We start from the raw sequence: 100,030 nt of genomic DNA, 5'->3' as shown, positions 1-100,030 counted from the left end.
CGATTCCGGCGTGGTGCCCGTCATCAACACCGGCATCGCGCATCGCGAGCCCGGCATCGGCCAGGTCGGTGCCGGCGTCGTCAAGGCGCCGCTAGCGTGCTTCCAGCAGGCGATCGTCGCGATCGCCAAGGATTTGGGTGTGTCATGAACGTCGTCGTCCTGAACGAGGTCCGCAAGGGATTCTATCTCGACTCGGTCGCGTTGATGCGGCTGTCGCGCGAGGTGGCCGGCTCGCCCGGCGTGATCGAGGCGGCGTTGATGATGGGAACGCCGTCGAACGCGGCGATCATGCGCAATGCGGGGTTGCTGGAGGAGGCCACTGCGGTAAAGGGCAACGACCTCGTGATCGCGGTCAAGGCCGAGTCCGAGTCCGCCGCGCGCGAAGCCCTCGACAATGCGATCAAGTCGCTCGACAAGCCGAAGACCCAGGGCGAGACGCAGGCCGCCTGGCGGCCGCACTCGATTGCCGCCGCGGTCAAGGCCAGGCCGGAGATCAATCTTGCGCTGATCTCCGTGCCCGGCGAGTTCGCCGCCGCGGAGGCTCGCAAGGCGCTCAATCGTGGCCTGCACGTGCTGATGTTCAGCGACAACGTGTCCCTCGAGGACGAGCTGTCGCTCAAGCAGCAGGCGCGGGCGGCCGGCCTGCTGATGATGGGACCGGATTGCGGAACGGCCGTGATCGGCGGCGCGCCGCTGGCGTTCGCCAACAAGCTCACGCGCGGCAGGATCGGCATCATCGGCGCGTCGGGGACCGGAACGCAGGAGATCTCGTGCCTGATCTCGGAAGCCGGCGCGGGGATCTCCCACGCCATCGGGGTCGGCGGGCGCGATCTGAAGAAGGATATCGGCGGCATCACCACGCTGATGGCGATCGATGCATTCGATGCCGATCCGGAAACCGACCACGTGGTGCTGATCTCGAAGCCGCCGCATCCCGATGTCGCCAAGGCCGTCCTCGAGCGGATCGGCAGAAGCACGAAGTCGTACACCGTGTGCTTCATCGGTGCGTCGGAGGTCCAGCTCCCGCCGAACGCCCGCTTCTCGCCGACGCTGAAAGGCGCCGCGGAGCTGGCGCTGGGACACAAGCAGATCGGCGCAGGCTTCGACGCGAACGCTGTCGCGTCAGGGCTTCCCCGCAACGGTCGGGGCGGCATCGAGGGCTTGTTCGCCGGCGGTACGTTGTGCGCCGAAGCCCAGGTGATCCTCGCTGCTGCGGGCCGGAAGGTGGCGTCGAACGCCGCGATCCCCGGCGCGCTCAAGCTCGGCGTCGAGCCGAGTGGCGGACGGGATCGCCTGATCGACCTCGGCGACGATGAATACACCCGCGGCCGGCCGCATCCGATGATCGATCCGTCGGTGCGTGACGATGCGCTGCGCGCCGCGCTCAAGAACCGCGATCTCTCGGTGATCCTGCTCGATCTCGTGCTCGGCTATGGCGCACACGCCGATCCCGCCGAGCATCTGACCAGGATCGTCGCCGATCGCGGGCGGGATGCGCCGGCCTTGGTCGCATCCGTCGTCGGCACGGAGCAGGATCCGCAAGGGCGCTCCGCGCAGGTCAGGAAACTCGAGCAGGCCGGAATCCTCGTTGCTCCGTCGAATGCGCAGGCCTGCGAGCTTGCGGTCGCCATCGTCCAGAATGCCGGGAGGTAAGGAAATGCGTACACTCAATGACGTGCCGCGTCGCCTGGTGGTCGCGATCGGCGGCAATGCGGTTCACCCCGAGGATATCAGGGGCACCTCCCAGGAGCAGAAGTCGGTCGCGCAGATCACCGCGGAGGCGCTGTTGCCGCTGGCGCAGCTCGACAACGAGCTGGTCATCACCCATGGCAACGGCCCGGTGGTCGGCAAGATCATGATGCGCCAGATGCTGACGATGAGCCGGATTCCGCCGATGGACATGGATATCTGCGTCGCGCACAGCCAGGGCGGCATCGGCTATCTCCTGATGCAGGCGATCGAGAATGCGCTGCGCGAACGGGGTAACCAGCGGCATGTGGCAAGCCTGCTGACCCAGGTCGAGGTGGACAGGGACGATCCCGCGTTCAAGAATCCGACCAAGTTCGTCGGACCGTTCTTCTCCGAGGACGAGGCCAAGAAGATCAGCGCCGAGCTCAATTGGGCGATGCGTGAGGATTCCGGGCGCGGCTGGCGTCATGTCGTGCCGTCGCCGAAGCCCAAGCACGTCTGCGACATCTCGCTGGTCGACGCATTGGTCAAGCGAGGGACGATCGTCATCGCGGGAGGCGGCGGCGGCGTTCCCGTGGTCCGTGATGCGAAGGGCGTGCGCACCGGCGTGCCGGCGGTGATCGACAAGGATCTGACATCCGCTCACATCGCGAATGTGCTGGGCATCGAAGAGTTGCTGATCCTGACCGCGGTCCCGCGCGTCGCGGTGAATTTCGGCAAGCCGAACAAGCGGGACCTGGATCAGGTCAGCCTCGAGGAGATCAAGGCTTACCACCGCGAAGGACATTTTCCTCCCGGAAGCATGGGACCCAAGGTCGATGCGGCGATCCGGTTTCTCGAGGGCGGTGGCAAGCGGGCGATCATCAGTCACCTCGATTGCGCCATGGCGGCGCTGCGGGGCGAGACCGGGACGCACGTCGTTCAATAACCACGGGGATTGGCGCATCGGCGGGATATCCAGCCGCGCCAATCCGTACCGAGTGTCGAGCAAGACAGCGGTTCGACCTTCATGACCGCAATGACGCCCGCGCTCACCGAGCAGAAGCAGTTGAGACGCCGGATCGGCGCCTCGACCGATCAGGCAATCGAGCTGGCCGCCGGCTGAAGCTCAAGCACAAGACCAACAAGCAGCCTGCGGGATTCAAGGGAACGACAGGGCCATGGCCATCCAATCCAGCATTAAGGCGAACCTGTACAAGGATTCCGTGTCGTTGATGCGGATCTCGCAGGTCACGGTTGCGCGGACCGGCGTGCAGCGGGTCACGCTGCTGATGGGAACGCGCAGCAACAAGGAATTCCTGCAGCAGGCCGGGCTGATGAGTCCGGCGCTCGAGGGCGCCAGGCCTGGCGATATCATGATCGTTGTGGCGGACGATGCGCCGGAAAAGCGCGCAGCCGCGGAGCAGGAGATCCACTCCCTGATCGTCGGCGAAGAGCCGAAGGGCGGATCGGCCGAAGCGGCCGCGGAAGCGGCGCCGCGCTCGATCTCCCGCGGCGTCGCGATTGCCGATCATGCCGACCTCGCATTGATCTCGGTGCCGGGCCCCTACGCCGCGGCCGAAGCGTTGAAGGCGCTGCGGCGGGGTCTGAACGTGTTGCTGTTCAGCGACAACGTGCCGATCGAACAGGAGCAGGCCATCAAGCGCGTCGCGGCGCAAAAGGGTCTGCTGGTGATGGGCCCGGATTGCGGCACCGCGATCATCAACGGCGTGCCGCTCGGATTTGCCAACGTCGTTCGGCGGGGCCCGATCGGGCTCGTCGGCGCATCGGGCACCGGTCTGCAGGAAGTGATGTGCCAGATCCATCGTCATGGCCTGGGCATCTCGCAGGCCATCGGCACCGGCAGCCACGACGTATCGAGCGAGGTCGGCGGCATCACGATGTTGCAGGGCCTGGATCTGTTGGCCGCGGATGCGCAGACAAAGGTTGTCGCCATCGTCTCCAAGCCCCCTGCACGCGATGTGCAAAAGCGGGTGATCGAGCGCGCCGGCGCGATCGGAAAGCCGGTCGTGATCTGCTTCCTCGGTGGCGAGCCGGCCGCATCGGCCGGCAACGTTCACCGCACGTCGTCGCTCGAGGAGACGGCGCGGCAGGCCGTCGCGCTTGCGGGAGCGCGCCAACCCGGGAGTGACGAGCAGTCGATCGAGGCGTTGGCGACGCGGATTTGTGCGTCGCTGGCGCCGACGCAGCGCTATCTGCGCGGGCTCTACTCCGGCGGCACGTTCTGCTCGGAAGCCCAGACCATTTGGCGCGCGGCGGGCATTCGTGCCCGGTCGAACGCGCCGCTAGCCGAGGCGGACCGTCTGGCCGATGTGGAAGCGAGCCAAGGACACACCGCGATCGATCTCGGCAGTGATGAATTCACGGTGGGCCGTCCGCATCCGATGATCGATTATGGCGTGCGGGTCGAACGGCTACTGAAGGAAGCGGACGATCCGACAGTTGCCTGCATCGTCCTGGACGTCGTACTCGGCTACGGCAGCCATCCCAATCCGGCAGAGATCCTGGCTCCGGCGATCCGCCGGGCGAAGGCCGCCGCGCCCGGGCAGGGGCGGGAGCTTCCGGTGATCTGCTTCGTCTGCGGCACGGATGCGGATCCGCAGGCCTACGAGACCCAGAAAGCCATGCTGGCGGACGCCGGCGCGGAGCTTGTCGGCAGCAGTACGGGCGCAGCCCGTGCCGCGCAAGCCATCGCGAGCCGCATGGAAGCGGACGACAACGCCACGGGGCGTCGCGTGATGCAAGGTGGAGAACGATGATGAACGCAGCCCCTTCCGCGCTCCAGAACAAGACATCCGTCATCAGCCTCGGCGCCTCCGACCTCGATCGCGGCGTCGAAAGCAGCGGTGCGCCGCTGGTGCGTCTGCAGTGGCAGCCGGTCGGCGACGGAAGTCCCGAGGTCGCCTGGAGCCTCGCGCAGCTGGTTAGCGATACCACAGATGCCGATTGCCTGGGATCGCGGATCGATCGCGCCAATGCCGAAGTGCTTGAGCGTATCCTGACCGCGCAGCCGGTATGGGTCGACATCGCGGCACATGCATCCGAGGTCTGGCCGGACATGGGCCGGACGCTGCTCCATGCCGGTCCGCCGATCGCCTTGAACGACATGTGCGGCCCGATGAAGGGCGCGGTGGTCGGCGCAATCCTCTACGAGAACTGGGCGACGACCCCGCGAGAGGCCGAGCAACTCGCCGCGTCCGGCGGCATCCGCTTCGCGCCGTGCCATGAATTCGGCGCGGTCGGGCCGATGACCGGGATCATCTCGCCCTCGATGCCGCTCTTTGTGGTGCAGAACAAGACCTCCGGCAACCGCGCCTATGCGCCGATGATGGAATCCGGCGGCGCCAAGACGTTGCGTTTCGGCGCATTCGCGCCCGAGGTGATCGAAGGGCTCAAGCTCATCGAGACTGTGCTGGCGCCATGTCTGAAGGCCGCGGTCGCCGGCATCGACGGCGGGTTGCCGTTGAAGCCGCTGATGTCGCAGTCGCTGCACATGGGCGACGACGTCCACAACCGCAACACGGCTGCAACCCTGCTGCTGTATCGCGCCGTCACGGAATCGCTGCTCAAGTCCTCGATCTCGCGCGATCTGGTTCACGAGACGCTGCGGACGATCGGGGCCGACGACATGTTCTTCCTGAGCCTTTCGATGGCGGCGTGCAAGGCGACCATGGATGCGGCGCATGGCGTGCCGTTCAGCAGCATCGTCACGGCGATGGCGCGCAACGGGGTAAATGTCGGCATCAGGGTCAGCGGACTGGACGGGCAATGGTTCGTCGGTCCGGCCGACATCCCGGTCGGCCTGTTCCTGCCCGGTTTCAGCGAGGCCGATGCCAATCCCGATATCGGCGACAGCGCGATCACCGAGACCGCGGGGCTCGGCGCGTTTGCGATGGCCGCGGCTCCCGCGATGGTGCAGTTCGTCGGCGGCACGCCGCAGGACGCCCTGCGTTATTCGCGCGAGATGGCGCACGTCACCATCGGCCGCAATCCAGGCTTCACTTTGCCGATGCTCGACTTTATCGGAGCTCCGGTCGGCATCGACGTCCGCAAGGTCGTGGACGAGAGCATGCGGCCGGTCATCAACACCGCAACGGCGCACAAGGAGCCGGGCATGGGGATCATCGGCGCCGGCGTCGTACAGGCCCCGATGAAGTGCTTCGTCGATGCCGTCGGCGCGCTGGCGGCGGCGGCCGCGAGGTGACGCTGCTTCGATTCTAAGGACGACGGCGCGGCCGCGCCGCCGATACAGAAAATGCCGCAACAAAGAGTGCGGCGACACCGGGAACGAACAGGAGGAAACACATGAACGCTACCCGTCGTGCATTTCTGCAAACTGGCCTGCTCTCGGCAGCCTTTATCGGTTCATCTGGCCGGCTCGCCTTCGCCGAAGATGCGGCGAAGCCGCTTCGCATCGGCATTCTCATTCCGGGGTCGCGGGCCGACCATGGCTGGATGGAGTCGGCCTACAACGGCATGAAGGCGGCCGAGCAGCGTCACGGCAACAAGGTCGTGATCACCTCGATCGAGAACGTCAAGTTCGCCGACATGGAGCAGGCGCTCGTCACGCTCGCGACCAAGAACGACATGGTGATCGGCGCCGCGGGGCAGACCCAGGCATCGGTGCTCAAGGTCGCCAAGCGCTTCCCGAAGGTGAAGTTCTCCATCGTCGGCCCGACCGGACAGCCGACCGAAAACGTCGCGCAATACGACGTGCTGCAGGCACAGATCGGCTTCATTGCCGGCGCGGTCGCCGCGATGATGTCGAAGAACGGCGCGGTGAGCTATGTCGGCGGCCTTGAAATTCCGGCCATCGTCAACACCGGAACGGAATTTACGAACGGCGCCAAGTACGTCAAGCCGGATACCAAATGCTTCGTGACCTACACCGGCGACTTTGACGATGTCGCCAAGGCGAAGGAAGCAACCCTTGCCGCGATCGCGCAGGGCGCCGACGTCCACTACAACATCCTCAATCTCGGCGTGCGCGGCATGGAGCAGGCGGCGCGCGAGAAAGGCACCAAGATGATCGGGAGCTATACCAATTACTGCTCCGACAACAACCCGCTCTACATCGCCTACACGGTGAGCGGCATCGGGTTCATGGTCGAATATGCCATCGACCAGGCCGTCGCCGGAACGTGGCACCCGGAATACAAGCAGTTCGGCCTCGCCATGGGGCCCCGTTCGGCGGACATCGAGATCTGCTCCGGGGCAACGCCCGAGATCCAGGCCAAGATCAAGGAGCTGAAGGACGACCTGCTGTCGAACAAGATCAAAGTCAAGGTAGGCTGACCGTGGCTGTTCTCGAACTGTCTGGCTTGACCAAGCGCTTCGGGGCTTTCACCGCGCTCGACGACATTTCGCTGCAGATCGAGCGCGGCGAGGTGCACTGCCTGCTTGGCGAGAACGGCGCCGGCAAATCGACATTGTGCAACCTGGTGTTCGGGGTGCACCGGCCGGATGCCGGCACGATGACGCTGGGCGGAGAGCCGTTCCACCCCCGCGGCCCGGCGGAAGCGCTGCAGCGCGGTGTCGTGATGGTGCACCAGCATTTCAGCCTGGTGCCCAACATGAGCGTGGCCGAGAACCTGATGCTCGGCCGCGCCAGCGCGGTGCTGAAGCCGCAGGACATCATCGTGCGGATGGAGCAGCTCGCGGCGGAGTACGGGCTCGAGATCGATCCCGAGGCGCGGATCGAGGACCTCTCGGTCGGCGAGCGGCAGCGGGTCGAGATCATCAAGTGCCTGCTCGGTGATCCGCAACTGCTCGTGCTCGACGAGCCGACGGCCGTGCTGCAGCCGGACGAAATCGACGCGCTGCTGGCGATCTGCCGCCAGGTCGCGCTGCGCGGAAAATCCGTGATCCTGGTGACGCACAAGCTCGGCGAAATCAGCCGCGTCGCCGATCGCACAACGGTGCTGCGGCAGGGCCGCATCATCGAGACCGTCGCGATGGAGGGCGCCGACATCCGGTCGCTGGTGCGGTCCATGGTCGGCCGGGATGTGCAGTCGGCAGGCTCGGTGCTGGCCGCGGCGGTCGATATTGAAGGCAAGACGCCGGCGAAACCCTCAAGCGCTGCTGATCCGGCGTCGCCGGGTGAGGCGGTGCTCGAGATATCGGACCTCGTGTACCGCGACCCGCATGGCGTGCCGAGGCTCGACGGTTTGAGCCTCACGGTCGGCACCGGCGAGATCGTCGGGATCGCGGGCGTCGAGGGCAACGGCCAGACCGAGCTCGGGCTGATCCTGGCAGGTCTCGCCGCGCCGAGCGCGGGTGCGATCGTCGTCGGCGGGACACAGGTTGGTGGCTGCACGCCGCAGGGGATCACGGATGCGGGCGTCGGCATCGTTCCCGAGGATCGCCATGCGGTTGCCTGCATCAAGGAATTGTCGGTGGCCGAGAACCTTTTTCTCGGCGCGATCGGAAAGTTCAGCCGCTTCGGCCTGCTCGACAAGTCGGCGCGGCGCAAGGCGGCGGAGGCGATGATGCGTGACTTCGACGTGCGAGCGAGCAGCCCGGATGTTTCGATGGCGAGCCTTTCCGGCGGCAATCAGCAGAAGGCGGTGCTTGCACGCGAGCTCTCGCTTGATCCGCTGGTGTTCCTGCTCGCAGCGCAGCCGACGCGCGGGCTCGACGTCGGTGCGATCGAGGCCGTCTACAACCGCATCCGGGCCGCGCGCGATGACGGCCTCGGGGTGCTTCTGATCTCCAGCGAGCTCGAGGAGCTGATGGCGGTGTCGGATCGGATCGCGGTGATCTACCGCGGCAAGCTGGTTGGCGAGCTCGCGGCCGGATCGTTCAGCCGTGAGGCGATCGGAGCGATGATGTCGGGGCACGCACATGTCTAGGTTGGCCATGGTCATGAAGAATCCGAAGCTCGCGCGGGTCGCGCAGGGCGCGAGACTCGAGCTCGTGCCGTTGCAGGTCCTGGTGCCGGTGGTATCGACCATTATCGCGCTTGGGATCGGCCTCCTCATCATCGCAGCGACAGGTGCTTCGGTCGTCGAGGCGATCGAAGCGTTCTGGGACGGCATGGCGGGGAGCGATTTCAACATCGGCGCGTCGATCAATCGCGCCATCAGCCTCGCGCTGGTCGGTCTCGGCTTCATCTTCGCCAGCCGCGCCAACCTGACCAATGTGGGAGGCGAGGGGCAGATCGCGATGGGCGGCATGTTCGCAACCGCTGCGGCTCTGCATGGCGCCGGCGGCCTGCCGCTGGGACTGGCGTTCATCGTGCCGCTCGCCGTCGGAACCCTCGCTGGTGCCCTCTGGGGCGGCCTTGCGGGCGTTCTCAAGGCGGCACGCGGCACCAACGAGGTGATAAGCACATTATTGTTGAGCTTCATCGCACTGCCGCTGGTGTACTGGTCCGTCGAGTCCTTCCACCTGCTACGCAAGCCGATCAGCGATGTGTCGTCGCTGCCGGAATCGGCGGAGATTCCGGATTCGACCAAGCTGCCGCTGCTGTTCCCGGACAATGGATCTCCGCTCCATATCGGATTGCTGATTGCGGCGATTGCGGTCGTCGTGGTGTGGCTGGTGCTCAAGCACAGCTCGCTCGGCCTGCGGCTGCGCGCCGTCGGCCTGAATACGATGGCCTCCCGCCGCGCGGGGATGCGGACGAGCTTCTATGTGATCCTGGCCATGACGGTATCCGGTGGTCTGGGCGGTCTCGGCGGCGCGATCATGATCCTCGGCCAGCAATTCTATCTGACGAGCGATTTCTCGTCGGGTTACGGATTTGACGGCCTGGTCGTCGGCCTGCTGTCGCGCGGTTCGGCCGTCGGTGTCGTGATCGGCGCATTGCTGTTCGGATTCCTGCGATCGGGATCGATCAACATGGAGATCTCGGCGCACGTCCCGTCGGCCGTCGTGCTGATCTGCCAGGGCCTGATCGTCATTGTCATTGCAGGTTCAGCGATCCTCACCAACCGAAAGGTGACCCGATGATTGACGAACAAATGGCCGTGTTCATCGGCTCCGGACTTCGCCTCGCGGTCCCGATCATTTTCGCCGCAACAGGCGAGATGCTGAGCGAGCGCGCCGGCGTGCTCAATCTCAGCCTCGACGGCATGATGCTGATGTCGGCGTTCACGGCGGCGCTGGCATCGTGGGCGACCGGCTCGCCCCTTATTGGCGTCGCGGCCGGCGTGCTGGTCGCGACCGCGGTTGCCGCGGTCCAGGCCGTGCTGAGCGTGACGTTGCGCGCCAATCAACTGGTGGTCGGAATCGGGTTCAACATCCTGGCGTTGGGAACAACGACATTTCTCTACCGCGAGATATTCGGGCCGCTGTCGCGCGATCCGATTCCCGGCTTCGCGCAGCTCAATCTGCCGTGGCTCGCGCATATCCCGGTGATCGGTCCGGCCTTGGCGAACCAGACCGGCCTTGCCTATGTCAGCATCCTGATGGTGGTCGTGACCTGGTTGATCCTGAAGTACACCTCCTTCGGGCTGGCGGTGCGGGCGGTCGGCGAGGATCCGCGCGCCGCTGACAAGGCCGGCATCAGCGTGGCGAGGACCCGCTATCTCGGTGTGCTCTATGCCGGCATCCTGGCGGGCCTCGGCGGCGCTTTCATGTCGGTTGCGGACAGCAATACGTTCACCGAGAACATGACCAAGGGCGCAGGGTATCTCGCGATCACGGCCGTGATCTTCGGCGGCTGGAATCCCTGGTACACGCTGGCAGCCTGCCTGCTGTTCGGCTTTGCGACCGCGCTGCAATTCCTGGTGCCGGCGCTGCAACTCGATGTGCCGGTCGCGCTGCTGTTGTTGCTGCCGTATCTGCTGGCGCTGGTCGCCATCGCGGGCTTCGTCGGAAAGAGCAGACAGCCCTCGGCGCTGACCATTCCGTTCGAACGAGGCGGCTGATCGCAACAGACTTCAAGAAAGCATAAGCAAGGGAGGAAAGTCCGATGACGAGTTCCACGTTCGCGAAAGCCGCGGAGTCCGCTGCGTCCAGCGCCGCCAATCCTCTTGGGTCCGCTCCCGGTTACAAATGGCTGGTCGACGACAACAACGTCAACATGGCGATGGCGCCGCCGCCACCCAGGGTGGTGACGATCGACGCGCAGCCTCAGACGGTGACGATCGACCTGCACCGCACCGCCCTCATCGTCGTCGACATGCAGAACGACTTCTGCGCCAAGGGCGGATGGGTCGACCATCTCGGCCTCGACCACACGCCGGACCGGGCGCCGATCGAGCCGCTGCAAAGGCTGCTACCGGTGTTGAGGAATGCCGGCGTGCACGTCATCTGGCTGAACTGGGGCAATCGGCCTGATCTCAAGAACATGGCGCCCAACCAGCTCCATCTGTACAAGCCGAAGGGCACAGGCATCGGTCTTGGCGAGCCGTTACCGGGCAGCGGCGCGCGCGTGCTGCAGAAGGACAGCTGGGCCGCGGCCGTTGTCGATGAACTGAAACAGGAGCCCGAGGACATTCACGTCGACAAATACCGGATCAGCGGCTTCTGGGACACGCCGCTGGACAGCATTCTGCGCAACCTCGGCACCAAGACCATCCTGTTTGCCGGCGTCAACACTGATCAATGCGTGCTGCATTCGCTCACCGACGCGAATTTCCTGGGCTATGGCTGCCTGCTGGTCGAGGACTGCTGCGCGACGACGTCGCCGGGCTTCTGCGTTGAAGCGACCCTGTTCAACGTCAAGAAATGCTTTGGCTTCGTGACGCATTCGTCTGACGTCATCGGTGCCGTTCAGGAGCACATCCAGCAGCAACGGTGACATCCCGTGGAAGCCGCGGCTTGGTGATCCCGGCAGGCGTGCACACGCTAGGTTTGCGAAGCCGCGTTCGATTCCTGTCCGCCCGATCCCAGGTGTGGCTCCGTCCCAGCCAGCAGCCGATGAATGTTGGCGCGATGGCGCACGATCACGTAAAGGCCACCTGCGATGACCAGCAGCCGATATGGCAACGGCTGTTCCATGGCGCAGACCAGTGCGATCGCAGCGAGCGCCGCCGACATCGAACTCAGGGACACAATCCGGGAAATTGCCAGCACAACGCCAAAGACGAGGGCGGCACCTAGACCGACCGGCCAGGACATCGCCAGCAACACACCGAGCCCCGCCGCCGCGGATTTGCCGCCGGTAAAATTCAGCCAGATCGAGCGGCTGTGTCCCAACAGCACGGCAAGTCCGGCCAGGCAGACCGCCCAAGGCAGCAAGGTTTGCTGGTCAACGGCTGTCGGTGGCGTGACCGACGGCAATGTATAGAGCCAGGGATAAAACCAGCGGGCAAACGCGATCGCAGCCGCGCCTTTCAGCACATCCACCAGCAGGACCGCCAAGGCAGGCCACTTGCCGAGGGTTCGCAAGACGTTGGTTGCACCGGTGGATCTGGAGCCGTGCTGGCGGATGTCGATGCTCTTGAGCAGTTTCCCTGCCAGATAGCCCGCGGGCGTAGCACCGAAGAGATAAGCGGCCGCCAATCCGGCCAAGCTTGCTATCCAGAAAATCATCGGCGTCCCCTCCATGCCGCAGTGTCAGCCAAGCGTCATCCGGAGTCTACCTCCATCCGGCGGCCGAAACCGTCGATACGAGAGATGGATTCCCTTACCCGCTTCAATCCCCTTTGGAATAGGCTGGCCGCGCGATAGATACCGCGATTGACAGGCCGATCGATCGGCCATGCTGTCGCGACGGAGACAGGACACGGAATGACGACAAGCTCCATCGAGATACGACGCCTCTTGCCCGCGGACGCCACGCTTTATCGCGACATCCGTCTCGAGGCGCTGCGCTTGAGCCCCGAAGCGTTCGGCAGCGCATATGAGACGGAGAGCGTCCATCCCGTCGGATGGTTCGCGGAGAGACTGGTGCATGGGGCGGTGATCCTCGGGGCGTTTCGGGACGGCGAACTCGCCGGCATCCTCGGCTTCGTCGTCGAGCAGGGGCCGAAGCGCCAGCACAAGGGCGCACTGGTCGGGATGTATGTGCGGCAGCAGGGGCGGCGCGGAGGGATCGGCCGGCGGCTGGTCGAAGCCGCGCTCGAGCTCGCTGCACAATCGGTCGAGTTGGTGCAGCTCGTCGTGGTGAAGGGCAACGAGCCGGCCGTTCGGCTCTATCAGAGCATGGGGTTTGTCGAGTACGGGCTGGAGCGGCACGCGCTGAAGATCGACGGCCGCTACCATGACGACATCCTGATGGCGAAGGATCTGGTCGGGCGGAGCTGACGGCCGCAAATCAAGCGACACATTTCCGGCGGGCGATCGCGCTAGGTAGGGGCGCAGCCGAGAAACGCCCACCCGCTCACCGCATCGCCAGGACGTCGCCATGCCGAAGATCGATCTGACAAAAGTGCCGGAACGCAAGGGGACCGGCTATCCGGCCGAATTCGCCGCGTCATGTGCCGAGCGGGTGCGGCAGCGCCTCGGTGAGGCCGGCGGGCTCGGCGATTTCGGCGTCAACCTGATGCGATTGCCGCCGGGCAATTGGTCGAGCCAGCGCCACTGGCATTCCGACGAAGACGAATTCGTCTATGTGCTGGCGGGCGAAGTGGTGCTGATCGAGGACGGCGGCGAGACGGTGCTGCGCGCCGGCGATTGCGCGGCGTTTCCGAAAAATTCCGGCAACGGGCATCACATGATCAACAGGTCGCAGATGACGGCGACCTATCTCGAGGTCGGCTCGCGCTCGCGAGCCGACGTCATCACCTGCTCCGACATCGACATGATGAGCCCGAGCTCCGACGGCCGCTTCCTGCATAAGGACGGCCGGCCCTACGAGTAGACCTGAACCGCAAACCGGCGCGAAATCCGGCGTTGCGGATTGGCCCGCGAAGGACCAATCTTCAGCTGAGGGAGCATCGGTCGCGTGCCATGGCGGAATGGTATTTCATCTGGATCGACGGTCCGCGCGGGCCTGAGCCGCAGAAATGGTCGTCGGACGCGCTGTGGGGGCAGCTTGCGCGCCAGGACATCATCGTTCGTTTTCCCCTGAGCGACCGCGAAGCGGGGTTGTCGCTCGATCAGCTGGCGAGGCTGCATCCGGTGCCGCAGTGAGTTGCGCTGCCGGAGAGCGCGGCAGCCTCACACCACGAGCCGTCCTTCGCGATCCGCGACCGCGATCTGCGCTTCCGTTCCGGAATTGAAGTCGAGCCGGTCGGCCTCGATGCCGTCACTGAAGATGACGCCGTTCTCCGGCATCAGCGAGCGCACGCTGAGGTGCTCGGCACGATCGAGGCTGCCACAGACGAGACTGACCTGCGAGGTCCGGCTCGGAAATGGCTCGCGCACCGCAAAGCGCAGCGCGCCGGCGTCCCATGCCTGCGGCAGATAGGGCGGGCTGATGGCGCCGCCGCCAAAGGCGCCGGCGATTGCGAGCGAGCCGGTGACGATGCTCTTGAACCAGGCGGTCGAGCCGAGCCCGGTCGCGACGATCAGGCCGCTCGACGACTGCCGTTCCTTCTGCTCGGCGAGCGCGATCTCGTAGACGGCCGATGTGTGGGTGCGCGCACCGATGAAGAGGTCGTTGACCGCGTACAGCACCTGGCCGTTGGTCAGCGCGGCCTTGGCCATCGTCACCGCCTTGTGGCCGCGCCTGTCGGAAGCGACCTCGCGCAGCAGGGCAGGGAGGTCGCGCGGCACGAAGGGCAAGAGGATGCCGTCATAACGCTTGGCATCCGGGTTGAGCCCGATCAGCGGATGGCCGTCGAGATACTTCATCGTGTTGGCGACGACGCCGTCCTGGCCGAGCGCCACCACGATGTCGGACGGGCCGAAGATGAAGTTCGGCAGGAAACTCCGGTCGATGATCTGGTAGCGTCCCCATTGCTCCAGCGCCTGCACGGTGACGCGGCGCTCGGCCTGATAGACATCGTGCTCGCGCTGGTAGTCGGAGAAGTCGGCGCCGAGATGCTCGACATAGAAGCGGGCCTGCGCCGCCGTCAGGTATTTTGCGATCAGCTCCTCGAGCCGCGTCTTGCGGGTGACGAGGACGATCTTGCGGTCATTGTCGGCGGGCACGGGGAGCCTCCACGACAGGCTTGTCCAGCAGCGTGTTGAGCAGATCGGGCGAGACGTTGAGCTGGCCGATCTTCTCGGCCTTTTCGGCGATCCCGCTGAAGGCCTGCGCGATCAGCTGTCCCGGCTGCATGCCGGCTGCGGCCAGCGCCTGGATCACGCGGGTGTCGACGCCCTCGAAGATCTTCATCAGCGCGCCGACCCGATAGGCCTCGGCGTCCGCCAGCGTGCGGGTATTCTCGGCGTTGAGGCCGACGAAATCCTTGCGCTTGCTCTCCAGCGTGATGTCGGCGACCATGCCGGCCTCGCGCAGCTCGGCCTGCTTGGCCGCGACGCTCGCTTCGGCGTCCATCTGGGTCTCGCGGATCGAGCGCTTCTTCTGCTCGACCGCGATCTCGGTGTCGAGCTCGCTCTCGCGGATGGCGCGTTCCTGCTCCACGGCAAAGTTGCGCCGCGCGAAGATCGCTTCGTCCGCGTTCTTGAGGATCGCCTCGCGCGCCTCGGCCTCCAGCGCCTTGGCGGTGTCCGGCGTCGGCTTCACGCCGCGGATCGAGACGCCGAGGATTTCGAGGCCGAGGGCGGCGATGTCGGCGCGGCCGCGCAGTCCGCCTTCGATCAGCCCGGCGATGCGATCGGCGGCTTGCAGGGCTTCCTTCAAGGTCAACTCCTTGACCGCCTGCTGCGCCAGCACCTCGACGGTCGCCAGAATCCGCTGCGGCAGCTTTTCCGGGTCGTCGGACTCATAGGTCTTGCCGTCGGCCTTGAGGGTGAAGTTGAGCATCGCGGCGGCCTTTTGCGGCTCGCTGATCCGGTAGGTGACATGGCCCTGGATGGTCAGCGCCTGAAAGTCGCGCGCGATCTGCTGGAAGATGAAGGCGGCGTCGCGGCTGCCGATCGGCACCGCGACCCACGATGTAACCGGCCCATAATAAAAGCCGGACAGGCCGGCGCCCTGCTGGGTCACGGCGCCGCCGCGGTATTTCATGAGGTAGGTGGTCGGCTGGGCCTTGATGAAGCGGAGACCGAACATGGCGTGCACTCCTGAGTAAGTGTGTCTGAGCAACTAAGATAGTTGGACTGTACAACTAAGTATGCTATTGTCAAGCCGGGACGTGAAAAGGTTCACGGCACCGGAAGCGTTTTCGAGCGAAGTGGACACCGGTTCGCGTGAAGAAAATGCGTCACGACCAGAAGCTCTGAAGAGCGGGGAGAGCATGCCCGAGAAGCCGGAACTCGACTTTCAGCGGCCGCTGACGACGGTCGACGTCGTCATCTTCGCCATCAGGTCAGACGCGCTTCAGGTCCTGCTGGTTCAACGCCCAAGAGCGGAAACCGAGCCGTTTCCAGGGACTTGGGCGTTGCCCGGCGGCTTCGTCGATATCGCCGGCGACCGCGACCTCGAAGCCTGCGCCGCGCGCAAGCTGAAGGACAAGACCGGCGTCGTCAGTCCGTATCTGGAGCAGCTCGGTAGCTGGGGTAGTGCCACGCGGGATCCGCGCGGCTGGTCTGCGACGCATGCCTACTTCGCATTGCTGCCGGAGCATGCCGCGGGCGGCGCGCTCGCCGCGGATGCGCAGTGGTTCGCGGTCGAGGGCGAGAAAGTGCGGCCGAAACTTGCGTTCGACCATGCCGAGATCCTGCACGCGGCGGTGCAGCGCTTGCGCCGCAAGGTCGAATACACCTCGCTGCCCGCTTATCTGATGCCGCTGGAATTCACGCTGCGGGAATTGCAGCGCACCTTTGAGATCGTGCTCGATCGTCCGCTGGAGAAGAGCGCCTTCCGCACCCGCATGCTCGCCGCCGACTTGATCGAGCCGGTTGCCAGGATGCGCAAGGGGCCGAACCGGCCGGCGCAGCTCTATCGGCTGAAGAAGGCGAGGGCGCCGGTGTTCTTTGCACGCACGTTCAATCCGCCGGGATGAGGTTCGCGAGGCGCGGCTCCGCGCTGCGTCCGGCAATCCAAACAATTTGAAACAATCGGGGACAGCAAACTTAATTCGTCTACGCCACACCGTTCAACCTGGAATAGTGGAGTGCGCGATGCGGTTGCAATTGGTTCGTCTTCTGGGCGCTTCGGCGCTGTGTCTTGGCGTGTTGGCCGCGCCGGCCAGTGCCAACACTGAATGGATCGTTAACCGGATGAGCGGCGTCATGCGCGCGGACGTGACCTGGGAGCAGGTCAGGTCGCAGATGCTGATGGCGTTCTATCAGAGCAATCCGGACGAGCGCGGCGTCACCGCGCAAGGGGTCGACGATCTGCGCAAGATCATGGCGGCGCAGCGGCGGTCGCAGGTCATCTCGCAGATTCTGCTCTACGACCTCGATGGTGACGGAACTGTCACCAAGGCCGAGATCACCGCGGTGATGCAGCCGCGGGCGCGACAGATGATCCATTCGAACGGCGTGCAGCTCGAGCCAACGCCGGAACAGACGAGGCTCCAGCTCGACCGGCTGGTCAGCGACGCGCTCAAGCCGGATGCCGACCGCGATGGCGTGATCAGTGCCGCCGAAATTCAGCAGGAAGCGCAACGGCTGGCGGACCAGGCCAGCACCGGCTGGCGGCAAAACGGGGTCCAGTATGTCCCGATGACACTCGATGCGAACGGTGATGGCGCCGTCTCGCTGGCGGAATATGAGGCTGCGATACGCCAGCAATTCGATGCGGTCGATGGGGATCGCGATGGTCGCATTTCGGCCGCTGAATTCGCGGATTTCGGCAAGCGCGCCAATGAGGCCCGCCTGGCAACGCAACGCGCGCGCGAGGTCGAACTGCGCAAGCAGCGGCAACAGGCCGCCGTGGCGGGGTGCGATGTGCCGGCCCCGCCGCGCGACGCTCGTATCGTGCTGCTCGGCGCGCTAGAGGCCAGGGCACTGTCGAACGCCTGGATCGGCACCCAGGATCAGGTGACCTATGTGACGACCGTTGAGATCGCGCCGGGACCCGAGCCGATCTATCTCGCGCTGGCGAGTGGCGGCGCGATGATCTGGGACATCGTCGGGGCGACCGAACGGATCGCCGGCGTTGCAGCCGATGCGGACGTGTCGATCGACAAGTCGGGTGACGCGCGGTTGCAGCGGTTCGCGGCCGTCAACGGCACGGCACCGCAACGCGGTGGCAAGCCGCTGGTCGGCGTCATCGGCGTGCCGCGCGAAAAGGTGCATTTCACCGCGCACACCGGATGTCTGGTGCCGGCGACGGAGGCGACGATGAAGGACGGCAGTGCCGAGGAGATCGCAGCCCTGCTGCTCGGGCGCGCGGTGGATGAGACCGGCGGCGAGCAGCGTGCGGGGACCTTCCGTGTTCCCGCCGCGCGGCATTTTGCCGACCGCCCGGTTCGCAACGCAATCCAGTTGCCGAAGGAAGGCCTTGGCGAGTTATTGTGGCGCGACGTGCGCGAGGCATACCCGGCAGGGATCGCGCAGATCGAGCTGGAGGCGGTGGTCTCGGCGCATCCGGTCAGCCACTATTCCGTGCTGCCGGGCCGTGCGGGGCTTGCGGAACTGGTTGACGCCGGCGCGCTCATGGTCACCGGGATGAGCCGCGGCATTCGGATCAACGATGGCGACTTCAAGCCATTCACGATGCCGAACAAGTTCAGGATTTCAAAGAAGCTCAGGCTTCCTGCCGGCGTGCAGGGCACCTTTACTCTGCCGTCTCAGGTGCCGCCGCCGGACGGCGATTTGAGCGCGATCTGTGTGCTTTCGGAACCGGAGATGAAACCGATCAGCGGCTCGCGCGCGAATTGCAGCTAGTTGCACCGAGATCGAAGCCCGGTGTCGCGACATCAGTGTGAAACGAGGCGACGAACATCTTGCAGAGCACGTGCTTGGCCGCCGCGGCTTGCCCCTGCGACGTGCGATGTCTCATTGCCATAATGAAGCCGCGGCGCGATGCTGGCTCTCGCGGCAATCCCGAGCGAAACATCTTGATACGGATTGCGCAGCGGGCTCGGCGCGCCTTCGATTCGGAGGAGCTAATTCTCGCCGCCTGCATCGATCCGGAACAATTGTGCCGACGTTGCGTCACCCGAGACGATGTGATGGCGTCGATCGCTGCGGTGCCGATCACGTGACGCAGTGCGGCATGTGTTGCGTCGCGCTCTAACGGCGCCAGTTTACCGACAGCGCTCATGCACAAGAAGGCAGCATGGCCGCCATGCGTGCCGAAAATTGCGTTGAAGCAGCGTTCTCGATGTATTGCTGGCAGCGCACGATGAAGCGTGAAACAATGCTGCAAAAATCATGTCGGGAGAAAACTTGATGCCGTTCGAGCGGGGGTTGCATCGTGCCGTTGCGTGCAGAAACATTAAGTGCAACTCATGGATCACGTTGCCATTATTCTGCCTGATCAGCACGGTCGGAGTGATGCACAACGCCCTCGCGAACGAATCCTTGCAGATCGTGGATGCGCGCGTGCCGGCGGTCGACAAAGAGGGCGGAGACCTTCCCTTGACGATGACGATCAGGAACGAGGCCGACAGCGCCGACGCATTGCTGCGCGTCCGTTGTCCGGTCGCGAATTTCTCCGAGCGTCACATTGTCGACCGCGGTGAGGGCGCACCGGCGATGCGTTCGATATCCAATATACCAGTCCCGGCAAAGGGGACGCTTGAGCTGAAGCGTGACGGCTATCACGTCATGCTGCTGCAGTTGCGTCAGGCGCTCACGCCGGGCGAGACGTTCAAATGCGCGGTCGTTTTTCAGAAGGCTGGAACCATCGAGACGGAGGTAACGGTCCAGAAGTGACCACACGGAATGCGGCGGGTGCGAACGATCACGCGCCGGGACTCAAGGCTTCTCGCGAGATCGTCCGTGTGTGACGGGCGGTTCGATCAATGAAGAATGCTAGATCCGGAGGAAATGCATCTATGACAAGGTTGAATTGGGTGAAATCCCATATGCTCGCCGCGGCAGTAGCATCCGCAGCGACCTTCGCAGGCTCGTTCGCGCGTGCGGACGATGTCAGTCAGGACCGTCTGCTCAATGCTGACAAGGAAGCGGGCAACTGGCTGCACCATCACAAGAACTATTCGGCGACCCGCTTCTCGTCGCTGGCGGATATCAACAAGGACAACATCAAGAATCTGAAGGTCGCCTGGACCATGCATCTCGGCGGCGTCGAGGGCGGCGGGATCTGGGCGCATGGCGGGCTGGAGGGAACTCCGATCGTCGAGAACGGATTCATGTACGTCACCGACGGCTGGGGCTCGGTCTACAAGATCGATGCGCATGGCGGCAAAGGCGTGCTGGTCTGGAAGATGGATCCCAAGACCGACCACGACTGGGCCGGCGCGGTCGCCTGCTGCGGTGTCGACAATCGCGGCGTCGCGTTGTGGAACAACCTCGTCATCTCGCACACGCTCGACGGCCGCCTGATCGCGACCAACAAGGAGACCGGGCAGGTCGCTTGGCAGCGTCAGGTCGCCGATCCCGACAAGGGCGAGGTCATCACCGGCGCACCGCTGATCGTCAAGGACAAGGCGATATCGGGCGTAGCCGGCGCGGAATACGGCATTCGCGGCTGGATCGCCGCGACCGACCTGAACAGCCAGAAGGAAGTCTGGCGCACCCACACCATTCCCAGCAAGGACGAGCCGGGTGCGGAGACCTGGAAGGACGACAAGAACGCCAAGGCGAGCGGCGGTGGTTCGACCTGGGTCACCGGCAGCTACGACCCCTCGACCAACACGATTGTCTGGGGCGTCGGCAATCCCGGACCGGACTGGGACAATGAATACCGGCCCGGCGACAACCTCTACACCGACTCGTCGCTTGGTCTCGATGCCGATACCGGCAAGATCAAGTGGCACTACCAGCACACACCGAACGATCCCTACGACTACGACAGCGTGGCGGAAAACGTGCTGGTCGACGTCCCCGGTCCGAACAACTCGACGCTGAAGCTCGCGCTCGAGGCCGACCGCAACGGCTTTGCCTATGCGGTCGATCGCAACAGCGGCAAGTTCGTCTGGGGTCTGCCCTTCGTCAAGAAGGTGACCTGGACCAAGGGTCTCGATCCCGAGTCCGGCAAGCCGGTGGAGTATGACCCGAAGCAAGGCGTGCAGAAGTACAATGCCTCGGTCACGCCGAGCCGCACCAACAAGGAAACGGATATCTGCCCCGGCAACATGGGCGGCAAGAACTGGCCGCCGACCGCGTACAATCCGAACCTGAAGCTCTGGTACATTCCGGTGATCGAGAGCTGCAACCACATCAAGGTGGAGGAGTCGCAGAAGGAGAAGCTGAAAGCACGTGAGTTCTGGACGGGCGGCGGACCGAGCCAGAACGTCAAGATCACCGGCAGCGTGACCGCGATCGATGTCACCACCGGCAAGGTGGCAGGGAAGGCGGAGACGCAATTCCCGAACCTCGGCGGCATCCTGGCGACGCCCGACCTCGTGTTCTCCGGACAGCCGTCCGGCGAGTTGATCGCCTATGACGCGAAATCGTTGCAGAAGCTGTGGGAGTTCAACACAGGTGGCGGCCTCAACGCGCCCCCGATGACGTTCTCGGTCGACGGCAAGCAGTATGTCGCGGTCCTGGTCGGCCTCGGCGGTGCCTGGGACAAGTGGTTCATCGATGCCACGCCCGAGCTGAAGCGGATGCAGCCGGGCTCGATGCTGTACGTGTTCGCCCTTTGACGTCGCACGCGCGGGAGGCCTCAGTGAGAGGCCTCCCGCGCAATTTTGGTTCAGAGAAACAAAAGCAAATGAAGCACAACTGGCTGGTTGGCGCGTGGCTCGGCTGCGCGCTGGTGATGGGATTTGCAGGCACGGCGCTTGCGCAGTCGGCGAGCGATCCGACCGATGCAGGCAAGGCGGTGTTCAAGCGCGGCAATTGCATGGGCTGCCACAAATGGCACGGCAATGGCGGCGGCGGCTATGGCGGCGACGCGCTGTCGCTGCGCAAGACCGAGCTGACGAAGGAACAGATCATCGAGACCGTGACGTGCGGGCGGCCGGGCACCGGCATGCCGTTCTTCGTGCGCGGCTCCTATGACACCACGAAGTGCTACGAGATGAGCCGGCAGGATGTCGCCGACCGGATGCCGCCCGAGGCCAACGTGTTCCTGCGGCCGAACGAGATCGAGGCCGTCGCGGATTATGTCCTTGCCCACGTCAAGGGCAAGGGTGAGCCGACCTATGACGAGTGCATCGCCTTCTTCGGCGACGGCTCGCGCGTCTGCAACATCTACAAGGAGGCCGGCCACGCCGCCGCGCCGTCCGACCAGAGTGAGAAGGCAAAGCCATGAGCAAGCAGAGGTCGGCAATCCGCGGATTGGTCTTCGCCGCGTCAGTTGCTGCCACCGTGCCGGCGATGGCGACGGCGGGAGACCTGCGCGACATCAATGTCGGAATGGAGATCAGCAAAGTTCCCGACGCGGGCTACATCAACCTGACCTGCGCCGGAGAGAAGACCACCCACAGATTGGCGGAATGGGCGCAGTGGTCGAATTGCCCGGAAGGACCGGACCAGTTGCGCGGCATTCGCTTTGAATATGATCGCGAGACCGCGCGGGAGGGCACCATGGTCGCCGGCCACCCGGCGATCCTGACTGTCATGGTCGACGAGGACGCCAGGATCGCGGCGCTGACCATCGAGACCGACCCGAAGGCGCGGCTCTATCTGCGCAAGAAGGCGTTCCTGCTCGGCCTGCAGGCGAAGTCGCGCTACGGCGAGGACGGCTGGACCTGCGCGGAGGCGAAGCCGGGCGCCGACAGGCTGGAGGTCGGCGGGGTATTCGTCGATGAGCGTTGCACCAAGACCACCGATGGCCGGACAGTCGAGATCGAGCGGCATCTCTATCGCGAGCCCAACAAGGAGCTCAAGGACATGACCGACGAGACCCGGATCACGATCCGCCGCGCCGGGTCGTAACGAGCCGGGGTGGTGCCGGGCTCGAGCGCGATGAGATTGGGCTGAATCGCAGTCGCAAAGGCGGTGCGCTCCCTCTCCCGCTTGCGGGGGAGGGCTGGGGTGGGGGCTCTCTCCGCGAGTCGCATTGAGGCGAGAACCCCCACCCGCCGCGCTGCGCGCGTCGGCCTCCCCGCAAGCGGGAGAGGCGAAGCGAATCCGTGGACAGGCTGCCTTAACCAAATCTCATCGTGCTAATGCCGCGCCAGCAGCACCACGATCACCAGAGCGAGGATCGCGCACAGCACTTTCCAGAACGTCACGGGATCGCGGTCGTGCAGCGATTTGCGGGTGGTGACGGCGGGGCCAGCCCAGGTCGCGCCATTCTCCAGTTCGTGGGCGAACTCGATGGCGTCGCCGAAGCGCTGCGCGGGCTCGACGCTGAGCGCCTTGCCGATCACGGCATCGAGCCAGGCCGGCAGGTCCGGGCGATAGCGTGACAGCGGCGCGGGCTTGCCGAAGCGCGGGCGCGAGAACGGCTCGATCTCGCCGAACGGATAGTTCGCGGTGAACATGCGGTAGACCGTGACGCCGAGCGCGAACAGGTCGGAGGCCTCATCGCCGGCCTTGCCGCCGAACAATTCGGGCGCCATGTAGCTCGCGGTGCCCGGAATGTCCTCGGCGGGAAAATCCTCCAGCAGCGGCACGCGCGCGACGCCGAGGTCGACGAGGCGCAACCCGCCATCCTTCAACAGGATCACATTGTCGGGCTTGATGTCGCGATGGATGATGCCGGCGCGATGCAACGCCGTGACCGCGCGCACCAGCTTGGTCGCGATCGCGATGCCCTCGGTGAGCGACAGGCGCGGTGCGCGCTTGAGCCGCTGCTCCAGCGTTTCGCCCTCGTAGAGCGGCATCGCCGAATAGAGCCGGGTCTGCCGCTCCGCCGGCACCTCGATGATCTCGCCGATCCACAGGCTGCGCACCCGCGCGGCGACCCAGGCCTCGCGCACGAAGGCGAGGCGGTAGGAGCCTTCGCTTGCGACCCGCGGATGCGGAAATTTCAGCACGACGTCGCGGCCGGCGCGTTTGTCGGTCGCCTTGAACAAACGGCTGTAGCGTCCGTCCGACAGCACATCGCCAAGGGTGAAATCGTCGATCGTGTCGCCGCTGTCAGGCAGATCGAGGATCGGTAGCGTCGCGATTGCGTGGGTGAGATCGTCGCGATCCGCCGGCGGCAGGTCGACGACGTCGAGCACCAGTGCGGTCGTGTTGTCGCTGCTGCCGGCCGCGAGCGCGGCATCGACGATGCTGCGCGCCGATTCGTCGGGCGGCGTGCGTTCCTCCAGCAATTGCTGGAGGCGGGAATCGCCGAGCGCGCCGTGAACCCCGTCGCTGCAGATCAGGAGACGATCATGTTGCCGGAGCCCGACGGAGGTATAGTCGAAGCGGGCGAACTCCTCGAAGCCGATTGCGCGGTTCAGCATATGCGCGAGGTCGCCGCGGCCGGCGATATGGTCCTGCGTCAGCCGCTCCAGCCGTCCCTCGCTCAGGCGGTAGGCGCGGGTGTCGCCGATATGGATCACATGGCATTGCCGCCGCGACAGGATGATCGAGGAGAACGCGCAGGCCATGCCACTGCGCGCGGCGTCGACGCGGCCTTGGCCGTAGATCCAGCTGTTGGCGGCTTCCAGCGCCCGCGCGGCGCGGCGGCGGACGCCGAGCGTCTCCGGCAGTGAATAATAGGCGTCGATGAAGCTGCGGACCGCGACCTCCGCGGCCTCGCGTCCGCCCTTGTGGCCGCCGACGCCGTCGGCGACCGCGGCCACGACATCGCGGTGAAGCGTGCCCGGCTGGCCTAGGCAGGCCGCGACATAGTCCTCATTGGCGGCGCGCTTGCCGGTCTCGCTGGCGAAGCCGACGCGAACGCCCAGATCCCTTTGCAGGTCTCGCTGCAAATGCCGTTGCGCGCCGTTCGCCACGTCCGAGCTATCCTCTCCCGAGGGAGCGGGCCGTCAGACGCGCGCTCCCGACACCGCGCCCCAGGTGGTGCGCCAGCGGACCTTGACCATCGCAAGTCCGATGAAGCCAAGCAACGCCAGCGCGCCGAAGAACAGGAAGCCGGCGCCGAAGCCGCCGGTCATCCCCTTGGCATAGCCGAGGGTCTGGGCGAGGAAGAAGCCGCCGATGCCGCCGGCGCAACCGACCAAGCCGGTCATCAGGCCGATCTCGTGACGGAAGCGCAGCGGAATCAGCTGGAACACCGCGCCATTGCCCATGCCGAGCGCCAGCACGCCGATCGAGAACAGCAGCACCGAGATCCAGGCGATGCGCGGCAGCTCAGTCAGCGCCCAGCCGCCCGGCGTCGCCGCCACTGGGCCTTCGGGCATGAAGGCGATCACGACATAGGCCGCGACAACGACGCCGAACAGGATCGAGAGCGAGCGGATGCCGCCGATGCGGTCGGCGATCATGCCGCCGACGGGGCGGAATCCCGAGCCGAAGGCGACGATCAGCGCGACCAGCATGCCGGCCGCGACGCCGGAGACGTGATACTGCACGGTGAAATAGAGCGGCAGCGCGTTGGCGAGCCCGACGAACCCGCCGAACGTGATGAAGTAGAAGAACATGAACCAGCGGCTGTCGGAATCCTTCAGTAGGGCGCCATAGGCCTTCAGCGAGATCTTCTTGCGCTCGCCCGGCGCGTCCTTGGCTGCGAATGCGTAATATGCGAGCACCATCAGCATTGGAATCAGCAGGCAGCCGAACACAGCCTGCCAGCCCCAATGCTCCGCAATGGTCGGCGCAAGCAGCGTGTCGAGCACGACGCCCATATTGCCGGCGCCGGCGATCCCCATCACCACGCCCTGATATTGCGGCGGATACCAGCGGCTCGCCTGGGGCAGGGCGACCGCGAACGAGGCGCCGCCGACGCCGAGCGCAAGCCCGAACAGCTCGATCGCAAGCTTGCTGGTCAGCCCGAAATGCCACACCGACGCGGTCGCGGCGATCACGACAAGCTGCGCGATGATGCCGGTGCGCTTGGCGCCGATGATGTCGGCGAGAATGCCCATCGGCACGCGCAGCAGCGCGCCGGCAAGCACGGGAATGGCGACCAGGGTGAACTTCTCGTTCACGGCCAGATTCATGTCGCGCGCGATGTAGACGATCAGCGGTCCGAGCGCGACCCACGCCATGAAGCTGATGTCGAAGTAGAGGAACGCGGCAAGCAGTGTCGGCCAGTGACCTGCCTTCTTGAACTCGGCTAGCTTCATCGCAAGCGTCTCGCGTTGATGCGGCGGAGGCAGCCGCTGAAGCGCGACTATCCCGGGCGCAGACCAATCTAATGTGGGTGAATGTGTGAGCGCGCTCGTCGTTGAGACGCACTCCGTCAAGAGATGAGGTCAGCAATTTGCGTGCCATCGAATCGATTGCGTCGCTTTGCCTTGCAGTCGCAAGACGTTGCAGCGAGATCGCGAACCGGATTCCACGATCGGAATTGGCGTGGCTTGCAGCAAGCGGCGGCGCGCAAACGCGCACGCTGATGCTTTCTTGTGCGACGCGTCATGCGCGCGCGGTCGCGCATCAATAGCGAGTTCGCCATCACCATCGCTGCTGCCGATGTTGTGCTGCACAAGAGATCATCGCCGTGGCTAAAATTTCGGCCGGCAATCCGCACGCCGCGGCGTTCGGCAGAATCGAGCGCACCGAAAACCCATTGATTTTGTTGCTGGATTTGCCCGCCGAGAATTGGCACGCGTTTTGAATATCAGCCAATAACGGAACATCGATCGTCATTGAGGACGGTCTGCGCCCGCGGATGGGCTTCCTAACAACTCCAAACCTCTATCGGTGTCGATCAACGACGCACGCCGCGTCGCTGGGCAGCGCCGTCGGAATTGAAAGGCAGACCATGCTCGACAAGGTGATCAAGCAGAAGCTCGTGGTGATCGGCAACGGGATGGCCGGCATCAGGACCGTGGAGGCGCTGCTCGAACGCGCGCCCGATCTCTACGACATCACGGTGTTCGGCTCCGAACCCTACGGCAATTACAACCGCATCCTGCTGTCGCCGGTGCTCGCCGGCGAGAAGACCGTCGACGACATCATGCTCAACACCGTCGACTGGTACGAAGACAACAACATCACGCTGCGCAAGGGCGAGACGATCAGCATGATCGATCGCCGGACCTGCGAGGTCGTCACTGAGGCAGGCGAGCGCGTGCCGTATGACCGCCTGCTGATCGCGACGGGCTCGAACCCGATCATGCTGCCGCTGCCGGGCAAGGAGCTGCCGGGCGTGATCGGCTTCCGCGACATCTATGATGTCGATCGCATGATCAAGGCCTCGACCGACTATCGCAACGCGGTCGTGATCGGCGGCGGCCTGCTCGGCCTCGAAGCCGCCAACGGGCTGATGAAGCGCGGCATGAACGTCACGGTCGTGCATCTGCTCGACACCTTGATGGAACGCCAGCTCGATCCGGTGGCCGGCGGCCTCCTGCGCAAGTCGCTGGAAGAGCGCGGCATGGTGTTCAAGATGCCGGCGCAGACCAAGGCGATCCTCGGCGAGGACCGCGTCACCGGCGTGCGCTTCGGCGACGGCACCGAACTGCCGGCCGACCTCGTCGTGATGGCGGTCGGCATCCGCCCGAACTTCGAGCTCGCCAAGAAGGCCGGGCTTTATTGCGAGCGTGGCATCGTCGTGTCCGACACCATGCAGACCTATGACGGCCGCATCTATGCGGTCGGCGAATGCGTGCAGCACCGCCGCCAGACCTACGGTCTCGTCGCGCCGCTGTTCGACCAGGCCAAGGTCTGCGCCAACCATCTCGCGATGAAGGGCTTTGCCACCTATGACGGCTCGGTCACCTCGACCAAGCTGAAGGTCACCGGCATCGACCTGTTCTCCGCCGGCGACTTCGCGCCGGGGCCGGACAAGGAGGAGATCGTGCTGCAGGACGCCAATCGCGGCGTCTACAAGCGCATCATCCTGAAGGACAAGAAGATCGTCGGCGCCGTGCTCTATGGCGACACCATCGACGGTCCCTGGTACTTCCAGCATCTGCGCGACGGCACCGACGTCTCGCACATGCGCGAGCGCCTGGTGTTCGGCGCCGCCAATCTCGGCGAGGGCGGCGTCAGCGGCCAGAACTCGGTTGCCGCGATGAGCGACGAGACCGAGATCTGCGGTTGCAACGGCGTCTGCAAGGGCGCGATCGTCAAGGCGATCTCGGAGAAGAAGCTGTTCACGCTCGACGACGTCCGCGCCCATACCAAGGCGTCGTCGTCCTGCGGCTCCTGCACCGGCCTCGTCGAACAGGTGCTGGCGTTCACGCTCGGCGGCGACTATTCGGCGGCGCCGAAGGTCAAGCCGCTGTGCAAATGCACCGATCACAGCCATGACGACGTTCGCCGCGTCATCGTCGAGCAGCAGCTCAAGACCATCCCGGCCGTCATGCGCTTCATGGAGTGGAAGACGCTGAACGGCTGTCATTCCTGCCGTCCGGCGCTGAACTATTATCTGCTCGCGACCTGGCCGGGCGAATACCGCGACGACCAGCAGTCGCGCTTCATCAACGAGCGCGTCCACGCCAACATCCAGAAGGACGGCACCTATTCGGTGGTGCCGCGGATGTGGGGCGGCGTCACCACGCCGAGCGAGCTGCGCGCCATCGCCGACGTCGCCGAGAAGTTCAACATCCCGACGGTGAAGGTCACCGGCGGCCAGCGCATCGACCTGCTCGGCGTCAAGAAGGAGGACCTGCCGGCGGTGTGGGCCGATCTCAACGACGCCGGCATGGTGTCGGGCCACGCCTACGCCAAGGGCCTGCGCACGGTGAAGACCTGCGTCGGTTCGGAATGGTGCCGCTTCGGCACCCAGGATTCCACCGGCCTCGGCGTCAAGCTCGAGAAGTTCATGTGGGGCTCTTGGACGCCGGCCAAGGTCAAGCTCGGCGTCTCCGGCTGCCCGCGCAACTGTGCGGAGGCGACCTGCAAGGACGTCGGCGTGGTCTGCGTCGATTCCGGTTACGAGATCCATTTCGCCGGTGCCGCAGGCCTGCACATCAAGGGCACCGAATTCCTGACCAAGGTCGAGACCGAGGACGAGTGCCTTGAGGTGATCGTGGCGCTGACCCAGCTCTATCGCGAGGAGGGCTGGTATCTCGAGCGCATGTACAAATGGTGCGACCGCGTCGGCCTCGAGCAGATCAGGAAGCGGGTGGTCGACGACATCGCGAACCGCAAGGCCCTGTTCGGCCGCTTCGCCTATTCGCAGCAGTTCGCGCAGACCGATCCGTGGGCCGAGCGCGCCAGCCGCGGCGTCGACCGCAACGAGTTCGCGCCTCTCGCCGAATTGGAGCTCGCATGACCAGCTGGATCGAAATCGGCGCACTCGACGACATTCCGCGGCTCGGCTCGCGCGTGGTACGCACGCCCGGCGGCAACATCGCAGTGTTCCGCACCGAGAGCGACGAGGTGTTCGCGCTCGACGACCGCTGCCCGCACAAGGGCGGGCCGCTGTCGCAGGGCATCGTGCACAACAAGCGCGTGACCTGTCCGCTGCATAATTTCGTCATCGAGCTGGCCAGTGGTCAGGCGGTCGCGCCCGACGAGGGCTGCACCCATACCCATCCGGCCAAGGTCGAGAACGGCATTGTCTGGCTGTCGGTGCGGCAGGCGGCTGCGGTGAGCTGAGCGGTCAGGCGATGTCCGTCAAGACCACGTGTCCTTATTGCGGTGTCGGTTGTGGCGTCATCGCGTCGAAGGACGCGGCGGGCGCGGTCCGGGTCGAGGGCGACAAGCAGCACCCGGCCAATTTCGGCCGGCTGTGCAGCAAGGGCTCGGCGCTCGCCGAGACCATCGATCTCGAAGGACGTCTGCTCGAGCCGATGGTGGACGGCGCGCCGGCTGCGTGGGACGACGCGCTCGATCGCGTCGCCGACGGCTTCAGCCGCGTTATTCGCGAGCACGGGCCCGACGCGGTCGCGTTCTATGTCTCCGGCCAGTTGCTGACCGAGGACTATTACGTCATCAACAAGCTCGCCAAGGGTTTTGTCGGCACCGCCAATATCGACACCAATTCGCGGCTCTGCATGGCCTCCAGCGTCGCGGGGCACAAGCGCGCGTTCGGCAGCGATACCGTGCCCGGCTGCTACGACGATCTCGAGCAGGCCGACCTCCTGGTGCTGGTCGGCTCCAACGCCGCCTGGTGCCATCCGATCCTGCACCAGCGCATGCTGGCGGCAAAGGAGAAGAACCCGGCCTGCAAGATCGTGGTGATCGATCCGCGCCGCACCGCGACCTGCGAGGGCGCCGATCTGCATCTGCCGCTGCGCTCGGGTAGCGACAGCGTGCTGTTCAACGGGTTGTTCGCGTTCCTGGCCGGCAGCAATGCGGTCGATCGCGGCTTTGTCGGCAATTGCACGACGGGGGTCGTCGACGCGCTCAAGCAGGTGGGCGGCCAGACCGTGGCGCAGACCGCTGCGACCTGCGGCCTGACCGAAGGCGCGGTCGGGCTGTTCTTCGACTGGTTCACCCGGACCGAGCGTGTCGTCACGCTGTATTCGCAAGGCATCAACCAGTCGTCGAGCGGCGTCGACAAGGTCAACGCCATCATCAACTGCCATCTGTTGACCGGACGCATCGGGCGTCCCGGCATGGGCCCGTTCTCGCTCACCGGGCAGCCCAACGCGATGGGCGGCCGCGAGGTCGGCGGGCTCGCCAATCAGCTTGCCGCGCATATGGAGCTCGAAAACCCCGCGCATCGCGAGCTGGTGCAGCGGTTCTGGCGCGCGCCTGTGATTGCGGAGAAGGGCGGGTTGAAGGCGGTCGACATGTTCGACGCGATCGCCGACGGCCGCATCAAGGCGGTGTGGATCATCTCGACCAATCCGGTGGTGAGCCTGCCCGATGCCGATCGCGCACGGGCCGCGCTCGAGGCCTGCGAGCTCGTCGTGGTGACGGACTGCATGCGCGACACCGACACCACGCGCCATGCCGACGTGCTGCTGCCGGCGCTGGCGTGGGGCGAGAAGGATGGCACCGTCACTAATTCCGAGCGCCGGATCTCGCGGCAGCGGCCGTTCCTTGCCGCGCCGGGTGAGGCGCGCGCCGACTGGCGCATCATCTGCGACGTCGCCACGCGGATGGGTTACGCCGGCTTCGACTACGCGTCAGCCGCGGAGGTGTTCCGCGAGCACGCCGAACTGTCGGGCTTCGAGAATGGCGGCCGGCGCGATTTCGACATCTCGGCGCTGGCTGCGCTCGACGACGGCGCCTATGACGCGCTGGCGCCGGTGCAGTGGCCGGTGACGCCGGAGCATCCGGCCGGTACGCCGCGGATGTTCGAGAGCCAGACATTCTTCACACCCGACCGCAAGGCGCGCTTCGTGCCGGTCGCGCCGCGCGCCGCGCGCCACGCCACCAGCCGCGACTTTCCGCTGGTGCTCAACACCGGCCGCGTCCGCGATCAGTGGCACACCATGACCCGGACCGGCAAAACCGGACGGCTGCTGTCGCATGTCTTCGAGCCCTATGCCGAGTTTCATCCCGAGGATGCGCGGCAGGCCGGGCTGCAAAACGAAGGACTGGCGCGGCTGACCTCTGGCTGGGGCGAGATGATCGCGCGCGTCGTGGTCAGCGCCGATCAACGGCGCGGCTGCGTGTTCGTGCCGATGCATTGGAACGAGGAGTTCGCCGGCGAGGGACGCGTCAACGCGCTGGTCAATCCGGCGGTCGATCCACTGTCCGGCCAGCCGGAGTCGAAACACACGCCGGTGAAGGCCGATCCTTACGCGCCGAAATGGCACGCCTTCATCCTGAGCCGCGATGCGATCAAGCGTCCGGCGTCAGGCTATTGGGTTTACGGCAAGGCCGGCGACTGCACGCGGCTGGAGCTCGCGCTCGACGTTCGCCCGGAGAGCTGGCGCGACTGGGCGAGGGCGCAGCTCGGCCTCGACGGCGTTGAGATCGAGTGGATCGCCTACCGCGATCCGGCGGCGGGCCGCTTTCGCTATGCGGCGGTGCGCGACGGCCGGCTCGAAGGCTGCGTGTTCATCGCGCCCGATCACACGCTGCCGTCGCGGGCCTGGCTGACCGGGCTGTTCGCCGAACAGCAACTATCCGCCAATGCGCGGATGGCGCTGCTCGCGGGACGGCCGTTCGGCGCGGGCGAGGATGTCGGCCCGATCGTCTGCTCCTGCTTCAGCATCGGACGGCACCAGATCACCGCCGAGATCAAGAAGGGTGCCGACAGCGTCGATGCGATCGGCCGTTGCCTCAAAGCCGGCACCAATTGCGGCGGCTGCAAGCCCGAGATCGGCAAGCTGATCGGCGCCACTGCGCAGCCGCGGCAGGCGGCGATCGCGTCCTGAAGTCCCGCTATTGGCGCGATGCCTCCTTCAGCATGATCTCCGCGCAAACGCTTGTCGCGAGGGAAAACCGCTTCCCACTTTTCCGGATCATGCTCTAGCAACCCCGGCAGATGCTCTTCAGCCTGGTGTTGAGCAGACGGTCCTCCTCGTCGGAGGATGCCTTGGTGTAGGCGTCGTCACCGTGCCGCTTGCCGGAAGCCAATCCGCCGCCGCGATGTGCGCCGCCGGCATGCACGCCGTGCAAGCCGCCATGGCCGTGGCAGCTACGCGCATCCACCGGCGGCATGGCGGCCGCAAGCAACGTCAGCAGCAGCCCGACCGTCGTGATCGTCCGCATGGTGTCCTCCTCGTCGCGGTAAAATACCGCTGATGCTGAGGCAAATCGCTGTCAGGCCTGTTCACAATTTCGCGTGGCGGCAATCGGCCCGCTTCCCGCGGCGGGTTCCCCGGGGACGTGGCCGGTGCGCCGCACATAGGCCGCCCGGGGATGGCTTCATGCCGACAATGCAGTGCTCGCGGCAGCAAAATGGTGTATCGGCAAGCTCTGGCGCCGAGAGACATCGCTAGGACGCGGTCCGGCGCCGGATAATCAAGATTTAGCAAGATATCGGAGGAATGCTTCATGTCGGCTCTGCCACTTTCGGGCATCAAGATTCTCGACCTGACGCGGGTGCTCGCGGGCCCGCTGTCGGCCCAGATGCTGGCGGATCTCGGCGCCGAGGTGATCAAGATCGAGCGGCCCGGCGGCGGCGATGATGCCCGCGCCTTTGGCCCGCCCTATCTCAGTGATCCCGAAGGCAAGGCGAACAACAACAATTCGTTCTACCTCTGCGCCAACCGCAACAAGAAGTCCGTCACGGTCAACATCGCCAAGCCGGAAGGGCAGGCGATCATCCGCGAACTCGCCAAGTCGGTCGACGTGATGATGGAGAACTACAAGGTCGGCGACCTCAAGCGCTACGGCCTCGACTACGAGACCATCAAGAAGATCAATCCCGGCATCATCTATTGCTCGGTCACCGGCTTCGGCCAGACCGGCCCGTACGCCACGCGCGCCGGCTATGACGCCATCCTGCAGGCGATGGGCGGCCTGATGAGCGTGACCGGCCATATCGACGGTGAGCCCGGTGCGGGCCCGATGAAGGTCGGCCCCTCGATCGTCGACTACATGACCGGCATGAACACCTCGATCGGCATCCTGTCGGCGCTGTACCATCGCGACGCCAACAACGGGGAAGGGCAGCATGTCGACGTCTGCCTGTTCGACACCGTGATCGCCTCGCTGTCGCACTGGCTGCAGATCTACCTCGTCAACGGCAACATGCCGCCGCGCCGCGGCACCTGGGGCAATGGCGGCATGCCGGCCGGCGTGTTTCGCTGCACCGACGGCGAATTGATGCTGGTGGTCGGCAATGACGGCCAGTTCCAGCGCACTTGCGCCGTGCTCGGCGAACCCGAACTCGCGAACGACAAGCGCTTCGTCAAGAACAACGACCGTGTCGTGCACGGCAAGGAGATCATGGCGATCTTCGCCGGCCTGTTCCTGAAGCAGCCGGTCGCCTACTGGCTCGAAAAGCTCGAGGAGGCAGGCGTGCCGTCCGGACCGATCAACAATTTCGAGCAGGTGTTCAGCGACCCGCACGTGCAATCGCGCGGCATGCGGGTCAAGGTCGATCATCCTTTCGAGCCGAACCTGTCGCTGATCCGCAACGCGCTGACCTTCTCGGGCACCCCGATCACCGACTACCGCGCCCCGCCGCTGCTTGGCGCCGACACCAAGGACGTGCTGGCGACCATCGGCTACGACGACGCCAAGGTCGAAGGCCTGAAGGCGCAGGGGATTTTGTAGGCGCTGACAAGCCTTGGGGCCGCTACGCTGCTGGTCCGTCATCCTGAGGAGCGCGTAGCGCGTCTCGAAGGATGAACGGCCCGGCTGGTGGCCGTTCATCCTTCGAGGCTCGCTCCGCTCGCACCTCAGGATGACGGGGCGGGGGCGGGCAGCGTCTGCTAAGACACTTCGATCCGTATCGAAGCATCATTGACACCCGCCTGCTAGATTGGCGCCATCGATCCCTCATCGAAGGTACCAATCATGAAACGGGAAGTGATCCGCGTCGAACCGATCTCAAGCTGGCTGGAGCGCTGGAAGGCGCCGGCGTCGGCGGTCACGCGCGCGGGCAACATGGTGTTCGTCTCCGGCCTGCCGCCGTTCGATCCGGCAACCGGCGAGATCGCCACTAGTGCCTCGATCTAGCGGCAGAGCGAGCTCGTGATGGAGCAGCTCAGGCAGTGTCTTGAAGCGGCCGGCGCGTCGTTCGACAACGTGATGAAGTGCAACATCTTCTGCACCTCGGCCAAACACTTCGCCACCTTCAATACAATCTATCGAAAATACTTCGCGGATGACCTGCCGGCGCGGATCTTCGTCTGCATCCCGGAATGGACCGGGCCGTTCGACATCGAGATCGATTGCATCGCGATGGTGTGAGGGCGGTCACGCTCCGCTCCTGTCTTAAATCCGTGCAATTTGTAATTGTAGTCTCCCGGTTTTCACCGGGAGATGATCCGATGCCGGAAGTTGCCCTGCGCTATCTCCACATTCTCATCGCGATGATTGCCTTGGCCGCCGGCGGCCCGGCGCGCGCCCAGACCGGCACGCCGGTTGATCCAAAGCCCGTAGATCCAAGACTCGGTTGCGACAAGGCCGGCGCCGCGCCGCCGGTCGACCTCGGCGAGCCCGACAATATCGATCTGTTCAAGCGGCGGCTGCTGGCCTATCGCTGCACCGCCTATGAGAACGATATCGCCGAAGTGCTCGGCAAGGCGCGGCAATGGGTGGCGGCGCGCGCTGGCGAAGTCCAGCGTCCGGCCATCGTGCTCGATATCGACGAGACGTCGCTGTTCAACTGGCCCCGCATCTACCAGGACGACTACGCCTACATCCCTAATGTCCCGGGCGGCCACTGCGATTTCGCCGAGATCGGCGATCCCTGCGGCGACCTCGACTGGCAGCAGAGCGCGCGCGCCGTGGCGATCGGCCCGACGCTGCAGCTCTACAAGCTCGCCCGCTGCATCGACCAGGCCGCTTCCTGCACCAAGGTCGAGGTGTTCTTCGTTACCGGGCGGCGCGAGAAGGCGCACAACAACGAGATGGCGAGCGCCTGGACGCTGCGCAATCTTCAGCTCGCGGGCTTCGACGGCATCGCGCGCGATCACCTCTATATGCGCGACCCGGCCTCGACCGGCTCGGTCAGCATCCACAAGACCGCGGCGCGCACGGCGATCGAAGCCAAGGGCTTCGTCATCATCGCCAATGTCGGCGACCAGAAGAGCGATCTCGTCGGCGACGACAAGGGCGCGCACGCCGAGATGATTTTCAAGGTGCCGAACCCGTTCTACTTCATCGACTAGAGCGTTTTCGAGCGAAGTGGATACCGGTTCGCGTGAAGAAAACGCGTCAAGACAAGAAGCCGGAGCCCCGTTTCGATTCTATCGGAACGGGGCCGCGCCGTTGCGCCGTGGCTCACAGATCCTGCCGCGTCAGGCGGCCGTGCACCAGGACCGGCCGCGCGGCCGGCTTGTTCGGCACGTCGCCCATCGTCAGCGCCATCACCGAGACGGTGACCACGCGATCGATGATGGCGCGGACGTCGTCGAGATCGCATTTGCCCTCGGACAGCCGCAGCAGCCGTTCCTTCTCGCGGATGGTATGATGCGCCATCGCCAGCGCGAAGTGCAGGCCCCAGTACAGTTCGGTGTCGTCGCGGCCCGGCATCGCGCGGCGCATCGCGGCGGCGAATTTGCGCAAATGATCGACTTCGCGATTCTTGATGCGGCGGATCGGCGGCACGGATTCGATCGAGGCGCGGATCATGAAGCGCGCCGCGGTCGAGCCTTCGCGATCCGGCCCGAGGCAGCCGCGCAAAGTGGGGCCGACGAGGGCGCGCATGATGTCCTCGATCGCGGCGCGTCCGCCGCCGGCTTCCTCCGCGGCCTTCAATTCGTTGAGACGCTCGCGGTTGGTCTGGATGCTGCGGGTGACGAACAGCTCCGCGATCAATTCGTCCTTGGAGCCGAAATGATAGTTCACCGCCGCGAGGTTGACGTTCGCCTCCGCGACGATGTCGCGCAGCGTGACGTCGCCGAAGCCGCGGTCGGCATAGAGCCGCTCGGCGGCGGCGAGAATGGCGGATCGGGTCTGGTCGCTGGCCATGGCTGAGAGCCTTTCCGTTATTCCGCGGTACGCCGGGGAACGACGAAGACGACAGGGAGTTGCATTTCAAACATTTGTATGAAACTATCGTTTGAAGAGCCGGAAATGTCAATCCGCTGATCGCGGGGCGGCGCTCTGGCACACCACCGCCGCCGTTCCGCGAACGCCCTTGCGAGCCGCGGAGGCGGGGTCAACAATGTTGCCCAAAAGGCCAAGGCTCAAAGCCCAAAGGCTCAAAGTCCAAGGCTCAAACGGCAAGGCCCAAGCCCAAGTCTAGGAAACGAGGAGCGTCCCATGGATTTCACGATGTCGCCCAAGCAGAAGGAGTGGCTGGAGCGCGTTCAGGCTTTCATGACAACGCATATCCGCCCGGCGGTGCCGATCTACGAGAAGCAGGACGCCGAAGGCCCGCGCTGGAAGGTGATCCCGATCCTCGAGGATCTGAAGAAGAAGGCGAAGGCCGAAGGCCTCTGGAACATGTTCATGCCGCCGTCCTCGCATGAGGATGACGAATTCCACGGCGCGGGACTGACCAATCTCGAATACGCGCTGCTGTCGGAAGAGATGGGCCACATCTCCTGGGCGTCGGAAGTGTTCAACTGCTCCGCCCCCGATACCGGCAACATGGAAGTGTTCATCCGCTACGGCACCAAGGAGCAGAAGCGCAAATGGCTGCGCCCGCTGATGGACGGCGAGATCCGCTCCGCCTTCCTGATGACCGAGCCGGCGGTCGCTTCGTCTGACGCCACCAACATCGAGACCCGCATCGAGAAGGACGGCGATCACTACGTCATCAACGGCCGCAAATGGTGGTCGTCCGGCGTCGGCGATCCGCGCTGCAAGATCGCGATCCTGATGGGCAAGACCGACTTCAACGCCGCCAAGCATCAGCAGCAGTCGCAGATCCTGGTGCCGCTCGACACCCCCGGCATCAAGGTCGAGAAGATGCTGCCGGTGTTCGGCTTCGACGATGCGCCGCACGGCCACGCCCAGGTGCTGCTCGAGAACGTCCGCGTGCCGAAGGAAAACATCCTGCTCGGCGAGGGCCGCGGCTTCGAGATCGCGCAGGGCCGTCTCGGTCCGGGCCGCATCCATCACTGCATGCGCACCATCGGCCAGGCCGAGGAAGCGCTGGAGAAGATGGTGAAGCGGCTCGCCTCGCGCACCGCGTTCGGCAAGAAGATCATCGAGCATTCGGTCTGGGAGCAGCGCATCGGCGAGGCCCGCACCGACATCGAGATGAACCGTTTGCTGTGCCTCAAGGCCGCCGACATGATGGACAAGGTCGGCAACAAGACCGCGCAGGCCGAGATCGCGATGATCAAGGTTGCTGCTCCGAACATGGCGCTGAAGATCATCGACCAGGCGATCCAGGCGTTTGGCGGCGGCGGCGTCTCCGACGACGCTGGGCTCGCCAAGGCCTATGCCCACATCCGCACGCTCCGTCTCGCCGACGGTCCGGACGAGGTGCACAATCGCGCCATTGCCAGGCTCGAAGTTCGGAAGTATGCAAACACGTCGCACTGAGCATGACGCGGAACGCATGGCGTTCGCGCTGACATCGTGCTCAGAATGAAAAAGAGAAATCAGGCTGGCGTGCCAGCCTGATCGCGGGAGCGCCCCAACGCGCTCCTTGAAAAATCGAGTTGAGGGAGCGTCATCGTGGCGGACGGCGTCAGGAAAGACGAAGAATTTTCCGGAACACGGGAAGTCGAGGAGCGCCATCGTGTCAACGAGGCGAACCTCGACGCCTGGATGAAGGAACACGTCGAGGGCTATCAGGGTCCGCTCAAGGTCCTGCAGTTCAAGGGTGGCCAGTCCAACCCGACCTACAAGCTCGAAACCCCCGGCCGCAACTACGTGATGCGCCGCCGGCCGTTCGGTAAACTGTTGCCGTCGGCCCATGCGGTGGATCGCGAGTTCCGCGTCATCGCTGCGCTCGGCAAACAGAATTTCCCGGTCGCGAAAGCCTACGCGCTGTGCACCGACGATGCGGTGATCGGCTCGGCCTTCTACATCATGTCGATGGAGGAGGGGCGGGTGTTCTGGGATCCGACACTGCCGAGCCAGGACGCCGACGCACGCCGCGAGATCTTCACCAGCAAGATCGAGACGCTGGCGAAGCTGCACGTCCTCGATCCCGAAAAGATCGGCCTCGGCGATTTCGGCAAGCCTGGCAATTATTTTGCGCGGCAGGTCGACCGCTGGACCAAGCAGTATCGCGCGTCCGAAACGCAGCACATTCCGGAATTCGAGAAGCTCGCGGAGTGGCTGCCGAAGACGGTGCCGGAACAGAAGCGCGTCTCGGTCGTGCATGGCGACTATCGCCTCGACAACATGATCTTCCACGCCACCGAGCCGCGGGTGCAGGCCGTGCTCGACTGGGAGTTGTCGACGCTCGGCGATCCCATGGCCGACTTCACCTATCTGTTGATGCAGTGGACCATGCCGGGCCTCGCCAATGCCGACCTCAAGGCGTTGAACATTCCGAGTCAGGACGAGGCGGCGCAGATCTACTGCAACGTCACCGGCATGGCCGTGCCGGATCTCAACTGGTACTTCTCCTACAATCTGTTCCGCCTCGCCGGCATCACGCAGGGCATTGCGGGCCGCGTCCGCGACGGCACCGCCGCGAATGCCAAGGCGCTGGAGTCGGCCGCGCGAACCGTGCCGCTGTCGAAGGCGTCATGGGAATACGCGCAGAAGGCCGGCGCGATCTGACACGAAACGCAGCGCGATCCCCCAGGGTCGCGCTGCTTTCTTTCTTAACCTCGCCCCGCTTGCGGGGAGAGGTCGTATCGCATCGAAGATGCGATACGGGTGAGGGGGAGTTTCCACAGATCGTCTGTCACCGTTTGCGCGGATGCAGCCCCTCACCCCAACCCTCTCCCCGCAAGAGCGGGGCGAGGGAGCAGAGGGCCAGCGCTTCTGCGTCATGCGGCATGTTTCCACATTGTAGTCATCTGTGACTTGAGTTCGCAGCGCCGCTTTGGCAAGTCAGTCCGGTCAACGCCCGCCCTGGTCCTGATCGGACATTTTCATTTGCCCCTTTCCTCGAATCTTCGCGGCAGCCTGTTCATGGCTGCGGCCATGGCCAGCTTCACGGTCAACGACACCATTACCAAGGCGGTGTCGGCGGAGCTCAATATCGGGGAGATCCTGCTGGTCCGCGGCCTGGTCGCGATGGTGCTGGTCGCGGCACTCGCCTGGTACCGCGACGCGCTGCGCAGTTTTGCCGCGCTGTTGATCTGGCCGGTCGGATTGCGCGTGATCGGCGAGATCGGCGGCACGCTGACCTATCTGTCGGCGATCGCACAGATCCCGCTCGCCAACGCCTCGGCGATCTTCCAGGCGCTGCCGCTGGTCATCACGCTCGGCGCGGCGCTGGTGTTCGGCGAGCCGGTCGGCTGGCGGCGCTGGCTTGCGATCGCGGCCGGCTTCATCGGCGTGCTGGTGATCGTCCGGCCCGGCGCAGAGGGCTTCAGCCAGGCCGCGCTGCTGGCGCTGGCGTCGGTCGGTTTCTGCGCGGTGCGCGATCTCGCAACCCGCCGCATCCCAAAGAACCTGCCGACCGTGTTCATCACCCTGCTCACCACCGTGACGGTGACGACGGCGGGCGCCGCCGTGCTGGTGCCGCTCGGTGGTTGGAAGCCGCCGTCCGGCCATGCCCTCGGACTGCTCGCCTTCGCCGCGGTGCTGATCCTGATCGGCTATCAATGCATCATCGTGTCGCTGCGCACCGGCGACATCTCGGCGGTGGCGCCGTTCCGTTACACCGCGCTGCTGTGGGCGATGCTGACCGGCTATCTCGCCTTCGGCCACAAGCCCGACGGCGCGATGCTCGCGGGTGCTACGATCATCGTGGCCTCCGGCCTCTACGCGTTCTACCGCGAGCGCAAGCGCGACAAGCTCCGCCCCGCCGCAACCGGGCCGGGCCTGCCGCCGGATGGGCTGTGAGGTTCGCTCGCGCTCAATCCATCCCATGCGAGTTGCATGCTCATTCTACCGGGGGTAGAGTTGTGGGATGTCAGACCTTGATTTATCGAGTGACCCTCGGTGGCGCCGACTCTGGGAGCGGCCTTGGCGCTGCGATTCATGCGGGGACGAGCACTACGGAATTTTTCATCTCGCATGCGGCAAGCCGGCGCAATTTCCCGGACCCGAGGAGTTGGCGCCCAACCACGCCCTCCATCTCAGTGGTGATTTTCTCTCGGAAGATTTCTGCGTACGCGACGGCGAGCACTTCTTCGTGCGCTCCGTGCTGGAACTGCCGATCATCGGCAGTGACGACAAGCGGTTCGGCTTCGGCGTGTGGACGACGCTGTCGCGCGAAAATTTCGAGCGGTATATCGCGACTTTCGACAGTGGCGAGCAGGACGGCCTGGGGCCGTGGTTCGGGTGGTTCTCGAACTGTCTGAACGGCTATCCCGAGACGCTCAATCTCAAATGCCAGGTCCATCCCAAGAGCGGCCGCCAACGGCCACAGATCGAGTTGGAGCCGACTGAACACCCATTGGCGGTCGAGCAGAGGCTCGGAGTCACCTTTGATCGGGTACTCGAGATTTACACGATCAACGGACATGACATCCGCCGGTCGTTGACCGATTGACGGTCTGGTTTGTTGCGACCCAGTACGACGGGTTACGCCTTCGGCTAACTCGCCCCACGGAGTCTCGGCATCACGTCGCGCAATGCGCGATCAGCCGCGCGACAAAATCCCCGCAGGCCTCGAGCTGCGACATCTCGACGAATTCATCCGGCGTGTGGGCCTGCGCGATCGCGCCGGGACCGACCACGACCGACGGCACGTCCGCCATGCTGACGAACAGGCCGGCCTCGGTGCCGAAGGCGACCTTGGCGTGGTCGTTGCGGCCGGCGAGCTGTTTTGCCAACGTGACCACCGGATCATCTGCCGCCGTATCAAGCGCGGGGTAGTCGAGGATTTCCTCGAAGTCGATGCCGCATTCGGGATGCTGCCGGCGCATCCGGGGCTCGATCTCGGCCTTCGCCCAGGCGATGATCGCATCCGTCACTTGCCTCGACTCGGTGATGCCGATGCCGCGGCATTCGAACTCCACGGCGCAATGGTCGGGCACGATGTTCAGCGCGGCGCCGCCGCGAACGATGCTGGTGAGCAGGGTCGAGTGCGGGACGTCGTAGAGGCTGCTCTGTTCGGCACCCGCAGCCAGCAACGCAGCGCGGCGGCGGATCTCCATGATCAGCTCGGCCGCATATTCGATGGCGTTGACGCCGTCGGGCGCGATCGAGGAATGGCGGGCGAGCCCGCGGAACGTGGCGCGCACGCCGTACTTGCCCTTGTGGCCGATGATCACCTGCATCCGGGTCGGCTCGCCGACGAAGCAGCCGAGCGGCCTGACCGGCTTGCGTGCGACCTCGCGCAGCATCGGGCGCACGCCGACGCAACCGATCTCCTCGTCATAGGAGATCGCAAGATTGATCGGCGTCTTCAGGTCGGCCGCGAGCATTTCCGGAACCATCGCGAGACAGACCGCGACAAAGCCTTTCATGTCGGTGGTGCCGCGGCCGTAGAGCTTCCCGTCGCGCTCGACGAGCTCGAACGGATTGTGGCTCCAGTCCTGTCCCGCGACCGGCACGACATCGGTATGCCCCGACAGCACCAGCCCGGCCTTGTCCTCGGGGCCGACCGTGACCCAGAGCGAGGACTTCTGCCCGGTCTCATCGACAATGCGCTGGCTGCTGACGCCAAGCGAAGCAAGATAGCGCTCGATGTAATCGATCAGCGGCAAATTGCTGCGGTCGCTGACCGTGTCGAAGGCGACGAGGTCGGCGAGAAGTTTGCGGATGCGGTCGGGACGTGGGCTTTGCATGGATAGGGCCGTGAGCGGGAATGGATCACGCGCGACCATAGCAACGAAACTGTGAAAGGGAAAAGAATGCGGAGCCCCGGGTGAGTGAAGGCGAGACCCGTCAATTGATGGAACAACGAGTCCCTTCAACAACATCCGCCGCGGAGTATGGGTCCCGGCTTTCACCGGGACGACTCGCGGAAAAGCCGTGTTCTCACTCGTCATCGCCCGGCTCGCCGCCTCCGCTAAAGCTTCGGCGCGCCGGGGATTCGTGGGCCTCGTCGAAGCCTTGGCGAAGGCGGGACCGGGCGATCCAGTACGCCGCGGCCATCGGTTCAATAACGACTGCCTCTGTAATACTGGATCACCCGCGGGTGATGACACCGCGTGTTTGAATCGAGAACCATCCTCATCGTCGTCCCGGCGAAGGCCGGGACCCATAACCACCGATGGTCATTGTTGAACGATGCTGGAACGACGAGTCCCTTTCACGATACCTGCCGCGGCGTATGGGTCCCGGCCTGCGCCGGGACGACGGTGGTGAACGTGGCGCCGTTATCACGTCATCCGGACCTAGCCGGCACGGCGAACGGAGACCGCCCTTGTTAAATCGGCTTGCCCGTATACGGCATCGACGCGGTGAGGCCGCCGTCGACCGGGATCGCCTGGCCGTTGACGTAAGACGCCTCGTCGCTTGCCAGGAACAATCCCATCGCCGCGAGCTCGTGGGGCTGGCCGGGGCGCTTCAGCGGATTGAGCTGGCCGATCTTGTCCTGGGTGCCGCGCTCCTTGGCGCGATCGAACACCGGCTTGGTCATGCCGGTCTCGATCAGGCCCGGGCAGATCGCATTGATGCGCACGCCGGTGCCGGAGAGCGAGTAGGCGGTGGTCTGCACCAGGCTGATGACGCCGGCCTTGCTCGCGCCGTAGGGATGCCCGCTGGCGCCGGACTTCAACCCCGCGACGGAGGCGGTGCAGACGATCGAACCGTGGCCCTGCTTGGTCATGTACGGAATCGAATGCTTGATCGCGAGGAACGGGCCGATCAGATTGACGCGCAGCACCTCCTGCCAATGTTCCGGAGTCTGGTCGGCGAGCGGAACGAGGCCGCCGCTGACGCCGGCATTGGCCCAGATCGCGTCGAGCTTGCCGTATTTTGCGACGGCCTTGTCGATGAAGGCCTTCACGTCGCTCTCCGAGCCGGCGTCCGCAGTGACGGCCTCGACCGTGCCGCCGGCATCGCGCACGAGCTTGGCGGTCTCGTTGACGCCATCGGTGCGATCGACCGCGATCAGCTTGGCGCCTTCCCTGGTGAACAGCAGCGAGGCCGCGCGGCCGATGCCGCTGCCTGCGCCGGTGATGATGACGGATTTGCCTTCGAGGCGGCCCATGAGATTCTCCCTGTTCACATGATCCGTGGCACGCCTGCCGCGCGACGGAATTCAAACAAAATTTCAAACGTCAGAAGCACTTGAGACGATGTGCGGCGTGACGTACAGCGTGACGGGACACTATTGGAGGGCTCATCCGATGTCCAATCCAGAGAAGCCTAACGTGACGGTGACGCGGTGGTGGTGGGTTCGTCATGCGCCGGTGCGCAGCGACGGCGGCAACATCTACGGGCAGGAGGATATCGACTGCGACACCAGCGATGTCGAAGTGTTCGAGGCTGTCGCAAAGATGTTGCCGCGCAACGCCGTGTGGCATTCGAGCAATCTGAAGCGCACGCACAAGACGGCGGAAGCGATCTGGGCCGCCGGTTTCCCGAAGCCCGACAGCATGACGCAGGAGCGCGACTTTGCCGAGCTGCATCTCGGCCGGTGGCAGGGCATGAACCGCGCCGCGTTTCTCGCCAGCCGTCCGCCGGGCAATCTCTGGTTCGCCGACGTCAACGAGCCGGCACCCGGCGGCGAGAGTTTCATGGATCTCTACACCCGCGTCTGTCGCACCATCGTGCGGATCACGGCTGCGGAAGCCGGCAAGGACATCATCGCAGTCGGCCATGGCGGCGTGATCCGGGCCGCGGTCGGTCTTGCGCTTGGCGGCCAGCCGGACCGCGGTCTGTCTTTCGACATCGACAATGTCTCGGTGACGCGGCTCGATCACATTGCGGCGCCCAACGTATCGATGTGGCGGCTGCCGATGGTGAATCAGCAGCCCTGGATCGCCGATCCTCGCCACGCCGCAATGCATCAGCCGTCCGGGCCAGAGGTGCGGCCGGCGAGCAAGCTTGCGTGATCGCGCTATCGCAATACGACAACGCTGCTTAAGCTCAACACAGAATTCAAACACCTTACATCAGGGAGAGAAACATGACCTTGTTCGACATGAAGGGAAAAGTCGCCGTCATCACCGGCTCGACGCGCGGCATCGGGCGCGCGATCGCCGAGCGGATGGCCGAGCACGGCGCCAAGGTCGTGATCTCCTCGCGCAAGGCCGATGTCTGCGAAGAGGTGGCTGACGAGATCAACGCCAGCTATGGCAAGGGTACCGCGGTCGCGATCGCGGCCAACATCTCCTCGAAGGAAAACCTGCAGAATCTGGTCGATGAGAGCAACCGCGCCTTCGGCAAGATCGACGTGCTGGTCTGCAACGCTGCATCCAATCCATATTACGGCCCGCTCGCCGGCATCTCCGACGATCAGTTCAGAAAGATCCTCGACAACAACATCGTCGCCAACAACTGGCTGATCTCGATGGTGGTGCCGCAGATGATCGAGCGCAAGGACGGTTCGATCATCATCGTCTCGTCGATCGGCGGCCTGAAGGGCTCGACCATCCTCGGCGCCTACGCGATCTCGAAGGCCGCCGACATGCAGCTCGCGCGCAACCTTGCCTGCGAATACGGCAAGCACAATATCCGCGTGAACTGCATCGCGCCGGGCCTGATCAAGACCGACTTCGCCAAGGCGCTGTGGGACAATCCGGACAATCTGAAGGCCTCGACCGCGCGCTCGCCGCTGCTGCGCATCGGCGTGCCCGACGAAATCGCGGGCGCAGCCGTGATGATGGGCTCGCGCGCCGGTGACTTCATGACCGGCCAGACCATCGTGATCGACGGCGGCGCGACGATTAGCTGAGATCGTCGTTGGTGCGCAGAGCACACCACACATTCAACTCGTCATCACCCGCGAAAGCGGGTGATCCAGTATTCCAGAGGCTGTCGTTATTGAGCCGTTGGGCCGCGGCGTACTGGATCGCCCGGTCCCGTCTCCGCCCAAGGCTTCGACGAGGCCATGCATCCCCGGCGCGCCGAAGCTTCAGCGGAGGCGGCGAGCCGGGCGATGACAGCCTTGGATGCGGAGCGGGGAGTGTCCCAGTCACTCCACCGCCGCATACACCCCATTGCGCACCAGCGAGCGGGTGTATTCGCGCTGGCCCGGGCCCTGCATCATGAAGACCGCGATCAGGTCTTCGCTCGGATCGATCCAGAAGAACGTGCCGGCCATGCCGCTCCAGAAATACTGGCCGAGCGAGCCGGAGAACGGCGCGATGCCCTGCTGCATGCGCACCGCGAAGCCGAGGCCGAAGCTGTGGCCGGGCGACACCAGCGTGCCCTGAACCTTGACGCCGGCGCCGAGGTGATCGGAGGCCATGAATTCGAGCGTCTTGCGGCCGATGATCCTGGTGCCGTCGAGCGAACCGCCATTGAGCAGCATCTGCGCGAAGCGGGCATAGTCCATCGTGGTCGAAACCAGTCCGCCGCCGCCGGATTCCATCGCCGGCTTCTCCAGCATGTTGAACAGCTGCACCTTCTCATTGGTCCAGGGATCGTTGGCAAACGCCTCGGCCAGCCGGCCGGCATTGGCTTCCCCGGTGTGGAAGGCGGTCTCGTTCATTTGCAGCGGCGCGAGAATCCGTTCGGTGAGGAATTCGCCGAGCGTTTTGCCGCTGACGACCTCGATGATGCGGCCGAGGATGTCGGTGGAGCGGCTGTAGTTCCACTCGGCGCCGGGCTGGCAGACCAGCGGCATGGCGGCGAGCATGGTGGCGTGCTCGGCATTGGTGATCTTGCGGCTGCGCAGCCGCGACTGCTTGTAGAGCTCCTGCACCGGGCCGTTGCCGGTGTGGTCATACGTCAAACCCGACGTGTGGCGCAGCAGGTCCTGGATCGTCATCTGCCGCGTGACCGGGACCAGCTCGAGCTTGCCGTCGCGTTCGACGCCGACCTTGGTCTCGGCGAATTCGGGGATGAACTTCGCGACGGGATCGTTGAGCAGGAAGTGGCCGTCCTCCAGCAGCTGCATGATGCCGACCGAGACGATCGGCTTGGTCATCGAGAAGATGCGGAAGATCGTGTCATGCGTCATCGGCGCACTGGCGGCCGGGCCTTGCCGGCCGATCGCGTCGAACCAGCCGATCTGGCCGCGCCGTGCCACCAGCACCGTGAAGCCAGGCGCGGTTCCCTTGTCGACCTCGCGCTTGAAGGTGTCGGACAGCGCCTGCAGCCGCGCGCTCGACAGCCCGATCGATTCGGGCTTGGCGAGAGGGAGGGACGGGGTGGTCGGGCTGGCGGCATGCTTGGTGGCGGTTTGGGCGTTCATGGTCTCTCCCTGGTTCTTGATTCTTGCGGCGAGGTGCCGGCATGACGTGATGGCCGAAGTCTGGCGCAGAAGTTTTGCAATGAACAGAAGCTTCGCTGCTTCGCCCTTGCAAACCGGCCATGCCCTGTGCTTGAAACGGCGCGAACCGGCGGCGACGCTGGTTCCCTGCAGGAGTGTAGCTCAATTGGTAGAGCACCGGTCTCCAAAACCGGGGGTCGCAGGTTCGAGCCCTGCCACTCCTGCCAGCTTTTAGCCAACAATTTGAATGCCTTGCCCGAGGTCCTGGACCCCGGCCATGATCATTTTGACTTACTTGATCAGCGGGCAGCCGCCGTCCTTGAGCGGCCGGAACGCCTGCTCGCCGGGCACCTCGGCGAGCACCTTGTAGTAATCCCACGGCGCCTTTGATTCCTCGGGCTTCTTGACCTCGAACAGGAACATCGAGTGCACCATGCGGCCGTCTTCGCGCACCACGCCGTTATCGGTGAAGGCGTCGCGGACCGGGGTCGCGCGCATCTTCGCCAAAACCTGTTTGGTCTCCTTGGTGCCGGCGGCCTTCACCGCGTTGAGGTAGTGCAGGGTGGCGCTGTAGGTCGCGGCCTGGTTCATGGTCGGCATCCGCTTGGTGCGCTCGAAGAAGCGCTTGCCGAAGGCGCGGGTGCGGTCGTTGAGATCCCAATAGTAGGCCTCGGTGATGATCAGGCCTTGCGCGAGCTTCAGCCCGAGGCTGTGGATGTCGGAGATGAACATCACGATCCCGGCGAGGTTCTGCCCGCCCGCAACGACGCCGAATTCGGCGGCCTGCTTGATCGCGTTGATGGTATCGCCGCCGCCATTGGCGAGGCCGACGATCTTCGCCTTCGACGACTGCGCCTGCAGCAGGAAGGAGGAGAAGTCCGGCGTGTTGAGCGGGTGACGGGCGCTGCCGAGCACCTTGCCGCCGGCGGCGCGGACCACGTCGCCAGTGTCGCGCTCGATCGAGTGGCCGAACACGTAGTCGGCGGTGATGAAGAACCAGGTGTCGCCGCCGTTCTTCACGATCGCGCTGCCGACGGTGTGGGCGTTGGCGTAGGTGTCGTAGGTCCAGTGCAGCGTGTAGGGCGAGCAGGATTTTCCGGTGATGTCGGAGCTCGCCGCGTCCGTCACGATCATGATCTTCTCGAACTGCTTCGACATCTCCATGCCGGCGAGCGCGGTCGCCGAGGTCGGCATGTCGATGATCATGTCGACGTTCTCGGCCTCGTACCATTTGCGGGTGATGGTGGCGGCGACATCGGCCTTGTTGAGGGCATCGGCGGTGATGAGCTCGATCGGCTTGCCGAACATCGAGCCGCCGAACTCCTCGATCGCCATCTTGGTGGCCTCGACATTCCCGGCGCCGCCGATGTCGGAATAGACCGACTGGAAATCGGTCAGCACGCCGATCTTGAGCGGCGTCTGTTGCGCGAGCGCGGGTCCGGCCCACGCCGCGGCGAGCAGGCCGGCGGCGGACAGACTCGTGGCGATAGATTTCATGGCGATGCGTCCTCCCAGGGTGTTCTTATCGGTTTGTCCGACAAAGCTAGATTTGCCCAGTTCCAGTGTCAATTCCGGTCGGCTGGGTGCGACAATCCGGCTTGAAATGGCCTATTTGACGCTCCGAACGTCTTCTTCTATCCTTTGTCCGACAAACGACAATCGGGAGCCCAAGGTGGCCGCTACGCCGTTGTTCCGGCGCATCGACGTTGCGCCGGCGTACCGGAAGGTCGCCGACGCGATCGAACGCGAGATCATCAACGGCCGCATCAAGCCGGGCGAGCCGATCGGCACCGAGCAGCAGCTGGTCGCGCAGTTCGGCGTCAACCGCTCGACGGTGCGCGAAGGCATTCGCGTGCTTGAGGAGGGCGGGCTGATCCGCCGCGATTCCAGCCGCCGCCTGCAGGCCTGCCTGCCACGCTACAACAAGCTCGCCACGCGATTGTCGCGCGCGTTGATCCTGCACGAGGTCACGTTCCGCGAATTGTTCGAGACCTCGATGACGCTGGAGGTCGCGAGCGTCGAGGGCGCGGTGGAGCGCGCGACCGAAGAGAATATCGCCGAGCTCACCGGCAATCTCGAACGCAGCGCTGATGTCGTCGGCAATCCCGCCGGGCTCGCCGAGCTCGATGCGGAATTCCACGTGCTGATGGCCAAGGCCTCGCAGAACCGCGTGCTGCAGCTCGCGCGTGAGCCCGCCGCGCAACTGTTCTTTCCGACCACCGAGATGATCGTCGGCGGCGTGCCCGAAGGCGGCGCGCGCCTCGTCGAGGCGCATCGCCATATCCTCGATGCGATCACGCGGCGCGACAAGGAGGCCGGCGTGCTGTGGACGCGGCGGCATCTGCAGGACTGGCGGCGCGGCTTCGAGAAGATCGCCTCGCTCGATCGCTCGGTCGAGCACACCTACATGGAACACGCCTACGCCGCACGGCAATAGCCACGGCTAGGCAAACACCAGACAACGACAAAAAGCACATTCGGGAGGGACATATGAGCGACAACATCGCAGCAACCATTCAGCGCGCCCGCGAGCACAGCATTGGCGACCTCTTGCGCCGGTCTGCAAAGCGCTATCCCAACAAGACCGCGCTGATCTGCGGCGAGGTCAGCTGGACCTTCGCGGAGATGGACGCGATCTGCAATCGGCTCGGGCGCGGCTTGCTTGGCCTCGGCGTTGCGAAGGGCGACCGCGTCGCGGTGCTGTCGCGCAACTCGCACGGCTTCGCGGCGTTGCGCTTCGCGGTGGCGCGGATCGGCGCGATCCTGGTGCCGATCAACTTCATGCTCAATCCCGACGAGATCAATTTCATCCTCGCCAATTCCGGCGCCAAGCTGCTCGCGGTCGGGCCCGATTTCGTGGAGACCGCGCATGCCGCCGCGGCCAAGGGCTCAGCGGTCGAAACCCTGATCTGGCTGCCGGGCGAGGACCCGGCCACCGCGCCCGACGGCATCACGACATTCGACAGCCTGCTGCACAGCGACGCCTCAGCGCCGGATGTCTCGATCGACAGCCGCGATCCCGCGCAGATCATCTACACCAGCGGCACAGAATCGCTGCCGAAGGGCGCAATCCTCACCCATGAAGCCGTGATGTGGCAGTATGTCAGCTGCATCATCGATGGCGGCATGGCGAGCGACGACACCGTGTTGCACGCGCTGCCGCTCTATCATTGCGCGCAGCTCGACGTGTTCCTGGGACCCGCGATCTATCTCGGCGCCACCAGCCTCATCACCGGCAAGCCGGTGCCAGACAACGTCCTCGCGCTGATCGCGGCGCACAAGATCAATTCGTTCTTCGCGCCGCCGACGATCTGGATCGCGATGCTGCGCTCGCCGGCTTTTGACCGCACTGACCTGTCGACCCTGCGCAAGGGCTATTACGGCGCCTCGATCATGCCGGTCGAGGTGCTGCTCGAATTGCAGCGCCGGCTGCCCGACGTGAAGTTCTGGAATTTCTACGGCCAGACCGAGATCGCGCCGCTCGCGACCGTGCTGACGCCGGAGGACCAGCTGCCGAAGGCCGGCTCCGCCGGCAAGCCCGCGATCAATGTCGAGACCCGGGTGGTCAAGCCCGACATGACCGACGTCGCGGTAGGCGAAGTCGGCGAGATCGTGCACCGCTCGCCGCATCTGTTGTCCGGCTACTACAACGATCCGGTCAAGACCGCGGCCGCGTTCGCCGGTGGCTGGTTTCATTCCGGCGATCTCGCGACCGTCGACGCCGATGGCTACATCACCGTCGTCGACCGGGTGAAGGACATGATCAAGAGCGGCGGCGAGAACGTTGCGAGCCGCGAGGTCGAGGAGATGATCTACCGGCTGCCTGAAGTGTCGGAGGTTGCGGTGGTCGGACTGCCCGATCCGCGCTGGATCGAGGCGGTGACCGCGATCGTCGTGGTCAAAGCCGGCGAGAGCCTCGATGCCGACGCCGTCATCAAGCACTGCGCGGCGTCGATGGCCCATTTCAAGGTGCCGAAGCGTGTCATCTTCGTCGACAGCCTGCCGAAGAACCCGAGCGGCAAGCTGCTCAAGCGCGAACTGCGGCAGCGCTATGTCGGCGGCGCGACGCTGGATCAGGCGGTCCAGAAGAGCTTTGCCGGGTAATCGGCCCGGCGGCCGCGGCGGATGGCCGGGGGCAATGGACCTCGGGCCGTGCGCCTAAGTGCTTGATTTGAGGGGCTCTGTCCCGGTCCGCCGCAGGCGCGGCCGGGGCCGGGCGCGACGGTGCCGATCTTGACGTTTGGCTCCTCTCGCAGTAGATACGCGGCACTCGCAGCCGGCCCGCTTTGATGGCGGATATCCGGCGCGGCCTAATTCCCCGAACATTCGAGCTCGTTTATCGGCTCAACCTTCCAAACGAGGGCTGGGTCCGCAAGGTCGGCTGTTCGGATTCCTTGAAACGTTGCAATCGTCCGGAGACGGACGCGGATCTCACGATGGCTTTCAGCCCGTTCAAATTCCTTCAGGAAGTGCGCTCGGAGACCGCCAAGGTCACCTGGCCGACGCGCCGCGAGACGACGATCACCACCATCATGGTGTTCGTGATGGTGGCGCTGGCCTCGATCTTCTTCTTCGCCGCAGATCAGATCATCCGTTATCTGATCACCCTGATACTGGGCATCCACTGATGAGCATGGGAACTCAATTGATGGACAAGCGCTGGTACATCGTTCACGCCTATTCGAACTTCGAGAAGAAGGTTCAGGAATCAATCCGCGAGCAGGCCAAGCAGCGCGGGCTGGAAGAGCTGTTCGAGCAGATTCTCGTGCCGACCGAAAAGGTCACCGAGGTGCGGCGCGGCCGCAAGATCGACGCCGAGCGCAAGTTCTTCCCGGGCTATGTGCTGGTGAAGATGAAGCTGACCGACGAGGCGTTCCATCTGATCAAGAACACCCCGAAGGTGACCGGCTTCCTCGGCGCGGAAAACAAGCCGATGCCGATTTCGGAAGCCGAGGCGATGCGGATCCTGCACCAGGTGCAGGAGGGCGTGGAGCGTCCGAAGGCGTCGGTGTCGTTCGAAATCGGCGAGAACGTGCGCGTGGCCGACGGCCCGTTCGCCTCGTTCTCCGGCGTGGTGGAAGAAATCGACGAGGCGCGCTCGCGCGTGAAGGTCGCGGTGTCGATCTTCGGCCGCGCGACCCCCGTGGAACTGGAATTCGGTCAGGTCGAAAAGGTGGTCTGACCGGACGGCGTGGGGTATATGCCTCGCGTCAAGTAAGAGGCCGTGGGAGGGAGGAGGCGGTCGCCAGCCCCCTTCAACCGAACCACGGAACCTGAAACCGCCGGCACCGTCCGGCACAACAGGAGTGATAGATGGCAAAGAAAGTGACCGGATACCTGAAGCTTCAGGTCCCGGCCGGTGCGGCGAATCCTTCGCCCCCGATCGGTCCCGCGCTTGGTCAGCGCGGTCTGAACATCATGGAGTTCTGCAAGGCGTTCAACGCCCAGACCCAGAAGGAAGAGAAGAACACCCCGATCCCGGTGATCATCACGATCTATGCGGACCGGTCCTTCACCTTCGAAATGAAGACCCCTCCGATGTCCTACTTCCTCAAGCAGGCCGCCAAGATCCAGTCCGGGTCGAAGGCGCCGGGCCGTGACAAGGCCGGTGCGGTGACCAAGGCGCAGGTGCGCGAGATCGCCGAGAAGAAGATGAAGGACTTGAATTGCGACACCATCGAATCGGCCATGAAGATGGTCGAGGGCTCTGCCCGCTCGATGGGTCTGGAAGTTGCGGGGTAACGGGCCATGACAATCGGAAAGCGTCTGAAGAAGGCCCGCGAGGGTGTCGATCGCGAGAAGCTCTACCCGCTCGCGGACGCCATCAAGATGGTCAAGGAGCGCGCCAAGTCGAAGTTCGACGAGACGATCGAGATCGCGATCAATCTCGGCGTCGACCCGCGCCACGCCGACCAGATGGTCCGCGGCGTCGTCAACCTGCCGAACGGCACGGGCCGCACGCTGCGCGTCGGCGTGTTTGCGCGCGGCGCCAAGGCTGAGGAAGCCAAGGCCGCGGGTGCCGACGTCGTCGGTGCCGAAGACCTGGTCGAGAAGGTGCAGGGCGGTGCGATCGATTTCGATCGTTGTATCGCGACCCCCGACATGATGCCGCTGGTCGGCCGCCTCGGTAAGGTGCTCGGTCCGCGCGGCATGATGCCGAACCCGAAGATCGGCACCGTGACCATGGACGTCACCAACGCCGTGAAGGGCGCCAAGGGCGGCTCGGTCGAGTTCCGCGTCGAGAAGGCCGGCATCGTGCAGGCCGGCATCGGCAAGGCCTCGTTCTCCGAGGACAAGCTGGTCGAGAACGTCAAGGCGCTCGCCGACGCGGTCTCCAAGGCGAAGCCGGCGGGTTCCAAGGGCACCTACATTCAGCGCGTGGCGGTTTCCTCCACCATGGGCCCAGGCGTGAAGGTCGAGCCGGGCACGATCCTCGGCTGAAGCCTTTGACCGTGACGAGATAAAGAGGGGCGGGATCGGGCAACCGGTTCCGCCCTTTGTTCTTGCCAGAGCGTTTTCGAGCGAAGTGGGTACCGGTTCGCGTGAAGAAAACGCGTCAAACAAGACCCTGAAGTGTCTCGCAGGAAACAACAACAATGCCCGATAAGGTCCTGGTCTATTCGCGCTTTCCCAAGGCCCAGCTGATCCGCTTCGGCGAGCGCTATGAACTGCTCAATGCGGCAGGCAAGCGGCTGGACGAGGCTTTCCCGGCGGCCGACCTTGCCGAGATCCGCGCCATGATCACCGCGGGCGGCACGGCGCTCGGTGCTGATGCCATGGATCGGCTGCCGAAGCTCGGCGCGATCGTCTGCTACGGCACCGGCTATGACGGCGTCGATCTCGCCGCCGCCGCCCGGCGCGGCATCGCGGTGGGCCATAGTCCGGGTGCCAATGCGGCATCGGTTGCCGACACGGCAGTGACCCTGATGCTGGCGTCGGTGCGGCGTCTGCTGGTGGCCGATCATTACGTGCGGAGCGGTGACTGGGCCGGTGCGAAGCCGTCACCGATGATGCGGCCGCAGGCGGGCATGCGCGGCCGCAAGGTCGGCGTCTACGGGATGGGCGAGATCGGCCGCAAGATCGCGAGCCGCGTCGCCGCCTTCGAGACCGAGGTCGGCTATTTCAGCCGCTCGAAGCACGACGTGCCCTACCAGTATTTTCCGACGCTGGAGGCGCTCGCCGACTGGTGCAGCGTGCTGATGATCGCCGTACGCGCCGGTGCCGAGACCGAGCACGCAGTCAACGCCGATATCCTGCGCCGGCTCGGCAGCGACGGCTTTGTGGTCAACATCTCGCGCGGCTCCGTCATCGACCAGCCGGCGCTGGTCGCGGCGCTGACCGACGGGGTGATCGCCGGCGCCGGTCTCGACGTCTTCGCCCGGGAGCCGCATGCACCTGACGCGCTGACCGGGCTGCCGAACGTGGTGTTGTCGCCGCATCTCGGCGGCCATACCCTGGAATCGCATGTGGCGATGCAGGACTGCGTGCTCGCCAATCTCGATGCGTTCTTTGCCGGCAAGCCGCTGCCGTATAAGGTGAGGGGCGCTTGAGTGCCTGCTGGTTCCCGTCTCGGAACCGGTATCCGGTCGTCATATTAAACTGGTCCAATATTTGCTCTTGGCAAGTACGGCAGGACCGGCTACATAGCGCCTTCCGGGCGTGCTGGCACTTGCTGGCATGTCCGTGCTCGCATTCCGAAAACCTGAGATGATAGGAGATCATTCCTTTCCGCATGCCCGCAAGGATGCTCGAAAGGAAGGAGACCCGTCGCCTCGGAACGGAGTAAGAGCAGGGGCCTTCAGCGTGCTGAAGTGCCTCGATCCTGTCCAAGACTGCAGGCGCCCGCGAGAACTTCGTGTTTTCAACGGCTTAATCGCATGGCCTGCATAGACGGGTGAAGACCGGATTTTGCACTCCACGCCGCGATCTGTCGCGGCTTGATAGGCTGGTTTGGTTCGAACCTCGACAGCCCATGGCCGCAAGGCTCTGGGAGGGCAGGCTTCTAGATGTCGTCTTGCCCGGCATGTCCGAAGGGTCTTAGCGACCCTCCGGATCAGGTTTAGGGCGGGACGATGGGTGCAACCCGGCGGTCCTGCCTTCGCGGAAAGGCCGCCAACCGGAAAGAGCTTGCTGTGGAACGAGCGGCAAAAAAAGAGTCGGTCGAACAACTTAACGAGGTCTTCAAGACCACGTCGGTTGCGATCGTTGCTCACTATTCCGGCCTCACCGTGGCCCAGATGCAGAAGCTGCGCATGCAGATGAAGCAGGCGGGTGCATCGGTGAAGGTCTCGAAGAACCGTCTCGCCAAAATTGCTCTTGAAGGCACTGACGTCGTTGCCATCGGCTCCCTGCTGAAGGGGCCGACCGTGATCGCTACTTCGAACGATCCGGTTGCGGCGCCAAAGGTTGCCGTCGAATTCGCCAAGGCGAACGAGAAGTTCGTCATCCTCGGCGGCTCGATGGGTAAAACCGTCCTGAATGTCGACAGCGTGAAGGCGCTTGCCTCACTGCCGTCGCTCGACGAACTGCGCGGTAGGATCGTTGGCCTCCTCGTGGCGCCGGCGACCAAGCTTGCTCAGCTGTCCAACGCGCCCGCGGCCAAGCTCGCACGCGTCATTCAGGCTCATGCCTCAAAGAGCGAAGCGGCCTGACCCCTTCGCTAATCTCAAACCTGGTTCGAACCAAACGCTTAAGGAACTGAACAATGGCTGATCTGCAGAAAATCGTCGACGACCTCTCGAGCCTCACCGTGCTCGAAGCGGCCGAACTCGCCAAGCTCCTCGAAGAAAAGTGGGGCGTGTCCGCCGCTGCCGCCGTCGCGGTTGCTGGCCCGGCTGCCGGCGGCGCTGCCGCTGCTCCGGCTGAAGAGAAGACCGACTTCACCGTCGTGCTGGCTGCTGCCGGCGACAAGAAGATCGAAGTCATCAAGGAAGTCCGCGCCATCACGGGCCTCGGCCTGAAGGAAGCCAAGGACCTCGTCGAAGGCGCTCCGAAGCCCGTCAAGGAAGGCGTCAACAAGGAAGAAGCCGACAAGATCAAGGCCCAGCTCGAGAAGGCTGGCGCCAAGGTCGAGCTCAAGTAATGTGCGATCCGGGAGCGCCGCAGGGCGCTCCCGGGCCATGCAAACGGCGTGCGACAGGTTGTCGCGTAGCATGCCGGACACAAAAAAGTGTGGGGATCCGTGGACTTAACCCTCGAATCTCCTTTATTGCCATCCCATATCGGTTTGGCAGCGGAAAAACACGGTAGGCGGCGGGGGCGGCAGGGTCCCTGGCGGAAGCCGTTGGGAGACAGTCAGATTTCGGGCTTTTTCAGTCCGTAAAGCGGAGCGTTTGGACGAGCGGGTGCAGTGATGCGCCCCGCGCGTTGTTTTGCGTTTTGGAGGTGGTTGGGGCCGGGACGGGGATTTAATTCCTGACTTTGCGCTTCGTTCCTTCGAGACGATTCGAAATTCAACCCGGGGGCCGACGGCAGTCGTGTCCCGGAAGGTTCGCCCCACAAAGGCGACGAAAATGAGAGGCCACGATGGCGCAGCAGACATTCACCGGTCGCAAACGCGTACGCAAGTTTTTCGGTCACATCAAGGAAGTCGCCGAGATGCCGAACCTCATCGAGGTTCAGAAGGCGTCCTATGACCAGTTCCTGATGGTTGACGAGCCGGCCGGCGGCCGCCTCGACGAGGGCCTGCAGGCGGTGTTCCGTTCGGTGTTCCCGATCTCGGATTTCTCCGGCACCTCGATGCTCGAATTCGTTCGCTACGAATTCGAACAGCCGAAGTACGACGTCGACGAGTGCCGCCAGCGCGGCATGACCTTCGCTGCGCCGCTCAAGGTGACGCTGCGCCTCATCGTGTTCGATATCGACGAGGAAACCGGCGCCAAGTCGGTGAAGGATATCAAGGAGCAGGACGTCTACATGGGCGACATCCCGCTCATGACGATGAACGGCACCTTCGTCGTCAACGGCACCGAGCGCGTCATCGTCTCGCAGATGCATCGTTCGCCGGGCGTGTTCTTCGACCACGACAAGGGCAAGACCCATTCGTCCGGCAAGCTGCTGTTTGCCGCGCGCGTGATTCCGTATCGCGGTTCCTGGCTCGACATCGAGTTCGACGCCAAGGACATCGTGTTCGCGCGCATCGACCGCCGCCGCAAGCTGCCGGTGACCTCGCTGATGTACGCGCTCGGTCTCGACGGCGAGCAGATCCTGTCGACCTTCTACAAGAAGATCACCTACAAGCGGACCAAGGACGGATGGCGCGTGCCGTTCGATGCCAACCGCTTCCGCGGCTATTCGACCGTCAACGACCTGATCGACGCCGACACCGGCAAGGTGGTGCTCGAGGCCGGCAAGAAGCTGACCGTGCGCCAGGCGCGCCAGCTGCAGGAGAAGGGCCTCAAGGCGCTGCGCATGTCGGACGAGGAGCTCGTCGGCAACTACCTCGCCGAGGATCTCGTCAACCCGAAGACCGGTGAAATCTACGCCGAAGCCGGCGAGGAGATCACCGAGAAGTCGCTCAAGGTGCTCAACGAGCAGGGCTACAAGGACCTGCCGCTGCTCGACATCGACCACGTCAATGTCGGCGCCTACATCCGCAACACGCTGTCGGCCGACAAGAACATGACGCGTGAGGACGCGCTGTTCGACATCTACCGCGTGATGCGTCCGGGCGAGCCGCCGACGCTGGATTCGGCGCAGGCGATGTTCCAGTCGCTGTTCTTCGATGCCGAGCGCTACGACCTTTCCGCGGTCGGCCGCGTCAAGATGAACATGCGCCTCGAGCTCGATGCGCCCGACACCCATCGCACGCTGCGCAAGGAAGACATCCTGGCGGTCATCAAGACGCTGGTCGACCTGCGCGACGGCAAGGGCGAGATCGACGACATCGACCACCTCGGCAACCGCCGGGTGCGCTCGGTCGGCGAGCTGATGGAGAACCAGTACCGGATCGGCCTGCTCCGCATGGAGCGCGCCATCAAGGAGCGCATGTCGAGCGTCGATATCGACACCGTGATGCCGCAGGACCTGATCAACGCCAAGCCCGCGGCCGCCGCGGTGCGCGAGTTCTTCGGTTCCTCGCAGCTGTCGCAGTTCATGGACCAGACCAACCCGCTGTCGGAGATCACCCACAAGCGGCGCCTGTCGGCGCTTGGACCGGGCGGTCTGACCCGCGAGCGTGCCGGCTTCGAAGTCCGCGACGTGCATCCGACGCATTACGGCCGTATCTGCCCGATCGAAACGCCGGAAGGTCCGAACATCGGCCTGATCAACTCGCTGGCGACGTTCGCGCGCGTCAACAAGTACGGCTTCGTCGAGACGCCCTATCGCAAGATCAAGGACGGCCGCGTCACCGACGAGGTGGTCTATCTGTCGGCGATGGAAGAGGGGCGCTACCGCGTCGCGCAGGCCAACGTGCCGCTCGATGCCAAGGGCCGCTTCACCGATGATCTGGTGGTCTGCCGTCATGCCGGCGAAGTGCTGCCGGTGACGCCGGACAAGGTCGACTACATGGACGTGTCGCCGAAGCAGCTGGTTTCGGTCGCCGCGGCGCTGATCCCGTTCCTCGAGAACGACGACGCCAACCGCGCGCTGATGGGCTCGAACATGCAGCGCCAGGCGGTGCCGCTGGTTCGCGCCGAGGCGCCGTTCGTCGGCACCGGCATGGAAGGCGTGGTCGCCCGTGACTCCGGTGCTGCGATCGCAGCCCGCCGTTCGGGCGTGATCGACCAGATCGACGCCACCCGCGTCGTGATCCGCGCCACCGAGGATCTCGATCCGACCAAGTCGGGCGTCGATATCTACCGGTTGATGAAGTACCAGCGCTCCAACCAGTCGACCTGCATCAACCAGCGTCCGCTGGTGAAGGTCGGCGACATCGTCAAGAAGGGCGACATCATCGCTGACGGTCCGTCGACCGATCTCGGCGAGCTCGCGCTCGGCCGCAACGTGCTGGTCGCGTTCATGCCCTGGAACGGCTACAACTTCGAAGACTCGATCCTGCTCTCCGAGCGGATCGTGAAGGACGACGTGTTTACGTCGATCCATATCGAAGAATTCGAGGTGATGGCCCGCGACACCAAGCTCGGGCCTGAGGAAATCACCCGCGATATTCCGAACGTCTCGGAAGAAGCGCTGAAGAACCTCGACGAAGCCGGTATCGTCTACATCGGTGCGGAAGTTCGCGCCGGCGACATCCTGGTCGGCAAGATCACGCCGAAGGGCGAGAGCCCGATGACGCCGGAAGAGAAGCTGCTCCGCGCCATCTTCGGCGAGAAGGCCTCCGACGTCCGCGACACCTCGCTACGCGTGCCTCCGGGCGTGCAGGGCACCATCGTGGAAGTCCGCGTGTTCAACCGCCACGGCGTCGACAAGGACGAACGTGCGCTGGCGATCGAGCGGGAAGAGATCGAGCGTCTGGCCAAGGACCGCGACGACGAGCAGGCGATTCTGGACCGCAACGTCTACAACCGCCTCGCCGAGTTGCTGGAGAACCGTCAGGGCATCGCCGGCCCGAAGGGCTTCAAGAAGGATACCAAGATCACCCGCGCGGTGCTCGACGAGTATCCGAAGTCGCAGTGGTGGCTGTTCGCCTCGCCGAACGACAAGCTGATGGCCGAGATCGAGGCCATGCGGAAGCAGTACGACGAGTCGAAGAAGGGCCTCGAGCAGCGCTTCCTCGACAAGGTCGAGAAGCTGCAGCGTGGCGACGAGTTGCCGCCCGGCGTGATGAAGATGGTCAAGGTCTTCGTCGCGGTGAAGCGCAAGATCCAGCCCGGCGACAAGATGGCCGGCCGTCACGGCAACAAGGGCGTGGTGTCGAAGATCGTGCCGATCGAGGACATGCCGTTCCTCGAGGACGGTACGCATGCGGACATCGTGCTCAATCCGCTCGGCGTGCCGTCGCGCATGAACGTCGGGCAGATCCTCGAGACGCATCTCGGTTGGGCCTGCGCCGGCCTCGGCAAGCGCATCGGCCAGACCATCGACGCCTATTATCAGAGGCAGGATCTCAAGCCGCTGCGCGAGACCCTGAAGAAGATCTACGGCGAGGATGAAACCATCAAGTCGCTGAACGACAACGAACTGCTGGAGCTCGGCCGCAACCTGAGCCACGGCGTGCCGATCGCCACCCCGGTGTTCGACGGCGCCAAGGAAGCCGACATCGAGGAGATGCTGAAGCTCGCGGGCTTCGACGCCTCCGGCCAGTCGACCGTCTATGACGGCCGTACCGGCGATGCGTTCGATCGCAAGGTGACGATGGGCTACATCTACATGCTCAAGCTGCACCATCTCGTGGACGACAAGATCCACGCGCGTTCGATCGGTCCGTACTCGCTCGTCACCCAGCAGCCGCTGGGCGGCAAGGCGCAGTTCGGCGGCCAGCGCTTCGGCGAAATGGAGGTCTGGGCGCTGGAAGCCTACGGCGCCGCCTACACGCTGCAGGAGATGCTGACCGTGAAGTCGGACGACGTCGCCGGCCGTACCAAGGTGTACGAGGCGATCGTGCGCGGCGACGACACCTTCGAGGCCGGTATTCCGGAATCGTTCAACGTGCTGGTCAAGGAAATGCGCTCGCTCGGCCTCAACGTCGACCTGCACAATTCCAAGGTGGGACCGGCGCCGACGTCGGAAGCGGCCGAGTAACGCTGTGATTGATGCCCGGCGCGACATGCGCCGGGCCTTCGCGCTCCGCTCGGACGTTGAGCGGGGCGCGCGCTGACTAAAACTCTCGAATTTGCTGCCGGTGACGATCGGCACGCGAGGAGAAGACCATGAATCAAGAGATTATGAATCTTTTCAATCCGACGACGCCGGCTCAGGTCTTCGACCAGATCCGGATTTCGATCGCGTCTCCGGAGAAGATTCTGTCCTGGTCGTACGGCGAGATCAAGAAGCCGGAGACCATCAACTACCGCACCTTCAAGCCGGAGCGCGACGGCCTGTTCTGCGCGCGCATCTTCGGGCCGATCAAGGACTACGAGTGCTTGTGCGGCAAGTACAAGCGGATGAAGTACAAGGGTATCATCTGCGAGAAGTGCTCGGTCGAGGTGACGCTGTCGCGCGTCCGGCGCGAGCGCATGGGCCATATCGAGCTGGCGGCTCCGGTCGCCCACATCTGGTTCTTGAAGTCGCTGCCGTCGCGCATCGGCCTGCTGCTCGACATGACGCTGAAGGATCTCGAGCGGATCCTGTACTTCGAATACTACGTCGTGCTGGAGCCGGGTCTCACCGCGCTGAAGGACCGTCAGCTGCTGTCGGAAGACGAGTATCTGAAGGCGCAGGACGAGTACGGCCAGGACAGCTTCACCGCCATGATCGGCGCCGAGGCGATCCGCGAGCTGCTCAAGGGTCTCGAGCTCGAGAAGCTCGAGGCGACGCTGCGTGCCGACATGGCGGAGACCGACTCCGACATCAAGCACAAGAAGCTCGCCAAGCGTCTGAAGATCGTCGAGGCCTTCCGCGTCTCCGGCAACAAGCCGGAATGGATGATCATGACGGTCGTGCCGGTGATCCCGCCGGACCTGCGTCCGCTGGTGCCGCTCGACGGCGGCCGGTTCGCGACCTCGGACCTCAACGACCTGTATCGCCGCGTCATCAACCGCAACAACCGCCTGAAGCGGCTGATGGAGCTGCGGGCGCCCGACATCATCATCCGCAACGAAAAGCGCATGCTGCAGGAGGCCGTCGACGCGCTGTTCGACAACGGCCGCCGCGGCCGCGTCATCACGGGCGCCAACAAGCGCCCGCTGAAGTCGCTCGCCGACATGCTGAAGGGCAAGCAGGGCCGGTTCCGTCAGAACCTGCTCGGCAAGCGCGTCGACTATTCGGGCCGTTCGGTGATCGTGGTCGGTCCCGAGCTGCGCCTGCATCAGTGCGGCTTGCCGAAGAAGATGGCGCTCGAACTGTTCAAGCCGTTCATCTACTCGCGCCTCGACGCCAAGGGCCTGTCCACCACGGTGAAGCAGGCCAAGAAGCTGGTCGAGAAGGAGCGTCCGGAGGTCTGGGACATCCTCGATGAGGTGATCCGCGAGCATCCGGTGCTGCTCAACCGCGCGCCGACGCTGCATCGCCTCGGCATCCAGGCGTTCGAGCCGGTGCTGATCGAGGGCAAGGCGATCCAGCTGCATCCGCTGGTCTGCGCCGCCTTCAACGCAGACTTCGACGGCGACCAGATGGCCGTGCACGTTCCGCTGTCGCTCGAAGCGCAGCTGGAAGCGCGCGTCCTGATGATGTCGACCAACAACATCCTGCATCCGGCGAACGGCCAGCCGATCATCGTGCCGTCGCAGGACATCGTGCTCGGCCTCTACTACGTCTCGATCATGCGCGAAGGCCTGCCCGGCGAGGGCAAGATCTTCGGCGACATGGCCGAGCTCGAGCACGCCCTGCATTCGAAGGTCATCCACCTCCACACCAAGATCAAGTACCGGTGGGAAGGCCTCGACGAGGAAGGCAAGCTGTCGAAGCGGTGGATCGAAACCACCGCGGGCCGCGTCATGCTCGGCAACCTGCTGCCGAAGAGCACCAAGATCTCGTACGACATCATCAACAAGCTGATGACCAAGCGCGAGATCTCCGGCGTGATCGACCAGGTCTACCGGCACTGCGGTCAGAAGGAGACGGTGATCTTCTGCGACCGCATCATGGCACTCGGCTTCTACAACGCCTTCAAGGCGGGCATCTCGTTCGGCAAGGACGACATGGTCGTGCCGGCGTCGAAGTGGAAGATCGTGGACCAGACCCGTACGCTGGCGAAGGATTTCGAGCAGCAGTACAATGACGGCCTGATCACCCATGGCGAGAAGTACAACAAGGTCGTCGACGCCTGGTCGAAGGCCGGTGAAGAAGTCGCCAAGGCGATGATGAAGGAGATCTCGTCGACCAAGAAGACGGCGGCGGGAGCCGATGCCGACATCAACTCGATCTACATGATGGCGCACTCCGGCGCGCGTGGTTCGCCGGCGCAGATGCGCCAGCTCGCCGGCATGCGCGGCCTGATGGCCAAGCCGTCGGGCGAGATCATCGAGACGCCGATCATTTCCAACTTCAAGGAAGGTCTGTCGGTGCTCGAGTACTTCAACTCGACCCACGGCGCCCGCAAGGGCCTCGCGGACACCGCGTTGAAGACCGCGAACTCCGGCTACCTCACCCGTCGTCTGGTCGACGTCGCGCAGGACTGCATCATCACGCAGACCGATTGCGGCACCAAGCTCGGCATCAAGATGCGCGCCATCGTCGATGCCGGCACCGTGGTCGCCTCGCTCGGCTCGCGCATCCTGGGCCGCACGGCCTGCGATGACGTGCGCGATCCCGCCACCAACGAGGTCGTCGTCAAGCGCGACACCTTGATGGAGGAGAGCCATGTCGACGCGATCCAGCAGGCCGGCATCCAGGAGGTGAAGATCCGCTCGGCACTGACCTGCGAGCTGATCAACGGCATCTGCGCCAAGTGCTACGGCCGCGATCTGGCCCGCGGCACCCCGGTCAACCACGGTGAGGCCGTCGGCGTCATCGCGGCGCAGTCGATCGGTGAGCCCGGTACGCAGCTGACGATGCGCACGTTCCACATCGGCGGCGCGGCCCAGCTCAACGAGCAGTCGTTCGTCGAATCGAACTTCGACGGCAAGATCGTGATCAAGAACAAGGCCATCGCCCGCAACAGCGAAGGCAGCCTGATCGCGATGGTGCGCAACATGGTTGTTGCGATCGTCGATGCCGACGGCGCCGAGCGTGCAACCCACCGTATTCAGTACGGTTCGAAGATGCACGTCGACGACGGCGACATGGTCAAGCGCGGCCAGCGCATCGCGGAGTGGGATCCCTATACCCGCCCGGTGCTCACCGAAGTCGAGGGCACGATCGGATTCGAGGACCTGGTCGAAGGCCAGTCGATCTCGGAAACGCTCGACGAATCGACCGGTATTGCCAAGCGCGTGGTCATCGACTGGCGCACGACGCGCGGCGGCTCGGACCTGCGTCCGGCCATCGTGGTCAAGGGCAAGGACGGCAAGGTGCTGAAACTCGCGCGTGGCGGCGATGCCCGCTACATGCTGTCGGTCGACGGCATTCTGTCGGTCGACATCGGCGCGAAGGTGATGCCCGGCGACATCCTGGCGCGTATCTCGACCGAGAGCGCCAAGACGCGTGACATCACCGGCGGTCTGCCGCGGGTGGCGGAACTGTTCGAGGCTCGCAAGCCGAAGGATGCGGCGATCATCGCGGAAACCGCGGGAACGATCCGCTTCGGCCGCGACTACAAGAACAAGCGCCGCATCTCGATCGAGCCGATGGACAAGACCGAGGAGCCGCGCGAGTACCTGATCCCGAAGGGCAAGCACATCCACCTTCAGGACGGCGATATCGTCGAAAAGGGCGATTTCATCGTCGAAGGCAATCCGGCGCCGCACGACATCCTGGCGATCAAGGGCATCGAGGAACTCGCTGCCTATCTGGTCAACGAAATCCAGGAGGTCTACCGGTTGCAGGGCGTGCTCATCAACGACAAGCACATCGAGGTGATTGTCCGTCAGATGCTGCAGAAGGTCGAAGTCACCGACCAGGGCGACACCGACATGATCTCGGGCGAGCAGGTCGACAAGATCGAGTTCGACGCGCTCAACACCAAGGCCAAGGAGGAGGGCAAGAAGCCCGCCACGGGTACGCCGGTTCTGCTCGGCATCACCAAGGCGAGCTTGCAGACCCGCTCGTTCTTCTCGGCGGCGTCGTTCCAGGAGACCACGCGCGTGCTCACCGAGGCTGCCGTCAACGGCAAGATCGACCCGCTCGAAGGCCTCAAGGAGAACGTCATTGTCGGCCGCCTGATCCCGGCCGGCACCGGCGCCTCGATGGCGCGGATCCGCGAAGTCGCGGTCAAGCGCGACAAGCTGATCCTCGACGAGCGCGAGAAGCAGCAGGCGGCGATCGTGCCGACGGCTCCGGAAGCGGAGCCGCTGGCGCTGCCGCCCGCGGAATAGGCCTCCGCAAGACTACGGTAATGGCGAGAAGGCCGGCGTTTTTGCCGGCCTTTTTGCTGCTTTCTTTCCCTGCTGCGGTGCAGGGACGCAGTTTGTTCATCTTCCCTTCAGGCAAAAAAGTGCTTTTGCTAGGGTGACTTAGACCGGCCGTTTGGCTGCCGGCAGCGACGGAATCCATATGCTCGACTTGGCTATCGTAGGCGGCGGCCCCGGGGGGCTGATGAGCGCCTGGTATTTGAAGCGCAAACTCGGCGACCTCTGCCGCGTCACCATCTTCGAGGCGTCGAACCGTCTCGGCGGCAAGATCGTCACGCGCAAATTCGACAGCGCGCCCGCGATGTACGAGGCCGGCGTGGCCGAGATCTACGACTACTCGATGACGGGACCCGACCCGCTGCGCGAGCTGATCCAGCATTTCGGCCTGCAGACGATCCCGATGGATGCCGAGCAGGTGCACCTCGACGGCGAGCTGCTCGCCGACGTCCCGGGCATGCGCCGCAAATACGGCGCGAAGACCGCGGCCGCGATCGAGGCATTCCGCAAGCGCTGCGCCGACCTGGTGTCGCCGCACGAGTATTACGAGGGCATCGGCGCCCACGACAACGAGCACCCGTGGGCCTACAAGACCGCCGAGCAGATCCTCGACGAGGAGGTCGAGGACGCGACCGCCAAGCGGTTCTTCAAGGTGATGGCGCGCTCCGACATCGCGACCGAGAGCCACAACACCAACGGCCTCAACGCGCTGAAGAACTACGTGATGGATGTCGACGGCTATATCGGCCTGTATTCGATCCAGAACGGCAACGAGCAGCTGATCGATTGCCTGCGCTCGGAGGTCAGCGCCGACATCCAGCTCAACCATCGCGTCCTCAAGGTCGGCAAGACCGCGGCCGGACGCTACCAGCTCAACATGATGAACGGCAAGGGGCCGGAGACGCGCGACTTCGACCTCGTGCTGGTCTGCCTGCCGCATTCCTGGCTCGCGACCATGCGCTGGGACGGCGAGCAGCTGCGCAAGTCGATGGTCAAGCACGTCGCCTATTTCGACCGGCCCGCGCACTATCTGCGTGTCTCGATCCTGTTCGACGAGCCGTTCTGGGGCGAGAAGATCCCCGGCGCCTGGTTCATGTCGGAGGCGTTCGGCGGCTGCTGCGTCTACAATGAGGGCGCGCGCCACGACGTCGGCAAGCACGGCGTGCTGAACTGGCTGATCGCCGGCTCCGACGCGCTCGCCTACGCCAATCTCAGCGACGAGGAGCTGATCGACGCCGCGCTGAAGTCGCTGCCGGCCTCGCTCGGCGATGCGCGCGAACACTTCCTCGAAGGCAAGACCCACCGCTGGCTGTCGTCGGTCAATGCGCTGCCGGGCGGCTTGCCGGTGCGCGACGTCATGACCAACCATCGTCCGGACCCGAAGGAGCACCCCGGCCTCGTCGTGGTGGGCGACTATCTGTTCGATTCGACGCTGAACGGGCTGCTCGATTCCTCCGATGCCGCGACCGACATCGTCGTCACCGAGATGATGCGGCTGCGCCGCGCCCGCGCGCAGGACGAAGGCACGCTGTCCGACAAGATCGACCGCGCCTATTTCGACAATTATCGCGGCGCCGGTCCCTACGGCGAAGTCTGGCGCAACTTCACCGACCCGGCCTATCTGACCGACCTGATCAAGACGGTCTGGGGCAGGGCGAAGGGCTACAAGCTCTTGATCGCCGGCTCCGCCAGCGGCGAGCTGCTCGGCGCGCTGCGCGAGCGCGGCATCGATGCCTGGGGCATCGAGAACAACCGCTACATCCACGGCAAGACGCCGAAGGCGCTCAAGAAGTACAACAAGCTCGGCTCGATCGCCGACATGCCGTTCAAGGACAATGAGTTCGACTTCGTGTTCGAGACCTCGCTGTGCCATCTCGGCGAGAAGCAGGTCGTGCGCGGGGTGCGCGAGGTCAACCGCGTGGTCAAGACCGGCGTCGTGTTCGCGTCGGTGACCTCGGACATGGCGCCGGCGGTGATCGATCGCTACGACCTGCTGCGCGGCGTGAAGAAGCTCGGCACCTGGTGGGAATGGTCGGAACTGTTCTTCGGCAACGGCTTCGACCTGTCGATGCACCGCCGCGACTGCACCGATGCGCTGTGGACGTTGACGCTCGCCGCCAACAAGGGGCCGGGGCAGTGGTACGCCGACTCCGACAGCCTGCGCTATTCGTTCTTCGACAAGGTCGAGGCCGACCTCGACGACTAGCGACAGCGGTTAGCGCCAAGACGCGCAGGATCCAGCGCAAGGCGATCGGCCTTGCGCCGACCAATTGTCGAACGACGGCCCAACCTGTGATCCCGAATCCACGGGACGGTGTCGCTGCGCGTCGCGCTGTTGCAAACGCTTTGCCGAATTCTCTGTGATCGCATAGAATTGCGGCCGCAGCGTTGTGAGCTGCGGTTTCGATTTGCGGTCATGCCGGCCGTGGAGCATCGGTTGGTTTCATGGCGCCAAGACCTCCTGCATCAAGACCTCCTGCATCAGACGATCCGACGAGATCGGCGGCCGACGATCTCGAGCTGAAGAAGAAGCCGGCGCCCGTGCCCGGTCCGCCTGCGGCGGCAGCCTCCGCGAAGCCCGCCGCAGCACCGGCCGACGACGAAGATGAGGACGACGAGGAGGAGGACGAGTTCGAGCTTGACGATGATGATGACGAGGATCTCGTCGTCTTCACCGCCAAGGAAGCCGCCGGCGCGCTGTCGACGATCTATGGCTTCATCAGGCCGATCCTGACCAACTACAAGAAGCCGCTCGCGTTCGTCACCATCGGCGTGCTGGTCGAGACGTTGTTCAACGTCATCATGCCGCTCAGCCTGAAATTCCTGATCGACGACGCGCTCGGCGAAGAGGACTTCCAGGCGCTCTACAAGATCCTCGGCGTGCTCGCGGTCGCCGGCATCGTCACCTCGATCATCGCGGTCTGGTACGAGCGCTGGGATGCGCGGCTTGGCGCCGGCATCATCGCCGACGTCCGGACCCGGATCTTCGAGCACGTCCAGAACCTGCCCTCGGCCTATTTCGCGCGCACAAAGCGCGGCGAGATCCTGTCACGCTTCTCGATCGACCTGTCGGCCTTCGAAGGCTCGGTCAAGACCTTCGCCAACAGCGCAGCGCTGCCGGGCTTCGAATTGATCGCCGGCATCATCCTGATGCTGTTCCTGAACTGGCAGCTGGCCGCGGTCGCCTTGCTGGTGTTTCCGATCACGCTGATCGGGCCGCGCATCCTGACGCCGAAGGCGGTGCAGGCCAACTACGAGCAGAAGCAGAACGAAGCCGCGCTGCTGGGAACCGTGCAGGAGAACGTCGCCGCGCAGGCGGTGGTGAAGGCGTTCAACCTGCAGCGCCGGGCGCTCGGCTGGTTCACGCTGCGCAACCGCGACGTCCGGGCCAAGGCCGCCTCAGCCATGTTCCTGTCGACCATGGTGGAGCGCACCGTCACCATCGCGGTGTTGCTGCTCCACCTCGTGGTGCTGGCGATCGGCGCCTACCTCGCCACCAAGGGGCAGATCACGATCGGCACCTTCGTGACCTTCGAGAGCGCGTTCTGGGAGGTGTCGTACAACATCGCCCATCTCATGCATTTCATCCCGGTCTCGATCTCGTCGGCGGCGGCGGTGCGGCACATCCAGGAACTGCTCGACGAGCCGACCCGCGGCGCCGACCGTCCCGGTGCGCCGGATCTGCCGCGGATCACCAACGACATCTCGTTCGAGCGCGTCACCTTCCAGTATGAGGGGACGCAGACGCCGGTGCTCGACAATCTCAGCCTCAAGCTCAATGCCGGCAAGAGCATTGCGATCGTAGGTCCCAGCGGCTCCGGCAAGAGCACGCTGATCAACCTGATTCTGCGGCTCTACGTGCCGGACGAGGGCCGCGTCGCCATCGACGGCGTCGATATCCGCCGGGTGACGCGCGAGTCGCTGCGGGCGAACATGGCGGTCGTGTTCCAGGAGAACATGCTGTTCAACATGTCGATCCGCGAGAACATCCGGCTCGGCAAGGAAGGGGCCACCGACGCGGAGGTTGAGGACGCCGCCAAGAAGGCCGAGATCCATCGCTACATCATGAGCCTGCCGCAGCGCTACGACACGTCGGTCGGCGAACGCGGCGATACCTTGTCCGGTGGCCAGCGCCAGCGCATCGCGATCGCGCGCGCGCTCATCCGCAATCCATCGGTACTGTTGCTCGACGAGGCGACCTCGGCGCTGGACCAAACGACGGAGGCCGCGATCAACCGCACGCTGCTCAAGGTCGCGGAGGGCCGCACCATGATCTGGTCGACGCACCGTCTGACCTCGGTGGTCGAGATGGACGAGATCATCGTGATCTCAGGTGGCAGGGCGATCGAACGCGGCTCGCACGAGGAGCTGCTGTCCCGGAATGGCGTCTACCGCAAGCTGTGGGACGACCAGGGACACGTGCATCACGACGCGGACGACGAAGACGATGACGACGAGGATGACGACGACGACGAGGATGAGGACGAAGACGAGGAGGCGTGACGCCCGCGCCTCGCAGCAGGTCACGTCCGGCCGCTACGCCCTGTCCGCCGCCTGCGGACGTTGCCGGAACTGATTGGCCGTCCGTGTCGCCGAGGCCGCCTGCGGGCGGTGCAGCCGGCGCAGCGAGCCGCGGCCGAGATAGCCGAGGAAGCGCGCCCAGCGCTGGGCCTGCCAGTAGGGTCCGCTGCCGATCGACACCTCACGGAAGCTGAAGGCCTTGGCGTTCGACCAGGCGTCGCATTCGGTCTTGACCGGATCGTCGTAGTACGCGGTGATCTTCTCCTCGCCCATGCCGTCGGTCGCAAGCCAGGCCGGGATGTGGACGTTGCAGAGCTGGGACACGTCGGTGAACACCTTGTCGGTCCCGGTGCCGGTGACCGGGCAGGTGCTGGCGAAGGCGTCGCCGACCAGGACGACGCCGGCCTGCCGATAGCCGGTGCTGACATAGACGTCGGCGGGCCGGACCTTGATGTCGCCGGCGACCCCGAATTCGCCGGTGAGCCGGCGCAGCCGCGGCAGCGCGGCGTTCAGCGTCTCGACCGGATTGCGCCGCATCGTCCGTAGCCAGGGATCGTCGGCCTGGCGGTAGGTGAAGAGGTTGGCGCGCATCCGGTTTCCGATCGGAAACAGCGTGATGTAGGGGATGAGGTCGCTCGGCCGCTCCGAGAAGTAGGTCATGGCCGCGAACGGGAAGGCGGGGCGGCCGACGGGGACGAAATCGAAGCCGAGCGAGATCGAGTGGCAGTGGCTGGTGACCAGCCGCTCGATGCCGAGCATCCGGCGCAGCCCGACATTCAGGCCGTTGGCGAGCACCACGAGGCGGGCCGAGATCTCGTCGCCGCTGGAAAGCACGACCTTCTGCCGTTCGGAACTGGTCGCGACGTCGACGACCTTGTCGCAGATGAATTCCGCCGGCCTCACGATTTCGTCCCGAATCGCGGTGATCAGCGCGTCGTACATGATGCCGTACTGCCGGCTCGGCTGCCGGTCGAGCAGATGGCCGAATCGCGCGATCCAGTTCTCGCCGTCCAGCGTCGCCGAGCGGAGCACGGATTCGGCAAGGCCGGTCCGGGCGAATCGCTCGAGCTGGAGGTCGCCGCCGATCTTTTCGACGCGGAAATCGAAGGGATAGACCCGGTGCGGGTCGATCAGCACCGTCGGTATCCCGGCACGGCCGAGCATGGCGGCGGCGATCGAGCCCGCAAGACCTCCGCCGATGATCGCGATGTCGGTGTACCGCATGAGAGATTCCGTTGCCGTAGATCGCGATTTTTGCGCTGCGAATGGCAAATAAAGGCTTAGTTTCGAAATTTGCCTTCAGGTCTAAGCTGGGGAGAATTGTTTCTAATTATGTTTTATCCGGGTGAAATATGAGCCCGCCGCCGTGCCAGAGATTCGGATTGGGGCGAGGGGAGGCGTGGACGCTGTCATATTTCGCCGCCCGGCGGGCGCCGGCGAAATGTGAAATCCGCAAGTGGCAGAGGCGTTTCTTTGCTTGTCGTTTTGCTTGACTTCACTATCTCTCGATTATACAAGGCGCCCACTTAACGACAGGCGGTGAGCTACGCCAGCGTCGGAACGGAACACCCGAAGGCCCTTTTTCAGGAGCCGGACGGGCACCAACCTCGACGAATGCCGCTCAAACGCTGTCGATGATAGCTAGGCAATGCCAGGACGATTTTGGTTCTCTTGAGCACGTCCTCTTGAGAGTAAATTCGGATGCATGACCTCGGTGGCGGACCGGACAGCGAACGCTGAACGGTTCGGGATCGCGGTCCTCTGTGGCGTCGATGCGCTTTCCGCTCAGCGATGAGTGGTTGGCGCGATTTCGCTTTGCGCGGATGTTTGTTCTGCGTCGAGCGGGCCGTGCGGGGCGGCTAGTCCCGAGAAGAAATTTGCGGAGCCATTCAAGGTTTTCGCGCGAACTAAAGGGTGAAGGCTGCATGCCGACGATCAACCAGCTGATCGCAAAACCGCGAGAAGTGCAGAAGTCGCGTAAGAAGGTGCCGGCGCTGCAGCAGTCGCCGCAGAAGCGCGGCGTGTGCACGCGCGTCTACACCACGACCCCGAAGAAGCCGAACTCGGCGCTTCGTAAGGTCGCCAAGGTGCGCCTGACCAACGGCTTCGAGGTGATCGGCTACATCCCGGGTGAAGGCCATAACCTTCAGGAGCACTCGGTGGTCATGATCCGCGGCGGCCGCGTCAAGGACTTGCCCGGCGTGCGCTACCACATCCTCCGCGGCGTGCTGGATACCCAGGGCGTCAAGAACCGTAAGCAGCGTCGTTCGAAGTACGGCGCGAAGCGTCCGAAGTAAGCGGGAAACGATCAGATGTCGCGTCGCCATTCTGCCGAGAAGCGTGAAGTTCTTCCGGATCCGAAGTTCGGGAACATCATCATTACGAAGTTCATGAACTCGGTGATGTACGCCGGGAAGAAGTCGGTTGCCGAAAACATCGTCTACGGTGCTCTCGGCATGATCGAGGCCAAGACCAAGCAGCCCCCGCTCGGCGTGTTCGAGCAGGCGCTCGAGAACGTGATGCCGACCATCGAGGTCCGTTCCCGCCGCGTCGGCGGCGCGACCTACCAGGTGCCGGTGGAAGTCCGCTCGGTGCGCCGTCAGGCGCTCGGCATCCGCTGGCTGATCTCGGCCGCCCGTGAGCGCAACGAGAAGACCATGACGGAGCGTCTCTCGGCCGAGTTGCTCGACGCCTCGAACAATCGCGGCAACGCCGTCAAGAAGCGTGAAGACGTGCATCGGATGGCGGAAGCCAACCGCGCCTTCTCGCACTATCGCTGGTAAGGCGATCAACGGAATTTAAGGAACAGTCTCATGCCCCGCCAACATGCCATCGAGGACTACCGCAACTTCGGTATCATGGCGCATATCGACGCCGGCAAGACCACGACCACCGAGCGCATCCTGTATTACACCGGCAAGAGCCACAAGATCGGCGAAGTGCACGAAGGTGCCGCGACGATGGACTGGATGGAGCAGGAGCAGGAGCGTGGCATCACGATCACTTCGGCTGCGACCACCGCGTTCTGGAACGGCAAGCGCCTGAACATCATCGACACCCCGGGCCACGTCGACTTCACCATTGAAGTCGAGCGTTCGCTGCGCGTGCTCGACGGCGCCGTTTGCGTTCTCGACTCCAACCAGGGTGTCGAGCCGCAGACCGAGACCGTCTGGCGCCAGGGCGACAAGTACAAGGTTCCGCGCATCGTCTTCGCCAACAAGATGGACAAGACCGGCGCCGACTTCTTCAAGTGCCTGTCCGACATCGTCGACCGCCTCGGCGCCAAGCCGATCGCGATCCAGCTTCCGATCGGTGCCGAGAACAACTTCAAGGGTCTCGTCGACCTCGTGAAGATGAAGGGCGTCGTCTGGAACGATGAATCGCTCGGCGCCAAGTTCGACTATGTCGACATCCCGGAAGATCTGGTCGAGCAGGCCAAGGAATATCGCGAGAAGATGGTGGAAGCCGCCGTCGAGCTCGACGACGAAGCTTTGGCTGCGTTCCTCGACGGCAAGGAGCCGGACGAGGCGACCCTGAAGCGCCTGATCCGCAAGGCTGTGCTGACCGGTGCGTTCTATCCGGTGCTGTGCGGCTCGGCGTTCAAGAACAAGGGCGTGCAGCCGCTGCTCGACGCCGTCGTCGACTACCTGCCGTCGCCGATCGACGTGCCCGCGATCAAGGGCACCGATGAGGACGGCAACGAAGTCGTGCGCAAGGCGGACGACAAGGAGCCGCTGGCGCTGCTCGCGTTCAAGATCATGGACGACCCGTTCGTCGGTACCATCACGTTCTGCCGCATTTACTCGGGCATTCTGGCCTCGGGCACCGGCGTGGTGAACTCGACCCGCGAGAAGAAAGAGCGTATCGGCCGCATGCTGCTGATGCATGCGAACAACCGCGAAGACATCAAGGAAGCCTATGCCGGCGACATCGTCGCGCTGGCGGGCCTGAAGGAAGCGCGCACCGGTGACACGCTATGCGATCCCGACAAGCCGGTGATCCTCGAGAAGATGGAATTCCCGGAGCCGGTGATCGAAATCGCGATCGAGCCGAAGTCGAAGGCCGACCAGGAAAAGCTCGGCGTCGCACTGGCGAAGCTCGCGGCGGAGGATCCGTCGTTCCGCGTGTCGACCGATCAGGAGTCCGGCCAGACCATTCTCAAGGGCATGGGCGAACTGCATCTCGACATCAAGGTCGACATCCTCAAGCGCACCTACAAGGTCGACGCCAACATCGGCGCGCCGCAGGTGGCGTTCCGTGAGCGCGTGACCAAGAAGGCCGAAGTCAAGTACACGCACAAGAAGCAGACCGGCGGTACCGGTCAGTTCGCCGAAGTGTCGATCGTCGTCGAGCCGAACGAGCCCGGCAAGGGCTATGAGTTCGAATCGAAGATCGTCGGCGGTGCGGTGCCGAAGGAATACATCCCTGGTGTCGAAAAGGGCCTCAACAGCGTGATGGGCTCGGGTGTCGTCGCCGGCTTCCCGGTGGTGGACGTCAAGGTTCAGCTGGTCGACGGCAAGTATCACGACGTCGACTCCTCGGCGCTGGCGTTCGAAATCGCGTCGCGGGCTGCGTTCCGCGAGGCGCTGACGAAGGGCAAGTCCGTTCTGCTCGAGCCGATCATGAAGGTCGAGGTGGTGACCCCGGAAGACTACACCGGTTCGGTCATCGGCGACCTGAATTCCCGGCGCGGCCAGATCCAGGGCCAAGACATGCGCGGCAACGCCAACGTCATCAACGCGATGGTGCCGCTCATGAACATGTTCGGTTACGTGAACAACCTGCGCTCGATGAGCCAGGGTCGCGCGACCTTCACCATGCAGTTCGATCACTACGCCGAAGCTCCGGCGAACGTGTCGGCTGAAGTCCAGAAGAAGTTTGCCTGATTGTCGTTGATGGCAGTCAACGATTGAACGGAGAGTCAAATGGCCAAAGCTAAATTCGAACGTAACAAGCCCCACTGCAACATCGGCACCATCGGTCACGTCGACCATGGCAAGACCTCGCTGACCGCAGCGATCACCAAGGTGCTCGCAGAAACCGGCGGCGCGACGTTCACCGCCTACGACCAGATCGACAAGGCGCCGGAAGAGAAGGCGCGCGGCATCACGATCTCGACCGCTCACGTCGAGTACGAGACGACCAACCGCCACTATGCTCACGTCGACTGCCCCGGCCACGCCGACTACGTGAAGAACATGATCACCGGCGCCGCGCAGATGGACGGCGCGATCCTGGTCGTGTCGGCTGCCGACGGCCCGATGCCGCAGACCCGCGAGCACATCCTGCTCGCCCGCCAGGTCGGCGTGCCCGCGCTTGTCGTGTTCCTCAACAAGTGCGACATGGTCGACGATCCGGAACTGCTCGAGCTCGTCGAGATGGAAGTTCGCGAACTGCTCTCGAAGTACGAGTTCCCGGGCGATGACATTCCGATCATCAAGGGCTCGGCGCTCGCCGCCCTCGAAGACAAGGACAAGAAGCTCGGCCACGACGCCATCCTCGAGCTGATGCGCAATGTCGACGAGTACATCCCGCAGCCGGAGCGTCCGATCGACCAGCCGTTCCTGATGCCGGTTGAAGACGTGTTCTCGATCTCGGGCCGCGGCACCGTCGTCACCGGCCGTGTCGAGCGCGGCGTGATCAAGGTCGGCGAGGAAATCGAAATCGTCGGTATCCGCGACACCCAGAAGACCATCGTCACCGGCGTCGAAATGTTCCGCAAGCTGCTCGATCAGGGCCAGGCCGGCGACAACATCGGTGCGCTGCTCCGCGGCACCAAGCGCGAGGAAGTCGAGCGTGGCCAGGTGCTGTGCAAGCCCGGTTCGGTCAAGCCGCACACCAAGTTCAAGGCTGAGGCTTACATCCTCACCAAGGAAGAGGGCGGTCGTCACACCCCGTTCTTCACCAACTACCGTCCGCAGTTCTACTTCCGCACCACCGACGTGACCGGTGTCGTGCATCTGCCGGAAGGCACCGAGATGGTGATGCCGGGCGACAACATCGCGATGGAAGTGCACCTGATCGTGCCGATCGCGATGGAAGAGAAGCTGCGCTTCGCGATCCGCGAAGGCGGCCGCACCGTCGGCGCCGGCGTCGTCGCCGCCATCATCGAGTAAGTACGCGAATAGGGAATGGCGAGTAGCGGGTGGGTCACCATTCGCTATTCGCTACTCGCCACTCACTAAAGAAAGAATACGGCAATGAACGGCCAAAATATTCGCATCCGTCTCAAGGCGTTCGACCATCGAATCCTCGATACGTCGACCCGCGAGATCGTGAACACGGCGAAGCGCACCGGTGCGCAGGTTCGCGGACCGATTCCGCTGCCGACCCGCATCGAGAAGTTCACCGTCAACCGTTCGCCGCACGTTGACAAGAAGAGCCGCGAGCAATTCGAGATGCGCACTCACAAGCGCCTCCTCGACATTGTCGACCCGACCCCGCAGACCGTCGATGCGCTGATGAAGCTCGACCTGGCCGCCGGTGTCGACGTCGAGATCAAGCTCTAAGGTTTTGGATTTTTACGTCCGCCTCTTGCGGACAGAAAGACAGGAAGCACGCCGATGCGCTCCGGAGTGATCGCACAAAAGGTCGGGATGACGCGGGTCTTTACGGAGACCGGCGAGCATATCCCTGTGACCGTGCTGAAGTTGGGCAACTGCCAGGTGCTGGGCCACCGCACGACCGAGAAGAACGGCTATGTCGCTCTGCAGCTCGGCTCGGGCGCCCGCAAGACGGTGTACATGCCCAAGGCCGAACGCGGCCAGTTCGCAGTCGCCAAGGTCGAGCCGAAGCGCAAGGTCGCCGAGTTTCGCGTGTCCGAGGATGCGCTGATCCCGGTCGGCGCGGAAATCCAGGCGGACCATTTCGTGGTCGGCCAGTTCGTCGACGTGACCGGCACCTCGATCGGTAAGGGCTTCGCCGGCGGCATGAAGCGCTGGAATTTCGGCGGTCTGCGCGCCACCCACGGTGTGTCGATCTCGCACCGCTCGATCGGTTCGACCGGTGGCCGTCAGGACCCCGGCAAGACCTGGAAGAACAAGAAGATGCCCGGCCACATGGGCGTCGACCGCATCACCACGCTGAATCTGCGCGTGGTGCAGACCGACGTCGAGCGCGGCCTGATCCTCGTCGAAGGCGCCGTTCCCGGCTCCAAGGGCGGCTGGATCTCGGTGCGCGACGCGGTCAAGAAGCCGCTGCCGAAGGAAGCCCCGAAGCCCGGCAAGTTCAAGGTTGCCGGCGGCGAAGCTGCCGAGGCTGCCGCTGAGAAGGAGGGCGCGTGAGATGGAACTGAAAGTCACGACCCTTGAAGGCAAGGACGCCGGATCCGTCGAGCTCTCGGATGCGATCTTCGGTCTCGAGCCCCGCGCCGACATCATTCAGCGCTGCGTGCAGTGGCAGCTGAACAAGCGTCAGGCCGGGACCCACAAGGCCCAGGGCCGCGCCGACGTCTGGCGCACCGGCAAGAAGATGTACAAGCAGAAGGGCACCGGCGGCGCCCGTCACGGCTCGGCCCGCGTGCCGCAGTTCCGCGGCGGTGGCCGTGCGTTCGGTCCGGTGGTTCGCTCCCATGCGACCGACCTGCCGAAGAAGGTGCGTGCGCTCGCGCTGAAGCATGCGCTGTCGGCCAAGGCCAAGGACGGCGGGCTGATCGTGATCGACAATGCTCAGCTCGAGGCTGCCAAGACCAAGGCGCTGCTCGGTCACTTCTCCGGCCTCGGGCTCACCAACGCGCTGATCATCGACGGCGCCGAGCTGAACGCCGGTTTCGCGACCGCGGCCCGCAACATTCCGAACATCGACGTGCTGCCGATCCAGGGCATCAACGTCTACGACATTCTCCGCCGCCAGAAGCTGGTGCTGACCAAGGCTGCGGTTGATGCGCTGGAGGCGCGCTTCAAATGAAGAACATCGATCCGCGCCACTACGACGTCATCATCTCGCCGGTCGTGACGGAAAAGGCGACGCTCGCCTCCGAGCACAACAAGGTGCTGTTCAAGGTCGCCGGCAAGGCGACCAAGCCGCAGATCAAGGAAGCGGTCGAGAAGCTGTTCGACGTCAAGGTGAAGAGCGTCAACACGCTCGTTCGCAAGGGCAAGACCAAGGTGTTCCGCGGCAATCTCGGCTCGCAGTCGGACACCAAGCGCGCGATCGTGACCCTGGAAGAGGGCCACCGCATCGACGTGACTACCGGACTATAAGGCGCAACGACGATGGCATTGAAAACCTACAATCCCACGACGCCGGGCCAGCGCCAGCTGGTCATGGTCGATCGTTCGGCGCTCTACAAGGGCAAGCCGGTGAAGACCCTGACCGAGGGCAAGCTCGGCAATGGCGGTCGCAACAACACCGGTCGCATCACCGTGCGTTTCCGCGGCGGCGGCCACAAGAAGGCCTACCGCACCGTCGACTTCCGCCGCGACAAGGTGGACATGCCGGCGGTCGTGGAGCGGCTGGAGTATGACCCGAACCGCACCGCGTTCATCGCGCTGATCAAGTATCAGGACGGCGAGCTCGCCTACATCCTGGCGCCGCAGCGCCTCGCCGCGGGCGACACCGTCGTCGCCGGCAACTATGTCGACGTCAAGCCGGGCAACGTCATGCCGCTCGGTAACATGCCGGTCGGCACGATCGTGCACAACATCGAGCTGAAGATCGGCAAGGGCGGCCAGCTGGCGCGTTCCGCCGGCACCTACGCCCAGATCGTCGGCCGCGACCAGGACTACGTGATCGTCCGCCTGAACTCGGGCGAGCAGCGTCTCGTGCACGGCCGTTGCCGCGGCACGATCGGCGCGGTCTCCAACCCGGACCACATGAACATCTCGATCGGCAAGGCCGGTCGTACCCGCTGGCTCGGCTGGCGTCCGCATAACCGCGGCGTCGTCATGAACCCGATCGACCATCCGCACGGCGGTGGTGAAGGTCGTACCTCGGGCGGTCGTCACCCGGTCACTCCGTGGGGCAAGCCGACCAAGGGCAAGAAGACCCGCACCAACAAGTCGACCAACAAATTCATTCTCCTCAGCCGCCACAAGCGGAAGAAGTAAGGAACGCCGGACATGGTTCGTTCAGTCTGGAAAGGCCCGTTCGTCGAGGGTTCTCTGCTCAAGAAGGCAGATGCCGCCCGCGCGTCCGGCCGTCACGACGTCATCAAGATCTGGAGCCGCCGCTCCACCATCCTGCCGCAGTTCGTCGGCCTGACCTTCGGTGTCTACAACGGCCAGAAGCATGTGCCGGTGGCGATCAACGAGGAAATGGTGGGTCACAAGTTCGGCGAGTTCTCGCCGACCCGGACCTTCCACGGCCACTCGGGCGACAAGAAAGCCAAGAAGGCTTGAGGAATAGACGATGAGCAAACCAAAGCGCGAACGTAGCCTCGCGGACAATGAGGCCAAGGCCGTCGCCCGCATGCTGCGCGTCAGCCCGCAGAAGCTGAACCTGGTGGCGCAGCTGATCCGCGGCCGCAAGGCGTCCGCTGCGCTCGCCGACCTGCAGTTCTCGCGCAAGCGGATCGCGGTCGACGTCAAGAAGTGCCTGGAATCGGCGATCGCCAACGCCGAGAACAACCATGACCTCGAGGTCGACGATCTGATCGTCGCCGAGGCGCATGTCGGCAACGGCATCGTGATGAAGCGTTTTGCTCCGCGCGGCCGTGGCCGTTCGGGCCGTGTGTTCAAACCGTTCTCGCACCTGACCATCGTGGTTCGTCAGGTCGAGGCCGAGGCAAGCGCTTAAGAAGGGCGCAGGAGAAGACGATGGGTCAAAAGATCAATCCAATCGGGCTGCGTCTCGGCATCAACCGGACCTGGGACTCCCGTTGGTTCGCCGGCAAGCAGGAATACGGCAAGCTCCTGCACGAAGACGTCAAGATCCGCGAGATCCTGCACAAGGAGCTCAAGCAGGCGGCCGTCGCCCGCATCGTGATCGAGCGTCCGCACAAGAAGTGCCGCGTGACGATCCATTCGGCCCGTCCGGGCGTCGTGATCGGCAAGAAGGGCGCCGACATCGACAAGCTGCGCAAGAAGGTCGCCGACATCACCTCGTCGGACGTCGTGATCAACATCGTCGAAATCCGCAAGCCGGAGCTCGACGCGACCCTGGTCGCTGAATCGATCGCCCAGCAGCTCGAGCGCCGCGTTGCGTTCCGCCGCGCCATGAAGCGCGCCGTGCAGTCGGCGATGCGTCTCGGCGCCGAGGGCATCCGCATCAACTGCTCGGGCCGTCTCGGCGGCGCCGAAATCGCGCGCATGGAGTGGTACCGCGAAGGTCGCGTGCCGCTGCACACGCTGCGCGCCGACGTCGACTACGGCGTTGCCACCGCGTTCACGACCTTCGGCACCTGCGGCGTCAAGGTCTGGATCTTCAAGGGCGAGATCCTCGAGCACGATCCGATGGCCCAGGACAAGAAGATGGCCGAGGGCGACAGCACGCCGCGTTCGCGCCGCGACGCCGCTTGAGGCAAAGCAGGAATTTGAGGGCTTAAAGCCATGATGCAACCTAAGAAAACGAAGTTCCGGAAGGCGCATAAGGGCCGTATCCACGGCGTTGCGACCTCTGGCGCGACGTTGGCGTTTGGCCAGTTCGGCCTGAAGGCGATGGAGCCTGAGCGCGTCACCGCCCGTCAGATCGAAGCCGCCCGCCGCGCGCTGACCCGTCACATGAAGCGCGCCGGCCGCGTCTGGATCCGCGTGTTCCCGGACGTGCCGGTGTCGAAGAAGCCCGCCGAAGTCCGCATGGGCTCCGGCAAGGGCGCGCCTGAATTGTGGGTGGTCCGGATCAAGCCGGGCCGCGTGATGTTCGAGATCGACGGCGTGCCGGTGCAGACCGCGAAGGAAGCGCTGTCGCTCGCCGCCGCCAAGCTGCCGATCAAGACGCGCTTCGTTGCGCGCATTGCGGAGTAATCGCCATGGCCGAGATGAAAGTTGAAGACATTCGCGCGATGAGCGACGACCAGCGGGAAGACGCGGTCCTGAACCTGAAGAAGGAACGCTTCAACCTGCGTTTCCAGCGCGCCACCGGGCAGCTGGAGAACACCTCGCGGATGCGGGAAGCCCGCCGCGACATCGCTCGTATCAAGACCATCGCCGCGCAGCTGCGCGCGAAGAAGAAGTAAGGGGCAAGCCTATGCCGAAACGTACTCTGCAGGGCGTGGTCGTCAGCGACAAGCAAGCCAAGACCATCGTGGTGCGCGTCGATCGCCGCTTCACCCACCCGATCTACAAGAAGACGATCCGCCGTTCCAAGAACTACCACGCGCACGACGAGAACAACCAGTTCAAGCCGGGCGACATGGTCTGGATCGAGGAATCGAAGCCGATCTCGAAGCTGAAGCGCTGGACCGTGGTCCGGGGCGAACACAAGAAAACGGCCTGATATCTTCGGCCTGGCCGAAGTCATTCAGGGAAATTTTGAGCGCGCTAAAGCGCAGAAAGAGGACGAGGTGCATCAATGATTCAGATGCAGACCAACCTCGACGTGGCCGATAATTCAGGCGCACGCCGTGTCATGTGCATCAAGGTTCTTGGAGGTTCCAAGCGCCGCTATGCCACCGTGGGCGACGTTATCGTTGTGTCGATCAAGGAAGCCATTCCGCGTGGCAAGGTGAAGAAGGGCGACGTGATGAAGGCCGTCGTGGTCCGGGTCCGCAAGGACATCCGCCGCGCCGACGGTTCGGTCATCCGTTTCGACCGCAACGCCGCCGTGCTGATCAACAATCAGTCCGAGCCGGTCGGCACCCGTATTTTCGGGCCGGTGCCGCGCGAGCTGCGCGCCAAGAACCACATGAAGATCATTTCGCTCGCGCCGGAGGTGCTGTGATGGCTGCCAAGATCCGCAAGGGCGACAAGGTGATGGTGCTCACCGGCCGCGACAAGGGTCGCACCGGCGAGGTGTTCGAGGTGCGTCCGGACGAGAACAAGGCTCTCGTTCGCGGCATCAACATGGTGAAGCGTCACCAGAAGCAGACCCAGACCCAGGAAGGCGGCATCATCTCCAAGGAGATGCCGATCGACCTTTCCAACATTGCGTATGTCGGCAAGGACGGAAAGCCGACCCGCATCGGGTTCAAGATTCAGGCCGATGGCAAGAAGGTTCGTGTTGCCAAGAGCTCGGGAGCAGAGATCGATGGCTGATACAGCTTACATTCCGCGTCTGCGCACGGAATACGACAAGAAGATCCGCGGCATGATGACCGAGAAGTTCGGTTATGCCAACGTGATGCAGGTGCCGCGCCTCGACAAGGTCGTGCTCAACATGGGCGTGGGCGATTCCGTCAACGACCGCAAGAAGGCCGAGACCGCCGCCGCCGAGCTGACCCAGATCGCCGGCCAGAAGGCGATCGTGACCTATTCGCGGATCGCGATCGCGACCTTCAAGCTGCGTGAGAACCAGCCGATCGGCTGCAAGGTCACGCTGCGCAAGACCCATATGTACGAGTTCATCGACCGCCTGGTGAACGTGGCGCTGCCCCGCGTCCGCGACTTCCGCGGCCTGAACCCGAAGAGCTTCGACGGCCGCGGCAACTATTCGCTCGGCATCAAGGAGCACATCATTTTCCCCGAGATCGACTTCGACAAGGTCTCGGAAGCGCGTGGCATGGACATCACGGTCTGCACCACCGCAAAGACCGACGACGAGGCGCGCGCCTTGTTGACCGCTTTCAATTTCCCGTTCCGGCAGTGAGTAGCTGAGCCAAAGCCACTCAAACGCGGATACCCAGGAGCCAAGCATGGCAAAGAAGAGTTCAGTCGAGAAGAACAACCGGCGCAAGCGGATGGCGAAGAACGCCGGCCCGCGCCGCGAGAAGCTGAAGGCGATCATCGCCGACAAGACCAAGCCGATGGAAGAGCGCTTCGCGGCGACGCTGAAGCTCGCCGAGATGCCGCGCAACTCGTCGCCGACGCGCATCCGCAACCGTTGCGAGCTGACCGGGCGCCCGCGCTCGAACTATCGCAAGAACAAGCTGTCGCGCATCGCGCTGCGTGAACTCGGCTCCAAGGGCCTCGTTCCCGGCCTCGTGAAGTCGAGCTGGTAAGGGGAGGGTCGGAACAATGTCTACGCACGATCCGATCAGCGATCTCATCACCCGCATCCGCAACGCGCAGATGCGCTCCAAGTCCAAGGTCTCGAGCCCCGGCTCGAAGATGCGCGCCAACGTGCTCGAAGTGCTGAAGTCCGAGGGTTACATCCGCGGCTACGCCAGCGTCGAGCATGCCTCGGGCCGCAGCGAGCTCGAGATCGAGCTGAAGTATTTCGACGGCGAGCCCGTCATCCGCGAGATCGAGCGGGTGTCGAAGCCGGGCCGCCGCGTTTACGCCTCGGTGAAGAACCTGCCGCGCGTGAACAACGGTCTCGGCATTTCGGTGTTGTCGACGCCGAAGGGAATCATGGCTGACCACGAGGCGCGCGACGCCAACGTGGGCGGCGAAGTTCTCTTCACGGTGTTCTGAGGAAGGATTTTACGATGTCACGTATCGGCAAAAGGCCGGTGGCGATCCCGTCGGGTGTGACGGCGACAGTCGAAGGCCAGACCGTCAAGGTGAAGGGGCCGAAGGGCCAGCTTCAGTTCGTCGTGCATGACGACGTTGAGGTGAAGTTCGAGAACGGCCAGGTCAAGGTCGCTCCGCGCGTCAAGACCAACCGCGCGCAGGCGATGTACGGCACCGCGCGCGCGCAGGTCGCCAACCTCGTCGAGGGCGTCACCAAGGGCTTCGAGAAGAAGCTCGAGATCACCGGCGTCGGTTACCGCGCCGCGATGCAGGGCAAGAACCTGCAGCTCGCGCTCGGCTACAGCCACGACGTGGTCTACGCGATCCCGGAAGGCATCACCATCGCGGTGCCGAAGCCGACCGAGATCACGATCACCGGCAACGATCCGCAGCGCGTCGGCCAGGTCGCCGCCGAGATCCGCGCCTACCGTCCGCCGGAGCCCTACAAGGGCAAAGGCGTGAAGTACGCCAACGAATTCATCTTCCGCAAGGAAGGCAAGAAGAAGTAACGGAGCCGGTCATGTCACTCAAGGTTACGAATGCCCGGCGCAAGCAGCGCGTGCGCCTTGCGCTTCGCCGCTCGGCAGGCGGCCGTCCGCGGCTGTCGGTGTTCCGCTCGTCCAAGCACATCTACGCCCAGGTCATCGACGACCAGAAGGGCGAGACGCTCGCCTCAGCCTCGTCGCTGGAGAAGACCATGCGCGACGCCGGCAAGACCGGCGCCGACATCGATGCTGCGAAGGCCGTCGGCAAGCTGCTGGCGGAACGCGCGGCGCAGAAGGGTGTCAAGGAAGTCGTGTTCGATCGCGGCGCCTACATCTATCACGGGCGCGTCAAGGCGCTCGCGGATGCGGCGCGCGAAGGCGGGCTCAGCTTCTAACCGAATTTGAACGATTACGAGGAAAGAGGCGCAAGCCTCCTAGAGATTGGAAAACACCATGGCAGGTGAACGCGAACGCGGCGGACGCGAACGGAGCAGGGAGCGCGAGGAGCGCGACAGCGAGTTCGTCGACAAGCTCGTCCACATCAATCGCGTGGCGAAGGTCGTCAAGGGCGGCAAGCGCTTCGGCTTTGCTGCGCTGGTCGTGATCGGCGACCAGAAGGGCCGGGTCGGTTTCGGCCACGGCAAGGCGCGCGAAGTTCCGGAAGCGATCCGCAAGGCGACCGAGTCGGCGAAGCGCAACCTGACGCGCGTCGCGCTGCGCGAAGGCCGCACGTTGCATCACGACGTCGCCGGCCGTCACGGCGCCGGCCGCGTCTATCTGCGCACCGCTCCGGCGGGTACCGGCATCATCGCCGGCGGCCCGATGCGTGCGGTGTTCGAGACGCTCGGCATCCAGGACGTGGTGGCGAAGTCGATCGGCTCGTCGAATCCCTACAACATGGTTCGCGCGACCTTCGACGCGCTGAAGCATCAGGATTCGCCGCGCTCGGTGGCTGCGCGCCGCAACATCAAGGTCTCCACCCTGCAGTCGCGCCGCGTCGGCGGCGACGCCGAAGTGGTGGCGGAATAACAACGCGCGCTTTTCGAAGCGCTATTCGGAGTTACTGTCATGGCCAAGGCCAGCAAGACGATCAAGGTCGAGCAGACCGGCAGCGCGATCCGCCGCCATCACTCGCAGCGTTCGACGCTGATCGGCCTCAAGCTCAACAAGATCGGCCGGGTTGCCGAGCTGCAGGACACTCCTGAAGTTCGCGGCATGATCAGCAAGGTTCAGCATCTCGTCCGCGTCGTCGGCGAGTAAGCAGAGATAAGGAGAAGGGCGATGAAGCTCAGCGATATCGCCGACAACGCCGGCTCGCGCAAGAAGCGCATGCGTGTCGGCCGTGGCATCGGTTCCGGCAAGGGCAAGACCTCGGGTCGCGGCGGCAAGGGCCAGACCGCGCGTTCGGGCGTCCGCATCAAGGGTTTCGAAGGCGGCCAGATGCCGATGCATCGCCGTCTGCCGAAGCGCGGCTTCAACAACATCTTCCGGCTCGACTTCGCCGAGATCAATCTCGACCGTCTGCAGGAAGCGATCGACAACAAGCTGGTCAACGCCAGCGAGACCGTGACCGTCGAAACGCTGGTCAAGGCCGGCGTGCTGCGCCGCGCCAAGGACGGCCTGCGGCTGCTCGGCCGCGGCGAGATCAAGACCAAGCTGACCATCGAAGCGCACGGCGCTTCCAAGTCGGCCATTGCCGCGGTCGAAAAGGCCGGCGGCTCGGTCAAGATCCTGGCCCCCGCCAAGGAAGAAGGCGAGGCGGCGTAACATCTGCGTCATTGCCCGCGCGCGGCGCGGGCAATCCGCAGATCGAATGATGGACTTATCGAGGCCGAGCACCAGATAATGTCCGGTGTCTGCCGATTGCCCCGATAGAACGAGTTCTTGGGGCGTCGGCGAAGCGGGCTCCGGGAGAAAGCCGAACATGGTCTCAGCAGCCGAACAACTTGCCGCCAACCTCAATTTCGGACAGCTGGCGAAAGCCGACGAGCTGAAGAAGCGCATCTGGTTCACCCTGGGTGCGCTGCTTGTTTATCGGCTGGGCACCTACATCCCGCTGCCCGGCATCGATCCCAACATCTGGGAGCAGGTGTTCCGCAGCCAGTCCGGCGGCATCCTCGGCATGTTCAACATGTTCGCCGGCGGCGGCATCCACCGCATGGCGATCTTCGCGCTGAACATCATGCCGTACATCTCGGCATCGATCATCGTGCAGCTCTTGACCACCGTGTCGCCGCAGCTCGAGGCGCTCAAGAAGGAAGGCGAGGCGGGCCGCAAGACGCTGAACCAGTACACCCGCTATCTGACGGTGATCCTGGCGCTGTTCCAGTCCTACGGCATCGCGATCGGCCTCGAAGGCGCCGGCAACGTCGTCAGCGACCCCGGCATGTTCTTCCGGATCTCGACCGCGATCACGCTGACCGGCGGCACCATGTTCCTGATGTGGCTCGGCGAGCAGATCACCTCGCGCGGCATCGGCAACGGAATTTCGCTGATCATCCTGTCCGGCATCGTCGCCGAGCTGCCGTCGGCGCTCGCCAACATGCTGGAACTCGGCCGCCAGGGCGCGATGTCGACCGGCCTGATCCTGATCGTCATCGTGATGGCGGTCGCCGTGATCGCCTTCATCGTGTTCATGGAACGCGCCCAGCGCCGGCTGCTGATCCAGTATCCGAAGCGCCAGGTCGGCAACAAGATGTTCGAGGGCCAGTCCTCGCATCTGCCGCTCAAGCTCAACACCTCGGGCGTGATTCCGCCGATCTTCGCCTCGTCGCTGCTGCTGCTGCCGACCACGGTTGCGAACTTCAACGCCGGCAAGGGACCGGAATGGTTCCAGTGGCTCACCACCCAGCTCAGCCACGGCCGTCCGCTGTTCCTGCTGCTCTATCTGGCGCTGATCGTGTTCTTCGCCTTCTTCTACACCGCGATCGTATTCAACCCGACCGAGACCGCTGACAATCTGAAGAAGCATGGCGGCTTCATCCCGGGCATCCGGCCCGGTGAGCGCACGGCGGAATATATCGACTACGTGCTGTCGCGCATCACGGTGCTCGGCGCGATCTATCTCGCGATCGTCTGCTTGATTCCGGAAATTCTGATTTCCTATGCCTCGGTCCCGTTCTACTTTGGTGGCACCTCGCTTCTGATCGTCGTCAGCGTCACGATGGATACGGTGTCGCAGGTGCAGGGCTATCTGCTCGCGCATCAGTATGAAGGGCTGATCAGGAAGTCGAAGCTCAGGGGAGGCCGCCGCCGCTGATCGCGGCGCGGCTTCAAACTCAAAACACAGGTGTGCGGACGTCGCCCACCTAGCCGGGGGGCGAAACAGATATGAGATTGATCCTTTTGGGGCCGCCGGGCTCGGGCAAGGGAACCCAGGCGCAGCGGCTGGTGCACCGGCATGGCATCGTTCAGCTCTCGACCGGCGAGATGCTGCGCGCCGCGGTTGCCGCGGGCACCCCGGTCGGACTGCAGGCCAAGGAGATCATGGCCAATGGCGGCCTGGTTCCCGACGAGGTCGTGGTGGGAATCATCGCCGACCGAATCGAGGAGCCCGATGCCAAGAAGGGCTTCATTCTCGACGGCTTCCCGCGCACCGTGCCGCAGGCCGAGGCGCTCGACGAACTGCTCCGGAAAAAGCATCTCAAGCTCGACGCCGTCGTCGAGCTGCGCGTCAACGAGAGCGCGCTGCTCGCCCGCGTCGAGAAGCGTGCTGAGGAAACCCGTGCGCGCGGCGAGGAAGTGCGCCTCGATGACACACCGGAGGTGCTGACCAAGCGCCTGGCGCAGTACCGTTCGCTGACGGAACCGCTGATTCACTATTATTCGGAGCGGCGGAAGCTCCTGACCGTCGATGGCATGATGACCATCGAGCACGTCACCCGCGAGATCAACCGGATCCTGACCGCGCTCGGCGCGCTGGAACCGAAGGAGCACGAGGAGCCCAAGCGGGCTGCCAAGAGCGCGTCGAAGGCCTCCACGACGGCCAAGAAGACCGCGAAGAAGGCGACCAAGAACGCTGCTAAATCGGCCAAGAAGGCCGCCAAACCGGCCCGGAAGGCCACCAAGGCGGTCTCCAACGCCAGGGGGACGAAGAAAGCCGCCAAGAAGGCTGGAAAGAAGGCCGCCAGCGCTGCGAATGCCCGGAAGGGGGTAAAAGCGCCCAAAAAGGCAGCAAAAAAGCTCACGAAAAAGCGAGCTAAACGCTAGGAGCGGTTGACGAAACCGACATGAATCCTTTAATAAGCCCCGCATCCAAGTTGGATAGTTTTATGACGATGCCGGGCCCCAAAGGACACGAGGGGTGGGCGTCGTGTTCGCGTTTGTGGACACAAGCCCGCAGGTAGCAAGAACTTGAGAAGCCCGTATCCGTGATGGAGCGGCGACAGGAGAGAAGTCCGTGGCCCGTATTGCCGGCGTCAACATCCCGACCAACAAGCGCGTCCTGATCGCGCTTCAGTACATCCATGGCATCGGCCAGAAGAACGCTGCCGACATCATGGAGAAGGTGAAGATCCCAGTGGATCGTCGCGTCAACCAGTTGACCGACCAGGAGGTCCTCCAGATCCGCGAAGTCATCGACCGCGACTATCTGGTCGAGGGCGACCTCCGTCGCGAGGTCGGCATCAACATCAAGCGGCTGATGGACCTCGGCTGCTATCGCGGCCTGCGTCATCGCCGCGGTCTGCCGGTGCGCGGCCAGCGCACCCACACCAATGCGCGCACGCGCAAGGGGCCGGCCAAGGCGATCGCCGGCAAGAAGAAGTAAGTTTTGCGAATTGCAGGTGGGGAGTAGCGAATCGAAATTCGCTACTCGCCATTTGCGTTTTGAGGTGTAGCCGCTGGCACTACGGCGGCGTTGAGATCACAGGAAAGGTTTGAAATGGGCAAGGAAGCCACCCGCGTACGCCGCCGCGAACGCAAGAACATCGCCTCCGGCATCGCGCACGTGAATTCGTCGTTCAACAACACGACCATCACCATCACCGACGCGCAGGGCAACACCATCGCCTGGTCGTCGGCCGGCACGATGGGCTTCAAGGGCTCGCGCAAGTCGACCCCCTATGCCGCGCAGGTCGCGGCGGAAGACGTCTCCAAGAAGGCGCAGGAACACGGCATGCGCACGCTGGAGGTTGAAGTGGCCGGCCCGGGTTCGGGCCGTGAGTCGGCGCTCCGTGCCCTGCAGGCTGCGGGCTTCACCGTCACCTCGATCCGCGACGTGACCACGATCCCGCACAATGGCTGCCGTCCGCGCAAGCGTCGGCGCGTTTGATCTGTAAGTCGCGGGCGGCCTCTGGCCGCCCTGCGATGGTTTTTGGAATTGACCGCGCGGACTGATCCGCGATCTCCAACGCCAGGTTTGGCCATTCGATTGGCCCGATGACCGGCAAAGGGTGAAACAGTGACGATCCAGAAAAATTGGCAAGAACTCATTCGACCGAACAAGCTGCAGGTGACGCCGGGCTCGGACGCGAGCCGGTTCGCCACCGTGGTCGCCGAGCCGCTCGAGCGCGGCTTCGGCCAGACGCTCGGCAACGCGCTGCGCCGCATCCTGTTGTCCTCGCTGCAAGGCGCGGCGGTGCAGTCGGTGCACATCGACGGCGTGCTGCATGAGTTCTCCTCGATCGCTGGCGTTCGCGAGGACGTCACCGACATGGTGCTCAACATCAAGGACATCTCGATCAAGATGCAGGGCGAAGGCCCGAAGCGCATGGTCGTGAAGAAGCAGGGCCCGGGCGCCGTCACCGCCGGCGACATCCAGACTGTCGGCGACGTCACCGTGCTCAACCCCGACCTGCAGCTCTGCACGCTGGACGACGGCGCCGAGATCCGCATGGAGTTCACGGTCACGACCGGCAAGGGCTATGTCGCTGCCGAGCGCAACCGTCCCGAGGACGCCCCGATCGGCCTGATCCCGGTCGACAGCCTGTTCTCGCCGGTCCGCAAGGTCTCCTACAAGGTCGAGAACACCCGTGAGGGCCAGATCCTCGACTACGACAAGCTGACCATGACGATCGAGACCAACGGCGCGATCACGCCGGAGGACGCGGTGGCCTATGCCGCGCGCATCCTGCAGGATCAGCTCAACGTGTTCGTCAACTTCGAAGAGCCGCGCAAGGAAGTCACGCAGGAGATCATCCCCGATCTCGCGTTCAACCCGGCGTTCCTCAAGAAGGTCGACGAGCTCGAGCTGTCGGTGCGTTCGGCAAACTGCCTGAAGAACGACAACATCGTCTACATCGGCGACCTCGTGCAGAAGTCGGAAGCGGAAATGCTCCGCACCCCGAACTTCGGCCGCAAGTCGCTGAACGAGATCAAGGAAGTGCTGGCCCAGATGGGTCTGCACCTCGGCATGGAAGTGCCGGGCTGGCCGCCGGAGAACATCGACGAGCTCGCCAAGCGCTTCGAGGATCACTACTGATCCGATTCAATCATCATGGCCGGGCTGTCCCGGCCATGATTCTACCGGGCGAACGCAGGATGCCCACCTGCACTTGTCGCTGAACCACCGCGACAGAATAGAAGAAGGAAGAAGTCAATGCGTCACGGCAAGGTTCATCGGAAGCTCAACCGCACCGCCGAGCACCGGCGTGCGATGTTCGCCAACATGGCGGCCGCGCTGATCAAGCACGAGCAGATCGTCACCACGCTGCCGAAGGCCAAGGAGCTGCGGCCGATCGTCGAGAAGCTCGTCACCCTCGGCAAGAAGGGCGGCCTCGCCCTGCGTCGCCAGGCGATCTCGGAGCTGCGCGACCAGGATCAGGTCAAGAAGCTGTTCGACACGCTGGCGACCCGCTACAAGGACCGCCAGGGCGGCTACACCCGCATCATCAAGGCCGGCTTCCGCTACGGCGACAACGCGGCGATGGCCGTGATCGAGTTCGTCGACCGCGACGTCGACGCCAAGGGCCAGGACTCCGGTCCCGCCCAGGATAAGGAAGCCGAGGCGGCGTAAGCCGGCTTCGAGCCAGGGTTTTGAAAGCGGCGCCTTCGGGCGCCGTTTTTGTTTGCGCCATGGAAAGTCCTCCGCTGCGCACCGCTCCATCAACGTCATTGCGAGCGAAGCGAAGCAATCCATCGCGCCGGGAGCGGAGACATGGATTGCTTCGTCGCTATCGCTCCTCGCAATGACGATCGAACAGGGGCGTTACATCCTGCAGGATAAGAGGATGAGCCAGGCGGTCATCCGGCGCGGATGGTCGCGACGAAGTTGTCGAGCTCCTGCCGCAAGCGGACGTTGCCGTCCGACAGCAGCCGCGACGAGCTCAGCACCTGGGACGAGGCGGTGCCGGTCCTGGATGCGCCGCTGGCCACCTGTCCGATGCTGACCGCCACCTGCGCGGTTCGCTCTGAAGCGATCTGAACGTTTTCCGCGATGCTCCGCGTCGCGCTGCCTTGCGCATCGATGGCACCAGCCACGTCGGAGGCTATCCGCGCGATCCGCTGGATGATGCCGGCGATATCGCTGATCGCGCCGGCGGATTCCCGCGTTGCCGCCTGGATATCCGCGATCTGCGCGCGGATGTCCTCGGTGGCCTCAGCGGTCTGCCTGGCGAGCGTCTTGACCTCCTGCGCGACCACGGCAAAGCCCGAGCCTGCGTTGCCGGCGCGCGCGGCCTCGATGGTCGCGTTGAGCGCGAGCAAATTGGTCTGCCGCGCGATCGCAGCGATCAGTTGCACCACGTTGCCGATGCGATCGGCGGCGGATGCCAGCTGGGCCATCCGCGCGTCGGTCTGCTGCGCCTGTGCGACCGCATCGCTGGCGAAGCTGGCCGATTCGCCGACCTGGCGCCCGATCTCGGAAGCCGATGCGATCATCTGTTCGGTCGCCGCCGCGACCCGCCTGACATTGTCGGAGGCCTCCTCGGAGGCGGCCGCGACATTGGCGGACAGGTCCTGGGTGTGATGGGCGGTGTCGCTCAGGTCGCGCGCCGACGCCGCAAGCTCCTCGGACGCCGCTGATACCGTCGCGATGACGTTGCCGGCGCTGGCCTCGAACGCCGCCGCGAGCCGCGCCAGTTCGGCCCTGTGCCGACCCGCGGCGCGGCGGTCTTCTTCGAGCCGGGCATCGAGCTCGGCGCGCGCCTTCTCCTGCGCCCTGGTCTTGAAGCTCTCGACCGCCTGCGCCATGCCGCCGATCTCGTCGCTGCGCTCGAGGCCGGGCAGCACGACGTCGAACTGCCCTTCGGCGAGCTGCCGCATCGCCGCGCTCATCCGGCTGATCAGGCCCGCGACCCGCCGGCCGAACAGGATCGCAAACAGCGTCAGAACGAACGCAACGATCCCGATCAGCCAGCTGAACGTCTGCCTGAACGCGTCGGCCTTGCGCTGCGCGAGCTCGGCACGGACGTTGGCGGCGTCCGCGACCTTGACCAGCACCGGGCGGGTGCGGTCGAAGATCTGGCTGAGGTCGTCGAGCTGATCGTCGAGCGTCTGGCGCGAGACCAGGAAGCCGGCGAAAGCAAGCTTGTAGGCGCGGGCAAGCCCGAGCAGCTCGGTCTTCACATCCGCGGAGAGGATAGACGCAGCCAGCGCGGTCTCGAACTCGTCCTCGCGCGCGTTGAGCTGGTCGCCGAAGCGCTCTTCGCCGCTCAGCGCGAAATCCTTCTCAAGGCGGCGCATCGTCAGCAGCAAGATGGTCAGGCGCGGCTGATCGATCTGCCCGACCTTGGCTTCGAATTGCTGAACCGCGCTACGCAACTTGCCCTGCAAGCCGTCATTCGCAGTCATGCCGAGGACGCGCTGAGCGCCGACAATGTTCTGGAAGCGCGTCGCGTAGAGATTGATTCCGCTGCGCAGCGAGGCAACCTGCCGGATCGGATCACCTTCCGGCGCGGCCATCGCGAAGGCTTCGAGCTTGTCGAGCAGGGCGATCTCGTCGGCGACGCCCGCGGCGAGCTGCTTCGCCAGGCCCTCATCGCGCGACTTCAGGAAGCGGGCCGCGATCTGCTGCGTCTCCAGGAAGCCATCCGAGAGCTCGGACAGCTGCGCCCTGAACCGCATGTTCTGGTCCGACTCGCGCTGAACATTGGCGGCGTAGTCGAGGCCGCCGAGGCAGGTGACACTGATGATGGCGACGCCGCCAATCCCGAGCATCGCGATCTGGCTTTTGAGGCTGGGGCGAAATCGCTTCAGGATATCAGCGGCGAACGGCTTCATCCTGGATACAACGAACATCTGATGCATTCCTGTCAGTCGCAGAGCTCCGGACGTCGTTGTTGAAGCGCAGGTCGCGTCCGGTTGGCAACACAACAGCTCGCGCTGTTTGCAGCGACGCTTAGCGGCGGCGAATTGACAATGTGTGAAAGCGTTCAGCGCGCACGCGGTGTTTCATATGAAGATTGGATGAAGGTCGCAGTGACGATGCATCAACCAAAATTGCGCGACGATTTGACTCGCGACGAAAATGCGCGCCGTGCCTCACGCGTCATCCGCGCGACACGGTTGCCGCCGGTCGCCGGCGGTGCTGAGATGCCGGTCCGCGCTGCCGCGGATTTGCGCATGCGCCTGCTCGCACCCCGGTTGCATCGGCGCGCGCGCATCCAAATATGTCCGGTACGCTTCACAGGAGATCTCTCATGAAAATCGACCTTTCCGGAAAGACTGCGCTGGTGACCGGATCGACCGCGGGTATCGGCCACGCCATCGCCAAGGGGCTGGCAGCGACCGGCGCCGAGGTCGTGGTCAATGGCCGCGGTCAGGCCAAGGTCGATGCAGCGGTCGCCGCGATCGCGCAGGCGGTATCGGGTGCGAAGGTGCGCGGCGTAGCCGCCGACGTCTCGACCGCGGCCGGCTGCAAGGCGCTGCTCGCGGCGCTTCCCGAGGTCGACATCCTCGTCAACAATGCCGGGATCTTCGAGCCGAAGGGCTTCTTCGATATTCCCGACGAGGACTGGAGCCGCTTCTTCGAGGTCAACGTGATGTCGGGCGTGCGGCTGTCGCGCGGCTACATGCAGGGCATGCTGAAGCGCAACTGGGGCCGCATCGTCTTCATCTCCTCGGAGTCCGGCCTCAACATTCCGACCGAGATGATCCACTACGGCATGACCAAGACCGCGCAGCTGGCGATCGCGCGCGGGCTCGCGGAGCTGACGAAGGGCACCGCGGTCACCGTCAACTCGGTGCTGCCCGGACCGACCATGTCCGAGGGCGTCGAGACCTTCGTCAAGGATCTCGCGAAGCAGAACGGCCAGTCGGTCGAGGAGGCGGCCGCCAACTTCGTCAGGCAGCACCGGCCGACCTCGCTGCTGCAGCGCTTTGCCAGCACCGAGGAGATCGCCAACCTCGTGGTCTATGCCTGCTCGAAGCAGGCGTCGGCGACCAATGGCGCTGCGCTGCGCGCCGAGGGCGGCATCGTCAATACGATCGCGTGAGGCCGCATGGCGGCCTATGCGATTTCAGAGGTCGAAATGCGGGACGCCGCGGCATTCGAGGCCTATCGAACGCTGGCGGCGAAAACCATCGAACAGTATGGCGGTCGCTACATCGTGCGCGGCGGCGCCGCCGAAGTGGTGGAGGGCGGTCCGCCGCCGAATGCGATCGTCATCGTCGAATTTCCGACGATGGCGCGTTTGCGCGAATGGTACGCGTCACCGGAATACGCCGAAGCGCTGAAGCATCGCGCAACCGCGCTGGAGCGCCGGCTGCTGTTCGTCGAGGGTGTGCCGCAGATCGAAAGCGGGATGAATTTTGCTTGAATCGGCTTGGCGCGATCTTGGTTCACCTCTCCCCGGCGGGGAGAGGTCGGATTGCGAAGCAATCCGGGTGAGGGCTCTTGCTCTCTCGATAGACCGTAACCCCTTACCCGATTTGCTGCGCAAATCGACCTCTCCCAAGGGAGAGGTGAACTTTTGATGCCGTTCCAGCTCAACCTAATCTTATCAGGCTTTAGGCTTTAGCCCCGTCGAGAAACTCGCTGAATCCTGCGGGTCGGTAGGGGCCGAAGCATATCTGCTCGAGTACGCCGATCCCAGTCTGGCTGCCCTGGCGGGCGCGCACCACCTGTTGCACATGCACGTTCTCGCGGGCCAGCGGATCGAGCGTCAAGGGATCGAACGACTCGCCGCCGATCTCGAGCTCGCCTTTCCACATGCCCTGGCCCCATTGCGGATGACCGTAGCCGAGGCCCTTCATCTGGAATTTGAGGATCGGGTCGAGTGCGATGGTCGTGGTGTGGCCGTCGATATCGACGAGATCGATTTCCGCCGACTGCGCGAGCCGCGTGTTGGGGACGTATTTGACGCGATGCCGCGCAGTCGCCATGCGGCGGTCAAGCCCGTCGACCACGCCGGGGACCTCGGCCTCGCTCCGGTAGAGCGGCGCGGTGATGCCCTCGCGGACCAGCGCCTCGCCCTGCGTCCCGTCGAAGAAGATGGCGTGCGAGATGTGGTCGTCCCAGACCAGCGGCGCCCACAGGAAGAACACGCTCGGCGGCGGCATCGGTGCGCCGCCGACATCGCGCTCACCGACATTGCGCACGCCCCAGGAGCGATCCTTGGTGCCATAGCAGGTGCGATCGTCGACCTTGATCCCGCCGTCGGGGTGATGCACGACCCCGCTCCAGCGGCCGAACTGGTCGAACCGGGTCGAATCCATCGCGCGGCGGTCGCCCGACCAGAGCGTCTGGCGGGCTTCCTGGATCGCCGCCGTGCGCGCGGAGAAGGTCAGGTCGCAGGCAAGGCCGGTCGCATTGTCGTCGAGCACGATGCGGGTCCGCAACATCGGTTCGAGCACCTCGAGCCGGAACGGACCGACCTGCATCTCGGTGCGCTCGATCGGCGCGCGCCGCGAGCCGTAGAAGCAGTGCTGTCGTCCGCCGCGCTCCACCACGCTGAAGGCGCAATCGAGGATCTTGCGGTGCGGGTAGATCGCAATGCCGATGCCGAAATAATACGCGCCGTCGGCGGTGTAGCCATTGAACCAGGTCCGGTCATAGACATTGCGGTCGCTGGTCGAGGGAACCGCGATCGGCTCCGGCGTCTGGTGGATGGGGAAGTCGTCAAGTTTGTTGAGCACGCCGATCCCTTTCGATGTTAGTCCCGCCAGTATGAGAAACTGTCGTGATCCAACGCTTGCGCGCAGGCGCCGCGGGTCATTTTCAGGAACAGTGCGTCGCCGCGCTCGGAGCGCTGCACGCTGAGCGCGGAGACCACGCCCATCATGATGCCATGCAGGGTGTAGCGGCGGTAATCCCGCCAGCAATCATCCCAGCCATAGTCCCGCACCCCACGGCGGATCAGCTCCGAATGATAGAATCGCACCAGGTCAATTTCATGTAATCGCCGCTCGGACGGGTCGATGCCGGCCGACAGGAAATAGGCGACGTCGACGATCCCAGGCCCCACCGTCAGCGTCTGCCAATCCAGCGTCGCCATCGGACGGGTGTTGCCGCGGACCTCGAACAGCATATTGTCGAGCCGGAAGTCCGCATGCTGCAGCGTTCGCGGCACTGATCGATCGGACTGGTAGCGCGGTATCGCGTCCGGAAGCTTGTCGATCAGATCAAGGAATTCCGGCTCGATCACGCCGCGATAGCGATCCTTGTAGTGAGCGATAATGCCGGGCAGCACCGCGCGAAGGTCTCTGCGCCGGCTTGCGGCAACCACGAAGCATTGCACCGTGTCGAGCGTCGGATCGCTCCATCGCGGTGCATGCAGCGCGGCCGCCTCGGTCATGGCTGTCAGGCAGTCGGCGATCGCGCATCCGGCGAGCTGGTCGCCCGGTCGTGCGGGCGCGAGATCTTCCAGGATCAGTGTGAAGTCGTCGGTCGCCGGATCGATTTCGGCGAGGATCGGCCGCGGGGTGTGAATGGCGACGGTCGCCGCCAGCTCGCGATAGAACGCAACCTCGCGGACGTAAAGCGTGCGTGCGGAACCGGACCGGCGGCTGTCGGGATCCGCCGCAGGGAATTTGCCGACGACGCTTGCGGGCGCGCGCGGCTCGTTGCCGTCATAGGTCAGATGAAACCGATAGCTGTCGCCGACGAGGCCATTGCCGACCGGCGTGCAAGCGAGATCGACGACCTTGGCCTGGTCGATCAGGCCGGCTTCGCGCAGCGCCCGCGTCATCCACTCCGGATCGATCCGCGACGGATCGGCCGTGAGCAAACTCATCGGTTTCCTCCCATCCCCTTGTATCCCCTTGGGGCGTCACCGCCGCTCGGCCGCATCATGCGCGGCCCGATTGAGGACGGGGTGATCGTTGCCGCGGATCATACAGGCGATGGCGGCTTTGGCAAAAGCGCCGCGCCGGCGTGTGGGATATCTCGTAGGGCGGGTCGGCTGCTCTTACTGCGTTGCAGCCGTTTTTCCCCGGATCCTATGATGGTTAGTGAATTCGGTCGTCATTGCGAGCGAAGCGAAGCAATCCATCTGCCCTCAAACGCGGTTAGATGGATTGCGTCGTCGCTATCGCTCCTCGCAATGACGACGGAGGCAGAACCGTGACGTAATAGGCCTAATCCACTACCGCAGTGGGGCCTACCACCCTTCCAGCACGATCTTGCCGCGCGACTTGCCGCTTTCCAGCAGCGCGTGGGCGCGCTTGAGGTTGGCGGCATTGATGGTGCCGAAGGTTTGGTCGAGCGTGGTGCGCAGCACGCCCTTGTCGATCAAATCGGCGACGTCGTTGAGCAGATGATGCTGCGCGATCATGTCGGGCGTTTGGAACGACGAGCGGGTGAACATCGACTCCCAGTGGATCGACACCGCCTTGCCCTTGAACGCGGCAACGTTGAATTCGGCGGGATCGTCGATCAGGCCGAACTTGCCTTGAGGTGCGATGAAGTCGGCGATCGACTTATAGTGCTGGTCGGTAAACGTCAGGCTGGCGACGAGGCCGACCGGCGGCAGCTTCAATTTCTCGATCTGCTCCTTCATCGGTTGCGAGTGATCGATCACCGCGTGTGCGCCGAGATCGAGGCACCACTTCGCCGACTCCGGCCGCGTCGCGGTCGCAACCACGGTCAGCCCGGTGAGGCGGCGCGCCAGCTGGATCAGGATCGAGCCGACGCCGCCGGCGCCGCCGGTGATCAGCAGCGTGCGCGGATCGAGGCTCTTGCCCGGCACCGCACCGAGCCGGTCGAACAGCAATTCCCATGCGGTGATCGAGGTCAGGGGCAGGGCGGCGGCCTGCGCGAATGACAGCGAGGTAGGCTTGTTGCCGACGATGCGCTCGTCGACCAGGTGAAATTCCGAGTTGGTGCCCTGGCGCAGGATCGAGCCCGCGTAGAACACCTCGTCGCCGGGCTTGAACAGCGAGACGTCGGGCCCGACGGCATCGACCACGCCGGCCGCATCAAAGCCGAGGATCTTGTAGCCGCCATCGGTCGGCGCCGCGCGCTTGCGCACCTTGTAGTCGACCGGGTTGGCCGAGATTGCCTTCACCGCGACGCGGATGTCGCGCCCCCTGGGTTCGGGCTTGGCGATCTCGAAATCGACGAGCGAATCCGCCGCCTCGATCGGCAGCGACTTTTGGTATCCGACGGCCTTCATGCCTGGTCTCCCTGGTGGGCGATTGCCTGCCGTCTTACCTGTCGCGCTGGCGTCCTTTTGGCAAGTACTGTAAAATCAGGGAACTAGTCCCTGTTTGTATACTATTGGGAAATTATCGATGAAACGGAAGAATTTTGCCCGCCGGCCGGGCTGCGCGGTCGAAGCCGCGCTCGACCTGATCGACGGCAAATGGAAGGGCGTGATCCTGTATCATTTGCAGGCCGGTACCCAGCGCTTCGGCGAACTGCGGCGGCGGATGCCCGGCATCACCCAGCGCATGCTGACCAAGCAGCTGCGGGCGCTCGAGGACGATGGCCTCGTGATCCGCAAGGTCTATGCCGAAGTGCCGCCGCGGGTCGAATACACGCTGTCCGAACTCGGCGAGAGCCTGCGTCCGGTGATCGATATTCTGAAAGCCTGGGGCGAGGGCCATCAGGAACGGTTGTCCTGCGCCCCGGCGCCGGAGGTCGTTGTGAAGAAGAAGCGCGCGGCATAGGTGCGTGACCTGGAAATTGCGCACGACTCAGGGCGCTTAGGAGATAGAGCTATGATGGCATCTGGCAAAACGACGGAGTTACGGCTCCTCAATACGTATGCGGCTATCAACTCGGCGCATTTGTCGAATTGCACGCGCATCGTTAGAGCTGAAATTACTCTGAAGGACTCTGCTCGGGCTCTTGCGACGGATTGAATATCACCGCCATATCATCGAGAGGAACGACGTAGCTCTCGCCTTGGAAGTCCGCACGGATCCTTGCGGCTTCTGAGCGCAGCCGCATTTCGATGTCGCTCAACGACGATCTGGTGGTTTCTGCAACGGCCCTTATGAAATGTGCCCAGTCGGCCCAGACCGCGGTTTGATCCACCACTCTCTTTCCGGCGAATTGGGCGTTGTAACGACCCAGAACGAACAGGATAACATGCGGGGACGTCGTGGGGGACGCGCCTAGCCTTTCGAGCAAGGGCGCCGTTCCGTATTTGGAGAGCCACGCGCTGACCTGCGTGATCCACTTGTTGGATTCCACGACCAAATTCTTGGCGGCACTTCTACTACCGCGACCGTGAGGACCGACTGGTTGCTGCCACTTCAACTGAAATAGGCCGATTTCATTCTTCTCGTGGTCATAGACCAAAGCGTCGATGTCGGTCATGACACGTCGCTCGTCTCGTAATGGAATTCCCGCCTCCGCGCACGTCCAACGAGGCCGCAAAAACACGTCATTTAGCTCTCTGCGCCATCTCTTTTCGCGATTATTGGCGATCTCGAACCAGTCTTGAGGATATTTATTTTGCAAATCGCGCAACAGGAACAGAAACGGATTTATTTCCAATCCATAGGCCGGAAGGATGAAGTTGTTTTGGTTCGACCGTACGATCGGAGCCCATGCGGTTTCGGCAGCCTGTAGGTGCGCGTCCTTATTCGAGGGCTCGAGTGTCAAGCTGCTGAGAATTTGTTGGAGCTGGAGGCGGTCGGCGTCTAGATGCCGGGCCAAACTCACTAGAAATTCGTCGAAGGGCGCAAAAGTCGTGAGCAGGTTTCGCCAGTCAAGATGCGGATGCTTGTGTCTGAGTAGACCTGTGAAGCACAGGTGCTTTTGGCATCGGCCCGAAATCGCAGCGAGAACACCGAGGTACTCGTTGAACTGGTTGCCGCCCAATTTTTCTTCGGGTCCGATGAGGTCGTGGCTCCACATTCGTCTAAGATATAGCTGCCCCCATTCGTCGAAGTAGCGATCTATCTCGGTGGTCGTCGTATAGCGAATGCCCCAGTTCTGAAATACGTCCACACGCCTCGTAAGTTCCGGCAGAATGCTCATATGGCGCCGTTCGAGGCCTTCCTCCCACGCGCGATCCATGTCACGTGATACGTCGGTGAGCCATTTGCGTTGAGCACGAGCGACGATTTCCGCGTAGAGGGACGGATCGGTCGCCTTTAGAACGAGGATATGTTTGATTCCCGAGGGTTGTGTTTGTGTGAGGTTTTCCAGTCGAGCCGATACCAGGTCTTCCGCTAGCCAACCCCGAAGCGTTTCGGCCTTTTCGACGATGCCGCAATGAAAAAGGAATTCGTCGGCCTGACTTTGAATCGTCTTGTTGCTTGGAAAGAGGACGAACGGTCCACTGGAGAATTGATTCGGGATGAGGCGCTCTAGGTGGTGTGGACAGTTACCGCATCCATAGGACGATAGCAGCAAGAGTGACGACGGCGAGGTAATTTCTAGCTGTCTTTTCGAAGCGTGTAGCGACGCGCCGGAACTGCTTGAGCTTACTGAAGCAGCATTCGACAAGATGCCGCTGGGCATAGAGATGCTTGTCGAGGGGATATTTGAGGGCGCGTGACGGGTTGTTGGGGATGACGGCAAGCGCGCCCTTGGCTGTGATGGCCTGACGCAAGTGATCCGCGTCATAGGCCGCATCGGCCATGACCACCTCGGCGGGCAATCCCTCGATCAATGTGGCGGCTTGCGGTGCATCGCCCTTCTGGCCCGCGGTGAGCGTGAACCGCACGGGACATCCCAAACCCCGTACG

The 100,030-nt window shown here is 64.2% G+C and carries 96 protein-coding genes, 1 tRNA gene and 1 pseudogene; 79 read left to right on the top strand and 19 right to left on the bottom strand.

Going from position 1 to position 100,030, the window contains the following annotated elements:
* Positions 1 to 144: 144 nt before the first annotated feature.
* The 9 genes from fdrA (QMZ05_RS09420) (at position 145) to QMZ05_RS09380 (ending at position 11,437) form a co-directional block, all read left to right on the top strand.
* Complete coding sequence (gene fdrA, locus QMZ05_RS09420; RefSeq protein ID WP_353700507.1) at positions 145 to 1,653, top strand: acyl-CoA synthetase FdrA; 1,509 nt, start codon at positions 145 to 147, stop codon at positions 1,651 to 1,653.
* Between the two features lie 4 nt (positions 1,654 to 1,657).
* A complete protein-coding gene (gene arcC / locus QMZ05_RS09415; protein ID WP_353700506.1) occupies positions 1,658 to 2,617 on the top strand; it encodes a carbamate kinase in 960 nt (319 codons plus the stop codon).
* Positions 2,618 to 2,849: 232 nt separating this feature from the next.
* Positions 2,850 to 4,448, top strand: a complete 1,599-nt coding sequence (fdrA, locus tag QMZ05_RS09410; RefSeq protein WP_353700505.1) for an acyl-CoA synthetase FdrA — start codon at positions 2,850 to 2,852, stop codon at positions 4,446 to 4,448.
* Complete coding sequence (locus QMZ05_RS09405) at positions 4,448 to 5,893, top strand: DUF1116 domain-containing protein (RefSeq protein ID WP_353700504.1); 1,446 nt, start codon at positions 4,448 to 4,450, stop codon at positions 5,891 to 5,893. The genes fdrA (QMZ05_RS09410) and QMZ05_RS09405 overlap by 1 nt, the downstream gene beginning before the upstream one ends.
* A gap of 101 nt (positions 5,894 to 5,994) precedes the next feature.
* Entirely contained in the window at positions 5,995 to 6,984 is a 990-nt protein-coding gene (locus QMZ05_RS09400) for a BMP family protein (RefSeq protein WP_353700503.1), read from the top strand.
* A 2-nt stretch (positions 6,985 to 6,986) separates the two neighbouring features.
* Complete coding sequence (locus QMZ05_RS09395) at positions 6,987 to 8,540, top strand: ABC transporter ATP-binding protein (protein ID WP_353700502.1); 1,554 nt, start codon at positions 6,987 to 6,989, stop codon at positions 8,538 to 8,540.
* Positions 8,533 to 9,642: an ABC transporter permease gene (locus tag QMZ05_RS09390; protein ID WP_353700501.1), complete on the top strand. Its 1,110-nt coding sequence runs from the start codon at positions 8,533 to 8,535 to the stop codon at positions 9,640 to 9,642. The genes QMZ05_RS09395 and QMZ05_RS09390 overlap by 8 nt, the downstream gene beginning before the upstream one ends.
* A complete protein-coding gene (locus tag QMZ05_RS09385) occupies positions 9,639 to 10,562 on the top strand; it encodes an ABC transporter permease (RefSeq protein ID WP_353700500.1) in 924 nt (307 codons plus the stop codon). Before QMZ05_RS09390 ends, QMZ05_RS09385 begins: the two co-directional genes overlap by 4 nt.
* Before the next feature lie 44 nt (positions 10,563 to 10,606).
* A complete protein-coding gene (locus QMZ05_RS09380; protein ID WP_353700499.1) occupies positions 10,607 to 11,437 on the top strand; it encodes a cysteine hydrolase family protein in 831 nt (276 codons plus the stop codon).
* Between the two features lie 47 nt (positions 11,438 to 11,484).
* Here the strand turns inward: QMZ05_RS09380 and plsY are convergent, their stop codons facing one another.
* Entirely contained in the window at positions 11,485 to 12,171 is a 687-nt protein-coding gene (plsY, locus tag QMZ05_RS09375) for a glycerol-3-phosphate 1-O-acyltransferase PlsY (RefSeq protein WP_353700498.1), read from the bottom strand.
* Positions 12,172 to 12,369: 198 nt separating this feature from the next.
* Here plsY and QMZ05_RS09370 point away from each other — a divergent pair, with 198 nt between their 5' ends.
* The 3 genes from QMZ05_RS09370 to QMZ05_RS09360 all read left to right on the top strand — a co-directional run bounded on the left by QMZ05_RS09370 (position 12,370) and on the right by QMZ05_RS09360 (position 13,713).
* Positions 12,370 to 12,885: a GNAT family N-acetyltransferase gene (locus QMZ05_RS09370; protein ID WP_353700497.1), complete on the top strand. Its 516-nt coding sequence runs from the start codon at positions 12,370 to 12,372 to the stop codon at positions 12,883 to 12,885.
* Between the two features lie 100 nt (positions 12,886 to 12,985).
* Positions 12,986 to 13,441 (top strand): cupin domain-containing protein, encoded by a 456-nt coding sequence (locus tag QMZ05_RS09365; protein WP_353700496.1) that lies wholly within the window; start codon positions 12,986 to 12,988, stop codon positions 13,439 to 13,441.
* An 89-nt stretch (positions 13,442 to 13,530) separates the two neighbouring features.
* Complete coding sequence (locus QMZ05_RS09360) at positions 13,531 to 13,713, top strand: hypothetical protein (RefSeq protein WP_279709860.1); 183 nt, start codon at positions 13,531 to 13,533, stop codon at positions 13,711 to 13,713.
* A 27-nt stretch (positions 13,714 to 13,740) separates the two neighbouring features.
* Here QMZ05_RS09360 and QMZ05_RS09355 read toward each other — a convergent pair whose 3' ends face one another.
* Both QMZ05_RS09355 and QMZ05_RS09350 read right to left on the bottom strand, forming a co-directional pair.
* Entirely contained in the window at positions 13,741 to 14,676 is a 936-nt protein-coding gene (locus tag QMZ05_RS09355; protein ID WP_353700495.1) for a sugar kinase, read from the bottom strand.
* Positions 14,660 to 15,703: an SPFH domain-containing protein gene (locus tag QMZ05_RS09350; protein WP_353700494.1), complete on the bottom strand. Its 1,044-nt coding sequence runs from the start codon at positions 15,701 to 15,703 to the stop codon at positions 14,660 to 14,662. The genes QMZ05_RS09355 and QMZ05_RS09350 overlap by 17 nt, the downstream gene beginning before the upstream one ends.
* Before the next feature lie 184 nt (positions 15,704 to 15,887).
* On the opposite strand from QMZ05_RS09350, the gene QMZ05_RS09345 reads away from it, so the two are divergent.
* The 6 genes from QMZ05_RS09345 (at position 15,888) to QMZ05_RS09320 (ending at position 22,551) form a co-directional block, all read left to right on the top strand.
* On the top strand, positions 15,888 to 16,595 hold the full coding sequence (locus QMZ05_RS09345; RefSeq protein ID WP_353700493.1) for an NUDIX domain-containing protein: 708 nt from the start codon (positions 15,888 to 15,890) through the stop codon (positions 16,593 to 16,595).
* A gap of 118 nt (positions 16,596 to 16,713) precedes the next feature.
* Positions 16,714 to 18,426: an EF-hand domain-containing protein gene (locus tag QMZ05_RS09340; RefSeq protein WP_353700492.1), complete on the top strand. Its 1,713-nt coding sequence runs from the start codon at positions 16,714 to 16,716 to the stop codon at positions 18,424 to 18,426.
* Positions 18,427 to 18,933: 507 nt separating this feature from the next.
* Positions 18,934 to 19,419 carry a copper chaperone PCu(A)C gene (locus tag QMZ05_RS09335; RefSeq protein WP_353700491.1) on the top strand — a complete coding sequence of 162 codons (486 nt, stop codon included), beginning with the start codon at positions 18,934 to 18,936 and terminating at the stop codon, positions 19,417 to 19,419.
* Between the two features lie 122 nt (positions 19,420 to 19,541).
* The gene (locus tag QMZ05_RS09330; protein WP_353700490.1) at positions 19,542 to 21,314 is read left to right on the top strand and encodes a PQQ-dependent dehydrogenase, methanol/ethanol family; all 1,773 of its coding nucleotides are present in this window, start codon (positions 19,542 to 19,544) and stop codon (positions 21,312 to 21,314) included.
* Between the two features lie 116 nt (positions 21,315 to 21,430).
* Entirely contained in the window at positions 21,431 to 21,925 is a 495-nt protein-coding gene (locus QMZ05_RS09325) for a c-type cytochrome (RefSeq protein WP_353700510.1), read from the top strand.
* A complete protein-coding gene (locus QMZ05_RS09320; protein WP_353700489.1) occupies positions 21,922 to 22,551 on the top strand; it encodes a hypothetical protein in 630 nt (209 codons plus the stop codon). The genes QMZ05_RS09325 and QMZ05_RS09320 overlap by 4 nt, the downstream gene beginning before the upstream one ends.
* 230 nt (positions 22,552 to 22,781) lie before the next feature.
* Here the strand turns inward: QMZ05_RS09320 and QMZ05_RS09315 are convergent, their stop codons facing one another.
* From QMZ05_RS09315 to QMZ05_RS09305, 3 genes are all read right to left on the bottom strand, one after another.
* Positions 22,782 to 24,509 (bottom strand): protein kinase, encoded by a 1,728-nt coding sequence (locus QMZ05_RS09315; RefSeq protein ID WP_353700488.1) that lies wholly within the window; start codon positions 24,507 to 24,509, stop codon positions 22,782 to 22,784.
* A 33-nt stretch (positions 24,510 to 24,542) separates the two neighbouring features.
* The gene (locus tag QMZ05_RS09310; RefSeq protein WP_353700487.1) at positions 24,543 to 25,802 is read right to left on the bottom strand and encodes an MFS transporter; all 1,260 of its coding nucleotides are present in this window, start codon (positions 25,800 to 25,802) and stop codon (positions 24,543 to 24,545) included.
* A 328-nt stretch (positions 25,803 to 26,130) separates the two neighbouring features.
* On the bottom strand, positions 26,131 to 26,325 hold the full coding sequence (locus QMZ05_RS09305; protein ID WP_353700486.1) for a hypothetical protein: 195 nt from the start codon (positions 26,323 to 26,325) through the stop codon (positions 26,131 to 26,133).
* Between the two features lie 130 nt (positions 26,326 to 26,455).
* On the opposite strand from QMZ05_RS09305, the gene nirB reads away from it, so the two are divergent.
* Genes nirB through QMZ05_RS09290 form a run of 3 tightly spaced genes read left to right on the top strand, consistent with a single transcriptional unit; the run spans position 26,456 to position 31,904 of the window.
* The gene (gene nirB / locus QMZ05_RS09300; protein WP_353700509.1) at positions 26,456 to 28,900 is read left to right on the top strand and encodes a nitrite reductase large subunit NirB; all 2,445 of its coding nucleotides are present in this window, start codon (positions 26,456 to 26,458) and stop codon (positions 28,898 to 28,900) included.
* Positions 28,897 to 29,226: a nitrite reductase small subunit NirD gene (gene nirD, locus QMZ05_RS09295; RefSeq protein WP_146991496.1), complete on the top strand. Its 330-nt coding sequence runs from the start codon at positions 28,897 to 28,899 to the stop codon at positions 29,224 to 29,226. Before nirB ends, nirD begins: the two co-directional genes overlap by 4 nt.
* An 11-nt stretch (positions 29,227 to 29,237) precedes the next feature.
* Entirely contained in the window at positions 29,238 to 31,904 is a 2,667-nt protein-coding gene (locus QMZ05_RS09290; RefSeq protein ID WP_353700485.1) for a molybdopterin-dependent oxidoreductase, read from the top strand.
* A 94-nt stretch (positions 31,905 to 31,998) separates the two neighbouring features.
* Here the strand turns inward: QMZ05_RS09290 and QMZ05_RS09285 are convergent, their stop codons facing one another.
* Positions 31,999 to 32,241, bottom strand: a complete 243-nt coding sequence (locus QMZ05_RS09285) for a hypothetical protein (RefSeq protein WP_353700484.1) — start codon at positions 32,239 to 32,241, stop codon at positions 31,999 to 32,001.
* Between the two features lie 285 nt (positions 32,242 to 32,526).
* Here QMZ05_RS09285 and QMZ05_RS09280 point away from each other — a divergent pair, with 285 nt between their 5' ends.
* The 3 genes and pseudogenes from QMZ05_RS09280 to QMZ05_RS09270 all read left to right on the top strand — a co-directional run bounded on the left by QMZ05_RS09280 (position 32,527) and on the right by QMZ05_RS09270 (position 35,315).
* On the top strand, positions 32,527 to 33,753 hold the full coding sequence (locus QMZ05_RS09280; RefSeq protein ID WP_146991499.1) for a CaiB/BaiF CoA-transferase family protein: 1,227 nt from the start codon (positions 32,527 to 32,529) through the stop codon (positions 33,751 to 33,753).
* A gap of 243 nt (positions 33,754 to 33,996) precedes the next feature.
* Positions 33,997 to 34,392: pseudogene (locus QMZ05_RS09275) on the top strand (Rid family hydrolase).
* 80 nt (positions 34,393 to 34,472) lie between these two features.
* Complete coding sequence (locus tag QMZ05_RS09270) at positions 34,473 to 35,315, top strand: HAD family acid phosphatase (RefSeq protein WP_353700483.1); 843 nt, start codon at positions 34,473 to 34,475, stop codon at positions 35,313 to 35,315.
* Positions 35,316 to 35,427: 112 nt separating this feature from the next.
* Here the strand turns inward: QMZ05_RS09270 and QMZ05_RS09265 are convergent, their stop codons facing one another.
* Complete coding sequence (locus tag QMZ05_RS09265) at positions 35,428 to 36,117, bottom strand: TetR/AcrR family transcriptional regulator (protein ID WP_353700482.1); 690 nt, start codon at positions 36,115 to 36,117, stop codon at positions 35,428 to 35,430.
* Positions 36,118 to 36,411: 294 nt separating this feature from the next.
* On the opposite strand from QMZ05_RS09265, the gene QMZ05_RS09260 reads away from it, so the two are divergent.
* The 4 genes from QMZ05_RS09260 (at position 36,412) to QMZ05_RS09245 (ending at position 40,726) form a co-directional block, all read left to right on the top strand.
* Complete coding sequence (locus QMZ05_RS09260; protein WP_353700481.1) at positions 36,412 to 37,644, top strand: acyl-CoA dehydrogenase family protein; 1,233 nt, start codon at positions 36,412 to 36,414, stop codon at positions 37,642 to 37,644.
* 135 nt (positions 37,645 to 37,779) lie between these two features.
* A complete protein-coding gene (locus tag QMZ05_RS09255; protein ID WP_353700480.1) occupies positions 37,780 to 38,838 on the top strand; it encodes a phosphotransferase family protein in 1,059 nt (352 codons plus the stop codon).
* A gap of 321 nt (positions 38,839 to 39,159) precedes the next feature.
* Entirely contained in the window at positions 39,160 to 40,074 is a 915-nt protein-coding gene (locus QMZ05_RS09250; protein WP_353700479.1) for a DMT family transporter, read from the top strand.
* A 67-nt stretch (positions 40,075 to 40,141) separates the two neighbouring features.
* Positions 40,142 to 40,726 (top strand): DUF2199 domain-containing protein, encoded by a 585-nt coding sequence (locus tag QMZ05_RS09245; RefSeq protein WP_353700478.1) that lies wholly within the window; start codon positions 40,142 to 40,144, stop codon positions 40,724 to 40,726.
* Between the two features lie 70 nt (positions 40,727 to 40,796).
* Here QMZ05_RS09245 and argE read toward each other — a convergent pair whose 3' ends face one another.
* On the bottom strand, positions 40,797 to 41,966 hold the full coding sequence (gene argE / locus QMZ05_RS09240; RefSeq protein ID WP_353700477.1) for an acetylornithine deacetylase: 1,170 nt from the start codon (positions 41,964 to 41,966) through the stop codon (positions 40,797 to 40,799).
* A 584-nt stretch (positions 41,967 to 42,550) separates the two neighbouring features.
* On the bottom strand, positions 42,551 to 43,336 hold the full coding sequence (locus QMZ05_RS09235) for an SDR family oxidoreductase (protein WP_353700476.1): 786 nt from the start codon (positions 43,334 to 43,336) through the stop codon (positions 42,551 to 42,553).
* Between the two features lie 139 nt (positions 43,337 to 43,475).
* Here QMZ05_RS09235 and QMZ05_RS09230 point away from each other — a divergent pair, with 139 nt between their 5' ends.
* Together QMZ05_RS09230 and QMZ05_RS09225 are read left to right on the top strand one after the other, a co-directional pair.
* Positions 43,476 to 44,183, top strand: a complete 708-nt coding sequence (locus tag QMZ05_RS09230) for a histidine phosphatase family protein (protein WP_353700475.1) — start codon at positions 43,476 to 43,478, stop codon at positions 44,181 to 44,183.
* Positions 44,184 to 44,257: 74 nt separating this feature from the next.
* On the top strand, positions 44,258 to 45,025 hold the full coding sequence (locus tag QMZ05_RS09225; protein ID WP_353700474.1) for an SDR family oxidoreductase: 768 nt from the start codon (positions 44,258 to 44,260) through the stop codon (positions 45,023 to 45,025).
* Positions 45,026 to 45,265: 240 nt separating this feature from the next.
* On the opposite strand, the gene QMZ05_RS09220 is transcribed toward QMZ05_RS09225, so the two are convergent.
* A complete protein-coding gene (locus tag QMZ05_RS09220; protein ID WP_353700473.1) occupies positions 45,266 to 46,489 on the bottom strand; it encodes a serine hydrolase domain-containing protein in 1,224 nt (407 codons plus the stop codon).
* 169 nt (positions 46,490 to 46,658) lie between these two features.
* Between QMZ05_RS09220 and QMZ05_RS09215 the strand changes: the two genes are divergently transcribed.
* Positions 46,659 to 46,734, top strand: a tRNA-Trp gene (locus QMZ05_RS09215).
* Positions 46,735 to 46,798: 64 nt separating this feature from the next.
* On the opposite strand, the gene QMZ05_RS09210 is transcribed toward QMZ05_RS09215, so the two are convergent.
* On the bottom strand, positions 46,799 to 48,004 hold the full coding sequence (locus tag QMZ05_RS09210) for an ABC transporter substrate-binding protein (protein WP_353700472.1): 1,206 nt from the start codon (positions 48,002 to 48,004) through the stop codon (positions 46,799 to 46,801).
* A 175-nt stretch (positions 48,005 to 48,179) separates the two neighbouring features.
* Here QMZ05_RS09210 and QMZ05_RS09205 point away from each other — a divergent pair, with 175 nt between their 5' ends.
* The 13 genes from QMZ05_RS09205 to QMZ05_RS09145 all read left to right on the top strand — a co-directional run bounded on the left by QMZ05_RS09205 (position 48,180) and on the right by QMZ05_RS09145 (position 69,018).
* Complete coding sequence (locus tag QMZ05_RS09205) at positions 48,180 to 48,944, top strand: FCD domain-containing protein (protein ID WP_353700471.1); 765 nt, start codon at positions 48,180 to 48,182, stop codon at positions 48,942 to 48,944.
* Positions 48,945 to 48,997: 53 nt separating this feature from the next.
* Complete coding sequence (locus QMZ05_RS09200; RefSeq protein ID WP_353700470.1) at positions 48,998 to 50,611, top strand: acyl-CoA synthetase; 1,614 nt, start codon at positions 48,998 to 49,000, stop codon at positions 50,609 to 50,611.
* A 332-nt stretch (positions 50,612 to 50,943) separates the two neighbouring features.
* Positions 50,944 to 51,135, top strand: coding sequence for a preprotein translocase subunit SecE (gene secE / locus QMZ05_RS09195; protein ID WP_016840554.1), 192 nt, complete (start codon positions 50,944 to 50,946; stop codon positions 51,133 to 51,135).
* Positions 51,136 to 51,155: 20 nt separating this feature from the next.
* Positions 51,156 to 51,689: a transcription termination/antitermination protein NusG gene (gene nusG, locus QMZ05_RS09190; RefSeq protein WP_021081670.1), complete on the top strand. Its 534-nt coding sequence runs from the start codon at positions 51,156 to 51,158 to the stop codon at positions 51,687 to 51,689.
* A 131-nt stretch (positions 51,690 to 51,820) separates the two neighbouring features.
* A complete protein-coding gene (gene rplK, locus QMZ05_RS09185) occupies positions 51,821 to 52,249 on the top strand; it encodes a 50S ribosomal protein L11 (protein ID WP_050420385.1) in 429 nt (142 codons plus the stop codon).
* Between the two features lie 6 nt (positions 52,250 to 52,255).
* Complete coding sequence (rplA, locus tag QMZ05_RS09180) at positions 52,256 to 52,948, top strand: 50S ribosomal protein L1 (protein WP_021081669.1); 693 nt, start codon at positions 52,256 to 52,258, stop codon at positions 52,946 to 52,948.
* Between the two features lie 155 nt (positions 52,949 to 53,103).
* Positions 53,104 to 54,057, top strand: coding sequence for a 2-hydroxyacid dehydrogenase (locus tag QMZ05_RS09175; RefSeq protein ID WP_353700469.1), 954 nt, complete (start codon positions 53,104 to 53,106; stop codon positions 54,055 to 54,057).
* Between the two features lie 582 nt (positions 54,058 to 54,639).
* Complete coding sequence (gene rplJ, locus QMZ05_RS09170) at positions 54,640 to 55,158, top strand: 50S ribosomal protein L10 (protein ID WP_353700508.1); 519 nt, start codon at positions 54,640 to 54,642, stop codon at positions 55,156 to 55,158.
* A gap of 53 nt (positions 55,159 to 55,211) precedes the next feature.
* A complete protein-coding gene (gene rplL / locus QMZ05_RS09165; protein ID WP_050402243.1) occupies positions 55,212 to 55,589 on the top strand; it encodes a 50S ribosomal protein L7/L12 in 378 nt (125 codons plus the stop codon).
* Between the two features lie 443 nt (positions 55,590 to 56,032).
* On the top strand, positions 56,033 to 60,151 hold the full coding sequence (gene rpoB / locus QMZ05_RS09160) for a DNA-directed RNA polymerase subunit beta (protein ID WP_095735104.1): 4,119 nt from the start codon (positions 56,033 to 56,035) through the stop codon (positions 60,149 to 60,151).
* A 128-nt stretch (positions 60,152 to 60,279) separates the two neighbouring features.
* Positions 60,280 to 64,482, top strand: a complete 4,203-nt coding sequence (gene rpoC, locus QMZ05_RS09155) for a DNA-directed RNA polymerase subunit beta' (RefSeq protein WP_353700468.1) — start codon at positions 60,280 to 60,282, stop codon at positions 64,480 to 64,482.
* A 178-nt stretch (positions 64,483 to 64,660) separates the two neighbouring features.
* Positions 64,661 to 66,721, top strand: coding sequence for an FAD-dependent oxidoreductase (locus tag QMZ05_RS09150; protein ID WP_353700467.1), 2,061 nt, complete (start codon positions 64,661 to 64,663; stop codon positions 66,719 to 66,721).
* Between the two features lie 239 nt (positions 66,722 to 66,960).
* Positions 66,961 to 69,018, top strand: a complete 2,058-nt coding sequence (locus QMZ05_RS09145; RefSeq protein ID WP_353700466.1) for an ABC transporter ATP-binding protein — start codon at positions 66,961 to 66,963, stop codon at positions 69,016 to 69,018.
* A gap of 33 nt (positions 69,019 to 69,051) precedes the next feature.
* Here QMZ05_RS09145 and QMZ05_RS09140 read toward each other — a convergent pair whose 3' ends face one another.
* Positions 69,052 to 70,260 (bottom strand): NAD(P)/FAD-dependent oxidoreductase, encoded by a 1,209-nt coding sequence (locus QMZ05_RS09140; protein ID WP_353700465.1) that lies wholly within the window; start codon positions 70,258 to 70,260, stop codon positions 69,052 to 69,054.
* Between the two features lie 701 nt (positions 70,261 to 70,961).
* On the opposite strand from QMZ05_RS09140, the gene rpsL reads away from it, so the two are divergent.
* The 31 genes from rpsL to rplQ all read left to right on the top strand — a co-directional run bounded on the left by rpsL (position 70,962) and on the right by rplQ (position 89,963).
* Positions 70,962 to 71,333, top strand: a complete 372-nt coding sequence (gene rpsL, locus QMZ05_RS09135) for a 30S ribosomal protein S12 (RefSeq protein ID WP_028168167.1) — start codon at positions 70,962 to 70,964, stop codon at positions 71,331 to 71,333.
* 15 nt (positions 71,334 to 71,348) lie between these two features.
* Positions 71,349 to 71,819: a 30S ribosomal protein S7 gene (gene rpsG / locus QMZ05_RS09130; protein WP_021081660.1), complete on the top strand. Its 471-nt coding sequence runs from the start codon at positions 71,349 to 71,351 to the stop codon at positions 71,817 to 71,819.
* A 30-nt stretch (positions 71,820 to 71,849) separates the two neighbouring features.
* Positions 71,850 to 73,922, top strand: a complete 2,073-nt coding sequence (gene fusA, locus QMZ05_RS09125; RefSeq protein ID WP_353700464.1) for an elongation factor G — start codon at positions 71,850 to 71,852, stop codon at positions 73,920 to 73,922.
* Positions 73,923 to 73,961: 39 nt separating this feature from the next.
* Positions 73,962 to 75,152 (top strand): elongation factor Tu, encoded by a 1,191-nt coding sequence (tuf, locus tag QMZ05_RS09120; RefSeq protein ID WP_146991522.1) that lies wholly within the window; start codon positions 73,962 to 73,964, stop codon positions 75,150 to 75,152.
* Between the two features lie 84 nt (positions 75,153 to 75,236).
* Positions 75,237 to 75,545, top strand: a complete 309-nt coding sequence (rpsJ, locus tag QMZ05_RS09115) for a 30S ribosomal protein S10 (RefSeq protein ID WP_002712302.1) — start codon at positions 75,237 to 75,239, stop codon at positions 75,543 to 75,545.
* 54 nt (positions 75,546 to 75,599) lie between these two features.
* Positions 75,600 to 76,319, top strand: coding sequence for a 50S ribosomal protein L3 (rplC, locus tag QMZ05_RS09110; RefSeq protein ID WP_279706650.1), 720 nt, complete (start codon positions 75,600 to 75,602; stop codon positions 76,317 to 76,319).
* Position 76,320: 1 nt separating this feature from the next.
* Entirely contained in the window at positions 76,321 to 76,941 is a 621-nt protein-coding gene (rplD, locus tag QMZ05_RS09105) for a 50S ribosomal protein L4 (protein ID WP_050420396.1), read from the top strand.
* Entirely contained in the window at positions 76,938 to 77,237 is a 300-nt protein-coding gene (locus tag QMZ05_RS09100; RefSeq protein ID WP_016843746.1) for a 50S ribosomal protein L23, read from the top strand. Before rplD ends, QMZ05_RS09100 begins: the two co-directional genes overlap by 4 nt.
* Positions 77,238 to 77,249: 12 nt before the next feature.
* The gene (gene rplB / locus QMZ05_RS09095; protein ID WP_021081655.1) at positions 77,250 to 78,083 is read left to right on the top strand and encodes a 50S ribosomal protein L2; all 834 of its coding nucleotides are present in this window, start codon (positions 77,250 to 77,252) and stop codon (positions 78,081 to 78,083) included.
* 12 nt (positions 78,084 to 78,095) lie between these two features.
* On the top strand, positions 78,096 to 78,374 hold the full coding sequence (gene rpsS / locus QMZ05_RS09090; RefSeq protein ID WP_018272137.1) for a 30S ribosomal protein S19: 279 nt from the start codon (positions 78,096 to 78,098) through the stop codon (positions 78,372 to 78,374).
* A 10-nt stretch (positions 78,375 to 78,384) separates the two neighbouring features.
* Positions 78,385 to 78,771 (top strand): 50S ribosomal protein L22, encoded by a 387-nt coding sequence (gene rplV, locus QMZ05_RS09085; RefSeq protein WP_050420397.1) that lies wholly within the window; start codon positions 78,385 to 78,387, stop codon positions 78,769 to 78,771.
* Positions 78,772 to 78,791: 20 nt separating this feature from the next.
* Positions 78,792 to 79,493 (top strand): 30S ribosomal protein S3, encoded by a 702-nt coding sequence (rpsC, locus tag QMZ05_RS09080; protein WP_097675076.1) that lies wholly within the window; start codon positions 78,792 to 78,794, stop codon positions 79,491 to 79,493.
* 30 nt (positions 79,494 to 79,523) lie between these two features.
* Positions 79,524 to 79,937 (top strand): 50S ribosomal protein L16, encoded by a 414-nt coding sequence (rplP, locus tag QMZ05_RS09075; protein WP_016843752.1) that lies wholly within the window; start codon positions 79,524 to 79,526, stop codon positions 79,935 to 79,937.
* 5 nt (positions 79,938 to 79,942) lie between these two features.
* Complete coding sequence (rpmC, locus tag QMZ05_RS09070; RefSeq protein WP_021081654.1) at positions 79,943 to 80,149, top strand: 50S ribosomal protein L29; 207 nt, start codon at positions 79,943 to 79,945, stop codon at positions 80,147 to 80,149.
* 11 nt (positions 80,150 to 80,160) lie between these two features.
* The gene (rpsQ, locus tag QMZ05_RS09065) at positions 80,161 to 80,409 is read left to right on the top strand and encodes a 30S ribosomal protein S17 (protein ID WP_016843754.1); all 249 of its coding nucleotides are present in this window, start codon (positions 80,161 to 80,163) and stop codon (positions 80,407 to 80,409) included.
* Between the two features lie 75 nt (positions 80,410 to 80,484).
* A complete protein-coding gene (gene rplN, locus QMZ05_RS09060) occupies positions 80,485 to 80,853 on the top strand; it encodes a 50S ribosomal protein L14 (protein ID WP_011473865.1) in 369 nt (122 codons plus the stop codon).
* Positions 80,853 to 81,167 (top strand): 50S ribosomal protein L24, encoded by a 315-nt coding sequence (rplX, locus tag QMZ05_RS09055; RefSeq protein WP_016843755.1) that lies wholly within the window; start codon positions 80,853 to 80,855, stop codon positions 81,165 to 81,167. The genes rplN and rplX overlap by 1 nt, the downstream gene beginning before the upstream one ends.
* Positions 81,160 to 81,717, top strand: a complete 558-nt coding sequence (rplE, locus tag QMZ05_RS09050) for a 50S ribosomal protein L5 (protein ID WP_029878722.1) — start codon at positions 81,160 to 81,162, stop codon at positions 81,715 to 81,717. Before rplX ends, rplE begins: the two co-directional genes overlap by 8 nt.
* Positions 81,718 to 81,763: 46 nt before the next feature.
* Entirely contained in the window at positions 81,764 to 82,069 is a 306-nt protein-coding gene (gene rpsN, locus QMZ05_RS09045; RefSeq protein ID WP_016843757.1) for a 30S ribosomal protein S14, read from the top strand.
* A gap of 16 nt (positions 82,070 to 82,085) precedes the next feature.
* On the top strand, positions 82,086 to 82,484 hold the full coding sequence (rpsH, locus tag QMZ05_RS09040) for a 30S ribosomal protein S8 (RefSeq protein WP_021081651.1): 399 nt from the start codon (positions 82,086 to 82,088) through the stop codon (positions 82,482 to 82,484).
* Between the two features lie 14 nt (positions 82,485 to 82,498).
* Positions 82,499 to 83,032 (top strand): 50S ribosomal protein L6, encoded by a 534-nt coding sequence (gene rplF, locus QMZ05_RS09035; RefSeq protein WP_024578581.1) that lies wholly within the window; start codon positions 82,499 to 82,501, stop codon positions 83,030 to 83,032.
* Positions 83,033 to 83,043: 11 nt separating this feature from the next.
* On the top strand, positions 83,044 to 83,403 hold the full coding sequence (rplR, locus tag QMZ05_RS09030) for a 50S ribosomal protein L18 (RefSeq protein ID WP_016843760.1): 360 nt from the start codon (positions 83,044 to 83,046) through the stop codon (positions 83,401 to 83,403).
* 58 nt (positions 83,404 to 83,461) lie between these two features.
* Positions 83,462 to 84,037 (top strand): 30S ribosomal protein S5, encoded by a 576-nt coding sequence (gene rpsE / locus QMZ05_RS09025; RefSeq protein ID WP_021081649.1) that lies wholly within the window; start codon positions 83,462 to 83,464, stop codon positions 84,035 to 84,037.
* Positions 84,038 to 84,076: 39 nt separating this feature from the next.
* The gene (gene rpmD / locus QMZ05_RS09020; protein WP_024578582.1) at positions 84,077 to 84,268 is read left to right on the top strand and encodes a 50S ribosomal protein L30; all 192 of its coding nucleotides are present in this window, start codon (positions 84,077 to 84,079) and stop codon (positions 84,266 to 84,268) included.
* 21 nt (positions 84,269 to 84,289) lie between these two features.
* Complete coding sequence (gene rplO / locus QMZ05_RS09015) at positions 84,290 to 84,775, top strand: 50S ribosomal protein L15 (protein ID WP_050625745.1); 486 nt, start codon at positions 84,290 to 84,292, stop codon at positions 84,773 to 84,775.
* Positions 84,776 to 84,932: 157 nt separating this feature from the next.
* Positions 84,933 to 86,267 carry a preprotein translocase subunit SecY gene (secY, locus tag QMZ05_RS09010; RefSeq protein ID WP_024578584.1) on the top strand — a complete coding sequence of 445 codons (1,335 nt, stop codon included), beginning with the start codon at positions 84,933 to 84,935 and terminating at the stop codon, positions 86,265 to 86,267.
* A gap of 71 nt (positions 86,268 to 86,338) precedes the next feature.
* Complete coding sequence (locus QMZ05_RS09005; RefSeq protein ID WP_353700463.1) at positions 86,339 to 87,217, top strand: adenylate kinase; 879 nt, start codon at positions 86,339 to 86,341, stop codon at positions 87,215 to 87,217.
* 190 nt (positions 87,218 to 87,407) lie between these two features.
* The gene (rpsM, locus tag QMZ05_RS09000) at positions 87,408 to 87,776 is read left to right on the top strand and encodes a 30S ribosomal protein S13 (RefSeq protein ID WP_016843766.1); all 369 of its coding nucleotides are present in this window, start codon (positions 87,408 to 87,410) and stop codon (positions 87,774 to 87,776) included.
* 114 nt (positions 87,777 to 87,890) lie between these two features.
* A complete protein-coding gene (rpsK, locus tag QMZ05_RS08995) occupies positions 87,891 to 88,280 on the top strand; it encodes a 30S ribosomal protein S11 (protein WP_006021048.1) in 390 nt (129 codons plus the stop codon).
* Between the two features lie 129 nt (positions 88,281 to 88,409).
* Positions 88,410 to 89,429 (top strand): DNA-directed RNA polymerase subunit alpha, encoded by a 1,020-nt coding sequence (locus QMZ05_RS08990; protein ID WP_353700462.1) that lies wholly within the window; start codon positions 88,410 to 88,412, stop codon positions 89,427 to 89,429.
* Positions 89,430 to 89,546: 117 nt separating this feature from the next.
* Positions 89,547 to 89,963 (top strand): 50S ribosomal protein L17, encoded by a 417-nt coding sequence (gene rplQ / locus QMZ05_RS08985; RefSeq protein WP_021081645.1) that lies wholly within the window; start codon positions 89,547 to 89,549, stop codon positions 89,961 to 89,963.
* A 227-nt stretch (positions 89,964 to 90,190) separates the two neighbouring features.
* Here rplQ and QMZ05_RS08980 read toward each other — a convergent pair whose 3' ends face one another.
* Positions 90,191 to 92,185: a methyl-accepting chemotaxis protein gene (locus QMZ05_RS08980; protein ID WP_353700461.1), complete on the bottom strand. Its 1,995-nt coding sequence runs from the start codon at positions 92,183 to 92,185 to the stop codon at positions 90,191 to 90,193.
* A 63-nt stretch (positions 92,186 to 92,248) separates the two neighbouring features.
* On the opposite strand from QMZ05_RS08980, the gene QMZ05_RS08975 reads away from it, so the two are divergent.
* From QMZ05_RS08975 to QMZ05_RS08965, 3 genes are read left to right on the top strand one after another with little or no spacing between them, the layout of a single operon-like run.
* Positions 92,249 to 92,590, top strand: coding sequence for a hypothetical protein (locus QMZ05_RS08975; protein ID WP_353700460.1), 342 nt, complete (start codon positions 92,249 to 92,251; stop codon positions 92,588 to 92,590).
* Positions 92,587 to 93,381 (top strand): SDR family oxidoreductase, encoded by a 795-nt coding sequence (locus QMZ05_RS08970; protein WP_353700459.1) that lies wholly within the window; start codon positions 92,587 to 92,589, stop codon positions 93,379 to 93,381. The genes QMZ05_RS08975 and QMZ05_RS08970 overlap by 4 nt, the downstream gene beginning before the upstream one ends.
* Positions 93,382 to 93,387: 6 nt before the next feature.
* Complete coding sequence (locus tag QMZ05_RS08965) at positions 93,388 to 93,705, top strand: DUF1330 domain-containing protein (RefSeq protein WP_353700458.1); 318 nt, start codon at positions 93,388 to 93,390, stop codon at positions 93,703 to 93,705.
* Between the two features lie 190 nt (positions 93,706 to 93,895).
* On the opposite strand, the gene QMZ05_RS08960 is transcribed toward QMZ05_RS08965, so the two are convergent.
* The 3 genes from QMZ05_RS08960 to QMZ05_RS08950 all read right to left on the bottom strand — a co-directional run bounded on the left by QMZ05_RS08960 (position 93,896) and on the right by QMZ05_RS08950 (position 97,500).
* On the bottom strand, positions 93,896 to 95,023 hold the full coding sequence (locus QMZ05_RS08960; protein WP_353700457.1) for a hypothetical protein: 1,128 nt from the start codon (positions 95,021 to 95,023) through the stop codon (positions 93,896 to 93,898).
* 17 nt (positions 95,024 to 95,040) lie between these two features.
* The gene (locus QMZ05_RS08955) at positions 95,041 to 96,120 is read right to left on the bottom strand and encodes a phosphotransferase (protein ID WP_353700456.1); all 1,080 of its coding nucleotides are present in this window, start codon (positions 96,118 to 96,120) and stop codon (positions 95,041 to 95,043) included.
* 366 nt (positions 96,121 to 96,486) lie between these two features.
* Positions 96,487 to 97,500, bottom strand: a complete 1,014-nt coding sequence (locus tag QMZ05_RS08950) for a zinc-binding alcohol dehydrogenase family protein (protein ID WP_353700455.1) — start codon at positions 97,498 to 97,500, stop codon at positions 96,487 to 96,489.
* Positions 97,501 to 97,618: 118 nt separating this feature from the next.
* Between QMZ05_RS08950 and QMZ05_RS08945 the strand changes: the two genes are divergently transcribed.
* Complete coding sequence (locus QMZ05_RS08945) at positions 97,619 to 97,996, top strand: helix-turn-helix domain-containing protein (RefSeq protein ID WP_021081638.1); 378 nt, start codon at positions 97,619 to 97,621, stop codon at positions 97,994 to 97,996.
* A gap of 154 nt (positions 97,997 to 98,150) precedes the next feature.
* Here QMZ05_RS08945 and QMZ05_RS08940 read toward each other — a convergent pair whose 3' ends face one another.
* Entirely contained in the window at positions 98,151 to 99,695 is a 1,545-nt protein-coding gene (locus QMZ05_RS08940; protein ID WP_353700454.1) for a hypothetical protein, read from the bottom strand.
* The coding region (locus QMZ05_RS08935; protein WP_353700453.1) for an IS5 family transposase at positions 99,667 to 100,030 on the bottom strand (364 nt) is incomplete at its 5' end. The genes QMZ05_RS08935 and QMZ05_RS08940, both read right to left, overlap by 29 nt.

The organism is Bradyrhizobium sp. INPA03-11B, assembly GCF_040446015.1.
Classification (GTDB): domain Bacteria; phylum Pseudomonadota; class Alphaproteobacteria; order Rhizobiales; family Xanthobacteraceae; genus Bradyrhizobium; species Bradyrhizobium macuxiense_A.
Note: the sequence above shows the minus strand (reverse complement) of the source record. Positions and strands in the feature narration are given on the sequence as shown.

Bases quoted from the DNA above. Each gene is read 5' to 3' on its own strand.
- fdrA (WP_353700507.1), top strand. From the start codon at position 145: ATGAACGTCGTCGTCCTGAACGAGGTCCGCAAGGGATTCTATCTCGAC.
- arcC (WP_353700506.1), top strand. From the start codon at position 1,658: ATGCGTACACTCAATGACGTGCCGCGTCGCCTGGTGGTCGCGATCGGC.
- fdrA (WP_353700505.1), top strand. From the start codon at position 2,850: ATGGCCATCCAATCCAGCATTAAGGCGAACCTGTACAAGGATTCCGTG.
- QMZ05_RS09405 (WP_353700504.1), top strand. From the start codon at position 4,448: ATGAACGCAGCCCCTTCCGCGCTCCAGAACAAGACATCCGTCATCAGC.
- QMZ05_RS09400 (WP_353700503.1), top strand. From the start codon at position 5,995: ATGAACGCTACCCGTCGTGCATTTCTGCAAACTGGCCTGCTCTCGGCA.
- QMZ05_RS09390 (WP_353700501.1), top strand. From the start codon at position 8,533: ATGTCTAGGTTGGCCATGGTCATGAAGAATCCGAAGCTCGCGCGGGTC.
- QMZ05_RS09385 (WP_353700500.1), top strand. From the start codon at position 9,639: ATGATTGACGAACAAATGGCCGTGTTCATCGGCTCCGGACTTCGCCTC.
- QMZ05_RS09380 (WP_353700499.1), top strand. From the start codon at position 10,607: ATGACGAGTTCCACGTTCGCGAAAGCCGCGGAGTCCGCTGCGTCCAGC.
- plsY (WP_353700498.1), bottom strand. From the start codon at position 12,171: ATGATTTTCTGGATAGCAAGCTTGGCCGGATTGGCGGCCGCTTATCTC.
- QMZ05_RS09370 (WP_353700497.1), top strand. From the start codon at position 12,370: ATGACGACAAGCTCCATCGAGATACGACGCCTCTTGCCCGCGGACGCC.
- QMZ05_RS09365 (WP_353700496.1), top strand. From the start codon at position 12,986: ATGCCGAAGATCGATCTGACAAAAGTGCCGGAACGCAAGGGGACCGGC.
- QMZ05_RS09360 (WP_279709860.1), top strand. From the start codon at position 13,531: ATGGCGGAATGGTATTTCATCTGGATCGACGGTCCGCGCGGGCCTGAG.
- QMZ05_RS09350 (WP_353700494.1), bottom strand. From the start codon at position 15,703: ATGTTCGGTCTCCGCTTCATCAAGGCCCAGCCGACCACCTACCTCATG.
- QMZ05_RS09345 (WP_353700493.1), top strand. From the start codon at position 15,888: ATGCCCGAGAAGCCGGAACTCGACTTTCAGCGGCCGCTGACGACGGTC.
- QMZ05_RS09340 (WP_353700492.1), top strand. From the start codon at position 16,714: ATGCGGTTGCAATTGGTTCGTCTTCTGGGCGCTTCGGCGCTGTGTCTT.
- QMZ05_RS09335 (WP_353700491.1), top strand. From the start codon at position 18,934: ATGCCGTTCGAGCGGGGGTTGCATCGTGCCGTTGCGTGCAGAAACATT.
- QMZ05_RS09330 (WP_353700490.1), top strand. From the start codon at position 19,542: ATGACAAGGTTGAATTGGGTGAAATCCCATATGCTCGCCGCGGCAGTA.
- QMZ05_RS09325 (WP_353700510.1), top strand. From the start codon at position 21,431: ATGGGATTTGCAGGCACGGCGCTTGCGCAGTCGGCGAGCGATCCGACC.
- QMZ05_RS09320 (WP_353700489.1), top strand. From the start codon at position 21,922: ATGAGCAAGCAGAGGTCGGCAATCCGCGGATTGGTCTTCGCCGCGTCA.
- QMZ05_RS09310 (WP_353700487.1), bottom strand. From the start codon at position 25,802: ATGAAGCTAGCCGAGTTCAAGAAGGCAGGTCACTGGCCGACACTGCTT.
- QMZ05_RS09305 (WP_353700486.1), bottom strand. From the start codon at position 26,325: ATGACGATCGATGTTCCGTTATTGGCTGATATTCAAAACGCGTGCCAA.
- nirD (WP_146991496.1), top strand. From the start codon at position 28,897: ATGACCAGCTGGATCGAAATCGGCGCACTCGACGACATTCCGCGGCTC.
- QMZ05_RS09290 (WP_353700485.1), top strand. From the start codon at position 29,238: ATGTCCGTCAAGACCACGTGTCCTTATTGCGGTGTCGGTTGTGGCGTC.
- QMZ05_RS09285 (WP_353700484.1), bottom strand. From the start codon at position 32,241: ATGCGGACGATCACGACGGTCGGGCTGCTGCTGACGTTGCTTGCGGCC.
- QMZ05_RS09280 (WP_146991499.1), top strand. From the start codon at position 32,527: ATGTCGGCTCTGCCACTTTCGGGCATCAAGATTCTCGACCTGACGCGG.
- QMZ05_RS09270 (WP_353700483.1), top strand. From the start codon at position 34,473: ATGCCGGAAGTTGCCCTGCGCTATCTCCACATTCTCATCGCGATGATT.
- QMZ05_RS09265 (WP_353700482.1), bottom strand. From the start codon at position 36,117: ATGGCCAGCGACCAGACCCGATCCGCCATTCTCGCCGCCGCCGAGCGG.
- QMZ05_RS09260 (WP_353700481.1), top strand. From the start codon at position 36,412: ATGGATTTCACGATGTCGCCCAAGCAGAAGGAGTGGCTGGAGCGCGTT.
- QMZ05_RS09245 (WP_353700478.1), top strand. From the start codon at position 40,142: ATGTCAGACCTTGATTTATCGAGTGACCCTCGGTGGCGCCGACTCTGG.
- argE (WP_353700477.1), bottom strand. From the start codon at position 41,966: ATGCAAAGCCCACGTCCCGACCGCATCCGCAAACTTCTCGCCGACCTC.
- QMZ05_RS09235 (WP_353700476.1), bottom strand. From the start codon at position 43,336: ATGGGCCGCCTCGAAGGCAAATCCGTCATCATCACCGGCGCAGGCAGC.
- QMZ05_RS09230 (WP_353700475.1), top strand. From the start codon at position 43,476: ATGTCCAATCCAGAGAAGCCTAACGTGACGGTGACGCGGTGGTGGTGG.
- QMZ05_RS09225 (WP_353700474.1), top strand. From the start codon at position 44,258: ATGACCTTGTTCGACATGAAGGGAAAAGTCGCCGTCATCACCGGCTCG.
- QMZ05_RS09220 (WP_353700473.1), bottom strand. From the start codon at position 46,489: ATGAACGCCCAAACCGCCACCAAGCATGCCGCCAGCCCGACCACCCCG.
- QMZ05_RS09210 (WP_353700472.1), bottom strand. From the start codon at position 48,004: ATGAAATCTATCGCCACGAGTCTGTCCGCCGCCGGCCTGCTCGCCGCG.
- QMZ05_RS09200 (WP_353700470.1), top strand. From the start codon at position 48,998: ATGAGCGACAACATCGCAGCAACCATTCAGCGCGCCCGCGAGCACAGC.
- secE (WP_016840554.1), top strand. From the start codon at position 50,944: ATGGCTTTCAGCCCGTTCAAATTCCTTCAGGAAGTGCGCTCGGAGACC.
- nusG (WP_021081670.1), top strand. From the start codon at position 51,156: ATGGACAAGCGCTGGTACATCGTTCACGCCTATTCGAACTTCGAGAAG.
- rplK (WP_050420385.1), top strand. From the start codon at position 51,821: ATGGCAAAGAAAGTGACCGGATACCTGAAGCTTCAGGTCCCGGCCGGT.
- rplA (WP_021081669.1), top strand. From the start codon at position 52,256: ATGACAATCGGAAAGCGTCTGAAGAAGGCCCGCGAGGGTGTCGATCGC.
- QMZ05_RS09175 (WP_353700469.1), top strand. From the start codon at position 53,104: ATGCCCGATAAGGTCCTGGTCTATTCGCGCTTTCCCAAGGCCCAGCTG.
- rplL (WP_050402243.1), top strand. From the start codon at position 55,212: ATGGCTGATCTGCAGAAAATCGTCGACGACCTCTCGAGCCTCACCGTG.
- rpoB (WP_095735104.1), top strand. From the start codon at position 56,033: ATGGCGCAGCAGACATTCACCGGTCGCAAACGCGTACGCAAGTTTTTC.
- rpoC (WP_353700468.1), top strand. From the start codon at position 60,280: ATGAATCAAGAGATTATGAATCTTTTCAATCCGACGACGCCGGCTCAG.
- QMZ05_RS09150 (WP_353700467.1), top strand. From the start codon at position 64,661: ATGCTCGACTTGGCTATCGTAGGCGGCGGCCCCGGGGGGCTGATGAGC.
- QMZ05_RS09145 (WP_353700466.1), top strand. From the start codon at position 66,961: ATGGCGCCAAGACCTCCTGCATCAAGACCTCCTGCATCAGACGATCCG.
- QMZ05_RS09140 (WP_353700465.1), bottom strand. From the start codon at position 70,260: ATGCGGTACACCGACATCGCGATCATCGGCGGAGGTCTTGCGGGCTCG.
- rpsL (WP_028168167.1), top strand. From the start codon at position 70,962: ATGCCGACGATCAACCAGCTGATCGCAAAACCGCGAGAAGTGCAGAAG.
- rpsG (WP_021081660.1), top strand. From the start codon at position 71,349: ATGTCGCGTCGCCATTCTGCCGAGAAGCGTGAAGTTCTTCCGGATCCG.
- fusA (WP_353700464.1), top strand. From the start codon at position 71,850: ATGCCCCGCCAACATGCCATCGAGGACTACCGCAACTTCGGTATCATG.
- tuf (WP_146991522.1), top strand. From the start codon at position 73,962: ATGGCCAAAGCTAAATTCGAACGTAACAAGCCCCACTGCAACATCGGC.
- rpsJ (WP_002712302.1), top strand. From the start codon at position 75,237: ATGAACGGCCAAAATATTCGCATCCGTCTCAAGGCGTTCGACCATCGA.
- rplC (WP_279706650.1), top strand. From the start codon at position 75,600: ATGCGCTCCGGAGTGATCGCACAAAAGGTCGGGATGACGCGGGTCTTT.
- rplD (WP_050420396.1), top strand. From the start codon at position 76,321: ATGGAACTGAAAGTCACGACCCTTGAAGGCAAGGACGCCGGATCCGTC.
- QMZ05_RS09100 (WP_016843746.1), top strand. From the start codon at position 76,938: ATGAAGAACATCGATCCGCGCCACTACGACGTCATCATCTCGCCGGTC.
- rplB (WP_021081655.1), top strand. From the start codon at position 77,250: ATGGCATTGAAAACCTACAATCCCACGACGCCGGGCCAGCGCCAGCTG.
- rpsS (WP_018272137.1), top strand. From the start codon at position 78,096: ATGGTTCGTTCAGTCTGGAAAGGCCCGTTCGTCGAGGGTTCTCTGCTC.
- rplV (WP_050420397.1), top strand. From the start codon at position 78,385: ATGAGCAAACCAAAGCGCGAACGTAGCCTCGCGGACAATGAGGCCAAG.
- rpsC (WP_097675076.1), top strand. From the start codon at position 78,792: ATGGGTCAAAAGATCAATCCAATCGGGCTGCGTCTCGGCATCAACCGG.
- rplP (WP_016843752.1), top strand. From the start codon at position 79,524: ATGATGCAACCTAAGAAAACGAAGTTCCGGAAGGCGCATAAGGGCCGT.
- rpmC (WP_021081654.1), top strand. From the start codon at position 79,943: ATGGCCGAGATGAAAGTTGAAGACATTCGCGCGATGAGCGACGACCAG.
- rpsQ (WP_016843754.1), top strand. From the start codon at position 80,161: ATGCCGAAACGTACTCTGCAGGGCGTGGTCGTCAGCGACAAGCAAGCC.
- rplN (WP_011473865.1), top strand. From the start codon at position 80,485: ATGATTCAGATGCAGACCAACCTCGACGTGGCCGATAATTCAGGCGCA.
- rplX (WP_016843755.1), top strand. From the start codon at position 80,853: ATGGCTGCCAAGATCCGCAAGGGCGACAAGGTGATGGTGCTCACCGGC.
- rplE (WP_029878722.1), top strand. From the start codon at position 81,160: ATGGCTGATACAGCTTACATTCCGCGTCTGCGCACGGAATACGACAAG.
- rpsN (WP_016843757.1), top strand. From the start codon at position 81,764: ATGGCAAAGAAGAGTTCAGTCGAGAAGAACAACCGGCGCAAGCGGATG.
- rpsH (WP_021081651.1), top strand. From the start codon at position 82,086: ATGTCTACGCACGATCCGATCAGCGATCTCATCACCCGCATCCGCAAC.
- rplF (WP_024578581.1), top strand. From the start codon at position 82,499: ATGTCACGTATCGGCAAAAGGCCGGTGGCGATCCCGTCGGGTGTGACG.
- rplR (WP_016843760.1), top strand. From the start codon at position 83,044: ATGTCACTCAAGGTTACGAATGCCCGGCGCAAGCAGCGCGTGCGCCTT.
- rpsE (WP_021081649.1), top strand. From the start codon at position 83,462: ATGGCAGGTGAACGCGAACGCGGCGGACGCGAACGGAGCAGGGAGCGC.
- rpmD (WP_024578582.1), top strand. From the start codon at position 84,077: ATGGCCAAGGCCAGCAAGACGATCAAGGTCGAGCAGACCGGCAGCGCG.
- rplO (WP_050625745.1), top strand. From the start codon at position 84,290: ATGAAGCTCAGCGATATCGCCGACAACGCCGGCTCGCGCAAGAAGCGC.
- secY (WP_024578584.1), top strand. From the start codon at position 84,933: ATGGTCTCAGCAGCCGAACAACTTGCCGCCAACCTCAATTTCGGACAG.
- QMZ05_RS09005 (WP_353700463.1), top strand. From the start codon at position 86,339: ATGAGATTGATCCTTTTGGGGCCGCCGGGCTCGGGCAAGGGAACCCAG.
- rpsK (WP_006021048.1), top strand. From the start codon at position 87,891: ATGGGCAAGGAAGCCACCCGCGTACGCCGCCGCGAACGCAAGAACATC.
- rplQ (WP_021081645.1), top strand. From the start codon at position 89,547: ATGCGTCACGGCAAGGTTCATCGGAAGCTCAACCGCACCGCCGAGCAC.
- QMZ05_RS08980 (WP_353700461.1), bottom strand. From the start codon at position 92,185: ATGTTCGTTGTATCCAGGATGAAGCCGTTCGCCGCTGATATCCTGAAG.
- QMZ05_RS08970 (WP_353700459.1), top strand. From the start codon at position 92,587: ATGAAAATCGACCTTTCCGGAAAGACTGCGCTGGTGACCGGATCGACC.
- QMZ05_RS08965 (WP_353700458.1), top strand. From the start codon at position 93,388: ATGGCGGCCTATGCGATTTCAGAGGTCGAAATGCGGGACGCCGCGGCA.
- QMZ05_RS08955 (WP_353700456.1), bottom strand. From the start codon at position 96,120: ATGAGTTTGCTCACGGCCGATCCGTCGCGGATCGATCCGGAGTGGATG.
- QMZ05_RS08950 (WP_353700455.1), bottom strand. From the start codon at position 97,500: ATGAAGGCCGTCGGATACCAAAAGTCGCTGCCGATCGAGGCGGCGGAT.
- QMZ05_RS08945 (WP_021081638.1), top strand. From the start codon at position 97,619: ATGAAACGGAAGAATTTTGCCCGCCGGCCGGGCTGCGCGGTCGAAGCC.